The organism is Blautia sp. 210820-DFI.6.14 (assembly GCF_020558815.1).
Taxonomy (GTDB): domain Bacteria; phylum Bacillota; class Clostridia; order Lachnospirales; family Lachnospiraceae; genus Blautia_A; species Blautia_A obeum.
Map to the genome: position 1 here is coordinate 1 of NZ_JAJCKS010000004.1, position 115,343 is coordinate 115,343.

A 115,343-nucleotide genomic window follows, 5' to 3' on the forward strand; every position below is an offset into this window, starting at 1 on the left:
TAAAGAATTTTCGAGAATCGTATGTGTTTCACTGTTTAGTTATCAAGGTTCTTTGTTTTTGCTCTCTTTCGACAGCTCATTTAGTTTATCACATTCATTTTTGTTTGTCAAGAACTTTTTTAAGTTTTTTCAAAACTTTTCAAATGAATTTTTGTGATTCGTTGCTCATCAGCAACTCGTTTACTTTATCACATTCACTTCCGAATGTCAACAAGTTTTTTAAGTTTTTTATTTTCTTTTTTGTTTTTCAAAAAAGAAAAATCCGCCTCATTTCGAAGCGGATTAAAGTATATCATTGAATGCATTCTACGTCAAGTAGTTTTTTATTATTTTCCAAAAAACTGTAAAAAAGCATTTACCAGCACGTCATATCTGTATACCACACGCAGGAAGCTGTCCTTTTCCACCAATGCCAAACCTGTTTTTCCTGTCTCTGTACTACAGAGTACCGTTAAAATAAGAAGCGCTATCCACAGAAACACAATTCCTTTTGCAACTCCTACCAGCGCTCCAGTCAGTCTGTTGGCCCCATTGATCAACGGCAGTTCTGCAATTGCATTTAACACACACCCAATCAATCTGATCACAAGATTTGCCAGGATATATGAAACAAGATAAGACATTCCATTTACGATCAGCCTTGCCAGATATCCAGACACATAATCGCCAAAAGAATCTACAGCTAATTCTTTGTAAACTTCTGCTGTATTGTTATCCGTCAGACTTTTCTGCAGGACTTTCGGCAAATTAAGTCCATCTATAAAAGTTGTTTCTTCCTGTATCGTCCCATCCATGATTTTCCCGTCAGAGCTTTCTTCGTCTGATTTTTCCTCATCCATATTCTGTGAATCAATCAGATTGAGACAGCTTTCCTGTATCCGTTCATATGCAGGTGTTTTTTTCATCATAAAGTCATTCACATACGGATTGATCATCCACGCAAGTGCCAATGCCAGAAATACAAAGAAAAATGACATGATCTCTCGCACAAATCCTTTACGATATCCGCCATATCCTGTAAAAATCAGAATTGCTATAGCCAGAATTCCAAGCCACGTTATCTCCATGTCACACCTCTCAGCTTAATTTGATCACATCAACACCGCTGTCAAGAACAAGAAGATATCGGTTCCAGCCAATCTTTATGAAGTCACTGATCGTTCCATCAATCGTACCACTGTATTTTTCTACACCTCTGCTGTTCATAACACATACCTGCGAGCTGTTATATAGAAGAATATTTCCATCACTCACCTTGATCGTAGTATACGGAATATTGAAATCTTTTTCAAATTTCAGATTTCCATCCGTAGAATACACTCTCATTGTATATGGTTTTTCTTTATTTCCATTTTTAAACACAAGACCGATTATATCATCATCATAAAATGTGCTGACAATTTCTTTATCTACTTTAACAGTTTCTTTTTCTTTCGGGATCTGGCTTCCTTTATACAAAGTAAATCCATCGTCCCTCACCGCAAGTGATTTGCCACCATTCAGATACATAATCTGCGGAATCACCGTTCCCTCATAAGTATATCCGCTCACAATACGGTCATCTTCGCTCTGCCCTACATCCCCAAAATTATAGAATGCAACATAACTGGTCGTCTCACTTCCATCCACATACTGATATGCAACCATCATGATATTTCCATTATCAGCAACAGCTACATCCAGCGGATATCCCGGATCCGAAATGTGTGTCTGGTTTTCTGCGATCAAACTTCCATCTGATGCATAAAAATTAATCCACGTCGAATCGCCGCCATCCAAAATAGCAGCAACCATTCCACTTGAAGAAATTTTCGCTTTAACAATATTATAAGACGTTGTAACGCTTCCAGTCTCTCCGTTTTTGTCAAACATCTCAAGCAGCGTACCATCCTGATCCGCAATAACCGCTCTGTCATCTTTTACATCAGCCACCGGATTCTGCATTTCGTAAAGAACGCTCCAGTAAGTATCCATACTGCTATTGACCAACGATGCTCCATCCGGACTGTACCTGAGTATTTTTCCAGACATTTCCAGATATTTTGTAGAAACTACATCCTCCTGTTCACTTGCAGAAAGTATTCTGTAATTATGATAGCTTCTCCGTTCAACATACAGAAGAACTACCGTTGCTATTGCAGCAACCGCCACGATTGACATTACAGTTCTGCGTAATGCATCATGTTTATGTCTGCGCAGTCGGTTCTGATACGCTTCTTCCGGACTCATCTGTTGAATCGCACACTGTTCCTGTTCGAGTTTCGCCCGCTGCGACTGCATTTTCTTTCTTTTGTGTTTTCGTTTTAATTTTTTTATTATATTTGCCATTTTCCTTACCTTGTACTTTATCGCAGGTATTTCCTGCGACCAGTCATCCGTTATCTTCTAATCGGTCACTGCTCATTCTGTTCACAGCATTCCTGATTTTTTTATTATATCAAATTTTCTACGGCAATACAATTATCTGCCCCGGATAAATAATTTCCTCCTCCGTCAGACCATTTGCCCGACAGATATCAGCCACTTTTTCCATTGTACCATATCTGGATATACTGATCTGATATAAGGTATCTCCCGGTTTGATCACATAAGATGTTCCCGATTCTGCTGATGAAGCCACTGCGCTATCCGTCACATCCTCGCTTATTTTGTTCTTAGCAGCATTGTTTTCCACTTGTTCCTGTTTCACTCTCCGCTCCGCTTTTCTGGTATCGGATTCTTCCCGATAGATTTCCTGTTCTTTTTCCGAATTCAAAACGTTTTTTGTGTCAGTTTCAGCATCATCCTCAGCAGCCATTGATGTTACTGGCGGTGTTTCTGTTGCCGCCGGAGACACTGGAATCGGAGTCAAATCTTTTTTCAACGCGGAAGTTGGCGTAACTGATTTTTTTTCCGTCTGCCTTTCCGCTTTTGTCACTTCCGTTGAATTTGCAGTTCGGGAAACCGTCTCCGTGATCGTATCCGTTATACTCTTATGGTTATAATTTTGATAAAACTGTACACCAACCGTCAGCACAGCCAATACAAGACAGGCTGTTGCCGCATAAGAAAAAACAGAAGCTCTTTCTTCTGTTTCCTGCGTTTCTTCTGTATGTTTCTTTTGAATGATCTTTCGAAAAGTTTTAACCGCGTCGTCTGCAACCAGCTCCTGTTCCGGCTGATTCAGTTCCGGATTCTTTTCCAGCATATACGCCTGCATCTGCGGATTTTTTTCATAATAAATATAATATCCACTCTGTCTCAACAATCTGCCATTGTCATAGCAGAAAAAAGCCTCCTCTTTTTCTACCGGATCCATCAGCATAAGCGCTTTTTCTCCGCCAAAAAGTTTCATATGGATCCGCTGCACGCCTTCTGTCACTTCCATCTGAAGAGATTTCTGCGTCAGGAACCACCCTATAATTTCCTGCCCTGCAAAATAATGTTCTATTTCCTCATGAAGTTTCTGCCATGTAAGATCACTGAACTCTACATGCTCTGCCGAAATCTCCCCTGCCTCTGCCGTCAGAGCTCCCCTGATAAACAGATAGCCTGTACCTGAATTCCATTTTATTTCGCCCGTAAAAACAGCAGCCGCACCTTTTTCCTCTTCTTCCGCCTTTTCTGCTATTTTCTTCAGAAAAGTGTATACATAATCTTCAATATAAATCCGGTATTTTTCATTCGGAATTCCTATCTGACGTATATTTTTGGGGAGGTTAAAACTTTCCTCATTTCCTTTTGCTGTCTGTTTTTCATCCTTGTAGATAACCTCTATCATATATATCACCCCTTCAGGCATCAGAATACCATACAGGAAATGCAGATTTTAGCATAATATAAGAGACACCCCCAAGAATTTAACGACATATTCTGCATGGTGCATATTTTTCTTTTGCTACGGATACAATAAAGCAGAACCGACAGATCCATTTATAGCATCCAGCTGATGCTCAACCATCGTGAGGAATTTTTATGGCTTTCTATATCAACACAAATCAGCAGGACTGTTCCAGAGAAATTTCTGTTCTGTTAAAAAAATGCATTCTTTCCTATCCCCATCACTGGACAGATCTTGTCTTTCTCTGTATTGGAACCGATCGTGTCACAGGAGACTGTCTTGGTCCCTATGTTGGTCATCGGCTCAGTTCCTTTTGTTTTCCAGGAATATATGTTTACGGAACACTTGTACAGCCTGTACATGCATTAAACCTTTGTGACACACGCAAAGAGATTCTTTCCCGGCATCCGGACAGCCTGATCATTGCTGTTGATGCTTCTTTGGGACAAAAAAAGCACCTGGGATATGTGACCATCGCTAATGGTGCACTGTACCCAGGTGCTGCCGTTCATAAAAAACTGCCGCCTGTCGGCCATATTCATATTACAGGAATCGTCAACACAGCAGGCATGTTGGAACAGCTAACGCTCCAGACCACCCGTCTGTCAACTGTTATTTCCATTGCAGAACAAATCTCCAACGGGATTTTGCTGATGATCCCTCAATCTGATTTTAGACAAACTCTTTGATCTGTTTGTAAATACCTTCTGCATCCAGGCCATATTTCTCAAGAAGAGCAACTGCCGGACCAGATTCTCCAAATACATCATTAATACCGATACGTTTAACCGGTACAGGAGCTTTTTCAGAAAGGCATTCGCATACAGCTCCGCCTAAACCACCAATAATAGAATGTTCTTCTACTGTAACAACCTTGCCGGTCTCTTTGGCTGCTGCTACGATCAGTTCTTCATCCAGTGGTTTGATCGTGTGGATATTGATTACCTTTGCATCAATTCCATCTGCTGCCAGTTTCTCCGCCGCCTCCAGAGAAGCTGCCACACAAAGTCCGTTTGCAACGATAGTAAGGTCTTTTCCCTCACGAAGAACGATGCCTTTGCCCATTTCAAATTTGTAGTCTGGTCTGTCATTGATTACCGGAACTGCCAGACGGCCAAATCTCATATATACAGGTCCTACATACTCATATGCAGCTTTTACCATTGCTTTTGCTTCAATATCATCAGAAGGACTCATAACAACCATACCAGGGATTGCTCTCATAAGTGCAAAATCCTCGCAGCACTGATGTGTAGCACCATCTTCACCAACAGAGATACCGCCATGTGTAGCGCCTACTTTTACGTTCAGTTTCGGATATGCAACAGAGTTGCGAAGCTGTTCATAAGCACGGCCTGCAGCAAACATTGCAAAAGTACTTGCAAACGGAACCTTGCCTGTTGTTGCAAGTCCGGCCGCAATACCCATCATGTTGCACTCTGCGATACCACAGTCAATATGTCTTTCCGGAAATTCTTTTTTGAACATTCCTGTCTGAGTAGCTGCAGCAAGGTCAGCGTCCAGAACAACCAGATCTTCATGTTCTTTTCCAAGCTCTACCAGAGCTGCGCCATAGCTGGCTCTTGTAGCGATTTTCTTTACTTCTGACATAATGCTTCACCTACTTTCTCCAGATCTTCCATTGCCTGTGCATACTGCTCATCATTCGGAGCTTTGCCATGCCATCCGGCCTGGTTTTCCATAAAGGAAACGCCCTTACCTTTGACAGTTTTCATAATGATTGCGGTAGGCATTCCTTTGACAGTCTTTGCTTCGTCAAATGCAGCTTTCAGCTGATCCATATCATTTCCGTCTGCTACATTGATCACATGGAAATTAAATGCTTCAAATTTCTTATCAATCGGATATGGAGAGCAAACTTCATCTACTTTTCCATCGATCTGAAGTCCATTATTATCAACAACCACAACAAGGTTGTCCAGTTTACGGAAGCCTGCGAACATAGTTGCCTCCCAAACCTGACCTTCCTGAATCTCACCATCGCCAAGAAGTGTATACACCCTGTAGGATTCGTTGCTCAGTTTTGCAGAAAGTGCCATACCTACTGCTGCTGAGATTCCCTGTCCAAGAGATCCGCTGGACATATCTACACCTGGAATATGTTTCATATCCGGATGTCCCTGCAGATAAGATCCCAGATGACGAAGAGTCTTCAGATCTTCTTTCGGAAAATATCCTCTCTCCGCAAGTACAGAATAAAGTCCCGGTGCTGTGTGTCCTTTAGAAAGGACAAAACGGTCTCTGTCTGCTTTCTTCGGATCTTTCGGATCTACGTTCATTTCTTCAAAATACAGATATGTGAATAAATCTGCTGCTGATAAAGATCCGCCCGGATGGCCGGCTTTTGCAGCATGAACTGCGGTCACGATGTCTTTGCGGACTTCGTTCGCAATTTTCTGAAGTTCTAATTTCTCCATGATGTTCAATTTCTCCTTTTAATAATTTGAAGAATAACTATTTCGCCCATAGTTAATCCATAACATGCTTATGCTACAATTAATTCTGACATTAGTCAAGTACAAGGATATAATTCCCCAACCTCACGCTGCACCATGACCTTGTATTTACAAAATTCAAGAATCCCGCCACTGATTCACCACCTGCAGAGGTGGGATTCCTCTCACATCTTATATATAATATGTATTATTTGTCACCAAATACAGCTTTGTAGTCTTTCTGGAATTTTTCGATTCCTGCATCTGTCAGAGGATGTTTTGTCATCTGCTCCAGAACTTTGTATGGTACGGTTGCGATATCAGCACCTGCCAGTGCACATTCTGTTACATGGATCGGATGACGAACGCTTGCACAGATGATCTGTGTATCGATTCCAGCAACTTCAAACATTTCAACGATCTGACGGATCAGCGGAAGTCCGTCTGTGGAGATATCATCCAGTCTTCCAAGGAACGGAGATACATATGTAGCACCTGCTCTTGCAGCAAGTAAAGCCTGGTTGGCAGTAAAGATCAGAGTAACATTTGTTTTGATTCCTTCTTTTGAAAGAACTTTGACAGCTTTCAGACCTTCTACTGTCATAGGAATCTTTACAACCATGTTTGGATGGATCTTGGCAATCTCACGTCCTTCTGCGATCATACCTTCTGCATCTGTTGTTGTAGCTTTTACTTCTCCGCTGATCGGTCCGTCAACGATCTCTGTGATTTCTTTGATCACTTCGTTGAAGTCTCTTCCTTCTTTTGCGATCAGGGACGGGTTTGTGGTGACACCACAGATAATTCCCATGTCATTTGCCTTACGAATGTCGTCTACATTTGCTGTGTCGATAAAAAATCTCATTTTAATTCCCTCCTGAGTTTTTGCTCTGTTTTTTTGATATTTTCATTATAACAGACCAAACATGAAGGTCAAGAGGCGCCATAATTATTAATAAATTTTCTATTAATAATATCAATTTTTATAAATAAATTATTGCTTTATTTACGATTTTTGATCTATAAGCGCCTTGAAAATCCAAGTTCTCTCAGTAGTCTCACTGATATTCGCATTAAATTATTAATAATAATTTTATTATACATATTTATTTTATTTTTTCCGTCATTCCATCCGGATCCGGAATCTTTCTTTTTGTATTTGCATAGGCAGTCGTCTTACGAGTGATCAGTTTCGGGGTATATTCAATATTATAAAGACTGGTTGGCTGCAGTCCTGCCGAATAAAACTGGTCATTCATCATGATCTTGCGAATAATGATATCACAGGCATCCCTGCCTTTCAGCGCAACAAAATGATCGATCGTTGTTAACGAAAGTCTCCGGATGCCAGAATAAAAAGTATCATCACATCCAATGACCGAAACATCTTTCGGCACACGTATTCGGGATTCTTCCAGCGCATCGATCGCGCCAAGAGCCATCATGTCGTTCTGACCGGCAATTGCCGTAAAGTTTCTGTCCTCTTTCAACAATTCCATTGTCAGCTGATATCCCATAGAATATTCCGAATCCATTTTTGGCAGCGTACGGTCAACAGATTCATCTGCTGCTTTGATCAATACATGCCCAGCCAGTCCTTCCTTCTCATATTCTTTCACAAAACCATCCACTCTTCTGGAGCGCTGCCACTGTCGTCTGGTCAGAGGCGGTGTGATAAATGCCACATCTCTGTGTCCCAGATCCAGCAAATGGCGTGCCATCAATCTTCCGACCATTGTATTGTCCTGGTTGATCGCGTCTACTGTCGTTGTCTTTTCTTTATTACTGATAATAACAAGGGGAATCCTCCTTGCCAGTTCCTCCACCTTTTTCTGAAAGTCCGGATGAGGATTACATGCATAGATGATTCCCTGCGGGTCCATCGTGCTGATCATACGCAGATATTTTTCTTCCAGCCCCGCATCTCTCTGTGTGTTGCAGGTAAAAACGCCATACCCCTTCTCATTGGCAACCGATTCAATTCCCTGAAGAAGCAGTACATAATAAGGACTGGTCAGCGTAGGACACAGTACAACGATCAGTTTTTCTTTTCTTGTGTTGCTTTTGTTTTTGCGATGAGGCAGTTCATAGCCCAGCTCTCTGGCTGCACATTCTACCTTTTCCACCGTTTCGGCCGAAAAAGAAACATTGCTTCTGCGGTTCAGAATCATAGAAACAGTCGCCTGTGAAACTCCGGCTTTTTCTGCCACCTGTGAGGAAGTTGCCTTCTTTTTTGCCAATATTCTTTCTCTCTTTCTGCTGTCTGCGTGAAGCTGTATCAGAGATCCACTCTTCCTTCCAGCGCACGAAGCAGCGTTACTTCGTCAATATATTCCAGGTCTCCGCCTACCGGAACTCCACTTGCGATCCTGCTGACACGGATTCCTGTAGGTTTGATCAGCTTACTGATATACATTGCAGTTGTCTCACCTTCCAGACTGGAATTGGTGGCAATGATCACTTCTTTGATATCTTCTGTCTGCAGGCGCTTCATAAGTTCTTTGAGACGGATATCATCCGGTCCGATTCCCAGCATCGGCGAGATTGCACCATGAAGCACATGATAAACCCCTTCGTATTTGCCGGTTTTTTCATAAGCTGCAAGATCTCTGGTATTTTCTACAACCATAATAGTACTCGCATCTCTCTTGGGATTGCTGCAGATCGGACAGAGTTCCTGGTCTGTCAGCGTACAGCACTTCTTGCAGTAACGGATCTTCTCACGAGCACCCGTGATCGAAGAGGTCAGCTGTTCAACCTGGTCTTTTGGCATATTCATAATATGAAATGCCAGTCTCTGCGCCGACTTCGGTCCGATTCCCGGCAGATGAGACAGCTGTTCGATCAGCTTGTTGATATGTGTGCTGTAATATTCCATCAGAAGGGAAGGCCTCCGCCTAAACTTCCGAGTCCTCCTGTCAGTTTTGACATTACTGCTGCTGATTCTTCTTCAACTTTGCGAAGTGCCTCATTCGTAGCTGCCACGATCAGATCTTCCAGCATTTCAATATCGTCCGGATCAACTACTTCTTCTGCAAGTTTTACCTTTGTCACTTCACGTTTACCGGAAACAGTAACCTCCACAGCTCCGCCGCCTGCTGCTGCTGTAAATTCTTTTTCTTCCAGAGCCTTCTGATTCTCTTCCATCTGACGCTGCATTTTCTGCGCCTGTTTCATCAAATTATTCATGTTACCCGGCATTCCCATGCCCGGAAATCCTCCACGTTTTGCCATTTTATAAATCCTCCTGATGATATTTAATATATGAAAACCGCCTGTGCGGGATTCTTTGATAATATTTATTCTTCCGGCTCAGATCCAGGTGTTTCTTCGATCACAACATCCATATGGATATTCTCACGGATTGCCTGATCGACTGTGATCTGTGTCAGATTTGTCTGCTGGTGGTCCTCTGCTACAAGCATATGAAGTTCAATGCTCTTTCCAAGCTTCTGTTCAATGATCGTCTGCAATTCTTTCTTTGCGTCAGAATCATCCGGATAAAGCCTGCCAAGAGGTGTCTGGAATTCCACATACAGTATCGGTTCACCAGTCTCTCCATTGTATTTCGGCACAGACTGAAGCAACGCCTGTTTGAAAGCTGCTGTAGTCTGTCCAACGATCATCTTCCAGCTTGCCACTATCTTCTGCAGGTCTTCCGGAGCAGCCTTCTGTGGCGGCTTCGGCGGTTCTGCCTGTGCAACTGTTGCTTCGCTTCCCGGTGCTGCCGCACTCTGTACGACTACCTGCTGTACCGGGCGTTCCTCTATCTTCTGCTCCAGTACACGGATACGATCCAGAACAGAATCCAGGTTCGTCTCCATTGCCGGACGGCAGAGTTTGATCAGAGCAATTTCCACAAGCACTCTTTTTTGTGTTGCAAAACGAATCTGATTGGACAGATCTGAAAAAATACGAATATATCTCATCAATGTATCACTGTCCGTCATCTCACTCTCTTCTTTGAGAAGTTTCAGATTCTCAGAAGAAACATCTATCGCTTCTTCCGGATTATCCGAAGTCTTGACAAGAAGAAGATTCCGCATGTACCAGGTAAAATCCCCTACAAACTGACTCAGTTCTCTTCCTCCCACAATCAGCTCTTCCAGAATGCGAATTGCAGATGTCACATCTCCGGCAAGCACCTTGCGAAGGAGTCTGCTGAATACTTCTGTATCGACAGCGCCCAGCACATCCAACACTTTATCATAGGTAAGTGTCTGCCCCAGATAAAACGCAATACACTGATCCAGAAGGCTGAGTGCATCTCGCATGGATCCGTCTCCTGCCTTTGCCACATAACGAATTGCTTTTTCTTCTGCTTCCACGCCTTCAACTTTCAGAAGTTCTGACAACCGTGCGGCGATCGTATCGATTGAGATCCTGTGGAAATCATACCGCTGACATCTGGACAAAATCGTGATTGGAATCTTGTGGGCCTCGGTTGTCGCCAGAATAAAGATCACATAAGACGGCGGTTCTTCCAGTGTCTTGAGCAGGGCATTAAACGCACCAGTAGAAAGCATATGCACCTCATCGATGATATATACTTTGTACCTGCCCTCTGTCGGGCGATACGTAACCTCTTCCCGGATCTCTCGAATATTATCCACACCGTTATTGGAGGCAGCATCGATCTCGATCACGTTCATGGAAGTACCCGCCTGAATGGCTTTGCACATCTCACATTCATTACAAGGACTTCCATTCACCGGATGCTCACAGTTGACTGCTTTTGCCAGGATCTTGGCTACCGTTGTTTTACCGGTACCCCTTGTTCCGCAAAAAAGATATGCATGTCCGATACGGTTTGCGTTGATCTGATTGGTAAGCGTGGTCACAATGTGATCCTGCCCTTTGACGTCTTCAAAATTATCGGGCCTGAACTTTCGGTACAGGGCAGTATAACTCATGAATACACTCCTCTCCTGCTGCCCGGGAATATCATATTTGCAGAAATATTCTCAGGCATTAAGCCGCCGCAGGAAAACTCCCGCGGCGGTCGTTGTTCTCTCTGTTATAACTCCTGTCAGTCTCCGAAGCTGATACCGATCTGTTTGGCAGCTTTGACGATCTGATCTTTCGGTGAAACCATTTTCAGTTTGCCCGCACATTCAGCAAGCGGAACCCTCTTGATCTTGCCGTTGATGACGCCGATCATAATTCCGTAATCTTCATCCAGAATTGCCTCTGCTGCACCGGCACCGATTCTTGTAGAAAGTACACGGTCATACGGACACGGTTCTCCTCCACGCTGAATATGTCCCGGAACTGTAACACGTACTTCGCTGCCGATCACCTGATTGATCTGATCCGCGATCTCATAAGAAACAGACGGATATTTCTTCGCTCTGGCTTCGAGTTTTTCTTTATATTTTTTCTTCGGAAGTTCTGCATCTTCTTTTGAAATTGCACCTTCAGCAACGGCAAGGATCGTAAAACGTTTTCCTGCTTTATTTCGTTTCTCGATCGCAGCACATACTTTCTTGATATCGTACGGAATCTCCGGAATCAGAATAATATCTGCACCGCCGGCAATACCTGCATGGAGAGTCAGACTTCCGACTTTGTGTCCCATGATCTCAACGATAAATACACGGCCGTGAGATGTTGCTGTTGTATGGATACAGTCGATTGCATTCGTAGCAATATTTACCGCACTCTGGAAACCAAATGTCATATCTGTTCCATAAATATCATTATCGATCGTTTTTGGCAGATGAATGATATTCAGACCTTCTTCTCTCAGAAGATTGGCTGTCTTCTGCGTTCCGTTTCCACCAAGAATAACCAGACAGTCCAGACACAATTTGTAATAGGTCTGCTTCATGGCTTCAACCTTATCCAGTCCTTTTTCATCCGGCACGCGCATCAGTTTAAACGGCTGACGGGATGTACCAAGTATCGTACCACCGCGGGTCAGAATTCCGGAAAAATCTTTTGCTGTGAGCATATGATATTTTCCATAGATCAGTCCTTTATATCCGTCATCAAATCCATAAACTTCCAGGTCTTCCACTGCATTTGACAGGGCTTTTACAACACCTCTCATAGTTGCATTCAGAGCCTGGCAGTCACCACCGCTTGTTAATAAACCAATTCTTTTGATCATCGTAGATTTTCCTCCTTACTGTGTAAGTGTTGTTTACTATTATATAATACTTTACCCCTACTTGACAAGTATTCAAAAATCGTCTATACTTAAAGTCCGCGCAGCCGGGGAGATAGCGGTGCCCTGTACCTGCAATCCGCTACAGCAGGGGTGATGCCAATCTGAGGTTTGTCTCCTGTGGAGCTGCCCTTTATAAGTGGCGTTGACGTTTGGGTCTCACGCAACAGGAATCTGTGAACCGTGTCAGGACAGGAATGTAGCAGCACTAAGCAGAAGCTCTTGTGTGCCGTGAGGGTGCCTGGGCCGAGTTAACTGTAAAGGTAACGTTCATGGGAACATTTCGAAGTGCGGCGCGCGGAAAAAAGATTATTCTGCTCTGTGGATATCATTTCCATAGAGTATTTTTTTATGCAATAAGACCGGAAACAGAGGAATTCTCTTTCCTTCTGTCTCCGGTCTTATGTTTTTGGCTTAAAATTTTGGTTTATTCTAAAGTCTGTTTTTGGGATCAGACTTTATGCACATTTTTTATTTACAGATATCAGCAACGACCTGATTGATCAGTTTGCCATCTGCTTTACCTTTGAGATCTCCCATAACCGCTTTCATGATCTGACCTTTATTCTTGGTGGCAAGCACATCTGCAAATTTTTCTTCCAGGTATGTGCGGATTTCTTCTGCGCTCATCTGCTGTGGCGCATATTTTGCAATCACATCATATCTTGCCTGATATTCAGCGCGAAGATCATCACGGCTTTCCGGACAGGTATCCAGCTGTTCTTTGACTGTTTTCATTTCTTTCAGGATCACACGGTCAACCAGTGCTTCCGGAACGTCCTCTCTGCAGCCTTCATCAATGGCAGCTTTTTTTACTGCTGATACCAGCGAAGACACTGCATCCTTCGTTGTTTTATCTTTTGCTTTCATGGCAGCAACCATGTCTTTTCTTAATGCTTCCAGTGTCATTTCAAAATCCTCCTCGTATTTTCTTTTTCTTATCATATCACTTCCGGAACAAAAAACAAGGGGCTTGCTTTTTAAGCATCCCAGGCCTGTTCCACCTGCTGCTTCGCAAGCATTTTCAGACGTTTTTTCTTTTCGCGGAGTTCCCGAAAAAAATCTGACAGCATCATCGAACATTCTCCTTCCAGAACACCGCGGGTAATTTTTACCTGATGATTAAAATTATCTACCTGCAAAAGATTCAGGACCGATCCTGCACAGCCTGCTTTTGGATTCATACTTCCGATCACAACCTCATCAATTCTGGACTGTACCAGCGCTCCGGCACACATCTGACAGGGCTCCAATGTCACATACATCGTACATCCTTCCAGACGCCAGTCGCCCAGTTTTTTGCTCGCTTTACGGATCGCATTCAGTTCCGCATGCGACAATGTATTTTTATCTGTATTTCTTCTGTTGTATCCTCTCGCAATGATTTTTCCATCCGATACGATCACGCAGCCAATCGGCACTTCTTCCAGTGCCCGCGCTTTTTTTGCCTGTCGGATGGCTTCTTTCATAAAACGCTCCTGTTCTGTCAAAAGATTTTCCTCCTGATCGTTGTTGCTCTTTTCAAATCAGTATAGTAAAAGTCGGTTGCAAAATCAATGAGGAAAATTTAAAATAGAGTTCATACGTCCGGCACTGCAAACTGTCGGATTACTCAACTTTCTAAAGACAGGAATGATAATTATGCCAGCAATTCATGGATTAAACAAAACAACCTTACTGGATTATCCAGGAAGGGTAGCCGCTACGATCTTTCTGGGAAGCTGCAACTTCCGCTGTCCGTTCTGCCAGAACAGTTCTCTTGTACTGCATCCGGCAGATGAACCAGTGATCCCGGAAGAAGAAGTACTCTCTTTCCTGAAAAAACGCCGCGGAATTCTGGACGGTGTCTGTATTTCCGGCGGAGAACCTACCCTTGCTTCTGATTTGGAAGATTTTATCTGCAAAATACATGCCCTCGGGTATCCTGTCAAACTGGATACCAACGGAACTCGTCCTGACGTCTTGAAGCATCTGGCCGAAAGAGGACTGATTCAAAAGACAGCCGTGGATATCAAGGCCTGTCCTGATAATTATCCTTCTCTCACAGGCATGATGCATCCGGATCTGACCGCCATTCAGGAAACAGTTTCTTTTCTGCTCCACGGAAATCTCGATTATGAATTTCGGACTACAGTTGTAAAGGAACTACATAATGAAAATGATTTTATACAGATCGGCCAATGGCTGAAAGGAGCCAAAGCCTACTATCTCCAGGCTTACAGAGACTCCGATGAAGTCCTGCAGCCTGGCTTCAGCAGTTATTCTCTTGAAGAGCTTGAACACTTCCGCAAAATTTTACTGACGACCATCCCGCTTGTTGAAATCCGGGGTATCGATTAAACGATACCAATATCCACCTGTGCCTCCCGGGATCTGAATATGTCTGCTTTCTTTGAAATATGGAAAGCCAAACATATTTGCCATGAAGCGCTCCTGTTGATCATACGCCCCAGGGATGCCAAGAACCATCTGGCCACATTTATTTCTGCACAAAAGAAGATGTCCGAAATTATAAGAGCCATACTGTACGAAGCGATTATTTCGAAGCATACAGGCCCTTCGCCCAAGATGACACAGATCCTGTGGTGAGATCTTACGGCAGTCACTCAGCTCCCCGTCAGAAAAAGCATCGCAGGGAGTCCCCGGAAGAGGGCACGATGGGTGTGGTTTATCATGTTCATGAAGCATTTCCTCAGAAACCAGATCTGAAGCATCTGATTCCTGCACAGACTGCGAGTGCAGTTCCTGCTGTGTTGTTTCTTCCTTCTGTACATTTTCTGCCTGCTCCGTCCGGTCATCCCTATCTTGCTCAGGTGCCTCTGTCTTTGATTCTGCAATTTCTTCTTCAGAGCTTCTCTCTGTCTCCGACAGATCTGGCTGCGTTTCCGGTATCATCCTTTTCTCTACCACTCGGAAGTTTCCCGGCCGGATCATCTGATCATCCCATTCGGTTCCAAAAAATCCACCCTGCTCTGTTACAAAAATCATTCCCCCCATTTCATCCAGAGATTTTCCACTGTCTCCCATATTCCCTGCAGATATTTCCAGAATGCACTCCACCTTACCTTCTCCCGTTACACAGCCTCCAAGAAGAATTCCGTCCAGCAGCCCCCTGTTCCGTACAAATCCATAAACACTGCATGTGGACTCCGGCATCAGTCCCGGACACTGCAGATGTAGTTCGATTCTGCAGATCTCACCCCGTACTTCTATTTTTACAAATCCACAGTTGCTTCCCTTCTTCTCTTTCTGGTATTCATATACATAAGCCACAAAACGTCGGTACTCAGCCAAGCAGCTTCCTCCCGTTTTTTTCATATCACTTATATATATGCAAAAAATCCCGGAAGATCACTCTTCCAGGATATTGTTTTCTCTCCACATATAGAATGCTGACCTAATCCATTTCTTCAAAGCAGTACGCATCTCTTCTTTCAGCTGATTTTTTCCTTCAGCCGATGCAATGCAACCCGGTAGTGAAGGATAGAATCCTGTATACTTTTCATTTTCTTTCAGGGTTTCATAAGGTGTTTCCCAGAATATCTCAAAGAATTCCTTTTCATCTATGATACCTTCTTCGAGCATCCTGCACATACCATCTACTCCTTTGTGATACAGAGGAAGTTTCTGTTCTCTTCCTGTAACCGAATCCTTAATCCGGTATTTTTCCTGAATCTCACCACTGCAAAACCAGCTGTCATAAATCCGCTGAAATTTTTCGGCATCCAGTCCGTATTCCTTTTTCATGATCTCTGCATATCGAACGGACCGCTTCATAGAGTCCGCATTGTTCTGTGCAATAATACAAAGGAGTGTCACTGCTTTTATCCAATCTTTATCCATATTTTCCTCATTCATCCTTCCAGTATTTCCTGATCATATTTTTTGTCTACTGCGATATCTGATTGCAAATGTTTCCTTATCACGAAACATTATACCTAAAATCTTCTCTATCATCAATACATAGAACTTTCTTTATTGCGAAATATTAGGATATGGAGAAAATATGATACAGAAGATCAGAATGGATATGAGTATTGGCAGCAACATTCAGAAAAGACGCTACCAATGTAAACTCAAACAGGATCAGGTCATTGCAAAAATGAATCTGATGGGTATTCCGATCTCCAAGAGCAGTTATGCCAAGATTGAAACCAATCGTATGAATATCAAAGTCAGCGAACTGGTTGCTCTGGCCAAGATTCTGGACTGTGAAGTAGGAGACTTTTTCAAAGATTTAAAATAAAATTTCATCTGTCATTTGTTGTTATATTTTCGTTGCCTGTAGTACAATTTGCACTACGGTTTTTTTATTTTAAGCAAAAATACTCTTTATCTCTGCGAATTCACACTTGGGCTCATGGCAATGCTTCTGTTTCTGAATCTCTATCTTTCACAGAAAATGTTCCATATGTTGAAGCGCATGCACAAATCAATTGTGTGCGAAGGTGTGGAAACAGAAGTAATCGCTGATTTCCTTAAAAATGAAGGATGTAATGAGATTCAGGGATTCCTTTATTATCGTCCAATGTGTATTGGAGATTTTGAGACGGTTATGCATATGCAGAAGGCTATATAGCAAATATCACTCTTTATTTTATAATGAAAATGTCAAACAGGTCTTTTCAATTTAATTTGTTTGAATCCTGCAAACAAAATATACTATATAATAATTTAAATCAACAAAAAAACTTTTTGTAACTTTTTTAAAAAAGCCTGTTGACATTTCCATATCTCTATAATATAATATGTCTTGCGTTGAACGACGAAACAAAAACAAATAACGAAGTGTGGCTCAGTTTGGTAGAGCGCTGCGTTCGGGACGCAGAGGCCGCAGGTTCAAATCCTGTCACTTCGACTACTTGGCAGGGGCGCCGAAATTCTTGGAAATCAAGAGTTTCGGTGTTTTTTTGCGTTTAAAAAGAGATTCCGGAAAATGGGCGTGAAATCAACGGTCACGAATTTAGTCACGAATCCCAGTCAGCTTATTCAGCGTGGCCTGGCGCATTCTTTCTCTTGCAAGTAAGCATAAAATAGATTATATTTATAAATAGGATATTTATTTAACAAGCATAAAGAAAAAACGTCTGCCCCAAGCAGACGAAACAGGAGTCTTCTTATGATCGATGTAAAAAGTATCAGTACGCACTGTACAAGAACAGAATTTGTCGGAACAACCGTCCTGGATACGATCGGACTGGTGATTTCCGGTATTGATGATACATTATTAAAAGAAATGAATGTTGGAATGAAATACCACGCCCTTGGACTTTTCAGTTCCCGAACCGGTGCTGCCGGACAGATCACAGCAATCGATGATGCCGTAAAAGCAACCAACACCGAAGTTCTTTCCATTGAGTTTCCACGAGACACCAAAGGTTGGGGTGGTCATGGAAACTATATTGTAATCGGCGGCAACGATGTTTCAGATGTACGTCATGCAATCGAGCTTGGCCTCGAACTTACAAAGAAAAATGCAGGAGAGCTTTATATCAGCGAATCCGGTCATCTGGAATTCACTTATTCCGCAAGCGCGGGAGCTGCACTGCAGAAAGCATTTCATGCCGTACCAGGCGAGGCCTTCGGCTTCATGGCAGGATCTCCTGCTGCAATTGGTCTTGTAATGGCCGATACCGCTATGAAAGCATCTGCCGTAAATATCACCTGTTATATGACGCCAAGTATCGGAACCAGTCACTCTAACGAAGTGATTCTCGGTATCTCCGGCGATGCCAGTGCTGTTAAAGCAGCGGTACTGGAAGCCCGTCAGGTTGGACTGGAACTTCTGATCGGCATGGGCAGCTATCCGGAAATCCCAGGAACTCCATATCTGTGATACTCAACAATATATTTTCAGTCAAAAAAGCTGTCTGGTCAAACCAGACAGCTCTTTTTATTATTCTTATATTTAATTTAACTGGTATACATCCGCATACTGTAATCCAAAACTCAGTGCCTCACTGTGACTGCTACAGTAAATGTCAACATGGCCATAAGGAGTTCCGAGATCTTCTACTGTATAAACATTTCCATTGATCAGAAGTTTGGTTCCAAACGGTACCCCTGCCATTGCAACAGTACGTCCTGCCACTGGTGTTGTACCACTTGCGGTTGCATTTCCAGCTGTTCCGCAGCACTGTGCGCAGTTACAGTATCCTGTCAGTTTAAAATTACCAAGGTAAGTTCCCTGACTGGAAGAGCTGGTCTCTGAAGAACTTGTATCAGAAGAACTACTGCTCGTCTCTTCAGCTGTTGCACTGTCTGAAGATGTATCTTCGGAGTAATCACTGCTGTCCGTTGAAGATGTATCCTCTGTATATGTGGTATCTTCACTGCCGGAAGAAGTATCCTGTGCTTCTGAAGTATATCCAGATTCATCCACTACATCTGTTTCTTCATCTGTTTCTTCATCTGTATTTTCATCCTGTGCAGCTTCTGCTGTTTCCTGTGCGGCTGCTGCTTCTGCCGCTGCAGCTTCAGCAGCTTTTTCCTGTTCAGCCTCTTCCATCAGCTGTGAAATACTACTGTCTGCACTGTTCACCTGAGCCATAAGAGCATCTGCTTCTTCCTGACTTGCACTGATCTGGTTTACATAGGAATTGATATTGTCACTGGTCGATGCCACCAGATTCTGTACTTCCTGCTGCTTAGAGCTTTTCTCCGTAAGAAGATTTCCAATAAAAGCAGACTCTTCTTCGACCTGAGTTTCCTGAGTCTTGATTGCTTCCTGTGTCTCCTCATATTTCTTCAGCATGTTTCTGTCATATGTAGAAATTGTAGCCACATTGTTTGCCTGATTCATAAAATCAGAAAGATTGTCAGATGACAGAAGCATTTCAAGCATAGTACTTCCACCATGCTCGTACATGTACTGGATACGAATCTTCATTGCCTCGTACTGATCCTGTGCATTCTGCTTTGCCACTTCAAGCTGAGCCTTTACATTCTTAAGCTCCTCTTCTTTCTCGGCAGCCTCAATGCTGAGCTGTGAAATACTGTCTGTAAGTTCATTATATTGGGAATTCAGTTCTGCAAGGTAGGACTCCAGTTCCTGTTTCTTGCTTTCCAGCCCGCTGATATTCGCCTGGGCCTGCGCAAGTCCTGCCTGTGCTTCCTGCTTCTGTGCCTGTGCAGCTGCAATCTGATCTTCTGTGGAAGCAAATACGGTTGTTCCCATAGATACGGTCACTGCACATGCCAACAGCAGTGAAAGAACTTTCTTACTCTTCATAAAAACACCTCTTAAATATTTTGTAGGTTAAGTATAACACATTCTCACAAATAATCAATACTTTCATTTCATTTTTGTAACATTCATGTAACATTTCACATTTTTATACCCTGAAATCCAGTAGATTTTGCCTCCAAAATTCTAAATTATTACAGAATCATTTCATTTTTTACATATTTTTCCAGAAACATAAAAGATCCAGGAACACAGGATTTATCCCATGTCCCCGGATCTTATTAATTCTTATTTAGAGATTCAAAAATCGGCTGATCTGTCTGCAGCCACTGTATTTATTCAACTGCTTCTTCCAGTTCCTCTTCCGGTTCTGCATCCAGCATTTCCTGATACTTTTCAAGAATCAGTGTCTGGATCCTATCTCTGGTACGGGAATTGATCGGATGCGCAATGTCTCTGTATTCACCATCTGTAGCTTTGCGGCTCGGCATTGCAATAAACAGTCCCTTCTCGCCTTCAATTACTTTGATATCATGAACTACAAATTCTTCATCAATCGTAATCGAAACGACCGCCTTCATCTTTCCTTCCTTCGCAACTTTTCTCACACGTACGTCTGTAATATTCATCGTGCCTGCCCCTTTCATTTTCATACGCATTTCTTTATTTTACAGATTACAAGCTGCTGTCTTCAGCAATTATAATCCATAGCGTTCATTTTTTTCAACAACGATCCTGACTTTTCCGTCTTCGCCTTTATAGCTGGAATTCGCCCGAATCGTATCCCGGCTCTCAACAATACAGTTCTCTATGACAGTGTTATCTCCGATATACACATCATTAAGGATCACTGAATTCCTTATCACACAATTATTGCCGACATATACACTCTTGAACAGTACTGAATTCTCTACTGTACCATTGATAATGCAGCCACTCGCAACAAGACTGTTCTTCACCTCTGCCCCAGGATTATACTTGGCCGGCGGAAGATCGTCGATCTTTGTTTTGATTCCCGGTTCCTGTCTGAAGAAATAATTACGGATCTCCGGCTGCAGAAATGCCATATTGGTACGATAATAAGCTTCTGCATCAGAAATATTACTCCAGTAATCCTCTGTCTTATAACCATAAATTCGTTTCAGGTTTTTGTAACGGATCAGAATGTCATTTACAAAATCATGTCTGCCTTCCTGTGCAGCCCGCTCGATCAGTTCGATCAGCAGCCTTCTTCTTACAACGTAAATACCTGTTGATATTGTATTATAAGAAGAAACGATCGGTTTCTCTTCGAACTCCACGATTCTGCCATCGTCATTCATACGAAGCACACCAAAGCGCTCTACCTCTTTCTGGTCCCGGCATGTTGTGCAGACAACTGTAATATCTGCCCGTTTCGCAATATGATATTCAAGGACTTTATTATAGTCCATCTTATACACACAGTCACCGGATGCAATGATTGCATAAGGTTCATGACTCTTTTTCAAAAAATCAATATTCTGATAAATGGCATCTGCTGTTCCCTGATACCATAAGCTGTTATTCTTGGTAATCGTAGGAGTGAATACAAACAGACCTCCCTGCTTTCTTCCAAAATCCCACCATTTTGAGGAACTCAAATGTTCATTTAACGATCTTGCATTGTACTGCGTCAGAACTGCAACTTTCTGAACATGGGAATTTGCCATGTTGCTCAGGGCAAAATCGATGCTTCGATAACTTCCTGCAACAGGCATCGCTGCAATCGCCCTCTTGTCCGACAGTTCTCTCATGCGGTTGTTATTTCCGCCGGCCAGAATAATTCCAATTGCTCTCATGCCTGCTCACCATCCTTTGCTTTAATGATCTGTCCACTTTCCAGGATTTCTCCCGGATAATCTTCTGTCGCTGTCACTCCGGATATTGCAGTATTTCTTCCTATTTTAACGTTATCCGGAATTACGCTCTGTTCTCCCACAGTCGCAAGTCCGAATGCATATACAGCCGGCTTCAGCACATTTTCTGCTTCTTCGCCACATCCAAGTGTTACATGATTGCCAACCGTAACATTCTCTGCCACGATTGCTTTATCCAGAACGGAATCTTCTCCGATCACTGTATTTCTCATAATGATCGAATCGCGTACCACAGTGCCCTTACCGATCACTACATTTGGTCCGATCACTGAATGATGAACTTCGCCATAGATTTCCGCACCTTCGCCGATAATGCACTGGTCTGTCACGGCATCTTCTGCAATATACTGCGGTGGAATGATATCACCCTTGGTGTAGATCTTCCAGAATTCTTCATAAAGGTTGAACTCCGGTATGATATCGATCAACTCCATATTGGCCTCCCAGTAAGATCCAAGTGTTCCCACATCTTTCCAGTAGCCATTGTATTCATATGCGAACAGTCTCTGTCCGTTCTCTTTACAATAAGGAAGAATATGTTTTCCAAAATCACAGTTGCTCTGATCTTTCAGCGCGATCAGTGCCTCTTTGAGTACCGGCCAGCTAAATATGTAAATTCCCATGGAAGCAAGATTACTGCTTGGTTTCTCCGGTTTCTCTTCAAATTCTGTCACACGCCCTGATCCATCAGTTACCATGATGCCGAAACGGCTGGCTTCCTCCATCGGAACCGGCATACAGGCAATCGTGACATCTGCCTTGTTTGCCTTATGATAATTCAGCATCACTTCATAATCCATTTTATAAATATGGTCACCTGACAGAATCAATACATAATCCGGATTGTACTGCTGCATGTAATCCAGATTCTGAAAGATCGCATTAGCGGTTCCTGTATACCATTCACTGTTTGTACTCTTCTCATATGGAGGAAGTACCGTAACACCGCCCTCATTTCGATCCAGATCCCACGGAATACCAATTCCGATATGCGTATTCAGACGCAACGGCTGATACTGTGTCAGTACACCAACTGTGTCGATACCAGAATTAATACAGTTACTTAATGGAAAATCAATAATGCGGTATTTACCGCCAAAAGCGACTGCAGGTTTCGCAACCTTTTGTGTCAGTACTCCCAGTCTGCTGCCCTGACCACCCGCCAGAAGCATGGCGATCATTTCTTTTTTCATCATCTCGCAATCACCTCTTGTATGTTATGATTTTCCATTATATCATACTTTTTCGCATCCGTGAACATAATTTACAATTTTTTTGTTTTTTTCTTCTGTTTTTTATATTTTTTGCACACGTTTTTTTACCTCGCAAAAATAGCGTAGTGCTTTTTATGTGTGTTTTGCACAATTATTTTTCTATTATATTGGTATATTTGCACATTGTTCTCATAAAAAGTAACACTTTTCATTTTTATCTGACAGAGGTATAATAAAAACATTAAAGATAAGGAGATTTTTATTATGTATCAGATAGACTTTCATAAACCGCTCTCCATCCATTTCATTGGTATCGGCGGCATCAGTATGAGTGGACTGGCTGAAATTCTTCTTGAAGAAGGTTTTACAATTTCCGGTTCTGATTCCAAAAAAAGCCCTCTGACCAGTCTTCTGGAAAGCAAAGGTGCGAAAATTTACTATGGTCAGCGCGCCTCCAATATTTCCGATTCTGTTCAGGTGGTTGTCTATACAGCAGCTATTCACCCGGATAACCCGGAATTTGCATGTGCAAAAGAAAAAGGCATTCCGATGCTGACCAGAGCGCAACTTCTTGGTCAGATCATGCGCAACTATGATACTTCCATCGCAGTTGCCGGAACACATGGCAAAACCACGACCACATCCATGCTTTCTCACATTCTTCTCAAAGGTGAATGTGACCCGACCATCAGTGTAGGCGGTATCCTGCCTGCAATCGGCGGTAATATCCGTGTTGGACAGTCTGAAACCTTCCTGACAGAAGCATGCGAATATACCAACAGCTTCCTGAGCTTTTTCCCAACCATCGGGATCATTCTGAATATTGATGCGGATCATCTTGATTTCTTCAAAGATATTGATGATATCCGTCATTCCTTCCGCAAATTTGCAGAACTTCTCCCGGCAGAAGGTGCTCTCATCATTAATGCAGATACACCAAAATACGAAATGATCACAGAAAATCTTCCATGTAAAGTGATCACCTACGGTCTGGAACACGATGCTGAATACACAGCCACAGACATTACTTATGACGAACTTGGCCATGCAACCTTCCATGTTCTTCACAACGGAGAAGACCTGGGCACATGTTCTCTGAAAGTGCCTGGCATTCACAATGTATCCAATGCTCTGGCATCTATCGCTGCAGGACAGCTTCTTGACCTGTCTACAGAAGTGATCTTTGATGGTCTGAAAGATTTCGGCGGTACAGACCGCAGATTCCAGTATAAAGGCAAAATTGGCGATGTAACGATCATTGATGATTATGCGCATCATCCGACAGAGATTGAAGCCACCCTTCACGCAGCCAAAAATTATCCACATAAGAAGATCTGGTGTGTATTCCAGCCTCATACTTATACACGTACCAAAGCCCTTCTTCCGGAATTTGCCAAAGCTCTTACCCTTGCAGATCACGTCGTACTGGCTGATATCTATGCTGCACGTGAAACGGATAATCTTGGCATTTCTTCCAGAAATCTGCAGGAAAAAATCGTCGAACTCGGTACTCCATGTGAATACTTCCCGACCTTCGACGAGATTGAAAACTTTTTATTAGAAAATTGTACACAGGGCGACCTGTTGATAACTATGGGCGCCGGAGACGTTGTAAATATTGGTGAACAGCTCCTTGGCAAATAAGTTATCCACATTATCCACATGTTTATACACATTTTTATATGCGTATGGCATGTGGATTTTTTATGCAAAACTGGTTCACATAATATTTTGTCGATTTTTCATATTTTTTGCGATAATATACGAAATTTCGCCATTTTTCGCGGTTGCACATAATTTTATCCTCCATGTACTTTCCACATTATCCACATTATCCACATTCATTTGTGGAAATCCTCTGTAAAAAAATCGCCTATTCTCATTTGAAAAATGTTGTGCTATAATCCAAGTGTTCCAAAACAGCCGCATTATTGCGGAAAAGTCATAACTGTTCACAGGTAATATCCTGATGAAATGAACAGCATCGGAAAGTGAGCGATATTTCATGGCAATGATCACATTACATAATGCCTCCCTCCCGGAGGTTACGATCTTATCGAACACATTTATTGATAATTATATGCCGGAAGCTAATGGAGAGTTTGTAAAAGTATATATCTACCTTTTACGTGCACTTTCCAGTGCTCCGGTTTCTTTCAGTCTGGAGCAGATGGCAGACCGTCTTCTCTGCACCGAGAGAGATATTCTCCGTGCACTGAAATACTGGGCCAAACAGCAGCTTCTTACTCTTGATTTCACAGACAATAATAAGCTTTGCGGAATTTCTCTTCTCACTCCTGTAGCTCCTTCCTGTCCGACGGATGCCGTGCAGGATGAGATTTCCGTTACTTCCGAACAGCCGAAGGACCAGCCTGTTGTCCGTACAGAAGCACTTACTCCGGACCGTGTAAATGAACTGAAACAAAACGAAGATATCATCCAGCTTCTTTATGTAGCCGAACAATATCTTGGCAAAACACTTTCACCTACAGAAATTCAAAAGATGCTTTTCTTCTATGATGGCCTTGGCATGTCTGCTGACCTGATCGAATATCTGATTGAATATTGCGTGGGCCACAATCACAAGAGCATCCGCTACATCGAGAAGGTGGCTCTTGCCTGGGCTGAGGAGGGGATTACCTCTGTGGAAGAAGCCAAGCAGTCCGGCTCCCGATATAATAAAGACTATTTTTCTATTCTCAAGGCTCTCGGAATCACCAACCGCAATCCCGTAGAGACAGAGATCACACTGATGGACACCTGGCTTCGAACCTATGGCTTTTCCATGGAGGTCATCCAGGAAGCCTGCAACCGTACTGTCCTTCAGACAGGTCAGGCCAGCTTCCAGTATACAGACAAGATTCTGGAAGGCTGGAAAAAGAAAGATGTACATACGATCGATGACATCCATACTCTGGATACCGAACACAAGAAACGCCGTCAGGACCGGAAAGCAGCATCCTCCAAACCTGCACAGCCTTCCAATAACCGTTTCAATAACTTCCAGCAGCGAGAATACAACTTCGACGAATATGAGAAGCATCTATTGAACCAGTAAAGTTACCGTGAACGAAGTGAACAGTAACCCAGTAAAGGAGAGTACCGTGGCTTTACAGAATTTTCAGTATGATATTATTATGAGAGAATACAGCCGGCGTCAGTCCCAGGTGCAGCATGATCTGGAAGAACGCCGCAAAGAAGCATTTATCCGTGTTCCACGCCTGCTGGAGATTGATCAGGAGGTTGCAGCCTTGAGTGCCAGAAAAGCCCGTTCTCTTCTGCTGGGCGAATCCGATACTGTAGAAGATCTCAAAAAAGACGTGGCCGCTCTGGCTCAGGAACGCCGTACACTTCTTCGCAGCAACGGATTTTCTGATGATTATCTGGAACCTCATTATTTCTGTCCACTCTGTCAGGATACTGGCTATGTTGACGGACAAAAATGTTCCTGTTTCAAAAAATCCGAGGTCGAATTACTGTACACACAGTCAAATCTGAAAGAGATTCTCAAAAAAGAGAACTTTGAACACTTTTCTTTTGACTGGTATTCTGATACAATGAAGAACGAAGCAACCGGATTAACAGCCCGCGAAACAGCAAAACGGGCTTATAATACTGCTCGGAACTTTGTAGATGATTTTGACAAGCGCGCACAGAACCTGTTTCTGTACGGCAGCACCGGAGTAGGCAAGACCTTTCTCTCTCACTGTATTGCCAGCGAGCTTCTCAAAACCGCACACTGTGTTCTGTATTTTTCTGCATTTGATCTGTTTGACCGTCTGGCTCAGACAGCTTTTTCCAGAAAATCCGAAACAGACCCGGGTGATGATTTTATCCTTGACTGTGATCTTCTGATCATAGATGATCTTGGGACAGAGCTTACCAACAGTTTTGTCTCCTCGCAGTTATTTTTGTGTATTAACGAACGTATTTCCCGTCGTAAATCCACGATCATATCTACGAATCTGAAACTTGAAGATTTTTCAGCCACCTATTCCGAGAGAACTTTTTCCCGGATAGCAAGTAATTACCAGATGCTGAAGCTTATCGGCAAAGACATCCGAATACAGAAAATATTTTTAGGAGGAAAATAAACGATGGCACAGTTAAACAACAAGGAACTGACAACACTTCCTGTAGGAAGGCTGGGGCTTATTCCCCTCGATAGCTGCCGCCCCCTTGGCGAAAAAGTAAATGAATGGCTTGTAAAATGGAGAAAAGAGCGTGAGAATCCTGAATTAGGCACCTGCGCTTTTGAAGGATATCAGCGTGATTCCTATATCATCAATGTCAAAACCCCTCGTTTCGGTTCCGGTGAAGGAAAAGGCGAGATCAGTGAATCTGTACGTGGTGACGATATTTATGTTATGGTTGATGTCTGCAATCACAGTATCAACTACACGATCAGCGGATACACCAACATGATGTCACCTGACGATCATTTTCAGGATCTGAAACGTGCCATCGCTGCAGTCGGCGGCAAAGCCCGCAGAGTCAATGTCATCATGCCATATCTCTATGAGAGCCGCCAGAGCAAACGTATCGGACGTGAATCCCTTGACTGTGCATCCGCACTCCAGGAACTGACAAAAATGGGTGTAGAAAACATCATTACATTCGATGCTCATGATTCACGTGTACAGAACGCAACTCCACTGCATGGTTTCGAAACTATCCAGCCGTCCTATCAGTTCATCAAGGCTCTCCTCAAAAATGTAGAAGGTCTTCATATTGACAATGATCACTTCATGATCATCAGCCCGGACGAAGGAAGCATGCGCAGAGCGATCTACCTTGCAAACGTTCTCGGCGTAGATATGGGTATGTACTACAGACGTCTTGACTACACCAAAGTAGTTAAAGGCCGTCACCCGATCGCAGCCTATGAATTCCTCGGTCCAAAACTTGAAGGCAAGGATGTTATCCTGATCGATGATATGATTTCCTCAGGAAGCAGTATTCTGGAAATTGCATCTCTTCTGAAAAAACGTGGTGCCGGCAAGATCTTTATCTGCACAACTTTCGGACTCTTCACAGAGGGAATGGAAAAATTCGACGCAGCATACGCAAAAGGAACCTTTGATAAACTGCTTACTACAAACCTTGTTTATCAGGATCCGGAACTTCTCGCAAGAGACTACTATATCAGCTGCGACCTGAGTAAATATATTGCTCTGATCATCGATACACTGAATCATGATATGTCTGTCAGCCATCTGCTCAACCCTGCAGACAGAATCAAAAAATGCGTCAATAATTACATGGCTCAGTATGACAAATAAATTCTGTCACTTCTTCACAGCACAATGCAAAACACCCTGCAGAAAAATCTGCAGGGTGTTTTTTATTCTCTTCTCAGTCATAAAGAAATCTCATTGACAGAAAGTCCTGTTTTCTGTAACACATCCAATTCCTGTTTTTTGCTTGTACTTATGATCACCTGACGCCCAGACCCTGTAATCCATAAAACAGCTGTTTCCAGCCTTTTCGGATCAAAGGCGCAGAACATTTCATCAAAGATGACCGGAAGCTTTTCTGCTCCACACAGAAGCTCTCCTGCGGCCAGTCTCATCGCAAGATAAATCTGTTCAACCATGATCAGACGCAGATTTTCAATCGGCAGTACTTCTTTCCCTGTATCAACGCTGATATGAAATTCATCATCAACCATCAGCTCATGACAGGTACCACCGGTAATTCCTCTGAGAGTCTCCGACATCGTCCTCACCAGTCTGTTTCCTGTCTGACGATACATCTGTTCCGACAGTTTATCAATCGTATCCATTGCCAGATTCAGCGCATCGATCTCAACTTCTTCCATCAGAGGCAGATACGCATACTCTTCCATTTCACGAAGTTCTTCTGTCAGATTGGAAAGTTCCATATTTTTTTCACGTAATTCTTCCTCCAGACTGCTGCGGCCGCCTTCCAGCTTATTCTGTCTTGCGATCCATCTGGACTTCATTCTTTTGCGTTTTTCCAGTTCACGTACTGTACGCATTTCAAAATTCAGCTCTGCAATAAACGCCAAAACACCGGCAACTCCTACCAGTACCGCCGGAATCGTACTTCCTGCCTCCAGTGCCAGAAGTAACGCCCCTGCCAGTGCCAGAAATGCAGTCATACACATTCCCGCGATCTGTGCCTGATTTCTTGTTTCCAGTGCCCCGATTCGTTCGTCAAGAAGATGATATCCGTTACTTTCTTCATTCATGCGAAGCACATCTTCCTGTTCTCCAAGCTGATTCTTCTGTTCCTCAGTATCACGGATCTCTCTGCGTATGCTTTTAATCTGTGCGGAAATTTTTTCTTTTGCCAGCTGGTCTGCCTTTTTGCGGCGTTCCACCTGCACCTGGTAACCTTTTCTTGTCATCTTGATCCTCTGGGAGGTTTTACCCAGATCCACAGAGCAGTCTCCCGTTGTCTGAAAGCCAGTCATCTGCTTCTGCACTTCACGTACGATTTCTGCCCCGGTATTACCTTTCAATGGAGAAATACAGATTGCATTCTCATATACAGCTTCACTGATACCCAGTGCCATTTTTTCCTCACTGATATGGTCCGCATCAAGAAGCTCTCCACTCTCTTCACAGAGAAGTTCACTGTAAGGTTCTTCTCTGTGAAGATCTCGTGTCAGCCGGTAGTTGCGCCCGCCACTCTCAAACCAGAGTACCCCTGCATAAGGAACATCCGTCCTTCCAAACAGCATACTCTCTATAAAAGCCTGGATTTCTCTTCTTGTTCGTTCTTTCTCCGTGTACAGTACATTCATGTCCGGAGAAAAAGCAATCGTCTGCCTGTAAATACTTCCAAAATCTTTAATTTCAATTTGCTTGATCTTCATATTCTTTTCCTGTCACTGGTCAGGACTTTTGTAGTCAAAAGTGCCTGAAGTCCATAGTAGAGTGCTTTTTTCTCCACTACTGTCAGATCTCTCTTTAAAAAAGTTTTGATATAGTCCCCGATCAGAGTCCCCCTGTACTGGCGATACAGGCTTTCCAACTGATACGCAGGTCTTGATTCATCCATGATCTCCACAATATTTCCCAGTCCGTGAAGGCGTTCCGGCAGGAGGACATTATCCGGAGAAAGTTTTCCCTTAATGATCAGACGATATATATTTCTTCCGCCCCGCTTCATAACTTCCTTCCGAAGCATATCTTCCAATGCATACTGTGTGGTATTCTGATCTACCGCAAGGACCAGGTTCTGATAAGAACGAAGAGCAAAGGGGCGTAATTTCAGCTTAACGGTTTCCCCATCAAATTCCCCTTCTATATATCCATGCTTTCCGACGTCATTTCGATCCTGTGGTTCCAGTGCACCTGCATAGACAATCTTATCGCGACATACTGTATGTGGTTTATGAGAATGCCCGAGCGCTATATAATCAAATCCTGCCGCTGCCAGCCTTGTAAAATCCATCGGACAATATCCGACTTCGCCGCCATGTGCGAGCAGTACATGAAAGCCAGGCTTATTTTGCGGCTTCCATTCATCATATAATGGTGTACGGATCTCCGGATGCTCATAACTCAGCCCATATACAAAAATCTGTTTGTCCGCGATCTCCACACAGGACTGCTGTTCCCTGTCAAAAAAGGTTACATTCCGTGACCAGACAAAATTTCTGTAAAACGAATCTTCTTTTATATAGTCATGATCTCCTGCCATCAGAAAAACTCTGGTATCCGGTATAGACGCAAACAAATCGTCAACTTCTCTCAGTTCCCTGAGAAGAGGCTGACGATGAAAAAGGTCACCGGCTATAAACAACAAATCCACCGGATTCTTGCGGATACCCACAATGACCCGGCGGAATGTTTCCCAGATTTCTTCTTCCCTCTCATGACTCCACGGACAGCCCCGGTCAGGGACTGCCCCCAGATGTACATCTGAAAGATGAATAAATCTAATCATGCAAAAACTACTCCTTATTATAAATCGCAGTTGTTAACTGTTCTTGGGAATGGAATTACGTCACGGATATTGCCCATACCTGTCAGATACATTACGCAGCGTTCAAATCCCAGTCCAAATCCTGAATGACGCGTGGAACCATATTTACGGAGATCCATATAGAACTGATAGTCTTCTGCTTTCAGTCCCAGCTCATCCATACGTGCTTTCAGCTTATCGTAATCATCCTCTCTCTGGCTTCCACCAATGATCTCACCGATTCCAGGTACCAGACAGTCCATGGCAGCAACTGTCTTGCCATCCTCGTTCTGTTTCATGTAGAATGCCTTGATCTCCTTCGGATAATCTGTCACAAATACAGGTTTCTTGAAGATTTCTTCTGTCAGATAACGCTCATGCTCTGTCTGAAGGTCGCATCCCCAGAATACTTTGTAATCGAATTTGTCATTGTTTTTCTCCAGAAGTTCAATTGCTTCTGTATAAGTCACATGACCAAACTCAGAATCCACTACATGGTTCAGGCGATCCAGAAGTCCTTTGTCGATAAAGGAATTGAAGAAGTTCATCTCCTCCGGAGCATTCTCCAGCACATAACGGATCACGTATTTCAGCATGTCCTCTGCAAGATCCATATTGTCATCCAGATCGGCAAATGCACATTCCGGCTCGATCATCCAGAACTCAGCAGCATGACGTGTTGTATTGGAGTTCTCTGCACGGAAAGTCGGTCCGAATGTATAAATATTACGGAATGCCTGTGCATAAGTCTCACCGTTCAGCTGACCACTTACTGTAAGATTAGTCTCTTTGCCGAAGAAATCCTGACTGTAATCTACAGTACCGTCTTCATTCAGCGGAGGATTCTTCATATCCAGTGTAGTAACCTGGAACATCTCTCCCGCACCCTCGCAGTCACTTCCTGTGATCAGCGGTGTGTGTACATATACGAAACCTCTTTCCTGGAAGAATTTGTGGATCGCGTATGCACAAAGGGAACGTACACGAAATACCGCCTGGAAAGTGTTTGTTCTCGGTCTCAAATGTGTCATGGTTCTCAGGTATTCCAGAGTATGACGTTTCTTCTGAAGCGGATAATCCGGTGCAGATGCGCCTTCTACCTGTACTTCATCAGCCTGAATTTCAAACGGCTGTTTTGCTTCCGGTGTCGGAACCAGAGTTCCCCTGACGATAATAGCAGCGCCTACATTCAGCTTGCTGATCTCGGCAAAATTCGGCATATTGTCGTGATATACAACCTGCAGTGTCTCAAAAAAAGTACCATCATGAAGTACGATAAAACCAAATGCCTTGGAACCACGTACGCTTCGTACCCATCCTCCTACAGTTACTTCCCTATTCAAGTATTCTTCTCTGTTTTTATAAATTTCTTTTACAGTTGTGAGCTTCATAATCTATACCTCTCTGTCTTCATTCTCATCCAATTGCTTTCTAGTATAGACTATTCGTTGGATTACTGCAAGGAGTAAATACAGGAGAAACATGGTTTTATTGCGTTTAAGCTTCCCATTTAAGGGTTCCGGTCTGTTCATAATCCTTCTGTATATTATAAGAAACAATTCCCTTCTCTGTTACCAGATAAAACATATCTCCGATATACACGCCGCGTACTCTGCAATAATCCTGATAACTCATGGAGCCTGCAAAAAGTTCACTGTCATTGATATTCAGATACATCTGCGGCTCAAATCCATTTTGATCATGATAGGAAAGCAGTGCATAATAATACTTCTCACTGCTGTCATATACATCAGTGTTATCTCCATAGTTTCCATAAGCAAACCCGAACAGACTTTTCTTCGGAGCTGCAAGAATCGCATGGTAATTATAAAGCGCGTCACAAAATGAAACATCCTTTAATATAAAACGGTCTGTTTCTCTGACATCTGATGGATCGGAAATATCAAACATAGAACATTTCATCCCCGTCACATTGCCTGTATCCGGATCTGTTTCCCAGCCGATTCCCAGCAATTGATTTTCTCCGTAGAAATGCAGATACTCAGAAAATCCGGTAATATTCAGTTCGCTCATAATCCTGGGGTTCTTCGGATCAGAAAGATCTGCTGCAAAAAGAGGATCCGTATTTCGATATGTGACAAAATATCCTGTATCTCCCATAAACCGTGCAGCCTTTATCTGCTCTCCCTCTGCCAGATCTTCAATCTTTCCAATTGTTTTGAGTTTCTCATTCAGCACATATAATCCATTACTTCTGGAAAAATTACTATAATCTTTATCCCAGCCTTCAACAGTGGTTACAATGCGAAGACAGTCATCTGCCTCGTTCATGGAAAAATTGTTGTGAAGTTCCCCCGCTACAGAACCTGCTGCCCCGTCGGTAAATTTCCCGTCTCTGTAGCCGATTCGTACAATTTCCGTACGAGTTTCCCGGTCATTCCAGATTTCTGTTGCTGAATAGATATTATTTTCACTGACATAAAAAATATTTGCGCTGCTGACAACGGCCATAACATCTGTTGCCTGATCCGGATTCTCCTGTGCGACAGCCCCTGCTACCAGATATATCCTGCCATTATAAGAAAAATCTTTTTCCGGTGTTGGAAGGTAAATATGGTCATAGTCAATATACTCTTCTCCGCACCTTGGCACATAGTACTGTAACTGATCTGCGCTGTCTCCGACTTCCGGAGTATATGATGTAAAAAGATACATTCTTCCGTCAGTTCTTCGAGAGGAAAGATAACTTCCATCCTGATGATAAACGCCTGTCTTTTTGGGTTTTTCCCTGTCTGAGATATCATAGGTTTCTACTGTCACAGTAGTTACCGGCATACTATAACTGGTTCGGACTCCATCTGTATTCTTTTCTCCACCTGCATTTGCTGACGGAAGATCTATACTGCCTTTATAAGTTATATAATCTTCCTGCTGACAGATCAGCTGCAGGCAGTTACCATCCACATACATTTCCTTATAATCGGAGCTGTTCTCTCCATTAATCTCACAGAGTAATTTCATGGACGCTGCATCTGCAATACGCAATGTTCCTTTACTGTCCATGGCATAAATACAGCTGCCATCTGTTTTTACGATATCTGCCTCATCAATCAGTTCTTCCTGTGCGGTGGTCGTAGAATAATCTTTACCTTCTGATGATGGATCAAAGCCATATTCCTGGTCAATTGGTTCTTCCGGCATAGTTGCCGCCATACTGGAATTTGAAACAGCCGAGTCTGTCCCTGTCGCATCTGCTGACTCTTCAACAGTCATGATGCGGGGCTGAACATTACTGTATGAAGAATTATTCTGCCATTCTTTTACCTGGGCATAAAGATCTTCATAACTGTCCGTATGAGAAATTCCAGTAACCGGGGCCGTCGTCGGAAGAGGCGTTGGCGTACCGGTTACTTCTGTTTCTGTATTTACCGGTTCCTCAATAATACTCGTTCTGGTCTCCTCCTGTTTCACAGAATTCATCCCTTCCCACATCGGGACCGTACCCAATGCCACCGCTCCGACAGCCACAACCGCCACTGCTGTAAGTACATATTTTTGCTTCATTCCATGCCTCCTTTGCCGGAATTTCCTTCGCACTGTTTTCACATTCTCCAAACATACCTTATAATGTCATTTTAACACAGTTCTGTTTCCGGACTGTAATATGCTACTGTCCCGTCTGTGCTTTTTATATGCAGACAGGGACTCAAAGCTCTGCGCCTTAAGTCCCTGTCTTTTGTATATTATGTGTTTTTTTATAATGATTCGATGAATCTCATAAATGCTTCTCTGCCTTCCGGTGTGCATTTGTAAACACCGGCATCTTCCAGAACATGTGTAAATACAATACCAACTTCTTTCTGAAGGATTTCATGAACATTCTCTTTGTTGATATCCTTGTATTTCGGAAGAAATTCAGCTGCCCATGCGGCATGTTTCTCAATCTTTTCGTTGGATGCGATATCTTTTCCTTCCAGAATGTATTCTTCCAGAAGCTCCAGTTCTTCTTTCAGTCTTGCCGGAAGAACTGCCAGCCCCATAACTTCGATCAGACCGATATTTTCTTTCTTAATGTGATGATACTCTGCATGCGGATGATATACACCAAGCGGATTTTCCTCTGTTGTGATGTTGTTTCTCAGAGTCAGATCCAGTTCAAACATATCGCCTGCTTTACGTGCGATCGGTGTGATCGTGTTGTGCGGTTCTTCGTCTGTCTCTGCAAAAACAAATGCAGCTTCATCAGTATATCCTCTCCATACTTCCAGTACATGAGTTGCCAGATCGACCAGACGCGCAGAATCTTTGTGGCGGATACGAAGTACGGAAAGCGGCCATTTGACAATGCCGGCTTCCACATCTTCAAATCCCGGAATCGTCACATGCTTCTCAATCGGAGCTTTTGCCATTGCAAATGTATAATGTCCGCCCTGGAAATGATCATGACTTAAGATAGAACCACCAACGATCGGAAGATCTGCATTGGATCCCAGGAAATAATGAGGAAACAGTTTTACGAAATCAAACAGTTTGATAAAGGTGTTTCTCTCAATCTTCATCGGAGTATGCTTGCTGTTGAACACGATGCAATGCTCATTGTAATATACATATGGAGAATACTGGAAGCCCCATGGTGTATCGTTGATCGTGATCGGAATGATTCTGTGATTCTGTCTTGCCGGATGATTGACACGACCTGCATATCCTTCATTCTCCGGACAAAGGAGACATTTTGGATAGCTGCTTGCTTTCGCATTTTTTGCTGCTGCGATCGCTTTTGGATCTTTTTCCGGTTTGGAAAGATTAATGGTAATATCAATTTCGCCATACGGGCTGTCTACTTTCCATTTCTGATCTTTCTTTACACGATAGCGGCGAATATAGTTGCTGTCCTGGCTTAATTTATAGAAGTAATCGGTAGCTTCCTGCGGACTGTTCTGATACTTATCCCAGAATTCTTTCTGAACCTGCGCCGGACGCGGCATCAGACAGTTCATCAGTCTTGTATCAAAAAGATCACGATACACAACACTGTCTTCGATCAGTCCTCTCTTTACGGCTTCATCCAGAAGTTCATTTAAAGTTTCTTCCAGATCTACATCAGAAAAGCTCTCTTCCGGTTCTACATATTCGTCTTCATGAAATACATCCAGAAGAAGATTGATGGTGTAATTTTTTTCACACTCCGGTACCAGTCCTGTTTCCATTCCATACTGCACAAGTTTCGTGATGCTTTTGCTTAACATAAGCCTGTCCTCCTGTTAAATTTATTTTTGGTTATCAAGATAGGAAATAAAGACATTTCCTGCTGCCTGGAATAACGCCGTACTATCGTTCATTCCGTAAGGACTTACTTCGCCTGTAGCCGGATCAAGAAGCCAGGTATTGTACTGATCGTATCCAACGATCACTACACTGGAATCTGCACCGGTCTTGGCTATAACCGCACGTTGCGCACTGATTTCATAGAGTACATTTTCCAAACTGCATCCGGTAAGGTCGATCACCGTTCCTGAATCTCCCAGTCCCTGCTGCAGAACGTCTTTGTCCCAGGAACCACTTCGAATGATCTCCGGAACATCCTCTGTATTCAGCGTCAGCTGTGTTTTCATATTTCCACGTTCCCATACATATTGCTGTGCCCGGTTCAGAACCACACCTGTCAGACTGTCTGCATGGAGAATTGCCTGTGCCGGATCTGTCCACGTACTATCCAGTCCGCCCTTTGCATATACATAATAAATATTACTGATCTGACTCTTGTCAACATCCAGTTGAACTGTTTTTTCCCCTGTATTTTTCATCTTTGCAGTAAGAATCAACGGTTCGTCTGTTTCCGGTTTGTTGTCAAATGCCAGCTTGACGATCACGCCCTGGCGGGTTGTACTGCTCTGTTCAGCAGAAACAACCTTTGCTGCCGCTGCCTGATTATTCATGATGTTGTCCTTATTTTTCACAGTATAAGAGCTTCCAGTTTTTTCAGAAAGATTAAACTGCATAAGGGTACTTCCAACCGTCACATCTGTAATATAATATCCATCCTGATGATACTCCTTTTTGACTGTTCCGTCAAAACCTTCAATTCTGATTGAAGTAATTCCATCTGTAGTATGTCCGTTTTCATCTGTAAGACTGTCACCGTCCAAAACGATACCATAGACCACATCTTCATTCATAAATCCCAGCACACGAAGGCTCTGTCCTGCATCCGGTGTAGCATTTCTTGTTTCCAGCGTATCAAAATCGATGAATTCTACCTGACCAGCCTGATCCCCGTCACTGATCCGCCATGCTGCATGTGCATTGGTAGCCGAAACCGCAAACTGATTTCCATCAATATTATCTGCAAGCACATCATAACTGCTTTCATCAATATTGATCTGATAAAGCCTGCCTGCAAGCAAAAGAAACAGCTGATTATCTTTATTCACATAGCTCAGCGTTCCAAGGTCTGATTTCAGGAATTCAAATGATTCTGACGTTGGAATAAACACACGTTCCTCTACAACATTCTGATCATGGTCATAATGGTAGATTCCAACACCACAATATCCTTCATATGTTCCGCGGTTCATATAACCATAAACCATGAAATCCAGATCCCCACTGTCATTAATGCCCAGCAGCTTGATATCATGTTCCATTCTGGAATCACGAAAATCTCCGTTTGATTTTCTGCGGAAATCAAAGACATCTACAAATTTGCCGGTATCCGGCGCATAAGTCCACAAGGCACCTTCCTGCGTAAAAGCAGTCACACTGCCATCTTCATTGGAAAGCATCGTGACATTTTTGTCCCGGACTCCAAGAAGCAGCCCATCATCTGTGATCACTGCCTGCTGAGGATCAAATACCTGATCTGCGCTTCGCTGAAAATCCAACAGCATAATTCTGGTATCCGTATAGCGAAGCCGGTAAAAATCCGTCACATTATAATACTCTGCGCCACCGTTTTCGTTGGCTGCCTTTATCTCATATTCCAGCGAAATACTCGCCGTCGTCTCATTGATCTCTTTAATGACCGGAATGCCTTTCTTGGATATCTGCGGACTTAAATTTCCCCAGCTGATCGTAGAAAGTGGTGACTGTATCGTCACAGCCGTAAAATTTGTCGAAGAAGATTCTGTAGATTCCAGATAGGCCGCAATCCCGTCTGCAGCGTTTTTATCCATACACATCTGTGCAAAACTGGAAGCAAACTTCAAATAATCCTCCGTATTCGTCGAAGACCTGGAAACTACTCTTGTGTAATAATACGCTTCTCCGTCACTGGTATCCAGCGAGATCTGAAGAGAATACTCCTGATTCATCAAAAGACCGGAACTGATCTCGATCTGTGCACGCAGATATCCGTCAGATCCTGAGCTGTCAAGGCTCTTGACCTTACGATTCTCAACAATCTTGGTTCCATCCGAAGTACGCACTTCATAGGACAGACTTTCGATTTTTTCCTCATAAGAATTAACGGCGATCGTAAGTTTCTTTGTTGTATCCAGCGGTGTTACACTGTCGCGGACAAAATCTGCTTCCATCGGCTGGCGATATCCATACATTCTGTTTGCCAGCGTACCGTTAAAATCCACCATTACTTCCGGCAACGTCGGATTATTCATATCGGAACGATCATCCGTCGTCTCATTATTCATGAGAAAAGCAGTTCCCGCTACTCCCATTACAAACACGATCAGAAGTATTAAAAACCTTCTCAAAAATCTTGTTATGGTTCTCATACTCCCTCCTTCGCATCAAATCCATCCGGATAGAGAAGTTTTTCCAGAGTCAGATGACCATGAATGGCATCCGTCATCTCTTTCAAAGCTTCACCCGAACGGGATCTGCCTGTCTTTACTGCCCGGATCAGGAGATTCTTCGGTGTATGTTCCATATCAATAAATTCCAGAATCTGCGTACTGTATCCCTTCGATTCCAGAAGTTCTGCACGGATTCCGTCTGTAAGAAGTGCAGACATTCTTTCTTTCAGAAGTCCATATTTCAGCACCGGAGAAAGCAGTTTATTCTGAATCTGGTCATTCAGTTCATGCTGACAGCATGGAACAGACAGTATCACCTGCGCATCCCACTCAACCGCTTTAGCAAGTGCATAATCGGTTGCTTTGTCACATGCATGGAGCGTTACCACCATATCTACTTTCTGCACACCTTCATATTCCGCAATATCACCACACAGAAAATGCAGTTTCTCATATCCGTATTTTTCTGCCAGTCCATTGCATTTCCGGATCACATCTTCCTTCAGGCCCAACCCAATGATATGAACGTCATATTTTTTGAGTTCCTTCAGATAATAATACATGGCAAATGTCAGATATGATTTGCCACATCCAAAATCCAGGATCGTGACCTCCCGCTCCCTGGACAATGCCGGAAGAATATCCTCAATAAACTCCAGGAAACGGTTGATCTGTTTGAACTTGTCATAAGCCGGACGATGGATTTTTCCTTCTTTGTTCATAACTCCCAGATCCACCAGGAATGGAACCGGAGTTCCTTCCTTCAATATATACTGTTTCACACGATTGTGTGCCAGAATCTGAACAGGCTCTTTCGCCTGATGCTCTTTCACTTTGACAGTTACTTTCCCCTTTTTGCTGACAAGAACACTGCCATCTTTGCATCTTCCCTGCACCTGCAGCTGGGAAAATCCACCCTCCTGAAGACTCTGTTCCACATATGCGATCACTTCTTCTCTGCTGTAATTGGAGTGAAGGACCTTGGTTCCCACCGTGGAGGATGCCTGATAACAGACGCTGCCTTTCAGTTCTATCTGGCGGATCCGCACCTTGGAAGGAGCCTCTTTTTCCTTGCTCCGCTGGCCGCTTAAGACTGCAAGCATCAGGTTTTCATCAAATTGTTTTTCCAAAAATTCCTGTAATGTCATCATATTTAATCTTTCATAATCCCTCTGTAATGCCCCTGTGTACACCATCGGATTCCGGCATTACGAACTGCAGTGTTCTTATTCGCTCAACTGTCAGAATCCACGGTATCTGCGTCGTCTGCACCGTCGCCTGGAAATCTCCTGATACAAAAGCACCTGGATCAGTTCATCCAGAAATTCATCAGAAATCTCCTGCGCTGCCATTTCTCCGTCTACCTGAGAACGTATCTGCCTGTAAAGCCGATGCATCATAAATTTGTCCGGATGCTCATCATAAAGTCTGCTTCCCTCATAATCCATAAGCTGACATTCTTCTTCAACTTTTTCCTGAATTTTGCGGGCAGTTTCCGGATAATAAGATTTCATCAGAGCAAATTCCTGCTCCTGTATTCTCTCTCTGCTGTAAAGAGAAGAATCTGCATACGTCATATAAAATGGAAGAAACTTGTCATAATACATGGACAGGCTCCTGTTTCGTCATCATCTATAACATTCTATGCAGAATCTTTTCAAGTGTGCGCTTCAGCCCTGAATGTCTTTCAGAATGCGGAGTGTCAGCTTGAAACTGTGCTCTGCTGCCTGCGCTTCGAATGTCGGATAATCCATCTCTGCACTTCCATCTGCTTTGTCAGAAATTGCACGGATCACAAGGAAAGGTACATTGTTCAGATATGCTGCCTGTGCGATTGCCGCGCCTTCCATTTCAACAGCGTATGCTCCAAATTCTTTTGTAATAAAATCTTTGACACCCTGGTCTGCCACAAACTGGTCACCGGATGCAATGCGTCCCTCGAATACTTCGATATCAGGATTTGCTTCTTTGCATGCTTTTACTGCAAGTGCGCGAAGTGCATCATCACTGTGGAAAGAAAAAGCTTCCATCTGCGGAATCTGTCCAACCGGATAACCAAATGCAACGGCATTCATATCATGATGGATCAGATCTGTGGAAACAACGATATCTCCAATGTTGATGTCTGCATTCAGACTTCCTGCGATACCGGTGTTGATCACTACTTCTGCTTTGAAATCATCGATCAGAATCTGTGTGCAGACTGCTGCATTGACCTTACCAATTCCAGAACGGACAACAACTACGTTTTTTCCTTCGATAATACCTGAATAAAATTCCATGGAAGCCTTACGTGTCACCTGAATATCTTTCATCTGTTCTTTGAGACTTGCTACTTCAACTTCCATTGCTCCTATAATACCAATACATCTCATAATATTGTAATCTCCTTTATCATCGTACCCTTTTTCTGAAAAGCCGGGCACTGTAATCTGTTATCATCCCTGATTGTGAATAGCATAGTCTATTATAGCAAATGTTGCGTTTATATGGAAACTTTTTTTGCTTCACGGGGAATTCCTCTGGAAAATCTGCGGCAGACTTGTCCGCTTTGTCCTTTTCTGGTATACTTATTGGAAAAATATATTGTTATTATTTACAATAACTGAACTCAGGAGGTTAAGATTATGGTATATAAAACATCTGGTGTCTGTTCAAGCGCCATTTCATTTGAGATCGACGATGCAGGAAAAGTTCATGATGTAAAATTCCAGGGCGGCTGCTCCGGTAATACACAGGGCGTTGCCAGACTGGTAGAAGGCATGGATGCCAAAGAAGCTATCAGCAGAATGGAAGGGATTCGTTGTGGCTTCAAACCAACATCCTGCCCGGATCAGCTTGCAAAAGCTCTGAAAGAAGCTCTGAACTAAAAAAAATCTGGGGAAAAACCCCAGATTTTTTAATTGAAATCATCTCTGTCCCACTTGTCACACAGCGACTGTATATCTCTGCTGAAACGCTCCAGGTCTTTGTTCGGCATGCCTTCGTTCTTTCGGATAACAGACATAAGGCGCTGTCCCATGGCAACCAGCTTCTGGAATGCACGTGCGGCTCTGCTTGCTTTCGGAGAAACAGAAGCTTTCGTGATTTTGATTCCCTGTGCCTCATAGATACAGGTATTGTTCGCCAGATCATAGACGGTTCCGCTGAACGGTGCCATAGAATCCAGTCCCAGTTCCTCCTGCAGTCTTCTTGCAAAAATCTCTGTCACTTCATCATCACCATGAGTAACAAATACTTTCGTCGGTTTTTCTTTAAATGCCTTGATCCATGTCAACAGACCATTGACATCCGCATGACCGCTGATTCCCGGCATCTGCCGGATCTCTGCGCCTACAGCAACCGTCTCACCAAACAGTTTAACTTCGGTCGCACCTTCGATCAGGGCACGGCCAAGCGTTCCGATTGCCTGATAACCGACAAACAGGATCGTATTGTTCGGATTCCACAGATTATGTTTCAAATGGTGTTTGATTCGACCGGCATCGCACATACCACTTGCAGAAATGATCACCTTGCAGTCTTCATCAAAGTTGATCGCTTTGGAATCATCGCTGGTAATGGAAGTCTTGAGTCCCGGGAACATCAACGGGTTGATGCCCTTTTTGACCAGTGCCATAGCTTCTTCATCAAAGCAGTCATAAATATGTTCATTAAAGATCGTTGTCGCTTCATTTGCAAGCGGGCTGTCGACATAGACCTTAAAGTTATCGTGTCCGTGCACACGTCCTTCTTCTTTAATCTGTCGGATAAAATACAGCATCTCCTGCGTACGTCCGACTGCAAAAGAAGGAATGACTACGCTTCCTCCACGGTCAAAGGTATGCTGGATCACTTCGGTGAGCATTGCCACATAATCCGGACGGTCACCGTGACTTCTGTCACCGTAAGTGGATTCCATGACTACATAATCTGCATCGTGGAGATAGACCGGGTCTTTGATCAGTGGCTGGTTCAGATTACCGATATCGCCGGAGAAGACGATTTTTTTCTCTTTGCCATCTTCCTGAATCGTGATCTCAATACTTGCAGAGCCAAGAAGGTGGCCGGCATCTACAAAGCGAACGCTGATTCCTTCTGCCGGTTTGATGGTTTTTTCATACGGGCACGGAACAAAATTCTGGATAACGCCCATAGCATCTTCCATGGTGTAAGCAGGAACAAATTCCGGCTTGCCCTGGCGGCGTCCTTTACGGTTTCGCCATTCTGCCTCGAACATCTGAATGTGGGCACTGTCTCGAAGCATAATGTCACAAAGGTGGCAGGTAGCCTGTGTTGCATAAATCGGGCCCTGAAAACCTTTTGCATAAATAGCGGGAAGATTTCCGGAGTGATCCATATGTGCATGGGTCAGAAGAACAAAATCCAGGTCACTTCCCTTTACAGGAATATCCTGATTCTCGTAGTAATCCGGCCCCTGTTCCATACCGCAGTCTACCAGGAATTTCTTTCCTGCTGCTTCCAGATAATAACAGCTTCCGGTTACTTCATGTGTCGCCCCAATAAAGGTAATCTTCATGTGCGAACCCCCTTTGTCTGAAAAATCATCCAAATGTATGTTGTTGTAATCATTATACACGATTTGATTGATTTTTAACAGTCTTTTTGTGCAAAAAGACAATAAATCTTAACAAAAATTGCGTTTTTTCGACCAGGGCTTCATGTTATAATGCTTTTGCTACTGCCCCTAGACAGGTACAGAAAGGGGGTATGCTATTGTGAATTCAATTTTATCGTTTATGCTTTCCATTCTGGCAAGTGTAATCGCCTACTACATTTGCAAATGGCTGGATGGAAAATAGCAGCTAGTAGCCAGCCTGAGGTCTAAGCCGCCTCGCCAAAATGGAATAAAAACTCCCCAGAGGTGCGAACTCTGGGGAGTTTTTGCTGTGCTATTGTGAACACATCTTATCGTTTTGCCTACTGGCATTATAGCATATGTTCTTTTAATTTGCAATATACCTTATTTCAGAAAGATTCCAATTCTCATACCTTTATTTATGTAAAATAAGGTTACTGTTCACTCCGTTCACAGTAACCAAATAAGGCGGGGTGTATGAAGTCCCGCCTTGTTTTGTATGGTTCATATGATTTTGTAGATATGGTTAAATGATCCTTTTTTTGCGTATGATTATGTTATTCCTTTGCGCATAAGATCATGAATAATGTGAACTCTGACGAGTCCGACATGATTTGTGAGTACGTTGATGTCCCCGGACGGTAACGGTGTTTACATAAATTTATTTTGCATCCTGCGACCTTCTTCGCACTTCACGGATTACTGAATAATATTTTTCTTCTTTTCTTCCTTTTTCCTTTTCCAATGGTCATTATTTGACCATGATACCCTGTGTCAGCGTAGAGGTAGATTCTTTTGTACCCGACTGGCTGGCTGCATGGTATCCACGCACACGGTAATATGTACCTGATGGAACTGCTACGTCGATTGTTTTACTCAAACTTGATGCATTGTTCGCTGTAAATTCCCATATTTTATAAGTTCCGTAGCTTCCATTGACCTTCCTCTCCAAAAACAAAGACAGATATACTTTACTACACTTTTTATGACAATCCGTCAATCCGAAAATTGCAATTTCATTGCTGGAAATTTTTTGAATTTTTACATTTCCAAGATTTAAATAACTGCTTCTTGCCAGAATCGTTGAAGTATCTTCTGCATAATCTTCAGTTGTCTCTTCATCTGTAATGTCATCCAGAATACTGATGCTATCCGCATATACCGGTGCAATACTCATCCCAACAGATATGCCAACTGCCAGAGTGATTCCCAGAATCTTTTTCCAGATATTCATTTCTCACTTCCCTTCGCTATGTAAACAACCTTTACATAACTATATACGTAAGAAATTCAAAAAAATCACTCTAAAATTTCATATATTCAACTAATTTTTTTATTTCATTAAATTTTATTTTTCCAGCTATAGTATATGAATTTTCTTCATAAATCCAATTTGCCGTATATGTTGATTGCTTATCCGACTTGTCTTCTATTTCTTTTACTACTATGCTTCCCCAATCTTTTGATATTGTGTCTACTATTTTTTCTTTTCCACTTATACTACTAATATCACTTGCTTTATTTTTTTGTTGTTTATCTACATAAAATAATACATTTGTATCATTCAATTTATATTTAATATACGCAAAAGAAGTGGGTTCACTTATTTCATACATAGAAAACTCCATCCCATACGGCCGATAATAAAACTCCGGCATCTTTACACCCAGTTTCTCTTCTATATCCGCAATCGCATCACTTTCTTTTGTGCTTGCATTCTCATTGGAGTCATCATTATATGAAATAAACTGGCTGTCATTCCCACTCAATATCCGCACACTGTTCACCAGATACTTCCTGTTCGCCTCGCTGCTCATACTTGCAGCGAACACGCAGATCAGACACAGGCCCGCGATTCCGGCGATTCTGCCAAAGCGCACATAACTGTGTTTCCTTTTGCCGGAGTTTCTGTTCGCATCGCGTGCAGGATCCTTTGATACACCTGCGTTTTTTCTGAATTCCAGAATTTTCTTTTCCATAGATTCAGGCACTGCTTCTTCTGTATTCTTCTCATCTTCTGCCTTCTCATCTGCCGTATCCTCCAGCAGACCTTCTTCTCTGGCACGCTGATAGAAGCTTTCTCTGGAAACGCTCAGTTTCTCTACGATATCCTGATTGTCCTCAAATTTTCTGCCATCAAAAAGAGCTTCCTCGATGGCATCTGCTTCCTTCAGATATTCCTCTTCCAGCCACTGACGGAATTTCTCGTCATCCTCCATATCCGGCATATCCAGGAATGCATCATCTATCTGATTGTCGTTCTGTTCTTTCTCAAACTCTTTTTTCATGATATTATCTCTTTCTTGACAATTCTTCCCCGGTGGTTCATAGTTATTGGTAATAAAATGATTTTCAGGAGGTTTTCCCTATGAAACATATTGTACTTACCGGCGGCGGTACTGCCGGACATGTTACACCAAATATTGCTCTGATCCCGACACTCAAAGCTGCCGGATATCAGATTTCCTATATCGGATCTTACGAAGGTATCGAACGTAAACTCATTGAAGAAATGGGTATTCCATATTATGGGATCTCATCTGGAAAGCTGAGACGTTATTTCGATCCCAAGAACTTCTCCGATCCTTTCCGGGTATTAAAAGGGTTCCATGAAGCAAAGAAGCTTCTCAAAAAACTGAAACCCGATGTAGTCTTTTCCAAGGGTGGTTTCGTTACCGTCCCTGTTGTAATTGCAGCCAAACGCTGCAAGATTCCAGCAATCATCCACGAGTCAGATATGACTCCGGGACTTGCCAACAAACTGTGTATTCCATCAGCCGTTAAAGTATGCTGTAACTTTCCTGAGACTGTCAGCAGTCTTCCGGCAGATAAAGCCGTACTGACCGGCACGCCGATCCGTCAGGAGCTGATGAAAGGTGATAAGGAAGCCGGCCGTCAGTTCTGTGGATTTACTTCTGACAAACCGGTACTGATGGTGATCGGTGGAAGCCTTGGCGCAGCCTCTGTAAATGACCATATCCGCAAGATTCTCCCGGAACTTCTGAAAGCTTTCCAGGTGATCCATCTCTGCGGCAAGGGCAAAATGGATGAGACCCTCAAGGGTACCGAAGGCTACGTTCAGTATGAATATATCAAAGAAGAACTTCCGGATCTTTTTGCCCTGTCTGACGTGGTAATCTCCCGCGCAGGTGCAAACGCCATCTGTGAGATCAGTGCTCTTCACAAACCAAATCTTCTAATTCCGCTGTCTGCTAATGCCAGCCGTGGTGACCAGATCCTGAATGCCCGTTCTTTCGAAAAACAGGGATTCAGCATGGTACTTGAGGAAGAAGAAATCACTGATGAGAAACTTCTGGATACGATCCATCAGCTGTATGACAACCGTCATTCTTTCGAAGAAGCAATGTCTGCAGGCAAACAGATGGATTCCATCCATCATATCGTTTCGTTGATCGAAGAATGTGTTTTATCAAAAAAATAAACAAATAGCAGGATGCAGGCAGTTATCGATGTGACTGCCTGCATATCTTTTCCATTTCTTCAATTATCCAGGCTTTCGACCGCAGATTCCTGTTATTTACATTATTCGGTGTAATCCCATACTCACTTGCCACTTCTGCTGCTGAGAGTTCCTGGAATTTTGTTTTGACCAGAATATCGTAATTCATCGGATTCCTCTTCCGAAGTCTGTTCAGTACAAGTTTCTGATATTTCTCTTCTTCCATACGAAGTATTCTTGCCTCTGGATTACTCTTTTCATCCACCGGCTCATACGCATTTTCCTCATCATCAATCGTATAACTTTCCTGTCTGGATGAGGCTTTTCTATAATAGTCCATACATTTGTTGGATGTCGCTTTCATCACCAGTGCTTTCAATCTGCCAGGTCTGGAATAATCCAGTTTTTCTTTCACTTTGAATAATGCCAGAAAAACTTCCTGACTGATATCTTTTGAAAGTTCGTAATCTTCTGTGATGCAAAAAGCAACATATGCTGAGAATCCTTGGTAGTGATCGTAAAAATCATCAAAATTCTCAATTATCATCTGTATCTGTGCTCTTTTCTTTATGCTTTGACTTTTGCCAGGATCTCTTCCTTCATCTCGTCTGTCAGTTCTCCCGGTTTCCATGTAAGTCCAACCTGATCACCTTCATAACGTGGAATCAGATGCATATGGAAATGAAATACGGTCTGACCTGCAATTTCTCCATTGTTCTGCACAATGTTAAACCCGTCACAGTGCAGTCCGTCTCTGAGCCTGGTTGCCATATGTTTGGCAAGGATCATTGCTTTTCCGGCAGTCTCATCCGGAAGTTCATAAATATTGGCTGCATGAGCTTTTGGCAGGATCAGTGCATGTCCCTTTGACGCCGGACCGAGATCCAGAATTACGCGAAAATCTTCGTCTTCATATAAAGTAGCGGATGGAATTTCTCCGTTTGCAATTTTACAAAAAATACAGTTTTCCATGATGTAGTCCTCCTTACAAATAAACTGTTTTCTTTTTCTATTGTCTCGTATTTTCGCGATTTTTTCAATACGAAATTTGTTGATTCCGATATTTTTGCATAATATACTCAGATTGAGGTGACAGATTATGCAGGAAAAAAACATTATCACACAAACAAAAAAAGAGTTTCAGTCGATGTTGTCCACATTTTCGCATGAAATAAGAAATCCGCTGGCATTGATCACCAGCGAAATGCAGATGTTGTCGGATTCACAGCCACAGCTCTGTTTCAACGAACACTGGGATAACATTATGGAAAACCTGAACTATATCCGTGAGCTGCTGGATGAACTTTCCAGATATCAAAATGCCGGTCACATTACCCTTGTACAGACAAATTTAAGTATCTGCCTGGATCGAATTACCAGTTCCTTTCGACCGGCACTGGACTACCTTGGAATCTCCTTTGAGACTGACATCCCCCGTGATCTTCCCCAGATCAGTCTGGATCAGACCAAAATCCGTCAGGCTCTTTTTAACCTTCTCCGTAATGCGCAGGAATCTATCCAGCATACTCATGGCAGAATTCTTTTTTCCGCTTCTGTCGTTCCGGACGGTGTCCAGATCACCATCTCGGATAACGGATGTGGCATGACAGAAGACCAGATTGAAAACGCCTTTCGTCCCTTCGTAACATACAAGCCCGGGGGCACTGGCCTCGGGCTTGCTGTCACCCGGCAGATCATTGAAGCCCACCAGGGTACACTATGTGTAGAAAGCACTCCGAAAGAAGGTACTTCCTTTTATATTTTTCTTCCAGGATGATAAAAAATCACTGCAAGAAAGAACCCGGACACCATCCCGCCTACATGGGCTGTGTTATCCACTCCCGTACTTGCAAAACCAAAATACAGAGAAAAAGCTGCCATGACCAGAATCTGTCTCATGGACAGATCACCCAGCCATCCTTTATTGCGAATGACAATATAGATCATGGCTCCCATAACTGCAAACACCGCTCCGGATGCTCCTGCTGATACAGCAAAATCCTGCGTACGTAATTCGATAAGTAAAGAAATCACATTTCCAAGTACTCCACCGATCAGATAGATCAACAGAAATTTTATTTTTCCAATTGCCTGTTCCAGTCTGCTTCCAAGTACAAATAAAACCAGCATGTTATTCAGAAGATGTTCAATTCCAAAATGCAGAAACATACAGGTGAACAGTCTGTAATATTCTCCACCCTGAATGATCATTGGTGTAAAGGCAGCTCCACAATCCAGCATATGCATGGTATTCTGGGAGCTTCCTGTAAATTCCACGATCAGAAATACTAGAATATTCAACAAGATCAGTCCGGCAGTCACCGGCTCTTTGCGTAATTCTTCCACAGGTTACTCTCCTCTGTTTTTGTATTCAGAGAATACATATGTATTCTGCTGTTGTTCGTCTATTTTAGCAGATGCCGTTCCCTGTGGCAAGGCAACACTTCACCTGTGCTGTCCGAAATACTGCCTTCGAACCCTCATGTCCGGTGATTTTCTTTTCAGAAGTTATCTATCCCCTCAGAAATACATATCTTGCCTGAGCAAAATCCACCTGATCCTCATCCTGCAGAAAATATTCTTCCTCTGCCCCAAGCATTCTGCCATTAACAGAAGTTCCATTCCTGGAATTCAGATCTGCCAGATAATAGTTCTCACCTGTTTTGCGTATTCTTGCATGCACCCGGCTGACTGTCGGAAGCGAGATCACTACATCCGAAGCCTGTTCCAGTTTTCCGATCACGGTCAGTTCCCGTTCCAGATAAACCGTCGGAAGTTCTCCGGGTTCCCGACTTACCAGGCTGGCTGTACCTGACAGCTGTCCTGCCGAAAGAACTACCGTTTCACCATATGTTTCCTGTTCTGCTGTATCCTCACCAGTTTTCTCACATTCCCATGAATTTTGTTCTGTACGGTTTTGTTTTTCACTCTTTTGCTCTATATCTTTTATTTCTTTTCTCTCTGTATTGTTTCTCTCTGTTTCATGTTTTTCTATATTCATTCCGGCAAGTTCCCGCTGTACTTTGTTTCTCCATTCTGCAGACTGTTCCTGTTTTTTCTTCTTTTTTTCTTCCATCCAGGTCCATCCTGCTCCAACTCCCATCAGGAGTATTGCCGCCCCCAATACAGTTTCTATTGGAATTTCCGGAAAATATCCCAGATAGCGGAAAATGAGAATTCCCAGCAGGAACAGAACCCCCACTGCACACCCGGCTGCAGGCTGCCACTTCCTGTCCTTTTTCTCCTTTTTTTCCTCCTGAAAAAATTGCGGTGGCTCCTCCATTTCTTCCACGTACTCTTCCTTATCTCTGATTTTTGTATCGCTCTCTGCAATTTTCTCTTTACTGTTCTCAGATCGATAAAGCAATTCCTTAATATTTTCCAGCTGCATCCCTGGCTCCATGGCTTTTCGGTAAATTCCATATCCAAGATTTACAGCTGTCGGATCCTCATGGTCAAGTTTGGGCAACAAATATTCGGTCAGTTCCCGAAACTGTTCCTGCACCGGATGGTGATAATCCGGCAGACAGCAGAACGAAACCTCTTTTTTCTCCACATCCAGAAAAATATATTCCGGGCAAAGTACCAGTTGTTCCGTATTCAGAAGAAACTCTGCCATTTCTTCTATTACATGGAGAAATCCTTTCAAAATCATTTCCAGATCTTCTCCCTGCAGTTTACGCTGTTCGTAAAAAGATGCCAGCGACTGCTTTGAAGTGATATCATAATAAAAGAGCCATGTTCCATCCAGTCCCTGCATGCGGCATTTTAATATAGAAGACATTGTATTTCCTGTCAGGATCCGTACCTGATAAGAAGTGGTATTGATTGTTTCATCCCCATGGAGGATCAGATAATTATGACTTACATCTCTTTTATATTCTGCAAACATATTTTACACTCTCCTATATGACCCTGTACTCTTATTATTCTGTATCCTTCACGATTTCAGATGCTGCTTTTACTTTGCGGATCCACTGCGCCGGACGAATGATCTTTGAACTGCCCTCCGTCCGCAGTACCCAGCGAAAACCTCCAAATCCGGCGATTGTATCTGCCTGATAGGAGACTTTTACTGTTTTTCCATCGCTGACCTGGTAAGACAGATTCTCTGCGCCAAAGAATCCCACATTTCCAAGTTCCTGTGCTTTTGCAGAAGCGGATTCATATATCTGTCCGTTTTTTTGTACACCTTCTATACTTCCCGCCAGTGCCGCCTCGTACGCTGCAGCCGTCAGCCAGGAACGATTATGTACAAAGAAGGAAAGATATAAAACTCCCATTACCGTTATCAGCACAAGCGACATCACGCAGGCTGCCTCTATTGTAAAACTTCCTTTTCTGACTTTCATAGCAATAATCCTCCCAGATATCCAAACAGTAAGAAAGGCACCAGTGGAATTTCTGTCTTGCGTCCTTTTTTGCATATAACCAGAAGGACTCCCGCATACACCGCTGCGATCAACATTCCGATACATGCCATTCTTACATACATTTCTGTATGCAGCATTGTTCCTAGTGCCAGAAAAATCCAGCCATCGCCCATTCCAATCTCTCCACCGGTCAGAACACTTACCGCCAGTATCATCAGGCTCACACCAAATGGCAGCAGCCAGTCTTCCAGTGGTCTTTCTGCATAAATGCTAAAGGCAAGACCAATGATTCCATAAGTACCTGTCAGCAACAGTGAAATTTCTTTTTTCTTCCAGTCTTTCCAGCCCATAACTGCCAGGAACAACACGGTCATTACTTCTCTGATCTGCATAATCCTCTGCCTCTTATCCACAGCTGCTGCAGGCATGCATTCCTCCAAGCTGTGATTCTTTTACCAGTTTTACAGTTCTTTTCAAGCCACTGCATGTAGCAAGATTGTGATATCGATTTCCCGAAGATGTAACATACACCACCCCGGATGGTTTCTGATTTCGACTGCAGCTTTCACAGGGACTGTACTTCTGTCCGCTGTCATTACGGGCATGCGTCAGAGATGAACCCGAAATCTGATTAATGGATACCTTCAGATAACGACATCCTGCCTTCTTATGGTATACCGTTCCCGTTTCTGTCACATACACCATTTCTTCCGGTTCTCTGGTCTCTCCGGAAAACGCTGTCTCATCAGCTCCTATCCATGCATGAACTTTTACTGTGTTATGCATCCATACCTTCGGCAAAGGAACAAATGCTCCGATCGGAGTATATGCATAGACATCCGGCAATGTAATTTCTTCCGGCCCCTTTCCATCCAGCACATATGCATACATTCCGGCTTCTTTTGTCTTTTCACATAATGCCTGCAGATGTTCTGTCTGAATCCGGTAAATATCCATAAAAGAGATCATCGTCACCATTCCCAGCAAAAACATAGGAAGCACAAGTGCTGTTTCCAGCGCCAGACTCGCCTTTTTGTTCAAGGCACAGAAAGATACTTTTTCAGAAGATGTGTTTAAAAATAAATTTGAGATTCTTCTGACCATCGAGGAAGCCAGGATTCTGTTTTTAAGAGAGCATTTCCTTTCTTTTTTTATTTTTCTTTTCTTTTTTGCAGTCTCGTTTTTTTTGTTTTTCTTTCTACCTATCTTTGTGATAGTATTCCCATAATCTTTTTCCTTCTGAAAAAGCATCTTTCTGCACCTCTTTTCCGTGGGGCGGCTCGTCGCCGCCCGTATTTCCTGAAATCCATTTAAATCCAGTTTTTAAATATAACTGTACTGCCTTGTCACCGAAAAAGTCTGCTTTCGGTTTGCCTCTACATCCACAGATATTTCAGCCGCTTCTATACAGCAGTCTAGCCGGAAACCTTCCTTTCCTTTTGTACTGCGGATTTCCACTTCGATCATGTCCATACCTCTTGTCAGCTTGACTGCTTTTGATTTTGACAAAAGCAGCACCTGCAGATAATCTTCATAGGACATTCCACCTTTCGCATCCCTTCTCTGGCTGTCCAGTCCCTCAAGGAGATTCGGCAGGTTTTCCAGAGAAAGCTGCCAGGTTGCTGCCGTCTTAGTCAATGGTACTCTGCCTCCATGAAACAGCTCCCGAAGATCCAGAATACTTTCTGCAAAGGACCAGCACAAAATCAGTGCCGCCTCAATCGCCACTGCTGCAGGCGGTATCAGAAATCCCGATGCAATTGCCAGGGCAAGTGCCTGAATCTGGGCCCTTTTTCCGGCATCCGCCATAAGACAGGATGCATTAATTCCCTCTCTGATCAGCAGAAGACGCTTTGCCACGGCTTTTAGATTTTCCTGATCACTTTTCTTTCCCGCCAGAAGATATTCCAGCTGATAATGCAGCCCTGCTTCAGAAGGAGAAATATAGTTTCCCAGATGCTCCATCAGATACTGCTGAAACAGTACTTTTGCTGATCCGGAATTATCTTTTCCCGTTTTCTGCAGCATCGCCATTCCCTGTTGAAGTGTTCTTCCTGATAACAGATCTCCATGTGAGATTTTCTGATCAGAAATTCCTTTTGATGCTGGAACGACCAGATCCAGAAGTCCCATATGCCGAATCCTCTGAATCACCGGAACTGGATTTACCACCTGCGGTTTTACCTCTCCATCTGAAAAACTCTCTCCCGAAGTGCCATCACCAAAATCTCCGGATTCTTCCTTCTTTGAAGCCTCTTTGGCTTCCTGGCTCTTCTGTGCCGCAGAATTCATTTCGGAATCATAATTTTCCAGTGTATTCCCTGCTTCCGCCTGTTTTCCATCTTTCTCTGCCTGCTTCACTTTCTGCTCTTTTTTCTTATATCGCTTCACAAGTGTCTGTACTCCCTGACTTCCAAGCGTATCTTTCATATAAGTGACTGCCTGCTGGTAAAAGACTTCGCCATCTTCATCTGTTGCCAGACGATATCCACTGAAACCACCCTGCCTGAGTTTCAGCTTCTGACTGTTCTGTTTCAGTATCGGTTTCATATAAGACTCAAAGTTATCATAAACTGCTGCCAGATTCAGATCTGTTCCTCCCTGTGTTCCATCCAGAAAAAACAGATCATAATTTTTCAGAAGAAAACGATCATACTGTCCAAACAGAGAATAAAGTCCAATATCCATACTGTTCAGAATCTGTGTTCTCGCTGCCGCTGCCTGCACAGATTGAATGCTCGTTGCAACCAGTGATAGCAGGAGACTTAAGATCAGCGCCAGAAAAACAGTAATACTGCCCTTTTTCTCCATCGGCTCTCTCCTTTCTTCATCAAATTGAATTACTCTGTTTTGTGATTTTACTTAAGATTGCCTGTACCAGATTTGTCAGCTGCTCTTTAAAAATAATGACAAGGCTGATCAACACCACCAGGATCAGAATAATCTCCACAACCCCTACTGCATCTTCTTCGTATACAAATTCTTTTGCTGTTTGCAGATAATCCCGCATTGTTTTACCTCCTCGTTTTTTATACAATCATCCATAGAACGACAAAAATGCAGGTATCATGATGATCGCCATCACCACCGCAAGCATCATGATCATTGGAACAAGCAACTTTGTTGCTGCTGTTTCCCCCATTACCCTTGCCTTTCTTTTTCTTTCATCCCATGCTTCCAGAGCTTCTTTTTCCAGAAGATCTGCCATCCTGTGTCCGCCTTTCTGGAGATTCTGAATCAGGATCGTAGAAAATGTTTTATATTTCATCTGTCCACACCGCTCTCCAAACCTTCGGTAAGCTTCCAGTTCTGCCACACCACTGTCCATTTCATGGCAGGTCGTCGTCACGGCTTCATATGCATATCGTCCTTCTTTCGGACAATTTCTCAGATAATCTGAACTGATCTTCTGAAATGCTCTGCGAACCGTCATACCTGCCTGGATCAGAAGTGTAAACTTCATGATCAGCGACGGATAATCCATCAGAAGCTGTTCTGCCCGTTTTGCCATCTCTTCCTGCTGTTCTCTCGCTTTTTTTAACATCAGCACGACTGCCGCAAACAGGGCCAGTGCTGCCAGAAGTGTTCCAGTACTCTCCCCGGGTTTCTGCCACTTAAGTGTCTGGCCATCCCAGGAATCCGGCAGATAATAATAATCCGGATCCTGTTTTTCCCTGTTATACTGTTCAATCACTTCTTTCAGCTCTTTCTGTCTTATTTCTTCCGGCGACTGCTTCACTTGTGCATTTTCCGCTTCCGTTTCTTCTGTCTCTTTTTCCGGAATCTGAACAGCAACTTTCTCCGGCTTCCCATCACCTACGGAAACCTGCAGTTCCTCCGTATATGCCCCATCCTCACTCTTCTCGATTCTGTGGCCTTTCTGATAAATTTCACTGTTTCCATTTGTCAGTGTCATCGCCATTCCTGCCAGATTTCCACAGACGGCAACGATCAGAAACAAACGGAGGCTTTCTTTATCAGCAATACCATCCAGCCTGAGCCACCCTGCTTTCCAGACTAGCACAGTGCCAAACGCTGTCATAAAAATAATAAAATGTACCCACATACTGCTTTCTCCTACACTTCAATATCAACAATTCTGCGCCCAAGCCAGTAAGATAACACATAAATCCCCAGACAAAGTGTCATCGCACACATTCCAAAAAGATTTCCATACAGTACGCTTAAGAATCCCGGAGAGGTCAGTTTCAGGTAGAGAATGATTCCGGCCGGCATCAGACTCATGATCATCTGTTCTGCTTTCTTCGCCGCCAGCGTTGTCTCAATTTCTTTACGGACATCGATCTTGTCTCCAAGCATCCGCGCAGAAGTCTGTATGATCCGATTCATATCTCCACCGGTTCTCTTGGCGGTGTAAAATACTGCAGCAAAATTTTCCACATCTTCAATACCACTCCTGTCTCCAAGGCTCAGTAAAAGTTCCTCAACCGGAACACTGACTCTGAGCTGTGTTTCTATGTAATGAAACTCCTTCACGATATCTGTCTCTTTCGGATACAGTCTCTCCAGGTCCCTGGAACATGCTACCACTGCATTTTCGACAGAGTAACCAGCCTGTACAGCTACGCTTAATGCATTCAGTGCATCCTTGAACTGATAATTCAGTTTCCTTTTTCGTTCTCTGATCAATCCTTTCTTTTTCAGTCTCATAAACAGGACAGTAACAGGAACTGTCAGCAGCATCAGCCACCAGTTTTGATAAAACAGATAATCCATTGCTCCACAGAGCAGAATGCTCTGTATCAGATATTTCAGAATCTCTGTTTTTGAAAAATGATATTCCGCATAATTCTGTTTCATATAGTCACCCCTGCCCGTATCAGTTTTTCCCGGTTCAGAAGGGACGCAATCTGCACCAGCCCTTTTCCCTCCTGCCACTGATATAATGTCCGGGTTTTTATTTCATGATCTTCGAATCCACAGATTTCTGTTATCTCCAGTACTTTCCGGCTTTTATCCCGCATTCTTCCCAGATGGATTAGTATATCCACTCCTGAGGCAATCTGACGTCGAATCGCTTCCAGCGGAAGATCTACTCCCATCAAAGTCATTGTTTCCAGACGAGAGAGCATATCCTCGGCCGAATTGGCATGTGCCGTACTCAAACTGCCTTCATGACCGGTATTCAGTGCCTGTAGCATATCTACCGCCTCGCCTCCGCGAACTTCACCCACAACAATACGGTCCGGTCGCATACGAAGAGCGGTCTTGATCAGATCACGTATCGTAACTGATGTTGCACCTTCTGTATTTGCCATCTTTGCCTCCAGCCGTACCAGATTCTCAATACCCTGAATCTTCAGTTCGGCATTGTCTTCAATAGTGATCAGTCTCTCGTCACTGGGTATAAAATTGGACAGTGCTCCAAGAAACGTTGTTTTTCCACTTCCTGTTCCTCCGCCAATGACCATGGAATATCTTGCCCTGACCAGTGTTTTCAGAAATTCCGCACATTCCGCAGGCAGACTTCCAAGCGCGATCAGTTTTTCCATGGTGATCGGTGTATCCGGAAAACGGCGGATCGTCAGTATCGGACCATTCAATGCAACCGGGCGGACCACCGCATTCACTCTGGCTCCGTTCTCCAGACGGGCATCCACAATAGGCATTGATTCGTTGACCACCCGGTTGCATTTTCCGACGATCTGCTGGATCACATCTTCCAGCTTTTCTCCGGAAGTAAAGGTCTTTTCCCAACGGGAAAGCTTTCCGGCCCGTTCCACAAATATTGCATCCGGACCATTCACCATGATCTCTGTCACCGTTTCGTCCTCGATCAGTTCCTGCAGCACATCCAGTTTTCTTACAGAATGAAACAATTCCTGACGGAGCTGTACTTTTTCCTTCAGAGAAAGGCAGGAATCCCGCATCCTCTCCAGAATCAGTGTATCAATTTCTTCCAGGATCTCTTCATCGGTCAGTTCTCTTGCAAGATCCAGTTTTTCCATCAGAAGCATTCTCAGTGACTGAAAAGTTTCTCTGCTCATACCTCATCCTTTCCGAGCAGTTCTCTGACAAAATCGCCAAGCGTTCCCCAGATCAGCTGCTCTGCGCGAAACGGCTCTGCCAGGACTTCCTGTCCATACGGCAGATTCAGTTTTACCATACGGCTCAAAATCTGCGGATAATCCCGCACACTCAGAAGTTCTTCAAACTGTGCCAGTTTACTCCGTGACATTTTGTCTGTTTTTATCGGAGTATAAACCGTAGTACACATGTCCAGCATCTGAAAAACCTCCTCGATCCCGTTTCCTATATCAAGTACAATCGTCTCATAAGAACTGTGGAGAATGATTTCCTGCAAAAGATGTTCCCAATCCTGCCAGGAAGTTCCTCTGATATCCTCCGGTGACTGCACAGGTGGAATAAAATCCACGTTTCCCATACTCTCTGCCATTCCATTCATCTTAACTGCAATCCCTGTACTTCCCTGTTTTACAAAATACAGAAGATCACTGAGTGTATGTAAAAATTTTTTCTGCATCAGTTCTTCAAACCCGGCATACTCTTCCAGATTCAGATAAAGGACACTTTTTTCCCTGCCCAATATCTGCGCCAGTGTCAGTGCAAAGCAAGTCTGAAGGCAGCCTCCCAGCGGCGAATATACTCCCAGTATCTCCGTCGTCTTCTTTAATACTGGCAGCTGCGCCGGAAGAATTGCCTTCTCCGCACCATAACAGGCCATCACTTCGCGTACTACATCTGATGATGCCTGATATTTATACACACCAGTATACTTCTCCAGTTCCTTTGGCTTACTTCCCTCTGTCAGGATCACGATCTTACCAATATCCAGTTCTCCTACTTCCCGGCACATTGCCTCCGAAGAAATCAACAGCAACTCTACGGGGTTCTTCTTCACATATGCCACCAGACTTTCCACACTGGTAAAAGCCTGGATTTCAAAAGGGATATTTTTCTTCTGATTCAGATAGTCCATAAAGTTGCAGGCATACTCTGCCTCCAGATCACAGACTGCAAAAATTTGTTTTTTCAATACATACCTCCTGCATACAGCATCACACTCATAAAGACAGGAACCGTGAAATGAATATTTTCCCACGCAGTCCCATTTCGGTAATAAGCTTTCCGTTCGCCTGTCCGGATATACGTTTTCATATATTTGACCAAATATTGGATTCGCTGGCTGAAACCGCCGCACAAGATCAGAATGGCCAGTGAAAGCAGCCCTCCTGTCAGAAATGCATACCAGATACACCACAGAATATGTACTGGTCCCATAATTCCTCCCAGTACACAAAAAAGTTTGATATCTCCCGAACCAAGCATTCGGAAATAAAACAGCCATCCGAGAACCACCAGTGGAATTCCTGTACCTGAAATAAAAAATGCCGTTCCATTCCATCCTCCACGCCACAGATCATATACGAACCCGATCAGCATCGAAAAAAGGATCCAGCTGTTTTTTATTTTCATCTGATACAGATCCATTAAAACAGCAACTCCGGTGATCGTCAGAAGCAGTATCCTGCCACCAATAACACCAATCACACTCCTTTCTGTATACAATTATCTCAATTATAAAAAAGGGATTTCCGTCTGAACCGACGGTTATGAATACCAGAAGATCTCTGGTGAGTTTTATTATAGAACGGACCGTGCCGTTTTGTAAAGAAGATTCGTTCGCCAAATTCTCTGTATTTCCGACATTTATGCACCGGACTTGCGGTTGCACAATCCGCCTCTGTTCGGTATAATAAAAAGCAACAGCAAAAGGGAGGCTTTATCTTCATCATGGAAAAAAACATCAAAAAAATCGAAGATATGTCGCTGAATGCCTGGCCATCTCACAAAATGGAGCTTTACGATGGCTGGATCCTGCGATTTTCTTATTTCTATACACATCGTACCAACAGTGTGGAACAATTTGGAAACTCTACGCTTCCATGGCGTGAAAAGGTTGCCTACTGCGAAGATGTTTACAAACGTCTGGGATCTCCTGCTATCTTTAAGATCAGTCCGCTGGTATCTCCGGATTTTGATTATACTCTCGAAAACCGCGGTTATGAGATCCAGCATGTAACTGAAGTCATGACGCTTCAGCTGAGTGATGCACGTCTGGATGCGCCATATTCTGCCGTAACGATCACGGATGAGATTCCGGATATCTGGATCACAAGTCTTTTTGATCTGAAAGGAATGACAAACCCGATCCACCGGGCCGTTGTTCCTTCTATGTATCGTGCCATTCCCAAAGAAACGATCTGTGCTTCCATCTGGAAAGAGGGGAAGATCATCGCTACAGGACTTGGTATCCTTGACCGTGACTACATCGGAATCTACGCGATCCATGTAAAGGAAAAATATCGCGGACAGGGATTTGCACGCCAGATCTGTACTGCACTTCTCACGGAGGGCATGAAAAAAGGTGCTGAAAATGCCTATCTTCAGGTCGTTCAGGGAAATACCGCTGCCAAACGACTGTATGCATCTCTTGGCTTTACTGATTTTTATACGTATTGGTTCCGTGTGCAGCCTAAAGCTGTAACACAGAAAGGAGTTTCATGAAAAAAATACTGGTGGTCTGTATCGGATCACTTTTTCTGATCACTTTATCCGGCTGCAGTCTGGGAGATATTGTTGATCGTTTCTCAGATTCAGAAGATACACAGATTCAGGACATCAATCCTGGAAGCACCCGTGTATATATGGATGAGATCCGGGGTACTCTTCAGTATTTTACCGGTAATCAGCTTACTCTTCTCAGCGGATCGGATAACTATGTCTTTGATATTTCCCAGGCAACTCTGGAATGTTCAGACGGAATGCTCTGTGGCGATGCTGTCAGCGTAATCTACGAAGGGCAGCTTGACAGTACGGATACAGGCGCTGTCCGCGTGCTCAAAGTTGTTGACGACTATCATGATACTTCCGAAGTAAAAGAAGGAACTACGCGTGGACAGGTTCAGAATCTGACCGCCAATTCCATTACGATCAGATCTAAAGGTGGAAAAACCGTTACTTTCCCGATCACAGGAACAGAACAATATTATCAGGGCGGCATCAAAGCCGGCAATTGGGTTTATCTTCACTATAAGGGAGATTTTGGTCCAGCTTCAGCCGATGATCCAAATGTACTTGATGGTTCTCAGATGAAAATCTACAGTGTTTCTGATATTGATCCGCTCAATGTGCCTGCACCCACTCCTACTCCTGCACCTCAGGAGGGAGTTGAGATCAAACCGGAAAACAAACTCCGGGCTGTGATCCAGAACATTCAGACAAATATCCTTCAGGTATCCCCAGAGAATACCACAAACATCCTGAATCTGGACATGTCTGCAATTCCCTGTTATTTCAGTGGTGGAATCGAATCCGGAGCACATGTAAATGTAATTTATACCGGAGACTTCAATGGAACAACCCTTGATGGACTCACAATCCTCGGTATCACCGGAGATATCCCGGAAAACTTAAGTGAACGCAATACCGGCTTCACTATTTCCGGAGAAATTACTGCATCCACTGCCAACACCATCACCCTTCTGACTTCTGATGGCGTGCGGATCACCTGCAATACAGAAAGTGCCTCTAATGAATCCACTGGCGGACTTCTTACCGGCAGTTCCGTGAAGGTCACTTTCAACCCGGCCGATTCCAGGCAGACCAATATCTATACTGCATTAAAAATAGAAGACCTGTGAGATGATTTCTCACAGGCCTTTTTTACATTATTTTCTACGGAATCTTTCCCGGATCTCACATTCTCCATCCTGCAGCCACTCCCGCACTTCCGGTCTATCTCCCAGGATCTGGCAAAAAGCTTCATATTCCTGGCAGATTCCTTTACCATGTGACACCATATAGGCACCGGCATCGCTGCCGGGTGCTACCTTTACCTTCTTTGCAAACGCAAGACGTACCAGGTTCTCTGCCTGTACAATGATCGGCCTGAGGACCTCATCATCATACCTCCCACATCCGAGCAGATTTCGTACTGTTACAAGTGTCGGAACCCATACAGTATCACTGTCAGCAAGCATGGACAGCGTTTCTTCATCCATATAATTGCCATGTTCCAGGCTGTCCACGCCGGCTGCGATCGCAGCCCTCGTTCCATATACACCATTCGTATGACTCATGACCGCAAATCCTTCCTCATGGGCAATATGTACCATTTCTTTTACTTCTTTGGCCTCCAGCGGTTCTCCTGTCACTTTGCCGTGATTCTTAAAATCCAGAAGTCCTGTCGTCATGATCTTGATGAAATCTGCACCTGATTCTTTTGCCTCCAGAACTCTCTGATGGAACTCTTTCAGATCATCAAATCCACGTCCCACAATGGAGCCATAATGCCCGTTTTTGTGAATAGCAAAAACAGGAGTACGGTAATCAATTCCATACTTCGGGGCAAGTCTGGATGCCAGCATTGCCACTCCATAAGGATCGCCACCATCTCTCACAAAAGAAACTCCTGATTCCTGATATGCGCACAGGCATTCCCGGACAGCTTGTTCGTTGGCTCCTTCTCTGTGCAGATTCACCGCAGCCCGATAGTTTATACCATTCATCAATGCATGTGCGTGACATTCTCCAAACATCTTCTCTTACCTCAGATCACTGTTTGAAGAAGTGACGGATCTCATCTTCTGATGCCTTGACAGATCCCTGTACAAAGAATGGTTTTCCACCGCCGCGTCCATTTAATGCCGCATTCATCTCTTTTGTAAACTGACGCAGATCACCATTCTGTTCTCCTATCGCATATTTGTAACTTCCATCTCCATTTGCAGAAAATACGGCGCAGCATCCGCTGCATTTCTGCATAACCGCATCTGCCATTCTGCGTACCTGATCAGCTTCCAGTCCCTCATGGAAAAGAAGCACGCTTCCTGCATCTTCCCAGTTCTTTGCCTCTACTGTACAGAGTTCATCAAACATGTGGTTCACCTGGCCTTTGAGACGGAAATTTTCATCCTGCAGACGTGCCACTGCTGCCGCGGTCTCTCCAATCTTTGCAGAAAGTTTCATGGATACCTGACGGTTTTGATCATTTACCATATTCAGATAATCCATCACTCTCTTTCCACAGATCATGGTCAGACGGATCCCCTCATGGAAGTTTTCTACTGTCAGGATCTTGACTGCGCCAATCTCACCAGTATGTGTCACATGTGTTCCGCAACATGCACAGAGGTCGGAGCCCGGAAAACGTACCAGGCGCACCTGTCCGGTCAGTTCCTTCTTGCTTCTGTAATCCAGTTTGTCCAGTTCTTCTCTGGATGGGTAAGTAATCTCTACTTCACTGTTTTCCCAGATCTTACGGTTCGTCTCTACCTCAATTTCAGCAAGCTGTGCCTCACTCAGTACGCCGCTTAAATCTACTGTGATCACATCACTGCTCATATGGAATCCGACATTGTCGTATCCGTAAGCTTCATGTACAAGCCCGCTGACAATATGTTCACCGGAATGCTGCTGCATCAGGTCAAATCTTCTGTGCCAGTCAATCTTTCCGGTAACATCACTGCCTGCTTCAATCGCTTCTTTTGTATAATGGATGATCTCTCCATCTTTTTCATGTACTTCCAGAACTTCCACATCATTCAGTATACCCAGATCATATGGCTGTCCGCCACCTTCCGGATAAAAAGCTGTCTGGTCCAGAATGATCTCATAACCTTTTTTTCCTTCTCTGCATTCCAGAACTTTTGCGGTAAATTCTTTTGTATATACATCTTCATAATATAATTTTCTTGTCTCACTCATTGCTGTAATATCCTTCTTTCTTATGTTTTAAGAAATGATTTGTTTCTGTCTTTTCTGCACTTTAGTATACCACAGCTTCACTTTCCTGAACAGAAAAATACTGCTTTCAAAAACGAAAAAAGACAGGCGAGCATAACGCATCGTCTGCCTTCTCTCATATATTTTAATTAAAAGGTAAGGGTGTATTTTTCAACGCTTATCTGAGCTTTTCCATCTGCTGCAAAGCTGATATTATCTGCTTTCTGAGGAGTAAACAATACCATTGTTGCAGTCTGACTTCCGTCATTGATAAAAATCTCTACGCTGAATCTGTCCATGAGGATTCTCAAAGTCACTTCACCGTCTGCCGGTTTTACCTGAATATCTCTTGTATGAAGGATGTCATACATATATCCACTGCGGCTGCGGTCAAGAGAGAGAACTTCTCTTACCGGATCATAAGTGATCGTAGAATCATAGGTTTCATCAGCAGCAAGCTTAATGGTGAACTTTTTGAACTCATCTGTTACCTTCAGCTTCACTGTCATATCAAGCACACGTCCGTCTACACCATTCAGAACAGTTTCATCGGAGATTTCCACATCCTCATAGTGAACATGTTCTCCACGATAATTTTCAATCTCACGAACCGGCTGCTGAATGAGTTTTCCATTACGGTAATTGATTTCCCTCGGAACTGTCATCTGCCCGAAATATTTCACACCATCCGGAACAAATTTGGAATTCGGCCATGCCTGCATCCACGCGATCATCACGCGTCGGCCATCCGGTGTCAGCATACTCTGCGGAGCATAGAAATCAATTCCACTGTCAAGCGGCTGCACATCCTCTCTGATAAACTGATGTGTCTTTTTGTCATAAGTTCCTGTCAGATAAATGACACTGTGACCTACGTGGAACTTCAGACCATCCGGCATCATCGCCATCGGGCTTACGACCAGGACATGCTTTCCATCTACTTCATAGAAATCCGGACATTCCCACATTTTTCCAAGTTTTTCATCACTGTGGTCAAGTACGCATACATACTGCCACTGAAATGCATCTGTACTTCTGAAAAGAAGGATCCGGCCGTTTCCATCGTCCATCATATTTGCAACAACTGCATAATAAAATCCATCCTCATCTTTCCAGATCTTAGGATCACGGAAATCAACTTTGCTTCCGCCTACGGGAATATCATCTCCGGTAATAACCGGATTCTTTTCATATTTCTCGTAATCTGTTCCATCACCCACTGCCAGACACTGTGTCTGGTGTGTTGGAAGTTCTCCATTGGCCATTGGAATATCACTTACATATCCAACACCTGTATACATCAGAAGATGTCGGCCATCCGGAAGCTCAACACCACTTCCGGAGAAACATCCGAAATTATCATAGGATTCTTCCGGAACCATGGCAAGTGGAAGTCTCTCCCAGGTGATAAGATCCTTACTTGTCACATGTCCCCAGTGCATCGGCCCCCATTCATTAGAATACGGATGATACTGATAAAACAGATGATATTCATCTTTATAAAAGGAGAATCCATTTGGATCATTGATCCATCCGGAACCACCTGTCACATGATAGCAGGGACGTTCTTCCGGAGAAATTCTTTTTAACTGTTCCTGCTCAAATTCTCTTGCCCTCATTAATTTCTCTTTACTCATAATACTTTATCTCCCTGTTATTACTGTTTTCCATCAACCTTTAATTCCTGATGATGCAATGCCTTCAACATAGTATTTCTGCATGAAGATAAACATAATGATCATCGGGATTGCAGATACGACAAGGGCTGCCATGATCGCACTGTAATGTACCGGCTGTGTTCCAAAAAATGACTGAACTGCAAGCTGGATCGTACGCTTATCTTCTCCTGTCATAACGAGGAATGGCCACATAAAATCATTCCAATGTGCTACAAAATCAAGAATAAATACAGTTGCGTATACTGTTTTGGAGATTGGCATAACGATCTGGAAAAATGTTCTGATCGGACTACAGCCATCAATTGCAGCCGCTTCAATCAGATCATCCGGAACGTCACAGAAGAACTGTCTGAACATATAAATAGAAAAGCATTTTGCAACAAAAGGAACAACCAGTGCTGCAAGTGTGTTTACCCAGCCGAGCTGAGACATTTCAATGTAAAGTGGGAGCATGATTGCTTCCATCGGCAGTACCATCAGTGCAATTACAAGATTCAGAACTGCACCTTTTCCTCTGAATTCAAATTTAGCCAATGCATAACCGCACATGGAGTTTACAAGCAGATCCAGAACAAGGATCAGTGCAATATAAAGCAGTGTATTTTTAAATACCAAAGGCATATTCAGTCGTGAAAATACTTCTGCATAGTTATTTAAGGATGCCTGAACCGGTAAAAAAGTAGTCAGCGAATCCATATTTGCAAAAATCTTAGCTTCTGGTTTCAGTGATGCGGAAATCATCCAGATCAGAGGAGATACAAAGATGATACCGATGATAATATTTCCAAAATAGAACATGAATTTTCCAAATGCATTAGAAAACCTCATTGATTTTTTCATATTTATATCCTCCTTTCTCAGTCTGTTGCCGCAGTTACTTTCTTCATCGCCATAGACATACATACAACGATCACAAAGAATACAGCTGCGATCGAGCAGGCATAACCAAAGTTACCTTTCTGGAAGCCCTGTGTATAAATGTAATACACAAGAGTCTTTGTGGAGTTTTTCGGTCCACCCTGTGTCATGATATATGGCTGTGTAAAAAGTTTCATTGCCTGGATCATAGTGATCATAATTACGTATTTAATAGTTCCCTTCAGTCCCGGGAGCGTGATGTAAAGGAACTGTTTAAACTTGGTTGCACCATCTACAGATGCTGCTTCGTACTGGTCCCTCGGGATTCCCTGAAGACCTGCCAGGAAGATCATCATCTGATAACCGGCACCCTGCCATGCAGACATAAAGATGATGGAGTTCATCGCTGTATTTGCATCACTCAGGAATTTGATCGGGCTCATTCCAAGAGATACAAGGATTGAGTTGATCAGACCTGTATTTGGATTTGCATTGTAAAGTACTGACCACAATACGGAGATAACTACCATGGATGTAAGCTGTGGTGCAAAGTACATGGTACGGAAGACTGCCACTCCACGGAACTTCTTTGAAACCAAAAGTGCAAGAGCGAGCGCAAGTGCACACTGACAAGGAACAACAATTACTGTAAAATAAACGGTATTTTTTAATGCAAGCCAGAAGTTTTTATCACTGAAAAGCTTCTGATAGTTTTCAAAACCGATAAATTTCATTGCATCAGGTCTCATGATCTGATATTTAAATCCTGAAAAGTATACGGTATAGATCATTGGTACAACAAGAAATGCAATCAGAAGAATTACTGCCGGTGCTACGAATATATATGCAGCTACTCTTTCATCACGTTTACGGCCGGTAAGCTTCTTTTTTTCTGCCTTTGCCATTGCCTTTCCCCCTTTTCCTTTTTAAGAAAAAGCAGAGCCGCACCGCTTTTATGCCGATGCGGCTCCGTCTTCATTAATTTTCTTATTCAGCGTAATATGTTTCGTAGTCTTCTGTAAATGTGTCAACTGCTGTATCAAGCTCGGACTGAACATAATCTGTATCTACTTCTTCATTACTTGCTGCATCAGAGAAAATGTTTGTCATTGCTTCTGCGTAGGCAGATGAGAATGTAGCATAGGATGGTGTTCTAGGACGCGGAACTGCTGTGTTTTCAAGCTGATCTACAATAAGAGCTCTTGCTCCTTCTTTGTACTCAGTCATTGCTTCTGTTTCATAAGCAGAAGAACGTGTTGCAGGTTTTGCAATTGCTGCTGCATATGTTGCTACGTTGTCTGTGTTCATCAGCCATGCCAGGAATTCACCAGCTGCATCTGCATTCTCGCAGTCTTTAGAGATTGCTGCAGACCAGTCACCGCATGGAGAAACTGCTTTTTTAGTTTCAGCATTTACCGGATAGTAAGTTACACCCCAGTCAAAGTCAGCATTCTGTTCAAGTGTTGCAATTTCCCATGAACCACCGAGCATTGTTGCACATGCGCCATTGAGGAATTCGTCTGTGATCGGTTCAACGTTTGCATATCCTTTAGCGATCAGATCTGCAAGCCATGATGTTGTGTTTACTGCTTCTTCACTGTTCACATATCCATCGGCTTCTTTTCCATCTTCGCTGATATAATCTTTTCCAGCGGAAAGATACAGCGGTTCAAGAGCATATGGCAGTCCTTCGCCGTGATCCATGATGATGTGTGTTCCTACATAATCATCTGTTGTACATTTTTCAGCGATTTCAGCAACTTCATCTGTTGTCAGTGGGTTTTCAAGTGTACGGGAGTCAAGATCGTCTGTATCTACACCACATTCTTTGAGGTAATCTTTGTTGTAGTAGAATGCTACAGAAGATTCTGTTGCACCTACAGCATATAATTTGCCATCATATGTATTCTGCGTCATTGAAGAATTTACGAAATCTGCTTTATCCTCATCTGTAAAATAATCATCAAGCGAAACTGTGATGCCATTAGCTGCATAGTAGGAAACCTGAGGTCCGTCTACATAGAAGATATCCGGAAGATCATTAGAGGTAACTGCTGTAGCAATTTTGTTATCATAAGCATAAGAATCGGAACGGTCGATTGCTTCACGGCTTACCTGGATTTCTGGATGATCTTTATTCCACTCTGCAATCTTATCTTTCCACCATGCTTCAATTGCTTCTCTGTCAGTAGGACTCCAGATTGTGATATTTGTTACATCGTCTGCGAATACCGGTACAGTTGTTACTGCTCCGGAAATTGCAAGTGCTGCTGCCATTGCTAAACTAATGGTTTTTTTCATTTTAATTATCCTCCTTTTAAACTCTGTTTCCACCGCGCGAAAGGAAATATTGTAGAACGCGTTCCACGTGCTTTAAAAAAATTTTTTCGTTCTTAGTACTTTTTAATTGTTTGTGCGGAAGCCGTTCCATATCGTGTTTTTATAATATCCTTTCTATCCTGATTTGTCAACCGATATTCCACAAAAATCCTTCCAAAAACACATTTCCGTGCATTTTTATAATTTTTTATATTTGTTTTTGTATATTATGCACAAGCTAAAACGACATAATTTTAACAAATTCTCAGCATAATATAAAAAGCAGATAAAGGCAATTTATGCTTTTATCTGCTTCTGAAAAATCTGCTTCATTATATGTAATTCCTAGATTTCTCCGGTAATTTCCACCGGATAGGTGCTTTGACCCTGCTGTAACTCCACTGATAGTACCTGTCTGTGTGGAACGCGTTCCTTTCCATCAATCAAATCCAGCACGGTTCTCGCACAAGATTCTGCCAAAAATTTAACGTTTTGACAGATTGCTGTCACCTCCGGATAGCAAAGCCTGCTGACATCCATTCCATCGTAAGTGATCACTTTCAGATCTTCCGGCACTCTTTTTCCTGCCTGTATTGCAAGATGCATATAACACAGTGCAGGCTGATCTGCCGCAAACACACCATCAGCATCCGGATATTTTTCTATTGCTTCTTTTGCAGCGTCCCAGTAGGACTGATGGTCAAATTTATTCCATTCCATCTCGATATTCAAGACTTCTATTCCATGTGCTTTCAATGACTCTTCAAATACTGTATGCCTGTCATTGGCAGCTACGTTCGGTGCGATACCTGTTATTTGTATGATCCGCTTACATCCGTTTTTGATCATGATCTCAGCTGCAAGCTTTCCTCCATACAGATGGTCTGACCCAATTATAGGAATTTCCGGTCCGAAATCCTGATCCAGAGCAACTATCGTATGCTTTCTGTTCGCATATTCAGTTTTATGGAGTGTATGTGCACCGGTAATGATCCCATCTACCATATTTCGGTCGAGCATATTCAGATAATCACGCTCTCGATTACTGCTTCCGACCGTATTACAGATCATTGTTTTGTATCCCAGTTTATAAAGCGAAAGCTCTGTTTCCCGTGCGAACGCGGAGAAAAAAGGGTGGTCAAGATCCGGAATCAGAACACCTATTATTCCTGTCCGATTACGAAACAGATTTCTTGCCAGTTCATTTGGTGTATATCCCAGTTCTTCGATTGCCCGTTCTATCTTTTTGCGTGTATCAGCAGACACATATCCGCTGTCATTGATAACTCTCGACACAGTACCGACTCCTACTCCGGCTCTCTGCGCCACATCTTTCATACTTGCCATTCTTACTTAACCTTTCATACTGCCAGTTACCGTTCACAGTAACTGTTCCTGTCAATAATACCAATTTTCTTCCTTCGCACGGTTGAAATCGCATTATAGATTTTAATATCGTATAAGAGAGTATAACACAGCCAAATTTTCTTTACAATTAACATAATGCGCTATATATGGAGCCATTTTCGTTTTTTCGTCAAAAAAAGAGAATCACTATATAATAGCAATTCTCTTTTTAACTCTATTTATGGCCTTTGGAACCCTGATATCATTTTAATTCTTTTGTTACACGGAGCCGGGTCATGGCTCTTGCAAGCGCAGCCTGACTTCTGTGATATTCTACAATACTCTGCTGCTGACGGAGCTGCTCTTCAGCACGATCACGAGCCTCTTCAGCTCTTCGGATGTCGATTTCCTCCGGACGTTCTACCGTCAGACAGAACAGTTTTGCACGGTTGTTGATCATCTCTACAAACCCGGAACTCACTGCCACTGTCTCCCAATTTCCTTTCGCATCCTGAAAACGAAGCTCTCCCGGAACAATGGCACAGATCATATTCGCATGATGAGCAAGAAATTCTTTCTGTCCATCTTCCGCCGGTATGATCAGTGACTGCGCTCTTCCGGAAAAGAACTGTCTGTTTGCAGCGTATATCTCAAGACCGAATGTATTCTGCATAAGCCTCACTCCTTACTGTTCCAGAGTTTTTGCTTTTTCAACTACTTCGTCTATAGTTCCTACATTGAAGAATGCGTTTTCCGGATATTCATCCATCTCACCATCGATGATCATCTTGAATCCACGGATTGTTTCTTTAAGCGGAACATATTTTCCAGGAATACCTGTGAAGTTCTCAGCTACATGGAACGGCTGAGAAAGGAATTTCTGGATCTTTCTTGCACGGAATACAGTATTTTTATCTTCGTCAGAGAGCTCTTCCATACCAAGGATTGCAATGATGTCCTGCAGCTCTTTGTATTTCTGAAGGATTTCCTGTACACGGCGTGCTACTTCGTAATGCTCTTCACCTACAACATCTGCTTCAAGAATACGGGATGTAGATTCCAGTGGATCTACGGCCGGGTAAATACCCTGCTCAACGATCTTACGGGAAAGAACTGTCGTTGCATCCAGATGTGCGAATGTTGTTGCCGGTGCCGGGTCAGTCAGGTCATCGGCCGGTACATAAACTGCCTGTACAGAAGTAACGGATCCGGATGTTGTGGATGCGATACGCTCCTGCAGTTCACCCATCTCTGTAGCCAGAGTCGGCTGGTAACCTACTGCGGAAGGCATACGTCCAAGAAGTGCGGATACCTCGGAACCTGCCTGTACAAAACGGAAGATATTATCAATGAAAAGAAGGACATCTCTATGTTCTGTATCACGGAAATATTCTGCCATAGTAAGACCTGTTTCCGCAACACGCATACGGGATCCCGGCGGCTCGTTCATCTGTCCGAACACTAAGGCTGTTTTCTTAAGTACGCCGGATTCTTTCATTTCACTCCAAAGGTCATTACCCTCACGGGAACGTTCACCAACACCGGTGAAAATAGAATATCCACCATGCTCGGTAGCGATATTCTGGATCAGCTCCTGAATCAGGACTGTCTTACCAACACCGGCACCACCAAACAGACCGATCTTACCACCCTTTGCGTAAGGAGCAAGAAGGTCGATGACTTTGATTCCTGTTTCCAGGATCTCAACTGCCGGTTTCTGTTCTTCAAAACTCGGCGGATCTCTGTGGATTACCCAATGCTCTGCATCATCCAGAGATTCTCCACCATCTACTGTCTCCCCGAGAACGTTGAACAGTCTTCCCAGAGTACAGTCACCTACAGGAACTTTGATTCCACTTCCTGTAGCAATTACTTCTCTGTCTCTCTGAAGTCCCTCACTGGCACTCAGCATGATGCATCGAACCACATCATTTCCCAGATGCTGAGAAACTTCCATAACACATTTTTTACCGTTGTTTTCAACTTCAAGAGCATCCTTGATATCCGGCAGATCTCCATCTTCAAAAACAACGTCTACAACAGGTCCCATGACCTGTACGATCTTACCTTTACTCATCCTCGTCACTTCCTTTTCTGAGCCTTTGCACCGCTGCAGACCTCTGTGATCTCCTGTGTGATCGCTGCCTGACGTGCCCTGTTATACTGGATCGACAGATCCTGGAGCATTTTCTTTGCACTGTCTGTTGAAGACTGCATTGCTGTCATTCTCGCATTGTTCTCACTTGCATATGCCTCAACAAGACATCCGTAGATCACACCGGTCAGATAATTTGGAATCATGATATCCAGCACTCCATCAGCGGAAGGAAACATTTCTATTTCTTCCTGATGAACCTCTGCCGGTATATCAATCGGTGAAAAGCTGGTCTTTTTTAAAGGAAGAAGCTGCATATTTACCGGTTCCATCACAACTGCATTCTGCATCTGTGTATAGATGATATGCACCTCGTCCACTTCTCTTTCCAGAAAGCCTCTTATAACTTCCTCACTGATCATTCTTGCCCTGTGCATGGTTGGCTTCTGTACAGTATAACGGAAGCTTCCATCCATATCGACATCTTTTTTACTGAAATACTGTCTTCCTACAACACCAAGGACATACAGTTTATGGTGGCCAGGAGTATTGGCCATAAATTCCTCTGTCATCTTGGTAATATTGTGGTTATAGGCACCTGCCATACCCTTATCACCTGTTACCACGATCGTCGCAATCTTACGTTCCTCTGTAGGAATCAGGTGACGGACACTGAAAAACGGATGCTGTATATCCGGAATATGTCGGAGGATACGTGCGATCGCACTCTGCATATTGTAGAAATACGGCTCGGTATCCGACAGTATCTTTTTGGCTTTTTTCATTTTGGAAGAGGAAATCATATACATGGCATTGGTAATTTTCATTGTGTCCTGGACACTGCTTATCCTGCTCTTTATTTCTCTTGCATTTGCCATAAATTCCTCCTGCCGGTTACTGTCTCTGACAAACTTGTCATTTCACAGTAATCGCATTCTTTACAAATAATTTATTTGGTAGCTGCACGATCCCTGAACTCATCTGCAACCTGAAGGATCTTTTCTCCCAGTTCATCACTGAGTACCTTAGTCTCTTCGATTTCTTTACCGATTTCCGGGTAAACATTATCGAAGTATGCCAGAAGATCTTTCTGATACTGTTTCACATTCTTTTTATCCACATGAACCATTTTTTTATGAGTTGCTGTCCACAATGTAATTACCTGTTCGTGGAGTGCAAGTGGATTACACAGCGGCTGTTTCAGAAGTTCCATCAGGCATCCGCCGTATGCCAGCTGTGCCTTTGTTGCTTCATCCAGATCAGAACTGAACTGTGTGAAGACTTCCATCTCACGGTACTGAGCAAGATCGATACGAACACTTCCGGATGCTTTTTTCATTGCCTTTGTCTGGGCTGCACCACCAACTCGTGATACAGAAAGTCCGACGTTTACGGCCGGTCTCATACCGGAGAAGAACAGGTCGCTCTCCAGGAAAATCTGACCATCTGTAATAGAAATTACGTTGGTCGGAATATATGCAGATACATCACCTGCCTGTGTCTCGATGATCGGAAGAGCTGTAATAGAACCGCCGCCCTTTTCATCGCTCAGACGGCTGGATCTCTCCAGAAGTCTGGAATGCAGGTAGAACACATCACCAGGATATGCCTCACGTCCCGGAGAACGTTCCAGCAACAGGGACAGTGCTCGATATGCTACTGCGTGTTTAGAAAGGTCATCATATACGATCAGCACATCTTTTCCCTGATACATAAAGAACTCAGCAAGTGCTGTTCCTGCATAAGGTGCAATGTACTGAAGCGGTGCACAGTCACTGGCTGTTGAGGAGAATACTGTTGTGTACTCCATCGCACCGTATTTTTCGAGGTTGGATACAACCTTTGCAACGGTAGATGCCTTCTGTCCGATTGCTACATAAATACAAAGTACATCCTTACCCTTCTGGTTCAGGATCGTATCAATTGCAAGAGAAGTTTTACCGGTCTGTCTGTCACCGATGATCAGCTCACGCTGTCCACGGCCGATCGGGAACATGGAATCCAGAGAAAGGATACCTGTTTCCAGCGGTACAGTTACGGATTTACGGTCGATGATTCCTGGTGCAGGATTCTCTACCGGGCGATATCCTTCTTCTTTGATCTCGCCTTTTCCATCTATCGGAGCGCCAAGGGCATTTACGATTCTTCCTACATATCCATTACCAACAGGAATACCTGCCTGTTTTCCGGTTCTGGTTACTTTGGTTCCCTCTTTGATTCCGGTATCTTTACCAAACAGGATGCATCCCATGCTGTTTGTACGGATATCCTGAACCATTCCCTTGAGTCCGTTTTCAAATACTACAACCTCACCATACATGGCATGGTCAATTCCGTATACGGTTGCAATTCCGTCACCTACAGAAATAACCGTTCCCACTTCCTGGTTCTGGCTGATCTCATCATAATTTTCTATTTCTTCTTTTAGAATAGAAATAATCTCATCTGGGTTGATTGCACTCAACGTGTTCACCTCCGGGTCAGTTTCTGTTGTAACATACGGTAACGTCCCCGCATGCTCCAGTCAAATTCACGTCCGTCTGCCTGGAGGACAAATCCTCCGATCAGACTTTTGTCTTCTATCATCTCTATTTCGGCCTGTTCAGCCTGAAATTCCCGGCACAAAAATGCTTTGATGCCTTTCAGCTGTTCATCCTTCGGCGGTGTTACATAACGCATCACTGCATGCAGGATGTTCTTATGTCTTCTGCAGATTTCTTCATAATTTTCAAAGATCTCATTCAGAAGACCGATGTTTCTGTGTCTGCAGGCAACCTTAATGAAATTCTTCATCTCATCAGGGATCACTCTGTCGATCACTCTGCTCTTTGCTTCAAAAGGCACCAGTGGGTTCTCAAGGCTCTCTGCCAACCCCGGAACCTCACGGAATATTTCTTTTGTTGTCTGTACGGCTTCTGTCGAAACAGAAAGCTCGTACAGTGTTTTTGCATAATTAACGGCGGTCGCTGTCATCCGGATCACCTGCTTCTTCTATAAATTGATCATATAAGGATAAATCCTGATCTGCTCCACTGTTCTTACCAATGACCTTAGCTGCAGCTTTCATAGCAAGCTCTGCAACATCGCCTTTCATCTGACGCATTGCATTCTCGCGTTCCATACGGATGTCTTCCTGTGCCTTTGCAAGCATGGCATCTACTTTTGCGGTTGTCTCTTCTACTGTATGGTCTGCCTGAGCTTTTGCTTCTTTTCTGGCCTGTTCCATGATCTGGTAGGATTCTTCTTTTGCAGATTTTAAAGCACCCTCATACTGTTCCTGAAGTGCTTTTGCATTATCCTGTCGTTCCTTTGCTTCTGCAAACTGCTGGTCGATCATCGCTTTTCTCTGGTCCATCACATTTATGATCGGTCCGAATAAAAACTTCTTCATCAAAAGATACAGAACCAACAGGTTGATGATTGTGAAGACAAGGTTGATATCAATCTTTATCACCTGGTCCACCTGCCTCTCTTATCCTGATTCATTCTCATTGTCTATATCTTTTCTATTAGCCCAGCATGATGATGATCAGAAGACCGATTACGAAACCGTAGATAGCTGTTGCCTCGGCAAGTGCACATCCTAACAGAAGGTTCTTACTGATCTTACTCTCTGCTTCAGGCTGTCTTGCGATTGCTTCTACTGCTTTTGAAGTTGCGAGGCCGATACCGATACCAGCTCCGATACCTGTAAGAACTGCGATTGCTGCTCCGATTGCTACTAATGTTGACATAATTTTTTCCTCCTCGATTGACAAAAATAATGAATTTTCTTAATTTGATATCTGTTTATCCTGATTATTCAATTGCTTCCTTGATAAACAGTGATGTTAAGAATACGAATACATATGCCTGGATGAATCCGTCAAAGAAATCAAAGTACAGGCTGAATGGTATGGGAAGAATTGCCGGACATATAAATTCAAGCAATTTCATTACTACAAAGCTTCCCAAAACATTACCGAATAATCGCATACACAATGATGTCGGCCTGATTGCCAGCTCCAGAATATTGATCGGAAGCATGATCGGAACCGGCTCTGCAAAACTATGCAGAAATCCTTTGAGTCCTCGTTTATGAAAACCAGAGTACTCGATCAGAATAATGCTCATAAGCGAAAGTGCTATGGTCACATTCATATCCTTTGTAGGTGGTGTAAAACCAAAGACACCTGCTATATTGGCAATTCCAATATAGATAACGGTAGACATCAGATAAGGGATATATCTTTTTCCCTCTTCTCCAAGAATTCCTTCAAAGAAATTCAAGAGAAAACTTACTCCTGATTCCAGAAGAAGCTGTTTCTTGCCTGGATTCTCAACCTTGAGATTACGAACCAGTATCAGTGAAAGTACTAACAGCACTGCCATGATCACCCATGTAACAACTACACTCTCTGCGATCGGCACTCCGCCAAACACCGGTATCGTAAAGGCAGTCTTGCTTTCCAGCTCTTCTGCCAGTGTGGCTGATAAATTTCCCGTCTTTCTCCCTCCTTTTCTCTCGACCGGATTGTCATTAAATTGGTATGACCGGTCTGCCTTTGTTGCACTTATTTTACGCTCTTTGTCAAAAAAAAGTCAATATCCATTCTCCCTATTTTGTCTCAAAATGGAATGCAAAATTATGCACATTTCACAATTATATTTAATATAACTTCATATTATAATTGATACTTCTCCATAGGACAGAACCGACAAGGAACCGTCTGCTTCCTCTACCTTCAGTCTTCCATCCGGGCATATTTCCAGTGCTTTCGCTCTGCGGATCTTATCTCCGTCCGAAATACAGATTTCCCTTCCGGGCACAAGATTATGTTCTATATATTCCTGTGGAAGTCTCAGTTCTCTGGTTTCCTCAAGCAGGGCATTTACAATCTCTGCGGCCAGTCGGCTGCGGTCAAGCTCTCCCGCAGCTTCCCGGTTCTCATATATTCCACCGGCAATTCCTTTTAACGAATCCGGGTACCCGTCCGCTGCCTCAAAAATATTCAACCCGATTCCGACCACGGCAAATTCAATATTTCCACTCTCAAAGTCTGTGACTGCTTCTGTAAGAATGCCGCAGACTTTTTTTCCATTATGATAAAGGTCATTAACCCACTTAATATCCAATTCAACTCCGGTAATTTTCTTTACTGCTCTGTAAACTGCCACTGCCGCCTCTGCAGTCAGAAGCAGACTCTCCTGAAGACTGCCTTTCGGTTCGAGGATCACACTCAGGTAGATTCCTGCATCCTGCGGTGAATAAAAACTGCGTCCCCGCCGGCCACGTCCTTCTGTCTGGCATCCCGCCAGCACAAAGCTTCCATGACCGGCTTCTCCGGTAACAGCAGCCGCTTTCGCTGCACGGTTCGTAGAATCCACTTCCTGATAAACTTTGATATAAACCTCCGGAAACGACAAAAAAGGCCGTATTGCTTCAACGGAAAGTCGATCATTCGCTTTCACCAGCATATAGCCTTTATTTGGTCCCGCCTCTATCATGTATCCTTCTTCCCGAAGAGATTTCACAGCTTTCCAGATTGCAGCCCTGGTACAGTGAAGCTCCTCGGCTAACTTTTCTCCTGAAAGGGTCTCACCCTTCTCTTTCTCCAGAATTTCCAAAAGTCTTGATTTAACGGTCATATTCTATTCTTCTCCATAATTCATCAGAGTATTCTTCATAAATGATATATATTCTCTGCGTACATTCTCCGGTGATATGATCACTGCCCCTGTTCCAAGGCTGGCCAGCCAGCCAAAGAATTTCGGATTGACGCTGATGTGCGTCTGCATCGAAAAATGCTTTTCATCCCGGGGAATCAGCATGACATCCTGTCCAAAACGATCCAGGACCACACCAACAAAACGGTTTTCAAATTCCATCCGGACGGGAGTTTCTTTTCCTCCAAACATTCCAAAAGTTCCGGCTGAAAATTTCTCCATATCAAAATTTTGAAAAATGCTCTCTCCATTTCTTTTAGCTTTCTCAATATTCAGATGTTTGATCTTGTCAACACGATAATGTTTGACGATCTCACTTTTCTCGTCCATACCCAGCAAATAATAATTTTCGTTCTTCCAGATTAATTTCCACGGACTTACTCTGTATCTTTCTCCACCGCGTTTCTGTTTCAGATTCTTAGAAAAATCCCATTCATAATACAGGAAACCGATCTGATGGTTCTCCGCAATTGCATCATAAATCCCCTGAATATTCTGATATACTTCATTGTTCGGTGACTTCACTCCCGGTACTGTATAAGTCTGATACTGAAGTTTCCTCGCTTCACTGACACTGGTCAGACTTTCCAGTTTGCGTAGAAGTTCCCGGGACTGTTTCTGCGTCAGGAATCTGGATGACTGCACTGCGTCCATCAGAATCTTCAATTCCGGAAGTTCAAACTTTCTGTCCGCAAGGAAATATCCCGAAGGACGTCCTCTTCGATTCTCAATCTTCATTCCGAACACCCTCAGTGTCTCTATATCATCGTAGACAGCCTTACGCTCCACACTGATTCCATAACTGTCCATATATTTTATGATCTCAGCTACGGATATCGGATGTTCTCTGTCCGTCTTCTCTTCAAATGCCTTCATCAGATATAAAATTTTGAGTTTCTGATTAAATGATCTCGGCATACATTCTCCCTTATTTATCTGCCAATGCTATGACTACACCTGAATATAATACCATAAAGCCAAGTGCCAGGGCAATCCTGTCTGCAGAATGAAAATCCAATTTCAAAACCATCGCACCCATGATCATGATCTCTATTGTAACGATCGCCCCTAATACCATCGCCATGATACTGGAAAATTTCCTGCGATTCTTCTTTCCGCGACTTCTCTCTGCCCTGTAAACTCTTCCTTCTGCATTTGCTGTGTTGACCATCGTGGTTTCCTCCCTTTATACCGAACATGTTTTCCGAACATTTGTTTCTTATATTGGGAGTATCTCATATTTAATGTACGATAAAACGGGACAAATTATCCAAAAGCAAATATATGTTCGTTTTTATGCAGAAAAATTGATTTTTCTGACATTCCAGTTTCCATTGTCAATTTCCATAAGAGCCATGGTGACTTCTCCGCCAAAACGACTCCTGCCACAGCTTCCCGGATTCAACCACAGCCGTCCATCGATCATTTTTTCAAAATAATGATGACTGTGTCCAAAAATAACAACCTGCGCTGTACCCAGATCCCATGCAACATCTTTTTTATTATGTGTCATAAAGAATTCCGTTCCTTCTATTTTAAATCGCAGTGTAACTGAAAGCTTTTCGGCCCAGTCACGGTCATTATTTCCACGCACGACATAAAGACTGCCAAGATACCGGAGCTGGTCAAGGATTTCCGGCCGGTCAACATCTCCTGCATGTAAAATGCAGTCACATGTCTTAAGTATGCTGATCACTTCCGGTCTCAGCAATCCGTGTGTATCAGATATGATGCCAATTCTTTTTGCCATCTGTTTTCTCCTGTAACATTCCTATCAGAAAATTTCTCAGAATCCTTCAATCCTTCTTTTCTTTCGGAGTGCATAACGTTTTTCCGCACCCTGCCATTCTGCCTTTTCAGCCTCTGTCTCAACGATCAGCCCCGGTACTTCGACTTTGTTGTCGTTTTCATCAAGCGCCACCATAACTTCATATGCACGGTTGATCATCTTGCGCATACCGTCAGAATCTTCCACATATGTATCGATCCGTACTTCCATGGATGTTCTTCCCACGTATGTCATCTTTCCGATCAGGACAACAGTATTTCCAAGATAAGCGCCTGCCTTAAAGTTCAGATTGTCCACGCAGGCTGTTGTGACGATCGTTCCTGCATGGCGGTGAGCCACAATCCCGGCCATTTCATCAATCCACTGCATGAGGACACCACCAAACAGACGTCCATAGCTGTTGATATGCTTATTCATGATCAAATAGGTGTTTTCAGTGCGGGAATCTTCCACCCTCTTCATTTTCCGCATTTTATCACTTCCTTCGTTTATTTGAGTCCCTGTTCATGAAAACGTGCCGCCGCTTTTTCGTATTCCGGAAGTGGGACACCATATTCTTTTCCCAGACGGACGATTTCATATACAAGACCATCTATTTCTGATTTTTTGCCCGCATACACATCTCTCTGCATAGAGGTGGTTGCCTCCGGTGCCAGTGGTGCCACAATCTTCAGATTTCGCTCCACAAGATCCTCCTGAAATTCAATTCCCATCGCATGGGACAGCGCTACGATCTCAGTGATCAGAGCTTTAAACATTTCTCTTGCCTCTCCGTCTTTCTGAAAATCTGCTGCTGTCGCATTACAGTAAAGTCCGGCTACTCCGATCGGAGATACGTAAGAGAATTTTACCATAGCATCTCTGCGAATATCTTCAGAGAGAATCACTTCTATATTTTCACATGCCATATCTTTTGCAATTTCACGCATCTTTTCCGTCTCTTCTTCCGGTTTTCTCGCACCGAAGACAACACGGAGAATTTTTCCATGTCGCAGGATCACACCCGGCTCCAGAATATTGGCAGATACGTAGATACATCCATCCGGCACTGTCAGTTCCGGAAATTCTTTCTGAAGTTTTCCTCCTGTCCCATAAATATTGAGGATTGGAAGGACTACTGTATCTTTTCCTGCAAGTTTCCGGATCACCGGAATTGTTTCCGTCATAGAATAACCTTTTACACAGACCAGGATCACATCAGGTGTATCACTGTATTCTTCCACTGTGCATGCTTTTACCGGAATCATTTCTCTTTTATGATCCCACAGGCGTTCCATGCCCAGACCATTTTTTCTGATCGCCTCAAGGTGTTTTCCTCTGGCGATGAGGGTTACATCTTTTCCTGCCTTCGTCAGAAAAAAGCCAAGACTTCCGCCGGTTCCGCCAGCTCCGATGATTGCATATTTCATATCACAGAATTCTCCTTTTCTTAAAGAATCAGCTCCTCATATCCTGAGGAGCCGATTAGATCATTATATATTTTTCGCGCAGATGTCTTCCAGACAGCATCTGTCACAATACGGTTTTGTTCTCGCTGTACACACCTCACGTCCATGGTACACAAGGCGATGGCAGAAATCACTTCCTTCTTCCGGTGGAATGATCTTCCACAGGGCCATTTCCACCTTCTTTGGTTCTTTGATTCCATCCACAAGCCCGATTCGATTACAAAGCCGGATGCAATGCGTATCTGTAACAATTGCCGGTTTGCCAAAAACATCTCCCATGATCAGATTGGCACTCTTGCGTCCTACGCCGGGAAGTTTCAAAAGTGCCTCGAAAGTTGTCGGGATGTTGTCATCATACTGTTCATGAAGGATTCTCATACATGCACTGATGTCCCTGGCTTTGCTTCTGCCAAGTCCACACGGCCGGACGATCTCCTCGATCTCCTCCGGCTCTGCAGCCGCCAGCGATGCCACATCCGGATACTTCGCATAAAGCTCCTCTACAACTACGTTAACTCTTGCATCTGTACATTGCGCTGCAAGACGGACACTCACAAGCAGTTTCCATGCCTGATCATAATCCAGTGTACAGCCTGCATCCGGATATTCTTTTTTCAGCCGGGCGATCACTTCCAGTGCCAGTTCTTCTTTTGTCATTATTTTCTGCTTCTCCGCTGTCTCTTAGATTGTTCCGAAAATACGGTCACCTGCATCACCGAGTCCCGGGCAGATGTAAGCATTTTCATTCAGTTCACGATCCAGATGTCCTACATAGATCTGCACGTCCGGATGTTCTCTGTGAAGTCGTTCCAGACCTTCCGGTGCTGCGATGACAAACATACATTTAATATTCTTTCCACCATGCTGTTTGATCATTCTGACTGCATCTACCGCAGAACCACCGGTTGCAAGCATCGGGTCTGTCAGCACGATCAGTCTCTGTTCGATCGGATCCGGAAGTTTGCAGTAATATTCATGTGGTTCATGTGTCTCCGGATCTCTGTAAAGGCCGATATGACCGATCTTTGCAGACGGAACCAGCGTTGTGATACCGTTTACCATACCAAGTCCGGCACGAAGTACCGGCACAACTGCCAGCTTCTTTCCGGCGATCATTGGGGATTTACATTTCTCGATCGGAGTTTCAATTTCCACATCCTCCAGTGGAAGATCTCTCAGTGCCTCATATCCCATAAGGACTGCAATTTCTTCGATCAGTTTACGGAACTCATTTGTTCCTGTATTTTTGTTACGAAGCATAGAAATTTTGTGCTGGATCAGCGGATGATCCATAATAAATACGTTTTCCATGTTTTCCTCCATTATCATTCTCTTTAGAATTATATCACTGTCATACAACTATGGTGATTATACCTTATTTCTTTTCCATTGACAACTCCCACCGAAATGATACACTGAATTTAATCCTTTTTAGTAACTTTCATCTGGTCAAGCGGATATTCGCAATTGAAGCAGGGAACTTACTTGATTCGGTTAAATAATTATTCACTATTTTTGAAAGGAGCATTCTTCATGGACAACTGCGAAAAAGAATTTGAATCTGCCGGTCAGGAAGCCAGGCGTCTTGCTATTGCATTAAAACGTTTTACGGAAGTTCAGGATCCTGTATGGAAAGAAAAATATCAGCATTATCTTTCCCTTCGTTTCCGGCCTGCCATAATCGAACTGATCCGTCAGGATGATTTTTTTCGTATTCAGAAACTCTGTCAGTTTGTATCGATCACAGAATCCGCACTCGACACATTTATTGAGGAAGCCGTCCGGCTCCACCGGGAAGAAATTCTTTCCTTCTTTCTGGAATTCCAAAAAGACCACTTTGGCTTTCATGACCATGACTTTACCTTCTGATACAGATAAGGAGTAAGATTATGAAACATCCTATTTCTCCGGACACCTCCGGTCTTTATGAAAAAATATGGAATTTTGTACGTGAACAGCTTTCTGTCAGATATCCCTTTTTTCGTCATCTTCTCTGGAATTTTTCCTTTCAGGAATCCTCAGAAACATCCTCTGCCGGCACAGATGGCAGTGTCATCTATTTCTGCCCGGATTTTCTTATAAAAACGTTTCAGGATGATCCCGATACTCTGGAAAAGCTTTTTTTGCATATGCTGTATCACTGTCTTTTCCTTCATCTGATCCTGGAGATACCTTCTGAAGCTCAGCGATGGGATCAGGCCTGCGACCTTGCTGTATATCGACTGATCCATCATGAGAAAAAAGAATATCGTCCGGCTATACTTTATTCGCAGAATCCTGAGCTGCCGGAAACCTGTGCAATGGATGATCATCAGTTCTGGAAACAGGCTGACCGTAAGAAGCTTCTCGAACAGATGAAAAATCTCTGGAACAACAGTTATGGTACCGGTGGTTTCGGTCTCTACGGTTCTGACGGCAGAGGCGCTTCCCCGGGGAGTCTGCAGGAAGAAATCAGTCTGCGAGAAAAACACCGCTATGATTTTCATCGTTTTCTCAGACATTTTGCCGTTCACCGCGAGGAACTTCATACAGATACAGAAAGTTTTGACTATATTCCTTATCTCTATGGTCTGGAACATTATGGCAATATGCCACTCATTGAACATCTGGAATACCAGGAAGTAAACCGCATGGAAGAACTCGTCATTGCGATCGATACTTCCGGTTCCTGCTCCGCCGCTACAGTCCGGCGTTTTATGGAAGAGACTTATGGGATTCTCAGTGATCACGAAAATTTTTTCCGCAAAATGAACCTTTACATCATTCAGTGTGACAGCTTTATTCAGGACGTTATACATGTTACCTGCGAAGATGACTGGAAAAATTATCTGACACATATCACGATCCACGGTCGTGGCGGCACAGATTTCCGCCCTGTTTTTGCATATGTGCAGGATCTCCGTAACACCGGAGCTCTCCGTAATCTGAAAGGACTTTTGTACTTCACAGACGGAGATGGTATTTATCCCGAAAGACCGACAGATTATCAGACTGCTTTTATTTTTTACCGTGAAAAGGCCCTGCATCAGAAAGTTCCGGTCTGGGCACATAAGTTATATATGGATGAAACATAATCTTGCATCATCTCAGATGCAGAAAGGATACCACATTTTATGAATATCAAAGAAGCAAAACAGGAACTTCTCCAAACCATACAAGTCTATACTCGTAAAGATTCTAATGGCCATTATCTCCTGCCATCTGTCAGACAACGGCCGATTCTCCTGATCGGGCCGCCCGGTATCGGCAAAACAGCGATCATGGAACAGGCCGCCAGAGAATGTGGAATCGGACTGGTTGCTTATACAATTACACATCATACACGCCAGAGTGCTGTCGGTCTCCCTGTCATTGTAAAAAAGAATTTTCAGGGAAAAGAATATTCCGTAACAGAATACACCATGAGCGAGATCATTGCTTCTGTTTATGAAAAGATAGAAGAAACCGGCTGTAAAGAAGGAATCCTTTTTATCGATGAGATTAACTGTGTATCCGAAACGCTGGTTCCCACTATGCTGCAGTTTCTGCAAAATAAAACATTTGGTACCCATCCGGTTCCATCTGGCTGGATCATTGCTGCCGCCGGAAATCCTGTTGAATACAATAAATCTGCCAGAGAATTTGATATTGTCACTCTGGACCGCGTAAAACGAATCGATATTGAACCAGATCTCAATGTATGGAAAGAATATGCATCTGCAAAAGGGCTTCATCCTTCTGTTCTTTCTTACCTGAGTTTAAAAAGAGAACATTTTTACCATATTGAGAATACGGCGGACCACATCTGTTTCGTCACTGCACGTGGCTGGGAAGATCTTTCTGCAATTTTATACGGATATGAGGATATGCATTTTGCTCCGGATGAAAACCTGATCCGTCAGTATCTGCAGGATGAAGAGATTGCAAGAGATTTTGGTGCTTATTACCAGCTTTACGCAAAATATCGTCAGGATTACCGGATTCCTGAAATTCTCTCCGGATCCCTTGATGAATCCGTTGTAGAGTCACTCTGCACGCTGGCAGCCCATGCCCCAACAGATGAACGTCTTACTGTTGCCGGGCTTCTTCTGGATGGATGGAACACCTTATTTCTGAAATTCCGGGAAGAAGACCAGTTCGCAGTCGCCCTTCAGAGCGTACTCCGTCAGGCCAGAGCCTCACTTCTTGAAGGAAATACGCTTGCTGCTTTTACAGAACAATATCGAACTTCTCAAAAAATCCGCCTGGAAAACCATCTGCTTGACCGCATGGAAACAGACTGCACGGAACGTATTGCCCGAATTCTTGAGCAAAGTCTCTCCCTCACTCAGCAGGAACGTATTTCTGCTCCGGAAGAAGTAATCGCGATCCTGCGTCACGCTCTGGAGGAAAATGTCAAGATCCGACAGGATACTGTAAACCGCACTTCTCTGGCGCTGCATCTTGGCTTTTCTTTTGCTGAGTCGGCTTTTGGTGATGGACCTGAAATTTTGTTTCTGATCTCAGATCTCAGTCATAACGCAAATGCAGTATCTTTCATTAGTCATTTTGGCTGTGAAGAATATTTTCGTTTCAATAAAAAGCTGAAATTTCAGGAAGAACGGCAGAATCTTCTCCAGGAAATTGATTCTGTTATAAGGACAGTCTGACAAAAAAGGAAGGTGGTCTCCCCTCTGAGGAAACCCCTTCCTTAAATTAATCTTTCTTTTAATTACCACTGAAACCGCCCTGCATTTTCCGCTGATATCTTCCATTCTGGTGTTCCAGCATTTCGCGAAACTGCGCTGCATACATACTCAGAGACATTGCCATGCAGACTGCACAGGCTCCAATCAGTACATTAGATGTAGAATATGGAAGTCTCGGTCCTGCCAGCAGGATCAGTACAACTACATAAGTTACTGCTGTATTCAGCTTACCATGCCACTGTGCCTCAATCGTTTCTTTTGTCTCCATCAGTACTTTCCACCCTGCAACTGTCATATAACACTCTTTTATCACAAACAGGATCAGCACAAGCTTCGCCAGTGGATATCTTGGAATCAGATACGCAATCATCACACCCTGCATAGCCTTATCTGCCACCGGATCCAGAATACGTCCAACCTGGCTGATACTGTTAAAGGATCTGGCAATTCTGCCGTCCAGAACATCTGTTGCCGCAGCGGCAAGAATGAGCAGTACAAGTACCGTACGGTACTCTCCTACACCATATCTCTCAAATATTCCAAAGAATGCAACTGCCAGACACAGTCGAAGTGTGCTGAGCAGATTCGGAACCGTACAGATCTCTCTGCGTGTAAGTACTTCTGCCAGGCGTTCCTTTCTTGCAGGAAGCACTCTGTAAAACAGCTGATAACAAAGAATATTCAGGATCAGTGCAGTCATAACATCTGCCACACTGTGCTGTTTCAGGAACATCGTTGATAAAACGATCGATATTGTAAGTATGATCTGGCTTACCGTGAACAATTTATTTTTCCTGCACCGTTCATTTTGATATAAGGCGATACAGCTTGCTGTTGCATTAAATACATGCATGCTTGGGAAAATATTGGTAGGTGTATCAATTTTATACAAAAAACGTATCACACTGATAAACACACCGCCTCCGGTACTGCCAAGATCCGGTCTCAGATGCTGTCCGTTCGGATATACATAAGAGATCAGCAGAAACAGTGTCATACCTACACCCAGAGTTCCGAGATATTGATAATATTCTTTTTTGCTCGGGCAGAATACCGCAAAATAAATCACTGTTCCGATCAGGAAAAAGTACCAGAGTACATATGGAATAATAAAATACGGGCAAAACGGAATCTTATCATCAGCTAATGAATGAATCATATGTATTTTTACATCGCTCTGCTCCATCAGCATAAACGAGATCATATAAAAAATTCCATAAGCAGGTATGATCCACAAATGCTTTGATTGTTTCAGATAATTCAAAATATCCATCCTTTCCGGCTACAGCCTGTCTGTTACTGTTCATAGCAAAACTCTGCTGTCATTGGACTTCTGTTTTTTCTGTAGCTTATGATATCTCTATCCTATCAAATAATCAATGCACAAAATGCCGAAAATGGACAGTTTTACAAAAATTTCATAGTTGTTTTATAAAGAATTTTAAAAAGGAAGCGTCTTTATGCTACGCTTCCTCTTCTTTTCCGTTCATCATTTCTGCAGACCTGCTGAAATTCTCTTAACTTTTCTTTTGCTTCCGGGCTGAGGTTCTGTGGCACCTGAATTCGGATCGTCACATACTGATCACCATGAACAGATGGATTTTTCATCGAAACGATACCTTTGCCCTTCAGACGGATCTTCCTTCCTGTCTGAGCACCTTCCGGAATACGGCAGATCACATCACCGTACAATGTAGAGACTTTTGCCTCGCCGCCAAAAACAGCTGTTGTGAATGGAATTTCTGTTGTTGTATAGACATCCATACCATTCCGTTCGTATCCTGGCTTTGGCTGAATATTTACTTTCAACAAAAGATCTCCGGCTTCTCCTCCGTTAAATCCAGGATTTCCTTTGCCCTTCAGACGGATGCTCTTGCCATTTTCGATACCTGCCGGAACATGTACCTGCAGTGTCTGGGAACCGCTTCCTGACGGATCCGAAAGACGGATCATTTTATCGCATCCAAATGCAGCATCTTCAAAGCTGATACTTACTTCAGACCTGAGGTCACTGCCTTTTTCCTGGGTATGCCCTCCAAATCCGCTTCCTCCGAAACCACTGTGAAAGCCCTGTCCGCCAAATCCACTGCTCTGACGACTGTATCCACTGTTTTTCTGACCATGGAACATATTTCCAAAGATATCTCCGAAAATATCTCCCATATCACCCATATTACTATTTTCAAAATGATACTCATGATAACCATTGCCGCCCTGACCAAAGTCAAATCCTCCAAAGCCTCCATGAAAACCGCCTCCGGCTCCATTCTGTCCACCGGCTCCATATGGATTTCCACTGCCCTCTTCAAATGCAGCAAAACCATACTGATCGTATAATTTCTTCTTTTCTGTATCACTTAATACATTGTAAGCTTCTGTAACTTCTTTAAATTTCTGTTCTGCCTGTTTATCACCAGGATTCATATCCGGATGATATTTTTTTGCAAGTTTTCTGTATGCACGTTTGATCGCCTTGGCATCGGCATCTCTTCCGACTCCAAGGACTTCATAATAATCTCTCTTAGCCATAATGCCACCTCCGGTTCACATTGCTAAAAAGGAGATGCAGTTATTTTCACCGCATCCCCTGTCCATCTCTTTTGTTCTATATGTAATATAACACGCACACATACTATTGTCAAGAGTTCCTCAAATATTTTAAAAATAATCTGATATATACGGAGTCTGCTGCTCGATCGCATCCTCAAGCATATCAATCGTCCACTCTGCTGCCTGAATACGTCCAATCTTTGCAAGATATTCCGGACGTTTGTAGCCCATCAGCATAGTGGTCATTGTCTGAATATTGATCGTATCTTCGCATGGCTCCATGATCCGCATAACCTGTCCATGACCATCCCTTGAGATTATCAGATGGAAATTTCCCTGATTACATTCCATGATCGGATCGACCAGGCGGAATTTCCATTCCCGGTCAAGTACACTTGGTTTAAACGGATATTTCTCAATGAAGGAAACAAAATCAACGATCCTACCCATATAATATGGAGAAATCACTTCTTTGATACTCGCATCTTCCAGAAGGAATGCCAGCGGTTCATCTGTATATGTATCGCCTTCTACCTGATTGATCATGGAAAAATGAGCTGCCACAAAGTTCCAGAGACCTGTCCTTGCCTCCTCATTATTAAAAATCATATCTTTAATATGAAATACTTCTTTGGCTATCCAGTAGATCACATAACCATCCGGCTCATTTTTTTCATTATAATATACTGCTGCCATGATATCATCAGAATCCCACAACCAGTACTCATTCCATGCCAGATCATCACGAAGGATCGCACCATGTGTTCTCATGGCATAACGCTTGTAGGTTTCTTTCAGCTCTTCTCCCTCCGTATCCACACGGCGGACATCCCCCGGAACCTGATGATTCTTCGGGAGCTGATAATCCTTGATTTCATAGGAAATCTTATCAGAAATGATTTCCCAGCCTTTGCGTCTGTAATACGGTATGGAATAAGGGTAAAGATAACAGATATCCTGTCCACGCTCTTTCATATTCTTGAGTGCCTGTTCCAGAAGCTTGTGCATCAGCCCCATGTTGGAATATTCCGGGTAGGTTCCTACACCGGTAAGGCCGCCCATCGCATAAGTCTGCCCAAAGATCCGTACATGCATCGGATAAACTGCCACCTGAGAAACCAGGGTATCATTATCAAACCATCCTATAACATCTGCCTTTTCCATGGTAGGAAATTTGGCACGGATAATTTCTCTCTCCTGCCATCCAATGGAACTCAGCTCCTGCTCAGTTACCTGAAATACATAACGAAGAAGTGCATTATACTGTTCCATGTATTCACTGCCTACGGGTTTCATTTTGAGATTCTTTTTGTTATTCATGTCTTCTTTCCCTTTTGTCTGATGCCGGCTGCTTCTATTACATTTAATACCCACAAGTCCCACCCCTCAGTTGAAGGGTGGGACTTCATACTGCATATATGAAGTGCTCCAGACTGCACTTCAGATTTAAAATCAAAATTCCGGTTCAATTAAACCGTATGTGTTTCCTTTACGTTTGTATACTACATTGACCTGTTCAGTCTCTGCATTAAAGAATACGAAAAAGTTATGTCCCAGGAGTTCCATCTGTACGCATGCATCTTCCGGATACATAGGTTTGATTCCAAATTTCTTGGTACGGATGATCTTAACCTCTTCATCTTCTTCATAATCCTTGTCCAGATACTCTTTCTGGAAGTTTGCAGCTGCCTGCTGTTTATCAACGATTTTATTTTTGTATTTACGAAGCTGACGTTCGATGACTTCTTCAACCAGGTCAATGGATACATACATATCATTGCTTACCTGTTCGGATCTGATGATATTTCCTTTCATCGGGATCGTTACTTCGATTTTCTGTCTTTCTTTTTCGACACTTAAAGTTACTACCACTTCTGTGTCAGGAGTAAAATACCGTTCCAGTTTGCCGAGTTTATCCTCTACTGCGGTCTTGAGTCCCTGGGAAACTGTGATGTTCTTTCCACTAATAATAAATTTCATAGTCCCATCCCCTTTGCTGTTTATTTTGGATGATATTTTTATAAACAACTGTTTTGTTGTCTATGCGTCCATTATAACACACTCCAACGAATTTTAACACAACTTTACAAAAAATTTATATAAATTCTGACTAAAGACCAGTATAAAAATTATAATTCCAATGATTGTCATTCCCACGCCATAGTTTTGGTATGGTGTTTCATATTTTAATACAATCTCATGAGTTCCAGACGGAACTTCCACTCCGCACATACCTTCATTGATATTATACACACCGGCATCCTCTCCATCGATCTGTGCAGTCCATCCCTTCTGATAGAACAGCGGAACACACAGCATTTTGTTCTCAGATGCATCGTTTGTTACCTGTGCCTGATATGTACTGTCAGAAAATGTCACCTCATCAGCTCCGGATTCCTTCAATGCTGTATAACCACTTTCCGTAATATCGCAGGATTTTAATTCGAAATTATTTATCACTGCTGATTCAACCGGAGAACTTACATCTACACGAAGCTCTGTGATTCCCCCAGGTACAAGATGTTCCCATGTCCTGTTGTCCTCAGTGACTTTAAATGTGTAAACTTTCTCCGCAGAGAAGCCTTCATCTCCCTCTGTCTGATAATAAACAGCCATTTCTGTTTCATCAGGTGCGTCTACTGTCAGTGAAAGTCCATACAACTTGTCGTTGTCTGCAAAACAGGACGCCACGCCTGGAAATACAACATTTGGATCTGCGCCGAGATTGCTCACGGTAATGCCTTCTGATCCTTTCTCCATCGTACAGTCAGTCGCTGTATCCGCATAATCCAGCAGCGACAGGTCTGTTTGCTCCGGAAGGTCCGCCTTCTGATAAGAAGACGTCTCCTCTGCATCCGTATAATAAAAGCCAGACAAAGAAGCCAGTGTTTTGTCCAGTCCGGACATTTCTTTTACTTCTTCCTGATTCCATTCTTTATCATACAGATATCCAAATGGAAGTGCATACTGATTCTCAAAGACTGATCTGCCACCCGCCTCTCCAACAGATGTATATATCTTCTGAGGTGCATGGTATCCGGTCCCTGTGATCAGATATTTCGTTCCCAGCAGAGAACTCCTGATATAGTCATCCATATTGAAGTCTACGAAATTACCGGACAGTGTTTCCGGTCCGTACATCTTATGATAAGCAACCAGTGACGCCGGATTGGTGCTCATATACACCGAAAGTCCATTGTAGCCCTGACTCATTCCATCGTTTTCTGATGCCGATGTATAGGATTTCTCGATACGGTATACCGAATCATCCTGCTCTTTCAGCATAGCCACAGCTTCTTTTGTCCCATCATTGTAATATTCTGTTGCCACCTGATTTCTGGTCGGAGATTCACGATGCCACAGAGACGGATAATCCAAAACAAACAACTCACATATCAGAACCAGCAATACAGCAGCCGGAAAAATTCTGTACATTTTTTTTACAGAAGTTCCAACTGCAAATAATATCAGATAGACTGCCAAAAATCCTATTACTCCTGCCGTAACCTTATGGTCCGGTTTTATATTTTTAAAGCTGTACATCCATGCCAGCAATCCGCCACAGATAACAATGGCAAGTATGCTGCCGGTCAGAACTGTTTTTCTGTTCTTTTCTCTGAATACCTCCTGAAGGAAACACCCAATAACAAGTGCTTCCACAAAACATATCATAAACGTCCATCGATAGGAATGTTTCGTAAATACGAGAATACGGCTGGTAAGCGGCATGATCGTCAGGAAGACCAGAAACACCGTAAGAACCAGTGCCTTTACTCGGGTGCTTTTCTTTACAATAAAATAGCTGACTGCAAAAACTGTCAGGATACTGACCGCAAGTATCATTCCCTCATAATAATTGAGGTATCCTGTATAATCTTTGTCAATTCCCAGCATATGATTTGAAAAAAATCTGGCCACGATCGTTCCCAGCGTTTTTCCTTTATATGGACTCAGTAAATGAGAAGTTCCTTTTGCAGCCAGTACCCCTGCCCTGGCACTCTCCAGAAATGTATCTGCGATCGGTACCAGTGCCACACCTCCGATCAGTACACCAAGAATTCCCATGCCGCCAAGTCCGGCCACTTTTCCAACAGTACGTTTCAGGGAATATCGCTGCATGATGCTGTAAATAAAGACATAAAATACAGCAAAAAAAGCGATCATGTACAGGAAATAATAACTGGAGATCAGCAGCATCGTTACCGTGAGCACGAGTCCTGCACTTTTCCAGCGCTGTTCTCCATTCAGATAACACTGAAGAAAATACATAAAGACTGTAAACAGTGCCATACAGGTACAAAAGCCGTAATGCTGTCCCCAGAGAATCACATAACCGGAAAAGGTCCATGCGAGCGCCGCTGCCATAGTTCCGATTCCATCCTGCATCAGTTTTCTGTAAAACAGATATCCAACAAGGGAAATCGTTATCATCTTCAGATAGGCAGATGCAAGAACAGCCCAGGGAAGAAGTCTCTGCGGAGCAAGCAGGATCAGAAGATTGTAGGGAATCAAATATGCCGGATAATAGGATGACACATCCATTCCCAGTCCCGCCTGCAGCACATAACCACTTTCTCCACTCCGAAACAGAGAAGAAAAAAGTCTATACTGGGCATAATTGATCTGCATGGTATCTGCTCCTGTATCTGTAAACACATAGGCATATCCACCCAGAATAAATTTACTGTACAAAATGGCAAAAAGTCCGCTTGTGAGCAGAAACAGCCATACCAGTTCGTTTTTCCACAGTGGTTTTTTCTGCGTATCTGTCATTCCTCGTCCTCCTCCGGCTCGTCAAAATTCAGTCGTTCTTCTTCCACCACAAGTGGTCTGTCAAGAACTCTGGTATTAATGCTCAGAACGTATTCCCCAAGAAGTCCGATAAAGAACAACTGCAATGCCCCCAGGAAAAACATACCGATCACCATCGGTGCTACTCCGGCTGAAAAGCGATCCCAGTACATGAGTTTGAGGACCAGATAGACCACTGCAGCTGCCAGGCTGAGTCCTCCAATGATAAAACCTGCAAAAGTTGCCAGTCTCATCACCACCTTGGAATAAGAAGTAATTCCGATCATTGCATAATCATAAAGACTGTAGAAATTATTTTTGCTTTTTCCTGCGCGCCGCTTTGGCTGTGTATATTCAATCGCTTTATAATCAAATCCCAGTTCAGCAATAATGCCTCGAAGATACGGCATCGGATCATGCAGGTCACGCACAACATCCACAAATTTTCTGTCATACAGACCAAAGCCGGTAAACTGATCAATATGATCAATATCTGTAATCTTATTGATCAGTCTGTAATAGCATTCACGCACCAGGTACATGCCACGGCGTTCTTTACTTGCACTCTTCACTCCAATTACAATCTTTGTTCCCTTTTCCCATTCCCGGACAAATTGGGGGATCATGTCTACCGGATCCTGAAAATCTGCACACATACGTACCACACAGTCGCCATATGCCTGTTTCATTCCATACACCGGTGATCTCGCCTGTCCGAAATTTTTTGCATTAAAGATTGCCTTGATCTTTCTGTTATTTGCACATAGTCCGCGAAGAAGCGCTTTTGTATTATCTTTTGAATGGTTGTCTATAAACAGGATCTCATAATCATATTCACTGAGGTCTTTCTCCATAACCTCTATGATCGCCTGTGACAGAGGAACCACATTTGCCTCTTCGTTATAGGTGGGAATTACCACCGAAATTTTCTTTCTCATTATTTTCTGTCTCCTGTATTCTGACTTTCCAGCCAGCAAAGCGTTTCTTTTATTCCTTCTTCAAAGGTATATTCCGGTACAAATCCAGTATCCTTTGTAAGACTATCTATATCTGCACACAGATTCCGCACTGCTCCCGGCGGATATGGTCTCGCGCCGATTCCCGGTGAATCCGCTCCGGTAAGTTCCGCCATCTGCATGATATATTCCCGCAGAGGATGTGCCTGCCCGCTTCCCACACAGTAAACTGCACCATCTCTGCCTTTTTCGCCGATCAGATAATATGCGCGCCCTGCATCTTTGCTGTAAAGATAATCCCATCTCTGTTCTGCAGGGGTAAACTCTGTTTTTTCGCCTTTCAGCATTTTGCGCAGACCAGAAGCGATCATTGTCGTCTCTTTTTCATATATTCCATACACACTGAAAATTCTCGGCCAGATCCATTCTATTCCAAGTTCCTTACAAAGCATGAAAGAAAGCTGGTTTGCAGCGAGCTTGCTCGCACCGTAAGGCGTCGTCGGATGTACCGGACTGTCCGGTGCGATCCGCGGAACATCCATCGGTCCATATTCTGCCTGTGAACCTGCTCCGATAAATCTTTTGCATCCCATTGCATGAGCAGCACGGACAGCCTTCAGAGTATAAAAGACATTTCTGCTCTGCAGCTCTGTACTGCTGTTTCGATTTTCCCCGGTATTTCCCCATGCAATATGAAAAAACGTATCGCATTCTCCGGTGATCTTCGCTGGAAGTTCTTCCAGTTTTTCCAGTTCACATTCTATCTGATGTATCCGTGCACTCTCCGGCAGACGTTTTGTCTTCGAAGACCCTGCACGTACAACTGCATAAACCTCAATGTCATGTCTGATACATTCTTCGATCAATGCTGTTCCGATCATACTGGTTGCTCCGGTAACAACGATTCGTTTCATTGCATTTCTCCATTCGTTTCTGTAAACATATTTTCTTCCAGTTCTTCTTTGCTGAGGAAAGGATACATATCTTCCAGCGGTGCCGATACCATACTTCCATCCGGAAGTTTTTTTGCAGAGGTTTTTGGTTCTGTTTTCTGATATTTTGTCACAAACACCTCGCACACAGATGCCCCGGTTTCCTCCAGGACCTGATGAAGTGTTTCCGGAAGTTCTTCTGCAGCATGCACTGCCCGATAAGAAAATCCATATGCCGGTATGATCTTGGACAGATCCGGGAAACTCAGATCTCCACTCTCTGCTCCAACTCCCACCAGCGGTGGTTCAAAATAACTCTGTTGTGTCTGTCGGATAGAATGATAACCCTGGTTATTGATCACAAATAATTTTACCGGAAGACGGTTCTGCCATATTGTCTGTAATTCCTGCAGATTCATCTGCAGACTTCCCTCACCGGTCACACAGACTACTGGTTTTCCGGGCTGTGCGACACAGATTCCGGTCGCTGCCGGGAGACAGAATCCCATGGACGCAGTATTTGGATTTGTAATAAAACGCTGACCTTTTTTTACCCGAAATGCCTGACTTCCTGCCACTCTGGAAGTTCCCACACTGACCATCAGTGTCTGCCCCTCCTGCATTGCTTTTGACAGTTCTTCATAAAAAGCATAAATATTGGTACAGCCTTCTTCTACCGTCTCATAATGTTTCGCTGTCACCACCGGATATTTCTGTTTCCATACCTGACACTGACGTATCCAGTCTCTGCCTTTAAACAACGGATTTGTTTCATCTGCTCCCCGAAGTTTTGCCGCACAGATAAGCTTGCGTATCAGATCTCCTGCGTCACCACAGACTGGAAGACTGACATGGAGACTTGGTTTTTTCAGTTCATTTTCATCAATGTCATTCAGGATCGTATAACTGCCCCTTGCCCAGTCCTGATACTGAAAACCGGTCTGTGCAAATCCCTGGCGATTCCCGATAGAAAGAAGCACATCGCTGTTCTGAAGTGCAAAATTTCCCGGACGTGTCCCGGTTCCTCCGCTTCTTCCGGCAAAATACGGATGTTCAGACTCCATGGCATCCACACTGCTCATTCCGGTGATCACCGGAACTCCCAGAATATTTACAAGTTTTTGAAAATCATCCATTGCACCTGCAAGACGTACTCCATTTCCCGGAAACAGAACCGGGCGACGGCTTTTTTCTATCTTGTCCAGAATCTGCTGAATGATATCCTGTGAAATTTCTGCCGGTTTTTCTTTCGGATTCTCCTGTGGATCATATCCTCTCAATTTTTCTGTGTCAATGACTGCCCCCTGCACATCCAGCGGAATATCAAGCCACACCGGTCCCGGTCGTCCGTTCACCGCCATATAGAGGGCTTTTTCCAGATGATACCGGATATCTTCCGGATGAATGATCATCTGTGCATATTTTGTAATTGAGGTCACAACCGGTACAATATTACATTCCTGCACTCCCATGCTTCGAAGTTTCAGCCCGGACGCTACAACCGTAGTTGCATATCTTGCCTGTCCTGAAAAAACCAGCATAGGAATCGAATCCATCCAACCGCCGAGCACACCGGTAATGGCATTCGTTGCACCAGGACCGGTCGTCACACAGACTGCTGCCATCCGATTATCCATACGTGCATAAGCCTCTGCAGCCATGGCACATGCCTGTTCATGATGCTGATAAGTACAGTGCAGTTTCGGATGATGTCCAAAAGCATCATTCATATGCATGGCACCACCGCCTGTTACGGTAAACACATCACGGATTCCCCACTCTGCTATATGATCCGCTATATAATCCGATACTTTCTGTTTCATTATGCCTGCTTCCTTCCATTCCATTTATTTTCACAGACCATAAATTTACCGGATGCCTGAATCGGGATCTGGTCCACATAGGTGATCCGAAGCTCTGCGTCTTCACCCAGGTAATATCGGTATGCTGCGAGAAGTTCTGTTTCGTCCAGTCTGGAACGGTCCGCATTCACCAACAGTTCATAGTCTTTTTCTCTCCACTGGATGCATTTTGCCTGGTAAACAGTTCCTTCGAACTTCAACAGTGTATTCATAAAAACGTGGATTGATAGCGGCTCACCTTTTGTGTTATACATAAGAGAACCACGACGTCCGTAAATCTCTGTATATTTTGCATGCACCCGGCCGTTCTTGTCATAATATACACGCATTTTCCCTGTGTCACCGGTATCATAACGAACCATTGGAAATGTTTTATTATAATAATCTGTCACAACGATTCTTCCCAGTTCTCCCGGCTCCGCCGGTTCATCGGAATCCAGTTTCAGAATCTCCGGATAAAAATTATACAGGTCAACCGTATATTCCGGATCCTCATCAAGCTGGATTGCAATAAAGCCATTTTCATTATTTCCATAGGACCGTACCGGAAAAAATCCAAACAGCTCTTTTGTCAGATCATAAGTTTCCTGCGGAAGTGCTTCTCCCATGGAAAATACCATTTCAACAGACCAGCGGCTGATATCTCTTCCTGTTTTTCTGATATACTGAGTCAACGCCGTCAGTGCACTGGAATACGTAACCAGAACCTGAATCTTCTTCTTTTCAATATCACGGCAGATTTTATCCAGTGACTCATCTCCCATATTGGAAATATCCACCATAATCAGATTATTTTTAAAAGATTTCCACTTACTGATCGTATTTTTTCCTTTTATCCACGCACGAAATTCTCCACGTTTCATTCCCATACGAAAGCCATTCAGTTCCATGCAGGAGATAAAGTTCATATTTACACGGCTCATTTTATCTCCGTCACAGAGTACTGTAAACGGAGTTCCTGTAGAACCACTGGTACTGAGCCTGTAGAGATTTCCCTGTTCTCTGACACAATCCACCAGCACCTCATCATAATGTTCGATAAAGTCACCTTTTGTCATGACCGGAAAATCTTCCAGTTTCGTCCATTCCGGATGTTCTTTATAATAAGGAGAGTGCTGTTTTACATAAGAAAGAAGTGTCTGTACTCTTCTTTCCATATAGTCTTCTGTTACACCCTCAACAATTTCATGTTTATTGACTTCTTTTAATTTTTTCAGTCTGCCGCCCTTTGCAGCGTCAAGAAGATTAAATACCTCTCTTCTTAAAACTTCACCTGTCTGCATTTCTGTCTCCTTTATCCTTTCCTGCTTTCACAATACCCAGAATCACTACTGCTGCAACACGGAGACTATTGGCTCCAAGTGAAGCAACAGCAAATCCCATCATTCCATATGTGCGTGCCGCAAGTACTGATGACACGAGCAAAATACAAAAATGTGTAAGCTGAATCCACAACTGCCACCGTTCATCTGTAAACGTCAGAACGAGTATAAACAAAAATGCAGAAAACAGCCCAAGAATCTGCGCAAGATTCACAACCGTTACGATTCCTTTTACCGACTCATAAAGATTTCTGTAAAACAGCCACACAAAAAGTGGTGTTCCGATCTGACAGGCCACAAAAAAAACAAGACTTACACCGCCTCCGGCAAGAACAGCCTTTCCAAACTGTGAACGCGTCAGTCGTTCTTTTCTTTTTGTAAGATAAGAGATCACGATCGTATTAATTGGCGCGATCAGAAGTACCAGCGTCTTTCCGATCAGCGAAACAACATAATACTGTGTGACCTGTTCATTACCGAGGATCTGTTTGATCACAAGGCGATCCATATTCATTGTCGTATTGGTAATAAGATACGATAACGTAAGAAAAAAGCCTCGACCGAGTGCCGTCGTAAAAAATTCGCTTCTTCTGAAAAACTGATGAAAAATATTTCCGGTAACACCGACAAAAGCCAGTGCCGCGGCTTCACCGATCAGATAGATCCACACCCATTGTCCGATCAGGCAATATATACCAAATCCGGCAAGATATCCGATTCCGATCAAAAGATAGTAAATAAAATATCTCCGGTAGTTCAGATTCAGACGATATTCCACATCACCATAATAGCGGAATACAGTCAGCATAAACATCAGGAAAACGCCAGCTGCCATCAACGGACTTTCCAGGCTTTTGCCGGACATAAACAGTGCAACAATACTTCCGATCAGTCCAAAGCCAAGCAAAAGCCAGTCATAGTCCCCATTGGTCACATCAAAATCCCGTCTTACTACAAGACGGCTGTTATTCAGAGCCTGCCCGATAGACGGACATATGATCGCAACAAGTCCTGTAATGTACAAAAGACCGCCAAGCTGTTCTGCTCCCATCATTCTATTAAGAAGCGGAGTGATCACAATCTGGAGCACTGCATTCATAAAAAGCAGACCGCCCATCGTATACAGGGTATTTACCGCAATACCTTTTTTCTGTTCTCTGCCTTCCAAACTGTTTCCTCCTGCCATTTACCCACAGAATCCTTTATGCTGCTGATATTTTTCACATCGGTTTTCTATGTATTTTCTTTTTCCGGAAGCAAGCACCGGAATCTCATCAACGATTTCCACTTTAATGCGGGCTTCCTCTCCCAGATACGGTCGAATACGACGCAGGATTTCCTCCCGATCCATTGCTTCCGGATCACCATTCAGCCAGATCGTATAATCTCTGACATCTTCCTGAATAAATCGATACTGCTTTACTCCCTGAATGTCCCACAGATTATTGGTAATAATATACGGCGTGACCGCTTTGCCTTCACAGTCATAGATCAGGTCGCTCCGTCGTCCGTAAAGTTCTGAAAGATAAAGTTTAAAACGACCGTTTTTTTCTTTCCGGACCGCAACTGCCGTGTCTCCATTGTCATAACGCAGGATCGGAAATGCATAGTTAAAAAGATCTGTGATCACGATTCTTCCCAGTTCTCCAGGTTCTGCCGGTTCATCAGAATCCATCTTCAGGATCTCATAATAATAGGTTTCTGTATCAATATGATACCCTTCATCTTCCCTGTTCTGAAGGCCCATGATTCCGTTTTCTTCATTGGAATACCATGCCCGCACCGGACAGTTGAACTGTTTTTCCAGAGTTCTTCTTACCGGTTCCGGCATTGTCTCCGAAATCGGAATAATTGCTTTCACTACACATCTGCTGCAGTCTCTTCCTGTTTTTCTGATATATTCACTCAGTTCTCCAAGGGCAGAAGAATATCCTACCAGACATTTGACTTTTTTCTTCTCGATCACATGAAACATTTCTTCCAGAGCTTTTTCATCCATTCTGGAACTGTCCATCATGATCAGATTTTCCTGCAGAAGCTGAAATTTGCTTTTGCGTACATTATTTACCCATACCCGGATAAATGCTTCCTTCATTCCAATATAATATCCGGCTGCCGCTCCGAGAAAAATCCCGCCCGCTGTATTGTGACGGATCTTGTCACGATTCTGGATCATTCTGAGTGGAGTTCCTGTCGATCCACTGGTACACATTACCCGGTTATCTGGTGCATCTTTATATGTGGAAGATACAAAACGGTCATACTGCTGTCGGAAGGTATCTTTATTTACCACCGGAAGATCCTCAAGAGAACAGGTTTCCGGATAATCTTTATAAAAATCAGTAGTCTTAACTGCATGCACGATCAGATTCTGGATTCTCTTCTCTGTCTCCTCAACAGAGCTGCCTTCTTTCCAGGCATAACGAATCTGGTCATAATATTCTCTGGTCTTTCCACCTTTCATTTTGTCCAGCATCCAGAACCCCATCCAGCGAAGTCTTTCATCTAAAATCATTATTTTCCATCCTGCTTTCTGCTGTAAATCAGTTTAATGCATCCTTGATCGCATCTGCCATCGCCTGCAGCATTTCATCTGTCATTCCCGGATATACACCGATCCAGAAGGTATCTTTCATAATACGGTCCGTATTTTCCAGACTTCCCGCAATACGATATCCTTTTCCGGAAGCACGCATCTGATCAAAGCATGGATGTTTTGTCAGATTACCGGCAAACAGCATACGTGTCTGTACACCTCTGGATTCAATCTCCTGTACCAGTTTGTTTCTGTCTACGCCTTCCTTGCATGTGATCAGGAATCCAAACCAGCTCGGTTTTGAATTTGCACATGCCTCCGGAAGGATCAGTTTATCCTCTGTACCTTTCAGTGCTTCTTTCAGATAATTAAAGTTGTGGATTCTTCTTTCCACAAAAGACGGGAATTTTCTGAGCTGCGCACATCCGACAGCAGCCTGCATATCTGTTGCCTTGAGGTTATATCCAAAATGAGAGTATACATATTTGTGATCATACCCAACCGGAAGTTCTCCATACTGACGGTCAAAACGATGTCCGCAGAGATTATCCTGTCCCGGTGCACAAATACAGTCTCTTCCCCAGTCTCTGAACGAACGTGCGATTCTGTTCAGGAGCGGATCATCTGTATAAACAGCACCGCCTTCTCCCATTGTCATATGATGCGGTGGATAAAAACTGGAAGTTCCGATATCTCCGATCGTTCCGGTCAGTTTCTCTTCCCCGTTGATCGTATAAACAGATCCAAGTGCATCACAGTTATCTTCGATCAGCCACAGATTATGATTATCACAGAATTCTCTAACTGCTTTCAGGTCAAATGGGTTTCCAAGTGTATGCGCAAGCATGACCGCTTTTGTCTTTGGAGACCATGCAGCTTCCAGAAGAGATGGATCAATATTGTACTGTGGAATCGTTACATCAACAAATACCGGTACCGCACCGTACTGGATCATCGGAGAAACTGTAGTCGGAAAACCGGCCGCAACTGTGATCACTTCATCCCCCGGAAGAATCTGCCGTTCTTTCAGAAGCGGAGATGTCAGTGTCATAAATGCGAGCAGATTTGCAGAGGAACCGGAATTTACCAGGGAACAGTAACGAACACCGAGATATTTTGCAAATGCATGTTCAAATTCATCTGTATAGCGTCCTGCGGTCAACCAGAATTCAAGGGAACTATCCACAAGATTTACCATTTCTTCTGCATCATAAACTCTGGACGCATACGGGATACGGTCACCTTTCTGATATGGTTTCTTTTTGTTATGGTATTTTTCACAATAATTTCTTGTCATTTCCAGAATCTGCTCTCTGGCCTGCTGTTCTGTCATTTCTTCAAACATAATAGTCTCCTTCTGTATTTTATTTTTTTATATAGTACAGAAACTTTTCCCCATAAAAAGGAATCGTCTCTTTTAGTTCATAATGATCCATGAACCACCGATATGTTTCCGGATCATTCCGTTTCCAGATATTCATGGATGATTTTCCGGTAAATGCCCCTGGCACTTCCGCATGTTCCAGCTGGTCTTTCAGCTCTTTCAAACTGTCCGGGCGAACGAGCATATCACTGAAATCCATTGTAAAACATTCTGTCCGCCGATGAAGCATGCTGCAGATTTCGGGAACATTGATACCAAATGACGGTGTATTCTCAGGAACAACTGCTGCGATCTGCTCTGCGAAATCCTCAAATTCCTGCACATTATGATAATTTTCTTTAATCTTGCTGTTCTGTGCAAACTGAAGAACCGTTCCGGTAGCCATTGCAAGAACCGCAATCGTACAGATCAGCCCTACACCACTGACGGTCACATGTCTGAGCGAAAGGCTGTCAAAGCTTTTCCATTCTTCATTTTTGATAAATTTGATTCCCTTCTGCCCCCAGTATGCAGCCATGATCACAGCCGGCATGGTAATGCAGTCCAGATTGTGATATGCAGGGCGGTTAATATAATACACCAGACATCCCAGTGATCCGACACTCAGAAGAAACAAAAATTCTTTTTGCCAGCAATGTCTCTCTTTTCCACTGAACCAGCCGGTCATTCCCAGAGCCGTTCCGGTCAGAAACAGTGTGATCACTGCCATATATGCATTGGGTTCTGTAGGCATATCCAGATGAAGAACTCCCGTCATATAACTGCCTGACAGCAATGGGATCAGAAAGTCCTCAAACGAATTTGCCGGACTGTGTTTCAGGATATTATAGAGATTTACTGTTCCATACGCTCCAAACACCGCCCCGGCCATTCCGGCAAACTGTGCAAAGCTTAACCACAATAGTCTACGGATCTTTATTTTTCCCACAGACAGAAAACGTGAAATAAGCATTCCTGCCCACGCCACAGTAAGAATCAGTCCGGTCTCTGTATTCCAGAGGATTGCCAGCAGACAGATCAGATACCCACCCACTGCTGTCCAGAAATTGCACAGCTCTTTTTTGAGGATCCATGCTCCATACAGAAACAGCAGCATCGGAAAAATTACCCGATGCGGCCAAACCTGCCAGTAAAAGCCACCTCGCATACCAAGTACAGGAAATGTAACTGCCAAAGCACCAAGTACCCTCAACACACGGCTTTTGACCAGCAGTTCCAGGATAAGAAATGCACAGATATGTGCAAAGGCTCCAATTCCGGCAACCATGGCAACAAAGGCTTTGAAATCACCATGAACAAGTTCCATTGGAATCTTAAAGAAAAGTCCGTAATGTCCATAAATACTCGTAACATTATGCGTATATGGCATTCCCTGATAAATATTGTAGACAGAATTAAAATATGCGTGCCCATGGTAAGCATCGCTCAGTTCTCCTCTTCCAAAAATATTCGGTGTGTACATACTATAAAAAACGAGGAGCACCAACGCTGCATATACCAGCCGGATAATCCACTCACCGTCTTTTTCCGGAAAGCAGACATTTTGACATGCCCAGAAAAAGATTGCAAGTTCTGCCAAAAACAAAAATGCTGCGATCACTGCCGGCTGTGTGTGCCATCCGTATTTCGCCGCCACAGATCCAAGCTGTTCCGTCTCTCCTGAGATACAAAGCAGCCAGAACGGAATCTGTATAAACAGCATCAGCCAAAATGCTGTTTTTCTGGCTTTGACATTCTCCGGAAAAGTTTTTCCCGCAACTTCATGCCTGTGTGCGATTCCCATTCCAGCTACAAAGAGCAGACAAAACAGGATCAGAGACATTCCATATACAAGCATGTTACTGTTTCCCAGACTGTTGATTTTTTCTGCCAGTCCCGGAATCATAAAACAGCTCATAAAAAAGCATGCCGATAAAACCCACGCTGCAAAAGCGCAGATAACCTCTCTATTCTTTTTCATATTTTCTTTTCTTCTATCCTTTTATATTCCAAAATATTCTTTGATCTGACAGTCCGTATATTCTGCCATATTCTGACCGGCAAGCCATGCCTGATACCATTTTGCAGTGTTGACTACTGCTTCATCCACCTGCCAGCGAGGTTTCCAGCCCAGCCGGTTTCGAATACGGGAACAATCCAGTTTGAGGAAATTTGCCTCATGAGGACCTCCCTGACAGAGATTTTCCCATGCTGCCCCGTTTCCCCATGCTGTGCAGAACAGATCTGCAAGTTCCCCGGTGGTCAGACAGCTTCTGTCATCTGGTCCTACATTATAAGATCCTGCCTTCCGGCTGTCCTGATACTGTTCTTCCGCGATCAGAAGATACGCGCCCAATGGTTCCAGTACATGCTGATATGGTCTGGTAGAATGTGGATTCCGAACTGCAATCTTTTTTCCACCGGAAACAGCACGCACACAGTCCGGAATGATACGGTCTGCTGCAAAATCACCGCCTCCGATCACATTACCGGCACGCGCAGTTGATACTGCAATATCCATGTCTTTCAAGAAAGATTTCTCATAACTGTGTGTTACAAGTTCTGAGCAGGATTTGCTATTGGAATACGGATCGTAGCCATCCAGTTCATCCGTTTCGCGGTACCCCCATTCCCATTCATTATTCTTATAAACTTTATCTGTTGTTATATTCAAAAAAGAGCGGACGCTTCCACACTGCCTTACTGCTTCCAGTACATTGACCGTCCCCATAACATTTGTCTCATAAGTATTTACCGGATTTTTGTAAGATTCCCTTACGATCGGCTGTGCCGCCAGATGAAAGACGATCTCCGGCTGTGTTTCTTTAAACACCTGTATCATATGCTCCAGATCACGAATGTCTCCGATCACAGAATGGATCTGACTTTCCAGATCTGTCAGCGTGAATATTGATGGATCTGTCGGTGGCTTCTGAGAATATCCGGTCACTTCCGCTCCCAACTCCTGAAGTATCCTGCAGAGCCATGTCCCCTTAAATCCGGTATGTCCTGTCACCAGAACTTTCTTCCCTTTATAAAAATTTAGATTGAATTCATTCATATCGACCGCTTAAACTCCTGTAAAATACTTTATAGATTTTTCCAAAATCTCCACATACTTTCCGCATAACCTTTTTTCAAAAAAAGTCATTATTAATTTTATTATACTATAAAAGCTGACGCCCCGCAATCTGCGAAGCGCCAGCTTCTTAATTTAAAAATTTAAATTTTTTGACTTCTATTTTTCAAACAGATCTACCAGTTCCTGTCCATCGTCATATCCGGCATCTTTCAGCTGTTCTACGAACCACTCGTCCACACCTTCTACGGCTTTTTTAAAGGAATCGATATCCATATCCTCTTTTTTAGTGATTGTCACACCATTCTTTGACTGCCAGCGGTTCATGATTTCTTCATCACCGGAGCGGTTGATGTAACGTTCATACTCAACGGCTTTCTGTCCACACTCATCAACGACTGCCTGCTGCTCTGGTGTCAGAGTATCGTACAGATCCTGGTTGATACAGAAGAACAGACAGTCATAGATTGCATCCCACATGGAGCAGTATGGCTGAACCTCCTGCACACTTGCCGCATCAATTGCCGGAAGTGGGTTTTCCTGGCCTTCTACAGTATTCTGCTGCAGAGCCGTATAAGTTTCAGACCAGTTCATGTTCGTTGCATCTGCGCCCCATCTCTTGTAGCATTCCATCAGAAGGTTGGAGCCTGCTACACGGATCTTGAGGTTCTTCATGTCATCCAGAGTTTTTACTTCATGCTTGCTGTTGGTCAGCTCACGGAAGCCGTTCTCTGCGATACCCATGCAGTGCAGTCCGTAACTGGAAAGAATTTCTTTCAGCTTTTCTCCTGCCTCACCATCGAATTTCGCATCTGCATCATCATAGGAATCATAAATAAATGGTAACGATACAACATTAAATCTTGGATCAAACGCTGAGTAAATCAGATTGGAATGCATGGAAATCTGTACCGGGTCTCCGTTCATCAGCGCCTGGATTCCTTCAGACTGATTTCCATTGGTCAGCTGGTCTGCCGCATAGATGTTGACTTTTATCTTGCCTCCGGTTGCTTTTTCCATCAGCTCGCCAAACTTACGTCCGCCGTCTGCCCAGGTACTTGTCTCCGTTGTGGAGCATGCAAAGTTCCAGGTTGCTTCCGGCCAGTTGAGATCACTGTAATCCGCAACTGTATCCGTAGATTCCTGTGTGAAGAGATCTACCAGTTCCTGTGCGTCATCGTATCCTTCTTTCTCAAGTTCCTTAACAAACCACTCATCAACACCATCTACGGCTTTCTTGAAGGAATCGATATCCATATCTTCTTTATTTGTGATCGTCACGCCATTCTTTGACTGCCAGCGCTCCATGATCTCTTCATCTCCGGAACGGTTGATATAACGCTCGTATTGAACAGCTTTCTGACCACACTCGTCAACAACTGCCTGCTGCTCCGGTGTCAGACTGTCATAAATCTCCTGGTTGATGCAGAAGAACAGACAGTCATAGATTGCATCCCACATAGAGCAGTATGGCTGAACCTCCTGCACACTTGCCGCATCGATTGCCGGCAGTGGGTTCTCCTGTCCTTCTACTGTATTCTGCTGCAGAGCCGTGTAGGTCTCTGTCCAGTTCAGGTTTGTTGCATCTGCGCCCCATCTCTTATAGCATTCCATAAGAAGATTGGAACCTGCCACACGGATCTTAAGATTCTTCATATCATCCAGAGTCTTGATCTCGCGTTTGCTGTTGGTGATCTCACGGAAACCATTCTCTGCGATACCCATGCAGTGCAGACCATATTCGGAAAGCAATTCTTTCAGTTTTTCACCGGCTGCTCCGTCAAATTTTGCATCTGCGTCATCATAAGAATCATAAATAAATGGAAGAGATACTACATTGAATCTCGGATCAAATGCGGAATAGATCAGGTTGGAATGCATGGAAATCTGTACCGGGTCTCCATTCATCAGTGCCTGGATTCCTTCAGACTGATTTCCGTTTGTCAGCTGGTCAGTTGCATAAACATTAACTTTAACCTTGCCTCCGGTTGCCTTTTCCATCAGTTCGCCGAACTTACGTCCACCGTCTGCCCAGGTACTTGTCTCCGTTGTGGAGCATGCAAAGTTCCAGGTCATTTCCGGCCAGTCAAGGTCGCTGTAATCTTCAATTGTATTAAAAGAGTCTTCACCATTTCCAGCATCCTTTGAAGCAGTACTTCCAGTGTCAGATGAGGCCTGTTCGCCTGTGTAAGAACCATCCTTCGCAAGCGCTTTTGGAAGTGCAGTAGAAACTACCGGTACATAGGTAACGACCAGAAGCACTGCAACACTGGCAGCGATCATCGGCATAACTGCCTTTGAGATCTGCTGAAGAGTAACCTCCAGACCTTTTTTGATCTTGATACTGATCGCAACAAAAAGGTTTACACCTACCGGAGGGGTAACCTGTCCGATCGCAAGGTTTACAGTTGCCATAACACCAAATGCAACAACGTCGTATCCCAATGCTTTACATACCGGAAGCATGATCGGGATAAAGATGTACATTGCTGAGTTTGCATCAATAAAACATCCTGCGATCAGGAAGATAATATTTACGATCAGAAGGAATACAAACTGATTGTGTGCGATGGATGCAAGCAGTCCGGATGCAGCCTCTGCAATACCAAACTTGGTACATACAAATGAAAACAGAGATGCACTTGCAACGATCAGCATGATTCCACCGGTAGTCTTTGCGGAATCTACCAGGATATCAAACAGATCTCTGAAGGATACCTCACGGTAGATCACCATACCTACAAAAAGTCCATATACAACAGATACTGCCGCAGCTTCTGTTGGTGTAAAGATACCACCGTAGATTCCGCCAAGGATGATGACAGGCATCAGGAATCCCCAGAATGCCTCTTTAAAAGTGGCCCATCTCTCCTTTGCAGATGCTTTTTTACGGGACGGTTTGATATCATGTTTATTTGCTTCAAGAATTACTACAATTACAAGTGCCACACCCATAAGGATTCCAGGTACGATACCTGCCATAAACATATCTGCGATAGACACACCTGTAATAGACGCATATACAACGAAAGCGATACTTGGCGGTATAACGATAGCCACCGAACTCGACGTTGCCATCAAAGCTGTTGAAAACGGTGCAGAGAAACCACCCTGCTCAACCATTGCCGGGATCAGAACAGCACCAAGAGCTGCTACTGTAGCCGGACCGGAACCAGAGATTGCTCCAAAGAAACAGGAAACAATAACACATACGATTGCGATACCGCCTTTTTTGTGTCCGACACAGGTATCTACAAAATCGATCAGTCTGCGTGAAATTCCGGCTTTTGCCATGATATTTCCGGACAGTACAAAGAACGGAATCGCAAGAAGAAGGAATTTACTGATTCCTGAATACATATTTGTTGCAACGATGGTAAGTGAGGTTCCCGAATAAAGGATCGCACATACAGAGGACAGACCCAGGCAGAGTGCAATCGGCACACCCAGGATCAGAAAAACAAAAAATGAAATAAATAAAACAGCACTGATCATTTATTTGCCCTCCTTATCGTTTTTATTTCCAAAACAGACATCCAGACAGTACTCAATAAGATGAAGAATCATACAGCCTGCTCCGATCGGTACAAAGGACCAGAAGATCCATTCCGGCCAGTTCAGTACAAAGGTTCTTTTTCCGTTTTCAAGCTGGGTGATAACCTTGTCCATACCATACTTAAAAAGAATCACTGAAAAAATAATACTCAGTACTGTGATCAGGATCACAGATGGTTTTTTCAGTTTTTTTGGAAGACGGTCTGTAACCAGTGTCAGGCTGACCAGGCCACCCTCTCTGCAGGACAATGCTGCTGCCAGAAGTGTAATAAGTACAAAGACCGCTACAACAAGTTCTTCTGTGAAGGACCATGAGCGGTGGATCACTTTACGGGAAAACACGTTTCCCACAGTGAGCACGAGAATCAGCAATGTTGTAACTACCAGTACAACTTTTTCTACTGCTGCAAGTGCATTCATGAGTTTCTTGTAGACTTTCATCCTCTCTTCCTCCCTTGTAAAATATGATGATGTTCCGGTTTCAGAAAATTCTGCATAAAAAAAATCCGCCCCATCAGGGACGGATATATAATTCCGCAACCACCCTGTTTCGTCATTGAAACAAGTACGATTCTGCAACGTACCGGCATACGCGTCTCCTGTAACGGGGAGCCTCCGTGAAAACCTACTGATAAATCTCAAACGTAACGTTCGGTCTTCCTTCTCAGGGATGATATTCAAAACAATGCCGTTACCGCATCACACCACCTGCGGCTCTCTGTAAACAGCTATTTTCTCTGCTTTTACTGCTTCCCTTCATAGAATTTGCTCTTATGCTTTACCTCGTTAAAAGCTTTTTTTATTTTACAACTCTTATCCGCTATAGTCAAGAGCTTTTTAATTGGCGAAAAAAAGCAAAAACGTTTTTGCATTCTCGCATAAAATATTTTATACTATATATTCTCTATATACTCAAACTGTATCTATCTACAGGAGAAACAGAATATGAAAAAGAAAAAAAATATTTCTACGCATTATGTTGCTGCTATTATTATTTTTATCTGTGCCGTAGTCATCAGTCTGGGTGTTTTTCTGTTATATGTCCAGAAGTCAATCGATACCAATTCTCAGAAAACCATGACCAATAATGTAGCAAAACAAAGTAATCATGCGTTATCCATTCTCAATATTCATTACGGATTTCTGAACAGTATCGCTGACAAAATGGGAGATTCCTCTGATATTCTTTCCGATGAAAATATGGAGCTTCTGGTATCCCTGGCAGCAAACACGGATTTCGAAAGAACTGCCCTGATCGAAGCAGACGGTACAGCATACTATGACAACGGTGCCATAAAGAATGTATCCCAGAGAAAATATTTTCTGGAAGCCATGAAAGGCCAGGCAACTCTCAGTGATCCACTGGACAGCAGTATTGATCAGGAGACACGTGTGATCCTGTGTGTTCCTGTACGCTGTAATGGCAGAATCATTGGCGCACTTGGTGGCTCTTATAATGTGACCGCCCTTAGTCAGATGCTTTTTAATGATATTTTTGATGATGCCGGATACAGTCTGATTGTCACAAAAGAAGGAGAGATCATCGCCTACGATGGTGAACCTTCATATCATAAAATCACATATCGTGACAATTTTTTTGATTTTTATAAAGACAGAACACTTCTGTCCAAAAATTCTCTTGTAAATGTCAAAAAAGATTTTTCAGCCGGCAACGATGGACTGATTAAGATCCGAACAAACTCCAACAAAAAATCTGACCAGTATATCGCTTATACCCGGCTTGGCATGAATGACTGGATGATCTGCTATGTTATTCCTGTATCCGATGCCCAAAGCTCCTATTCTTTCATTAAAAGTTATGAAGGCATTTTTATGTCCGTATTCTTCATTCTGGTGCTGTTACTTGTTTTCTACATTATCCACAACAATCGTATCCGCAATGAAGAGCTACGTCGCGATGCACAGACAGACGGTCTGACAGGTGTTCTCAACAAACGCACGACAGAGGCACTCATCAACGAAATCCTGGAGCAGAGGCCTCATGAAAAAGGTACTTTTATTATTCTGGATGTTGATAAATTCAAAGAAGTAAATGATCATTATGGGCATGCTGTCGGCGATATTGTCCTCAGCACACTTGGACAGACACTCCGAAATTATTTCAGAGAAAATGATATCATTGGAAGAATCGGTGGAGATGAGTTTGTCATTTACATGTGCAAAACAGAATCAAAAGAAAGGGCTGTAACACGCATTCAAGCACTGGCAGACACTGTAAAGAATCTTTCCTTTGCAGAAATGAACGGACACCATATAACGATCAGTATTGGTATCTCATTTGCTCCTGAACACGGAACATGCTACATGGATCTTTACAAAAATGCTGATACTGCCCTGTACGAAACAAAACAGAACGGCAGAAATGGATATTTTCTTTTCCAAAAGCAGGATAGTATTATATAATGATGACATATCGCAAGAATGCAGGCACAATATCATCTATACTAAACATATAATGCATGAATAAAAGAGGTACAAATAATGACAGAAAAATGGTGGCATGACAAAATCGCATATCAGATCTATCCAAAGAGTTTTCTGGACAGTAACGGGGACGGCATCGGAGATCTGAGAGGAATCATTTCCAAACTGGATTACATAAAAGCACTGGGCATTGATATCATCTGGCTTTCTCCAATCTACAAATCGCCTTTTGTCGATCAGGGATATGATATTTCAGATTACTATGCAATTGCAGAAGAATTCGGAACTATGGAAGAGTTTGATGAATTGCTTGCAGAAGCAAAAAAACGTAATATGCATATCATCATGGATCTGGTCATCAACCACTGCTCTGACAAACATGAATGGTTCCAAAAAGCTCTGGCTGATCCAGATGGTGAATATGCAGATTATTTTTATTTCCGGAAAGGAAAAAACGGTAACCCGCCAAGCAACTATCGTTCTTACTTCGGCGGCAGCTGCTGGGAACCGGTTCCGGGAACAGACAAATACTATTTCCATATGTTCGCCAAAGAACAGCCTGATCTGAACTGGGAGAACCCAAAGCTTCGTCAGGAGCTTTACAATATGATCAACTGGTGGCTTGAAAAAGGCCTTGCCGGTTTCCGTATCGATGCGATCATCAACATCAAAAAAGACCTTGCTTTTCCTGACTATGAACCGGACGGACCGGATGGCATGGCCGCCTGCTGGAAAATGGTCGAAAACGTTGACGGTGTAGGAGAATTCCTTGAAGATCTGAAGAAAAACACTTTTCAGAAATATGATGCTTTCACCGTTGGTGAAGTATTCAATATGAAAGCTGATGAACTTGGTCAATTTATTGGAGATAACGGACATTTCTCCACAATCTTTGATTTCTGTGCGCATTCCCTCAGCGATGGTGCTCATGGCTGGTACGATGCACCTCATGTAGATTTCAAAACATGGCGCGACACAATTCTGAGTTCTCAGATCAATGTCCAAAAATATGGACTGGAAGCAAATATCATCGAAAATCATGATGAACCTCGCGGTGTATCCCGTTTTCTTCCGGAGTATGCCCAAACGCCTGTCGGTGCCAAAATGCTCGGTACCGTAAACATCCTGCTTCGTGGAATTCCGTTCATTTATCAGGGACAGGAAATCGGAATGCAGAATGAAATCTGGAGCAACATTCATGATTACAATGATATCAGTACGATCGATCAGTATAATCTTGCAAGAGAAGCAGGTTTAAGTGATGCAGAAGCTCTGGAAGTATGCGGCAAAATGAGCCGTGATAACGCAAGAACCCCTGTACAGTGGAATGCTCAGGCGAATGCCGGATTTACTACAGGCACACCATGGCTCAAGGTTCACTCTGATTATAAAGAAATCAACGTCGCAGCTCAGGAAAAGGATCCGGATTCCGTATTAAATTACTACCGTAAACTGACTACCATCCGCAAGGCTCCAGAATACAAAGAAGTCTTTACTTACGGCAAAACAGTTCCTGCATATCAGGATAGCGAAACAGTTATGGCATATTATCGTGAGACGAAATCACAACGCGTTCTCGTCGCCGCCAACTTCGATCGCGAAGCCGTTTCCACCAAACTTGAATATCCGGTAAAAAAAGTGCTTCTGTCCAATCAGAACCGCACCGATTGCCCGGAAGGAATGCTGAAGCTCGACAGCTGTGAAGTAATTGTGCTGGAATGCGAGAAATAAACCAATTTCACTAAGGGACTGTGCATGTATTATGTACAGTCCCTTCTGGCTGCAGGCACTGGATCGGATGACTGAGCCATTCCCAAATACTTTCTTCATAGCCTGTTTTTTCTCCAATACTGAAAAAATGCCTCTTCCTGATCTGAACGAATTCCATACTTTCTCCTTGCTATATAGAACTTTGATTTCCAGATAGATGTCTGTACCGGAATTGCTACTATATTATGATGGCGTATAATATCCATATATGGCAAAACAGAAATTCCGACTCCATTCTCTACAAGCCCTGTAATAACTTCAAAAATAAAAAAGAGCGCATTCTATAACAGCCTTTCGACTGATATGAATTCGCTCTCCTCTCACAGCTTCACTTTCCAATTACTTGTTTAACATGTGTTTACCATAACATGTTGCACAAATTATTGCGAGTAATTTTCATAAAAATATACTTTTTATACAAAGTATACATTTCACCTATTTGTGTTATGTATATTTTTCTTCTTTCTGGACTTGCGGACGATCTTTCGAATCAGGGATACCACAAGAACAATTATTATAATAATGATCAGGCCGATACATACTATGATTGCGGTAAATTTATTCGGTTTTTTCACCAGATCAAGTATATTTTTGCTGTCATCCACAACCTTACGATCATGGGTTGTCGCATAGTATTCAGATACATTTGCAATGCCATCTCCATCTGCATCATCAAAAGACTGCATATATCTTGCGATCGCATCCCAGGCTTTCAGCTCCTTATCGCCTTCCATGACTGCATGATCTTCCAGATTTTCAATTGGATTTCCGTCTTTATCCTTTGGCTCAAGAGACAGAAGTCCGTAAGACATTTTCATTACAGAACCTAACATCTGTCCGGTGTACAGATCTGTTACAACATGATACAGCTTATCATCCTCAATCTCTGTCCTTTCTCCATCTGCTCTGGTCAGATAGCAGTCTGTCACTTTATTCAGGATCATTCGATGCGGGTTGTATGTAAAATTCAGGCCACTGCAGTATAATCTTGCAGTCGTCATAAAATCAGAAATAGAGGCGTCCACTTCAGCCACCAGCTTCAGTTCTTTTCCTGTCAGGTATGCGTTGATCAGAGGATATCCGGCTACTCCGTCTTTGCCAATTCCAAGTGAAAATGAATTGTATACATCTTCTACGGTAATATCACCCTTTGTATACGTGTCACGTACAGTCCCACTCGGTACAACCGCTACATCTACCGGGTCTCCATCATAATACTCTGAATTTTCCACAGCATATACGTAGGCATCTGCCATGATATCCCCAAGATTCAGTTCTTTATGCTCTGTGCCCATTTCCTCCAGGCTGTTAAATTCCACATCGTTCTGCGCAAGAACTTCTTTTCTTGTATAACCAAAGTCTGCAAGGTAATTCGTATCCACCGTGTCCATCAATGCGTCGATGCGCTCCTGTGTTGCCTTGTCGGCTTTTACATCCTCGGATACAGGAATCAGCTCATAAGAGCTCAGATCCCAGCGTCCGTCAGAATTCTGCGTCATCGAAAGAGAGCCAAGATTTCTTCCGTATTCACCACAGGATACAATATAGGTATTTCCGTGCTGGATTGCCTCCTGCAGCTCTGAATGTGTATGTCCACTGATGATCAGATCAAGATCCGGAACCGCCTTGGCAAGGAGTTCGTCCTCCGACTTGCTTTCATCTTCCCAGGTTCCACCATGAGAAACACAGGCGATCATGTCTGCTTCTTCGTTTTTCTTGATTTCTTCTACTGTTTTCTTAACGGCCTCAACAGGATCCTTGAAGGATAATTCACAGGTTGGTGCGCATTCCAGGGCATCTTTTCCGAAGACACCGACAACGGCGATCTTTACGTCACCTTTCTGTACCATTACATAGTCCTTCACACCATATGTTTCAAACGCTGACTGTATCTGTTTCTGGCCGTCGTTTAGCCCAGCCTTTTCCATGCTGTCCCAATCCACATTGCACACTACGATCTCAGGCAGTGTCTCTCCGGAGCTTTTGGCTGCCCTAAGCATGTTGGCAAGCCCCTGGGATCGATAGTCGAATTCATGATTGCCAAATGTAGTCACATCATATCCAAGATATCCAAGCATTCTAAGCTCCGCTGCCTCAGTATCATATACCGTCTGGATCAGCGTTCCCATTGAAAAATCACCGCCATCCAGTATGAGTGTATCTGGATCTTCTTTCTTTTTTTCATTAATCAGCGTCTTTATTTTTGCAAATCCGCCGACTTCTTTTTGTTCTCCATTTACGATCGTGGAAAAGCTGTCCAGGTGGGAATGCGTGTCATGAGTAAACAAGACATCTATCTGTTTTGTATCATCTGCTGCCTTCACCGTAACAGCCTGTGCAAGCGGCATAAGCATTGCAATGGTAAGCACGACCGACAAAATACTTTTCCGTAATATCATAGATTTCTCCCTTTCATCCATAACTTTCTGATATGATTTGAGTATACGTGATTGCCACCATGTTTGTCACGTATAATTGCGTTAGAATAAGACAAAGAAATCCTGTACAGAAACAGTTTTACTGCAGCCGTACAGGATTCTTCTAAATTCTTTTATTCTCTTTATTTTGCTCTTGCCATTGCTTCCTGATAATCTCTTGTGTCTGTGAAGATTTCTTCTTTCCACGGATTCTTTTTCTGAGCTTTCGCACGTTTCAGAATGTATGCAAAAATAAATACATTTACTGCGAAAGATATCACAGAGATCATTCCCTGTGCTGTAGGATTTGCTGTAGTTGGCATGGTGCTTCCCATAGCTGCTGCAATACCGCCTTCATCCTTGTCTTCTACAATTTCCATGCGATAGGACATCATTCGGTATCTTCATTGTTCTTTTCCCCACAATCTGTAACTTCCCAATATCCATTTTTAGGAGAACCATGTCGGACAAGAATACCAAATTCTTTTAATTTTTTAATATTGCTTTCTATATTTCGACTGGCAACGCCAATCTTTTCTGCTAATTTTGCTGCTGATAACTGGTTATTCTCCAAAAGTAACTTTACTATTTCCTGCTGAGTACTATTAAGCTCAACTATTCCATGTTTCTCCGATGTTTCTCCGATGTTTCTCCGATGTTTCTCCGATGTTTCTCCGATGTGTTTATTTTCTGAAGTCATCGGTAAAGAATTACGGAATAATTCTACTCGAAACATATTATCAAATTCTTGAAATTTTGGTTCTGGAAGTCCATATTCCTTCGCAGCATTAAGAATTCTTTTTACCCCACTACCCCATGCTTCTACCAGTCCCATCTGGCTAAAAATATTGGCAATTGCTTTATTTCGGATTTTAGAATGACCGTTCATGACTTCCTCGTATGTCAGTCCATTGTACAGTCCGCCCGGAGAAGTCACTTCCAGTCGATCATCATAAACCGCAACCTGAATGCAGGATTCATCCAATAAATTTCGATGACAGTGTGCATTGATAATCATTTCTCTGATTGCCTCTGGTGGAAGCTCATATTTTTCTTTTCTCACCAAACCATCAATTGTTGCCCCAAGTCTTATATTTCTCAGTACAAAATCCACTGCCTCTTCAATCTGCGTATAAATCGGTCCTGTAAATTCTCTCTTGTCCAGAAATACCGCCCGATCTGTTCCTTTAAAAACCGCACATTGGGTTTTAGAAAATGGAAAATAATCAGAAGTTAATAATGCATAGGCATTCGTTGCCAATAGCTGCCCCTCGCTTTGTTTC

106 protein-coding genes, 1 tRNA gene, 1 other RNA gene and 1 other annotated feature (1 of these 109 running past the window's edge) are annotated in these 115,343 nt (G+C 43.3%); of the genes, 21 read left to right on the forward strand and 87 right to left on the reverse strand.

Going from position 1 to position 115,343, the window contains the following annotated elements; translation table 11 throughout:
- Window positions 1–326: 326 nt before the first annotated feature.
- The 3 genes from LI112_RS04900 to LI112_RS04910 all read right to left on the reverse strand — a co-directional run bounded on the left by LI112_RS04900 (window position 327) and on the right by LI112_RS04910 (window position 3,760).
- Window positions 327–1,067: a CvpA family protein gene (locus LI112_RS04900; protein ID WP_055056961.1), complete on the reverse strand. Its 741-nt coding sequence runs from the start codon at window positions 1,065–1,067 to the stop codon at window positions 327–329.
- Between the two features lie 10 nt (window positions 1,068–1,077).
- A complete protein-coding gene (locus LI112_RS04905; RefSeq protein ID WP_055056962.1) occupies window positions 1,078–2,328 on the reverse strand; it encodes a DUF5711 family protein in 1,251 nt (416 codons plus the stop codon).
- A 118-nt stretch (window positions 2,329–2,446) separates the two neighbouring features.
- The gene (locus LI112_RS04910; protein ID WP_227190318.1) at window positions 2,447–3,760 is read right to left on the reverse strand and encodes a LysM domain-containing protein; all 1,314 of its coding nucleotides are present in this window, start codon (window positions 3,758–3,760) and stop codon (window positions 2,447–2,449) included.
- Window positions 3,761–3,954: 194 nt separating this feature from the next.
- Here LI112_RS04910 and yyaC point away from each other — a divergent pair, with 194 nt between their 5' ends.
- Complete coding sequence (gene yyaC, locus LI112_RS04915; RefSeq protein WP_005422649.1) at window positions 3,955–4,509, forward strand: spore protease YyaC; 555 nt, start codon at window positions 3,955–3,957, stop codon at window positions 4,507–4,509.
- Here the strand turns inward: yyaC and LI112_RS04920 are convergent.
- From LI112_RS04920 to LI112_RS04955, 8 genes are all read right to left on the reverse strand, one after another.
- Entirely contained in the window at window positions 4,493–5,431 is a 939-nt protein-coding gene (locus tag LI112_RS04920; protein ID WP_022388575.1) for a transketolase family protein, read from the reverse strand. The two genes, yyaC and LI112_RS04920, sit on opposite strands and share 17 nt — an antisense overlap.
- Complete coding sequence (locus LI112_RS04925; protein ID WP_319638643.1) at window positions 5,419–6,261, reverse strand: transketolase; 843 nt, start codon at window positions 6,259–6,261, stop codon at window positions 5,419–5,421. Before LI112_RS04925 ends, LI112_RS04920 begins: the two co-directional genes overlap by 13 nt.
- 223 nt (window positions 6,262–6,484) lie before the next feature.
- Window positions 6,485–7,141 carry a fructose-6-phosphate aldolase gene (fsa, locus tag LI112_RS04930; protein WP_022388574.1) on the reverse strand — a complete coding sequence of 219 codons (657 nt, stop codon included), beginning with the start codon at window positions 7,139–7,141 and terminating at the stop codon, window positions 6,485–6,487.
- 241 nt (window positions 7,142–7,382) lie between these two features.
- The gene (locus tag LI112_RS04935) at window positions 7,383–8,516 is read right to left on the reverse strand and encodes a LacI family DNA-binding transcriptional regulator (protein ID WP_044924950.1); all 1,134 of its coding nucleotides are present in this window, start codon (window positions 8,514–8,516) and stop codon (window positions 7,383–7,385) included.
- 38 nt (window positions 8,517–8,554) lie between these two features.
- On the reverse strand, window positions 8,555–9,154 hold the full coding sequence (gene recR, locus LI112_RS04940; protein WP_005422636.1) for a recombination mediator RecR: 600 nt from the start codon (window positions 9,152–9,154) through the stop codon (window positions 8,555–8,557).
- Complete coding sequence (locus LI112_RS04945) at window positions 9,154–9,510, reverse strand: YbaB/EbfC family nucleoid-associated protein (protein ID WP_005422635.1); 357 nt, start codon at window positions 9,508–9,510, stop codon at window positions 9,154–9,156. Before LI112_RS04945 ends, recR begins: the two co-directional genes overlap by 1 nt.
- A gap of 65 nt (window positions 9,511–9,575) precedes the next feature.
- Window positions 9,576–11,189 carry a DNA polymerase III subunit gamma/tau gene (dnaX, locus tag LI112_RS04950; protein WP_022388572.1) on the reverse strand — a complete coding sequence of 538 codons (1,614 nt, stop codon included), beginning with the start codon at window positions 11,187–11,189 and terminating at the stop codon, window positions 9,576–9,578.
- Window positions 11,190–11,305: 116 nt separating this feature from the next.
- Window positions 11,306–12,388 carry a 6-phosphofructokinase gene (locus LI112_RS04955; protein WP_022388571.1) on the reverse strand — a complete coding sequence of 361 codons (1,083 nt, stop codon included), beginning with the start codon at window positions 12,386–12,388 and terminating at the stop codon, window positions 11,306–11,308.
- A 96-nt stretch (window positions 12,389–12,484) separates the two neighbouring features.
- Between LI112_RS04955 and ffs the strand changes: the two genes are divergently transcribed.
- Window positions 12,485–12,746, forward strand: an RNA gene (gene ffs / locus LI112_RS04960) — signal recognition particle sRNA large type.
- A gap of 170 nt (window positions 12,747–12,916) precedes the next feature.
- Here the strand turns inward: ffs and LI112_RS04965 are convergent.
- Window positions 12,917–13,354 (reverse strand): GatB/YqeY domain-containing protein, encoded by a 438-nt coding sequence (locus LI112_RS04965; protein WP_022388570.1) that lies wholly within the window; start codon window positions 13,352–13,354, stop codon window positions 12,917–12,919.
- Between the two features lie 71 nt (window positions 13,355–13,425).
- Window positions 13,426–13,935, reverse strand: coding sequence for a tRNA adenosine(34) deaminase TadA (gene tadA / locus LI112_RS04970; protein WP_055056966.1), 510 nt, complete (start codon window positions 13,933–13,935; stop codon window positions 13,426–13,428).
- Window positions 13,936–14,086: 151 nt separating this feature from the next.
- On the opposite strand from tadA, the gene LI112_RS04975 reads away from it, so the two are divergent.
- Window positions 14,087–14,785, forward strand: coding sequence for an anaerobic ribonucleoside-triphosphate reductase activating protein (locus LI112_RS04975; protein WP_022388568.1), 699 nt, complete (start codon window positions 14,087–14,089; stop codon window positions 14,783–14,785).
- Here the strand turns inward: LI112_RS04975 and LI112_RS04980 are convergent.
- Window positions 14,741–15,739, reverse strand: a complete 999-nt coding sequence (locus LI112_RS04980; RefSeq protein WP_022388567.1) for a DUF6128 domain-containing protein — start codon at window positions 15,737–15,739, stop codon at window positions 14,741–14,743. The two genes, LI112_RS04975 and LI112_RS04980, sit on opposite strands and share 45 nt — an antisense overlap.
- A 57-nt stretch (window positions 15,740–15,796) precedes the next feature.
- Window positions 15,797–16,288 carry a hypothetical protein gene (locus LI112_RS04985; RefSeq protein WP_022388566.1) on the reverse strand — a complete coding sequence of 164 codons (492 nt, stop codon included), beginning with the start codon at window positions 16,286–16,288 and terminating at the stop codon, window positions 15,797–15,799.
- A 166-nt stretch (window positions 16,289–16,454) separates the two neighbouring features.
- Between LI112_RS04985 and LI112_RS04990 the strand changes: the two genes are divergently transcribed.
- The 4 genes from LI112_RS04990 to pduB all read left to right on the forward strand — a co-directional run bounded on the left by LI112_RS04990 (window position 16,455) and on the right by pduB (window position 18,281).
- Entirely contained in the window at window positions 16,455–16,691 is a 237-nt protein-coding gene (locus LI112_RS04990) for a helix-turn-helix domain-containing protein (RefSeq protein WP_044924953.1), read from the forward strand.
- 165 nt (window positions 16,692–16,856) lie between these two features.
- A complete protein-coding gene (locus LI112_RS04995; protein ID WP_227190319.1) occupies window positions 16,857–17,024 on the forward strand; it encodes a hypothetical protein in 168 nt (55 codons plus the stop codon).
- Between the two features lie 205 nt (window positions 17,025–17,229).
- A tRNA-Pro gene (locus LI112_RS05000) sits at window positions 17,230–17,303 on the forward strand.
- A gap of 261 nt (window positions 17,304–17,564) precedes the next feature.
- The gene (gene pduB, locus LI112_RS05005; protein ID WP_005422606.1) at window positions 17,565–18,281 is read left to right on the forward strand and encodes a microcompartment protein PduB; all 717 of its coding nucleotides are present in this window, start codon (window positions 17,565–17,567) and stop codon (window positions 18,279–18,281) included.
- A gap of 72 nt (window positions 18,282–18,353) precedes the next feature.
- On the opposite strand, the gene LI112_RS05010 is transcribed toward pduB, so the two are convergent.
- From LI112_RS05010 to LI112_RS05025, 4 genes are all read right to left on the reverse strand, one after another.
- A complete protein-coding gene (locus LI112_RS05010; RefSeq protein ID WP_227190320.1) occupies window positions 18,354–19,676 on the reverse strand; it encodes a hypothetical protein in 1,323 nt (440 codons plus the stop codon).
- Window positions 19,677–19,966: 290 nt separating this feature from the next.
- Complete coding sequence (gene spoVG / locus LI112_RS05015; RefSeq protein WP_022388557.1) at window positions 19,967–20,260, reverse strand: septation regulator SpoVG; 294 nt, start codon at window positions 20,258–20,260, stop codon at window positions 19,967–19,969.
- Between the two features lie 69 nt (window positions 20,261–20,329).
- Entirely contained in the window at window positions 20,330–21,451 is a 1,122-nt protein-coding gene (gene glgD, locus LI112_RS05020) for a glucose-1-phosphate adenylyltransferase subunit GlgD (RefSeq protein ID WP_022388556.1), read from the reverse strand.
- Window positions 21,448–22,725, reverse strand: coding sequence for a glucose-1-phosphate adenylyltransferase (locus LI112_RS05025; protein WP_173904791.1), 1,278 nt, complete (start codon window positions 22,723–22,725; stop codon window positions 21,448–21,450). Before LI112_RS05025 ends, glgD begins: the two co-directional genes overlap by 4 nt.
- A 282-nt stretch (window positions 22,726–23,007) precedes the next feature.
- On the opposite strand from LI112_RS05025, the gene murC reads away from it, so the two are divergent.
- The 4 genes from murC to LI112_RS05045 all read left to right on the forward strand — a co-directional run bounded on the left by murC (window position 23,008) and on the right by LI112_RS05045 (window position 28,025).
- Window positions 23,008–24,387 (forward strand): UDP-N-acetylmuramate--L-alanine ligase, encoded by a 1,380-nt coding sequence (gene murC, locus LI112_RS05030; protein ID WP_022388554.1) that lies wholly within the window; start codon window positions 23,008–23,010, stop codon window positions 24,385–24,387.
- 361 nt (window positions 24,388–24,748) lie between these two features.
- The gene (locus LI112_RS05035) at window positions 24,749–25,801 is read left to right on the forward strand and encodes a DnaD domain protein (RefSeq protein WP_022388552.1); all 1,053 of its coding nucleotides are present in this window, start codon (window positions 24,749–24,751) and stop codon (window positions 25,799–25,801) included.
- 46 nt (window positions 25,802–25,847) lie between these two features.
- A complete protein-coding gene (locus LI112_RS05040; RefSeq protein ID WP_022388551.1) occupies window positions 25,848–26,837 on the forward strand; it encodes an ATP-binding protein in 990 nt (329 codons plus the stop codon).
- A 3-nt stretch (window positions 26,838–26,840) separates the two neighbouring features.
- Complete coding sequence (locus LI112_RS05045; protein ID WP_022388550.1) at window positions 26,841–28,025, forward strand: ribose-phosphate pyrophosphokinase; 1,185 nt, start codon at window positions 26,841–26,843, stop codon at window positions 28,023–28,025.
- Between the two features lie 77 nt (window positions 28,026–28,102).
- On the opposite strand, the gene LI112_RS05050 is transcribed toward LI112_RS05045, so the two are convergent.
- The 9 genes from LI112_RS05050 to LI112_RS05090 form a co-directional block, all read right to left on the reverse strand.
- Entirely contained in the window at window positions 28,103–29,587 is a 1,485-nt protein-coding gene (locus LI112_RS05050) for an ATP-binding protein (RefSeq protein ID WP_119200966.1), read from the reverse strand.
- Window positions 29,584–30,663 carry a DNA repair exonuclease gene (locus LI112_RS05055; RefSeq protein WP_117753852.1) on the reverse strand — a complete coding sequence of 360 codons (1,080 nt, stop codon included), beginning with the start codon at window positions 30,661–30,663 and terminating at the stop codon, window positions 29,584–29,586. The genes LI112_RS05050 and LI112_RS05055 overlap by 4 nt, the downstream gene beginning before the upstream one ends.
- 17 nt (window positions 30,664–30,680) lie before the next feature.
- The gene (gene asnS, locus LI112_RS05060; protein WP_138343911.1) at window positions 30,681–32,072 is read right to left on the reverse strand and encodes an asparagine--tRNA ligase; all 1,392 of its coding nucleotides are present in this window, start codon (window positions 32,070–32,072) and stop codon (window positions 30,681–30,683) included.
- A gap of 106 nt (window positions 32,073–32,178) precedes the next feature.
- Window positions 32,179–34,206 carry a beta-propeller domain-containing protein gene (locus LI112_RS05065; protein WP_173898479.1) on the reverse strand — a complete coding sequence of 676 codons (2,028 nt, stop codon included), beginning with the start codon at window positions 34,204–34,206 and terminating at the stop codon, window positions 32,179–32,181.
- A gap of 191 nt (window positions 34,207–34,397) precedes the next feature.
- The gene (galT, locus tag LI112_RS05070; protein WP_117753850.1) at window positions 34,398–35,888 is read right to left on the reverse strand and encodes a UDP-glucose--hexose-1-phosphate uridylyltransferase; all 1,491 of its coding nucleotides are present in this window, start codon (window positions 35,886–35,888) and stop codon (window positions 34,398–34,400) included.
- A gap of 21 nt (window positions 35,889–35,909) precedes the next feature.
- Window positions 35,910–38,372: a hypothetical protein gene (locus LI112_RS05075; RefSeq protein ID WP_227190321.1), complete on the reverse strand. Its 2,463-nt coding sequence runs from the start codon at window positions 38,370–38,372 to the stop codon at window positions 35,910–35,912.
- A complete protein-coding gene (locus tag LI112_RS05080; protein WP_227190322.1) occupies window positions 38,369–39,544 on the reverse strand; it encodes an SAM-dependent methyltransferase in 1,176 nt (391 codons plus the stop codon). The genes LI112_RS05075 and LI112_RS05080 overlap by 4 nt, the downstream gene beginning before the upstream one ends.
- Before the next feature lie 90 nt (window positions 39,545–39,634).
- Window positions 39,635–40,000: a hypothetical protein gene (locus LI112_RS05085; protein ID WP_227190323.1), complete on the reverse strand. Its 366-nt coding sequence runs from the start codon at window positions 39,998–40,000 to the stop codon at window positions 39,635–39,637.
- Between the two features lie 63 nt (window positions 40,001–40,063).
- Entirely contained in the window at window positions 40,064–40,768 is a 705-nt protein-coding gene (locus tag LI112_RS05090) for a 5'-methylthioadenosine/adenosylhomocysteine nucleosidase (RefSeq protein ID WP_055056977.1), read from the reverse strand.
- A gap of 252 nt (window positions 40,769–41,020) precedes the next feature.
- On the opposite strand from LI112_RS05090, the gene LI112_RS05095 reads away from it, so the two are divergent.
- Window positions 41,021–41,263, forward strand: a complete 243-nt coding sequence (locus LI112_RS05095) for a TIGR03905 family TSCPD domain-containing protein (RefSeq protein ID WP_005425932.1) — start codon at window positions 41,021–41,023, stop codon at window positions 41,261–41,263.
- A 29-nt stretch (window positions 41,264–41,292) separates the two neighbouring features.
- Here LI112_RS05095 and LI112_RS05100 read toward each other — a convergent pair whose 3' ends face one another.
- The 3 genes from LI112_RS05100 to LI112_RS05110 form a co-directional block, all read right to left on the reverse strand.
- The gene (locus LI112_RS05100; protein ID WP_129795820.1) at window positions 41,293–42,912 is read right to left on the reverse strand and encodes an MBL fold metallo-hydrolase RNA specificity domain-containing protein; all 1,620 of its coding nucleotides are present in this window, start codon (window positions 42,910–42,912) and stop codon (window positions 41,293–41,295) included.
- Between the two features lie 811 nt (window positions 42,913–43,723).
- On the reverse strand, window positions 43,724–44,206 hold the full coding sequence (locus tag LI112_RS05105; RefSeq protein WP_227190324.1) for a DUF6147 family protein: 483 nt from the start codon (window positions 44,204–44,206) through the stop codon (window positions 43,724–43,726).
- A gap of 70 nt (window positions 44,207–44,276) precedes the next feature.
- Window positions 44,277–45,260 carry a DUF4367 domain-containing protein gene (locus LI112_RS05110; RefSeq protein WP_227190325.1) on the reverse strand — a complete coding sequence of 328 codons (984 nt, stop codon included), beginning with the start codon at window positions 45,258–45,260 and terminating at the stop codon, window positions 44,277–44,279.
- Between the two features lie 80 nt (window positions 45,261–45,340).
- Here LI112_RS05110 and LI112_RS05115 point away from each other — a divergent pair, with 80 nt between their 5' ends.
- Window positions 45,341–46,414 carry an undecaprenyldiphospho-muramoylpentapeptide beta-N-acetylglucosaminyltransferase gene (locus LI112_RS05115; RefSeq protein ID WP_005425916.1) on the forward strand — a complete coding sequence of 358 codons (1,074 nt, stop codon included), beginning with the start codon at window positions 45,341–45,343 and terminating at the stop codon, window positions 46,412–46,414.
- 22 nt (window positions 46,415–46,436) lie between these two features.
- On the opposite strand, the gene LI112_RS05120 is transcribed toward LI112_RS05115, so the two are convergent.
- The gene (locus LI112_RS05120; RefSeq protein WP_117592890.1) at window positions 46,437–46,979 is read right to left on the reverse strand and encodes an RNA polymerase sigma factor; all 543 of its coding nucleotides are present in this window, start codon (window positions 46,977–46,979) and stop codon (window positions 46,437–46,439) included.
- Window positions 46,980–46,999: 20 nt separating this feature from the next.
- The gene (locus LI112_RS05125) at window positions 47,000–47,404 is read right to left on the reverse strand and encodes an HIT family protein (RefSeq protein WP_005425914.1); all 405 of its coding nucleotides are present in this window, start codon (window positions 47,402–47,404) and stop codon (window positions 47,000–47,002) included.
- 127 nt (window positions 47,405–47,531) lie between these two features.
- On the opposite strand from LI112_RS05125, the gene LI112_RS05130 reads away from it, so the two are divergent.
- Complete coding sequence (locus LI112_RS05130) at window positions 47,532–48,209, forward strand: nitrogen regulation protein NR(II) (RefSeq protein WP_055066118.1); 678 nt, start codon at window positions 47,532–47,534, stop codon at window positions 48,207–48,209.
- Here LI112_RS05130 and LI112_RS05135 read toward each other — a convergent pair.
- The 12 genes from LI112_RS05135 to LI112_RS05190 form a co-directional block, all read right to left on the reverse strand.
- Window positions 48,188–48,778 carry a rhomboid family intramembrane serine protease gene (locus LI112_RS05135; RefSeq protein ID WP_055066117.1) on the reverse strand — a complete coding sequence of 197 codons (591 nt, stop codon included), beginning with the start codon at window positions 48,776–48,778 and terminating at the stop codon, window positions 48,188–48,190. The genes LI112_RS05130 and LI112_RS05135 overlap by 22 nt on opposite strands.
- Window positions 48,779–48,944: 166 nt before the next feature.
- On the reverse strand, window positions 48,945–50,324 hold the full coding sequence (locus LI112_RS05140) for a DUF6382 domain-containing protein (RefSeq protein ID WP_055066116.1): 1,380 nt from the start codon (window positions 50,322–50,324) through the stop codon (window positions 48,945–48,947).
- A 34-nt stretch (window positions 50,325–50,358) separates the two neighbouring features.
- Entirely contained in the window at window positions 50,359–50,784 is a 426-nt protein-coding gene (locus tag LI112_RS05145) for a TadE/TadG family type IV pilus assembly protein (RefSeq protein WP_055066115.1), read from the reverse strand.
- A complete protein-coding gene (locus tag LI112_RS05150; RefSeq protein ID WP_167531117.1) occupies window positions 50,781–51,197 on the reverse strand; it encodes an A24 family peptidase in 417 nt (138 codons plus the stop codon). The genes LI112_RS05145 and LI112_RS05150 overlap by 4 nt, the downstream gene beginning before the upstream one ends.
- 13 nt (window positions 51,198–51,210) lie before the next feature.
- On the reverse strand, window positions 51,211–52,056 hold the full coding sequence (locus tag LI112_RS05155; protein WP_055066114.1) for a hypothetical protein: 846 nt from the start codon (window positions 52,054–52,056) through the stop codon (window positions 51,211–51,213).
- A 72-nt stretch (window positions 52,057–52,128) separates the two neighbouring features.
- Window positions 52,129–53,616 carry a DUF5702 domain-containing protein gene (locus tag LI112_RS05160; protein WP_055066113.1) on the reverse strand — a complete coding sequence of 496 codons (1,488 nt, stop codon included), beginning with the start codon at window positions 53,614–53,616 and terminating at the stop codon, window positions 52,129–52,131.
- Between the two features lie 19 nt (window positions 53,617–53,635).
- On the reverse strand, window positions 53,636–53,815 hold the full coding sequence (locus LI112_RS05165; RefSeq protein WP_005425898.1) for a Flp1 family type IVb pilin: 180 nt from the start codon (window positions 53,813–53,815) through the stop codon (window positions 53,636–53,638).
- A 27-nt stretch (window positions 53,816–53,842) separates the two neighbouring features.
- Window positions 53,843–54,871: a type II secretion system F family protein gene (locus LI112_RS05170; protein ID WP_055066112.1), complete on the reverse strand. Its 1,029-nt coding sequence runs from the start codon at window positions 54,869–54,871 to the stop codon at window positions 53,843–53,845.
- 11 nt (window positions 54,872–54,882) lie between these two features.
- The gene (locus LI112_RS05175; RefSeq protein WP_055066111.1) at window positions 54,883–55,626 is read right to left on the reverse strand and encodes a type II secretion system F family protein; all 744 of its coding nucleotides are present in this window, start codon (window positions 55,624–55,626) and stop codon (window positions 54,883–54,885) included.
- A complete protein-coding gene (locus LI112_RS05180; protein WP_005425893.1) occupies window positions 55,623–56,813 on the reverse strand; it encodes a CpaF family protein in 1,191 nt (396 codons plus the stop codon). Before LI112_RS05180 ends, LI112_RS05175 begins: the two co-directional genes overlap by 4 nt.
- A complete protein-coding gene (locus LI112_RS05185) occupies window positions 56,810–57,823 on the reverse strand; it encodes a hypothetical protein (protein ID WP_154648341.1) in 1,014 nt (337 codons plus the stop codon). Before LI112_RS05185 ends, LI112_RS05180 begins: the two co-directional genes overlap by 4 nt.
- Window positions 57,820–58,338, reverse strand: coding sequence for a prepilin peptidase (locus LI112_RS05190; protein WP_055066110.1), 519 nt, complete (start codon window positions 58,336–58,338; stop codon window positions 57,820–57,822). The genes LI112_RS05185 and LI112_RS05190 overlap by 4 nt, the downstream gene beginning before the upstream one ends.
- 243 nt (window positions 58,339–58,581) lie before the next feature.
- On the opposite strand from LI112_RS05190, the gene LI112_RS05195 reads away from it, so the two are divergent.
- Window positions 58,582–59,355 (forward strand): GNAT family N-acetyltransferase, encoded by a 774-nt coding sequence (locus tag LI112_RS05195; protein ID WP_005425886.1) that lies wholly within the window; start codon window positions 58,582–58,584, stop codon window positions 59,353–59,355.
- Window positions 59,352–60,491 carry a hypothetical protein gene (locus LI112_RS05200; RefSeq protein WP_005425884.1) on the forward strand — a complete coding sequence of 380 codons (1,140 nt, stop codon included), beginning with the start codon at window positions 59,352–59,354 and terminating at the stop codon, window positions 60,489–60,491. Before LI112_RS05195 ends, LI112_RS05200 begins: the two co-directional genes overlap by 4 nt.
- A gap of 27 nt (window positions 60,492–60,518) precedes the next feature.
- Here LI112_RS05200 and LI112_RS05205 read toward each other — a convergent pair whose 3' ends face one another.
- From LI112_RS05205 to upp, 23 genes are all read right to left on the reverse strand, one after another.
- Window positions 60,519–61,388 carry a hypothetical protein gene (locus LI112_RS05205; RefSeq protein ID WP_005425882.1) on the reverse strand — a complete coding sequence of 290 codons (870 nt, stop codon included), beginning with the start codon at window positions 61,386–61,388 and terminating at the stop codon, window positions 60,519–60,521.
- Between the two features lie 16 nt (window positions 61,389–61,404).
- Complete coding sequence (locus LI112_RS05210; protein ID WP_005425880.1) at window positions 61,405–62,556, reverse strand: alanyl-tRNA editing protein; 1,152 nt, start codon at window positions 62,554–62,556, stop codon at window positions 61,405–61,407.
- 167 nt (window positions 62,557–62,723) lie between these two features.
- A complete protein-coding gene (locus LI112_RS05215; protein ID WP_005425877.1) occupies window positions 62,724–64,211 on the reverse strand; it encodes a glycoside hydrolase family 32 protein in 1,488 nt (495 codons plus the stop codon).
- A gap of 33 nt (window positions 64,212–64,244) precedes the next feature.
- A complete protein-coding gene (locus LI112_RS05220) occupies window positions 64,245–65,093 on the reverse strand; it encodes a carbohydrate ABC transporter permease (RefSeq protein WP_005425875.1) in 849 nt (282 codons plus the stop codon).
- A 17-nt stretch (window positions 65,094–65,110) separates the two neighbouring features.
- The gene (locus LI112_RS05225) at window positions 65,111–66,016 is read right to left on the reverse strand and encodes a carbohydrate ABC transporter permease (protein ID WP_005425873.1); all 906 of its coding nucleotides are present in this window, start codon (window positions 66,014–66,016) and stop codon (window positions 65,111–65,113) included.
- An 82-nt stretch (window positions 66,017–66,098) separates the two neighbouring features.
- On the reverse strand, window positions 66,099–67,412 hold the full coding sequence (locus LI112_RS05230; RefSeq protein WP_227190326.1) for a sugar ABC transporter substrate-binding protein: 1,314 nt from the start codon (window positions 67,410–67,412) through the stop codon (window positions 66,099–66,101).
- A 363-nt stretch (window positions 67,413–67,775) separates the two neighbouring features.
- The gene (locus tag LI112_RS05235) at window positions 67,776–68,777 is read right to left on the reverse strand and encodes a LacI family DNA-binding transcriptional regulator (protein ID WP_022388518.1); all 1,002 of its coding nucleotides are present in this window, start codon (window positions 68,775–68,777) and stop codon (window positions 67,776–67,778) included.
- A 262-nt stretch (window positions 68,778–69,039) separates the two neighbouring features.
- Complete coding sequence (gene atpC / locus LI112_RS05240) at window positions 69,040–69,450, reverse strand: ATP synthase F1 subunit epsilon (RefSeq protein ID WP_005425864.1); 411 nt, start codon at window positions 69,448–69,450, stop codon at window positions 69,040–69,042.
- A gap of 12 nt (window positions 69,451–69,462) precedes the next feature.
- Window positions 69,463–70,854: a F0F1 ATP synthase subunit beta gene (gene atpD, locus LI112_RS05245; RefSeq protein ID WP_005425861.1), complete on the reverse strand. Its 1,392-nt coding sequence runs from the start codon at window positions 70,852–70,854 to the stop codon at window positions 69,463–69,465.
- 5 nt (window positions 70,855–70,859) lie between these two features.
- Window positions 70,860–71,750 (reverse strand): ATP synthase F1 subunit gamma, encoded by an 891-nt coding sequence (atpG, locus tag LI112_RS05250; protein ID WP_022388517.1) that lies wholly within the window; start codon window positions 71,748–71,750, stop codon window positions 70,860–70,862.
- A gap of 71 nt (window positions 71,751–71,821) precedes the next feature.
- Window positions 71,822–73,336, reverse strand: coding sequence for a F0F1 ATP synthase subunit alpha (gene atpA / locus LI112_RS05255; protein ID WP_022388516.1), 1,515 nt, complete (start codon window positions 73,334–73,336; stop codon window positions 71,822–71,824).
- A 5-nt stretch (window positions 73,337–73,341) separates the two neighbouring features.
- A complete protein-coding gene (atpH, locus tag LI112_RS05260; protein ID WP_005425856.1) occupies window positions 73,342–73,845 on the reverse strand; it encodes an ATP synthase F1 subunit delta in 504 nt (167 codons plus the stop codon).
- Window positions 73,826–74,326 carry a F0F1 ATP synthase subunit B gene (gene atpF / locus LI112_RS05265; RefSeq protein ID WP_022388515.1) on the reverse strand — a complete coding sequence of 167 codons (501 nt, stop codon included), beginning with the start codon at window positions 74,324–74,326 and terminating at the stop codon, window positions 73,826–73,828. Before atpF ends, atpH begins: the two co-directional genes overlap by 20 nt.
- Before the next feature lie 55 nt (window positions 74,327–74,381).
- A complete protein-coding gene (gene atpE / locus LI112_RS05270; protein ID WP_005425853.1) occupies window positions 74,382–74,606 on the reverse strand; it encodes an ATP synthase F0 subunit C in 225 nt (74 codons plus the stop codon).
- Window positions 74,607–74,670: 64 nt separating this feature from the next.
- Window positions 74,671–75,336, reverse strand: a complete 666-nt coding sequence (locus LI112_RS05275; protein WP_044925818.1) for a F0F1 ATP synthase subunit A — start codon at window positions 75,334–75,336, stop codon at window positions 74,671–74,673.
- Between the two features lie 195 nt (window positions 75,337–75,531).
- Window positions 75,532–76,500, reverse strand: a complete 969-nt coding sequence (locus LI112_RS05280) for a biotin--[acetyl-CoA-carboxylase] ligase (protein ID WP_022388512.1) — start codon at window positions 76,498–76,500, stop codon at window positions 75,532–75,534.
- A 3-nt stretch (window positions 76,501–76,503) separates the two neighbouring features.
- Window positions 76,504–77,496 (reverse strand): YafY family protein, encoded by a 993-nt coding sequence (locus LI112_RS05285; protein ID WP_055066108.1) that lies wholly within the window; start codon window positions 77,494–77,496, stop codon window positions 76,504–76,506.
- A 10-nt stretch (window positions 77,497–77,506) separates the two neighbouring features.
- Complete coding sequence (locus LI112_RS05290) at window positions 77,507–77,749, reverse strand: hypothetical protein (protein ID WP_055066107.1); 243 nt, start codon at window positions 77,747–77,749, stop codon at window positions 77,507–77,509.
- Between the two features lie 123 nt (window positions 77,750–77,872).
- Entirely contained in the window at window positions 77,873–78,328 is a 456-nt protein-coding gene (locus LI112_RS05295; RefSeq protein ID WP_005425847.1) for a metallophosphoesterase, read from the reverse strand.
- Window positions 78,329–78,364: 36 nt separating this feature from the next.
- Window positions 78,365–78,838: an acyl-CoA thioesterase gene (locus LI112_RS05300; protein ID WP_005425845.1), complete on the reverse strand. Its 474-nt coding sequence runs from the start codon at window positions 78,836–78,838 to the stop codon at window positions 78,365–78,367.
- Window positions 78,839–78,855: 17 nt separating this feature from the next.
- A complete protein-coding gene (locus LI112_RS05305) occupies window positions 78,856–79,776 on the reverse strand; it encodes a ketopantoate reductase family protein (protein ID WP_005425844.1) in 921 nt (306 codons plus the stop codon).
- Window positions 79,777–79,839: 63 nt separating this feature from the next.
- A complete protein-coding gene (gene nth, locus LI112_RS05310) occupies window positions 79,840–80,472 on the reverse strand; it encodes an endonuclease III (RefSeq protein ID WP_022388508.1) in 633 nt (210 codons plus the stop codon).
- 24 nt (window positions 80,473–80,496) lie between these two features.
- The gene (gene upp / locus LI112_RS05315) at window positions 80,497–81,126 is read right to left on the reverse strand and encodes a uracil phosphoribosyltransferase (protein WP_022388507.1); all 630 of its coding nucleotides are present in this window, start codon (window positions 81,124–81,126) and stop codon (window positions 80,497–80,499) included.
- Between the two features lie 222 nt (window positions 81,127–81,348).
- On the opposite strand from upp, the gene LI112_RS05320 reads away from it, so the two are divergent.
- From LI112_RS05320 to LI112_RS05330, 3 genes are read left to right on the forward strand one after another with little or no spacing between them, the layout of a single operon-like run.
- Window positions 81,349–81,684, forward strand: a complete 336-nt coding sequence (locus LI112_RS05320) for a hypothetical protein (RefSeq protein ID WP_055066106.1) — start codon at window positions 81,349–81,351, stop codon at window positions 81,682–81,684.
- 20 nt (window positions 81,685–81,704) lie between these two features.
- The gene (locus tag LI112_RS05325) at window positions 81,705–82,889 is read left to right on the forward strand and encodes a VWA-like domain-containing protein (RefSeq protein ID WP_055066105.1); all 1,185 of its coding nucleotides are present in this window, start codon (window positions 81,705–81,707) and stop codon (window positions 82,887–82,889) included.
- Window positions 82,890–82,928: 39 nt separating this feature from the next.
- The gene (locus LI112_RS05330; RefSeq protein ID WP_227190327.1) at window positions 82,929–84,443 is read left to right on the forward strand and encodes an ATP-binding protein; all 1,515 of its coding nucleotides are present in this window, start codon (window positions 82,929–82,931) and stop codon (window positions 84,441–84,443) included.
- Between the two features lie 58 nt (window positions 84,444–84,501).
- On the opposite strand, the gene LI112_RS05335 is transcribed toward LI112_RS05330, so the two are convergent.
- From LI112_RS05335 to LI112_RS05410, 16 genes are all read right to left on the reverse strand, one after another.
- Window positions 84,502–85,746, reverse strand: a complete 1,245-nt coding sequence (locus LI112_RS05335) for a CDP-alcohol phosphatidyltransferase family protein (RefSeq protein ID WP_118044730.1) — start codon at window positions 85,744–85,746, stop codon at window positions 84,502–84,504.
- Window positions 85,747–85,940: 194 nt separating this feature from the next.
- Complete coding sequence (locus tag LI112_RS05340; protein ID WP_172675410.1) at window positions 85,941–87,011, reverse strand: DnaJ C-terminal domain-containing protein; 1,071 nt, start codon at window positions 87,009–87,011, stop codon at window positions 85,941–85,943.
- 129 nt (window positions 87,012–87,140) lie between these two features.
- Window positions 87,141–88,352 (reverse strand): enhanced intracellular survival protein Eis, encoded by a 1,212-nt coding sequence (gene eis / locus LI112_RS05345; RefSeq protein WP_005425831.1) that lies wholly within the window; start codon window positions 88,350–88,352, stop codon window positions 87,141–87,143.
- Window positions 88,353–88,484: 132 nt separating this feature from the next.
- Entirely contained in the window at window positions 88,485–89,012 is a 528-nt protein-coding gene (gene raiA, locus LI112_RS05350; RefSeq protein WP_005425827.1) for a ribosome-associated translation inhibitor RaiA, read from the reverse strand.
- Window positions 89,013–89,105: 93 nt separating this feature from the next.
- Window positions 89,106–91,805: a YfhO family protein gene (locus LI112_RS05355; RefSeq protein ID WP_227190328.1), complete on the reverse strand. Its 2,700-nt coding sequence runs from the start codon at window positions 91,803–91,805 to the stop codon at window positions 89,106–89,108.
- Window positions 91,802–92,761 carry a glycosyltransferase family 2 protein gene (locus LI112_RS05360; RefSeq protein ID WP_055066103.1) on the reverse strand — a complete coding sequence of 320 codons (960 nt, stop codon included), beginning with the start codon at window positions 92,759–92,761 and terminating at the stop codon, window positions 91,802–91,804. The genes LI112_RS05355 and LI112_RS05360 overlap by 4 nt, the downstream gene beginning before the upstream one ends.
- The gene (locus LI112_RS05365; protein ID WP_118235966.1) at window positions 92,761–93,693 is read right to left on the reverse strand and encodes an NAD(P)-dependent oxidoreductase; all 933 of its coding nucleotides are present in this window, start codon (window positions 93,691–93,693) and stop codon (window positions 92,761–92,763) included. The genes LI112_RS05360 and LI112_RS05365 overlap by 1 nt, the downstream gene beginning before the upstream one ends.
- Entirely contained in the window at window positions 93,690–95,534 is a 1,845-nt protein-coding gene (locus LI112_RS05370; RefSeq protein ID WP_118235967.1) for a thiamine pyrophosphate-binding protein, read from the reverse strand. Before LI112_RS05370 ends, LI112_RS05365 begins: the two co-directional genes overlap by 4 nt.
- Window positions 95,534–96,856, reverse strand: a complete 1,323-nt coding sequence (locus LI112_RS05375) for a phenylacetate--CoA ligase family protein (RefSeq protein WP_227190329.1) — start codon at window positions 96,854–96,856, stop codon at window positions 95,534–95,536. The genes LI112_RS05370 and LI112_RS05375 overlap by 1 nt, the downstream gene beginning before the upstream one ends.
- Window positions 96,843–98,063 carry a lipopolysaccharide biosynthesis protein gene (locus tag LI112_RS05380; RefSeq protein ID WP_227190330.1) on the reverse strand — a complete coding sequence of 407 codons (1,221 nt, stop codon included), beginning with the start codon at window positions 98,061–98,063 and terminating at the stop codon, window positions 96,843–96,845. The genes LI112_RS05375 and LI112_RS05380 overlap by 14 nt, the downstream gene beginning before the upstream one ends.
- Before the next feature lie 18 nt (window positions 98,064–98,081).
- Window positions 98,082–99,410, reverse strand: coding sequence for a phenylacetate--CoA ligase family protein (locus tag LI112_RS05385; protein WP_117739244.1), 1,329 nt, complete (start codon window positions 99,408–99,410; stop codon window positions 98,082–98,084).
- 28 nt (window positions 99,411–99,438) lie between these two features.
- Complete coding sequence (gene rfbH, locus LI112_RS05390; RefSeq protein WP_227190331.1) at window positions 99,439–100,776, reverse strand: lipopolysaccharide biosynthesis protein RfbH; 1,338 nt, start codon at window positions 100,774–100,776, stop codon at window positions 99,439–99,441.
- A gap of 19 nt (window positions 100,777–100,795) precedes the next feature.
- The gene (locus LI112_RS05395; protein ID WP_173908940.1) at window positions 100,796–102,775 is read right to left on the reverse strand and encodes a hypothetical protein; all 1,980 of its coding nucleotides are present in this window, start codon (window positions 102,773–102,775) and stop codon (window positions 100,796–100,798) included.
- A gap of 21 nt (window positions 102,776–102,796) precedes the next feature.
- A complete protein-coding gene (rfbG, locus tag LI112_RS05400; protein ID WP_227190332.1) occupies window positions 102,797–103,855 on the reverse strand; it encodes a CDP-glucose 4,6-dehydratase in 1,059 nt (352 codons plus the stop codon).
- A 177-nt stretch (window positions 103,856–104,032) separates the two neighbouring features.
- Complete coding sequence (locus tag LI112_RS05405; protein ID WP_227190333.1) at window positions 104,033–107,368, reverse strand: TRAP transporter large permease subunit; 3,336 nt, start codon at window positions 107,366–107,368, stop codon at window positions 104,033–104,035.
- Window positions 107,369–107,869, reverse strand: coding sequence for a TRAP transporter small permease (locus LI112_RS05410; RefSeq protein WP_005425800.1), 501 nt, complete (start codon window positions 107,867–107,869; stop codon window positions 107,369–107,371).
- A gap of 72 nt (window positions 107,870–107,941) precedes the next feature.
- Window positions 107,942–108,197: a binding site (T-box leader), on the reverse strand.
- A 176-nt stretch (window positions 108,198–108,373) separates the two neighbouring features.
- Here LI112_RS05410 and LI112_RS05415 point away from each other — a divergent pair.
- Window positions 108,374–109,852 (forward strand): sensor domain-containing diguanylate cyclase, encoded by a 1,479-nt coding sequence (locus LI112_RS05415; protein WP_227190334.1) that lies wholly within the window; start codon window positions 108,374–108,376, stop codon window positions 109,850–109,852.
- Between the two features lie 78 nt (window positions 109,853–109,930).
- Complete coding sequence (locus tag LI112_RS05420; RefSeq protein ID WP_173908944.1) at window positions 109,931–111,604, forward strand: alpha-glucosidase; 1,674 nt, start codon at window positions 109,931–109,933, stop codon at window positions 111,602–111,604.
- 470 nt (window positions 111,605–112,074) lie between these two features.
- On the opposite strand, the gene LI112_RS05425 is transcribed toward LI112_RS05420, so the two are convergent.
- The 3 genes from LI112_RS05425 to LI112_RS05435 all read right to left on the reverse strand — a co-directional run.
- The gene (locus tag LI112_RS05425; RefSeq protein ID WP_227190335.1) at window positions 112,075–114,042 is read right to left on the reverse strand and encodes a bifunctional UDP-sugar hydrolase/5'-nucleotidase; all 1,968 of its coding nucleotides are present in this window, start codon (window positions 114,040–114,042) and stop codon (window positions 112,075–112,077) included.
- 161 nt (window positions 114,043–114,203) lie between these two features.
- Complete coding sequence (locus LI112_RS05430; protein ID WP_227190336.1) at window positions 114,204–114,440, reverse strand: DUF5692 family protein; 237 nt, start codon at window positions 114,438–114,440, stop codon at window positions 114,204–114,206.
- A gap of 11 nt (window positions 114,441–114,451) precedes the next feature.
- A protein-coding gene (locus tag LI112_RS05435; protein WP_118393209.1) for an ATP-binding protein crosses the window boundary here: on the reverse strand, window positions 114,452–115,343 show its 3' portion. Its footprint extends 578 nt past the window's final position; only the last 892 of its 1,470 coding nucleotides appear in the window; its start codon lies beyond the right edge, outside the window; its stop codon occupies window positions 114,452–114,454.

Coding starts and splice junctions, on each gene's coding strand:
- LI112_RS05155 (WP_055066114.1), bottom strand. CDS start 52,056: ATGCTTTTTCAGAAGGAAAAAGATTATGGGAATACTATCACAAAGATA.
- LI112_RS05420 (WP_173908944.1), top strand. CDS start 109,931: ATGACAGAAAAATGGTGGCATGACAAAATCGCATATCAGATCTATCCA.
- LI112_RS05175 (WP_055066111.1), bottom strand. CDS start 55,626: ATGAAACAGAATTATGCGGAATATCATTTTTCAAAAACAGAGATTCTG.
- LI112_RS05180 (WP_005425893.1), bottom strand. CDS start 56,813: ATGAGCAGAGAAACTTTTCAGTCACTGAGAATGCTTCTGATGGAAAAA.
- LI112_RS05385 (WP_117739244.1), bottom strand. CDS start 99,410: ATGATTTTAGATGAAAGACTTCGCTGGATGGGGTTCTGGATGCTGGAC.
- raiA (WP_005425827.1), bottom strand. CDS start 89,012: ATGAAATTTATTATTAGTGGAAAGAACATCACAGTTTCCCAGGGACTC.
- atpC (WP_005425864.1), bottom strand. CDS start 69,450: ATGCAGAATACATTCGGTCTTGAGATATACGCTGCAAACAGACAGTTC.
- LI112_RS05230 (WP_227190326.1), bottom strand. CDS start 67,412: ATGAAAAAAACCATTAGTTTAGCAATGGCAGCAGCACTTGCAATTTCC.
- eis (WP_005425831.1), bottom strand. CDS start 88,352: ATGAATAACAAAAAGAATCTCAAAATGAAACCCGTAGGCAGTGAATAC.
- dnaX (WP_022388572.1), bottom strand. CDS start 11,189: ATGAGTTATACTGCCCTGTACCGAAAGTTCAGGCCCGATAATTTTGAA.
- LI112_RS05405 (WP_227190333.1), bottom strand. CDS start 107,368: ATGATCAGTGCTGTTTTATTTATTTCATTTTTTGTTTTTCTGATCCTG.
- LI112_RS05010 (WP_227190320.1), bottom strand. CDS start 19,676: ATGAAGAGTAAGAAAGTTCTTTCACTGCTGTTGGCATGTGCAGTGACC.
- LI112_RS05415 (WP_227190334.1), top strand. CDS start 108,374: ATGAAAAAGAAAAAAAATATTTCTACGCATTATGTTGCTGCTATTATT.
- LI112_RS05200 (WP_005425884.1), top strand. CDS start 59,352: ATGAAAAAAATACTGGTGGTCTGTATCGGATCACTTTTTCTGATCACT.
- LI112_RS05195 (WP_005425886.1), top strand. CDS start 58,582: ATGGAAAAAAACATCAAAAAAATCGAAGATATGTCGCTGAATGCCTGG.
- LI112_RS05395 (WP_173908940.1), bottom strand. CDS start 102,775: ATGAAAAAGAATAGAGAGGTTATCTGCGCTTTTGCAGCGTGGGTTTTA.
- LI112_RS04905 (WP_055056962.1), bottom strand. CDS start 2,328: ATGGCAAATATAATAAAAAAATTAAAACGAAAACACAAAAGAAAGAAA.
- LI112_RS05355 (WP_227190328.1), bottom strand. CDS start 91,805: ATGACAGATACGCAGAAAAAACCACTGTGGAAAAACGAACTGGTATGG.
- LI112_RS05340 (WP_172675410.1), bottom strand. CDS start 87,011: ATGGCTAAGAGAGATTATTATGAAGTCCTTGGAGTCGGAAGAGATGCC.
- asnS (WP_138343911.1), bottom strand. CDS start 32,072: ATGAAGCTCACAACTGTAAAAGAAATTTATAAAAACAGAGAAGAATAC.
- LI112_RS04985 (WP_022388566.1), bottom strand. CDS start 16,288: ATGGATAAAGATTGGATAAAAGCAGTGACACTCCTTTGTATTATTGCA.
- LI112_RS05305 (WP_005425844.1), bottom strand. CDS start 79,776: ATGAAATATGCAATCATCGGAGCTGGCGGAACCGGCGGAAGTCTTGGC.
- LI112_RS04910 (WP_227190318.1), bottom strand. CDS start 3,760: ATGATAGAGGTTATCTACAAGGATGAAAAACAGACAGCAAAAGGAAAT.
- LI112_RS05215 (WP_005425877.1), bottom strand. CDS start 64,211: ATGAGTAAAGAGAAATTAATGAGGGCAAGAGAATTTGAGCAGGAACAG.
- LI112_RS04955 (WP_022388571.1), bottom strand. CDS start 12,388: ATGATCAAAAGAATTGGTTTATTAACAAGCGGTGGTGACTGCCAGGCT.
- LI112_RS05130 (WP_055066118.1), top strand. CDS start 47,532: ATGCAGGAAAAAAACATTATCACACAAACAAAAAAAGAGTTTCAGTCG.
- LI112_RS04945 (WP_005422635.1), bottom strand. CDS start 9,510: ATGGCAAAACGTGGAGGATTTCCGGGCATGGGAATGCCGGGTAACATG.
- LI112_RS05285 (WP_055066108.1), bottom strand. CDS start 77,496: ATGCCGAGATCATTTAATCAGAAACTCAAAATTTTATATCTGATGAAG.
- LI112_RS05410 (WP_005425800.1), bottom strand. CDS start 107,869: ATGAAAGTCTACAAGAAACTCATGAATGCACTTGCAGCAGTAGAAAAA.
- upp (WP_022388507.1), bottom strand. CDS start 81,126: ATGGAAAACGTATTTATTATGGATCATCCGCTGATCCAGCACAAAATT.
- LI112_RS05370 (WP_118235967.1), bottom strand. CDS start 95,534: ATGAAACAGAAAGTATCGGATTATATAGCGGATCATATAGCAGAGTGG.
- LI112_RS05235 (WP_022388518.1), bottom strand. CDS start 68,777: ATGGCAAGTATGAAAGATGTGGCGCAGAGAGCCGGAGTAGGAGTCGGT.
- rfbG (WP_227190332.1), bottom strand. CDS start 103,855: ATGAATGAATTCAATCTAAATTTTTATAAAGGGAAGAAAGTTCTGGTG.
- fsa (WP_022388574.1), bottom strand. CDS start 7,141: ATGAGATTTTTTATCGACACAGCAAATGTAGACGACATTCGTAAGGCA.
- LI112_RS05375 (WP_227190329.1), bottom strand. CDS start 96,856: ATGCAGACAGGTGAAGTTTTAAGAAGAGAGGTATTTAATCTTCTTGAC.
- LI112_RS05055 (WP_117753852.1), bottom strand. CDS start 30,663: ATGATTAGATTTATTCATCTTTCAGATGTACATCTGGGGGCAGTCCCT.
- LI112_RS05295 (WP_005425847.1), bottom strand. CDS start 78,328: ATGGCAAAAAGAATTGGCATCATATCTGATACACACGGATTGCTGAGA.
- LI112_RS04995 (WP_227190319.1), top strand. CDS start 16,857: ATGTTGAAGCGCATGCACAAATCAATTGTGTGCGAAGGTGTGGAAACA.
- LI112_RS05430 (WP_227190336.1), bottom strand. CDS start 114,440: ATGGAAATTGTAGAAGACAAGGATGAAGGCGGTATTGCAGCAGCTATG.
- LI112_RS05035 (WP_022388552.1), top strand. CDS start 24,749: ATGGCAATGATCACATTACATAATGCCTCCCTCCCGGAGGTTACGATC.
- LI112_RS05025 (WP_173904791.1), bottom strand. CDS start 22,725: ATGATGAAAAAAGAAATGATCGCCATGCTTCTGGCGGGTGGTCAGGGC.
- LI112_RS05085 (WP_227190323.1), bottom strand. CDS start 40,000: ATGTATTATGACAAGTTTCTTCCATTTTATATGACGTATGCAGATTCT.
- LI112_RS05140 (WP_055066116.1), bottom strand. CDS start 50,324: ATGTTTGCAGAATATAAAAGAGATGTAAGTCATAATTATCTGATCCTC.
- yyaC (WP_005422649.1), top strand. CDS start 3,955: ATGGCTTTCTATATCAACACAAATCAGCAGGACTGTTCCAGAGAAATT.
- LI112_RS04965 (WP_022388570.1), bottom strand. CDS start 13,354: ATGACACTGGAAGCATTAAGAAAAGACATGGTTGCTGCCATGAAAGCA.
- atpG (WP_022388517.1), bottom strand. CDS start 71,750: ATGGCAAATGCAAGAGAAATAAAGAGCAGGATAAGCAGTGTCCAGGAC.
- LI112_RS05365 (WP_118235966.1), bottom strand. CDS start 93,693: ATGAAACGAATCGTTGTTACCGGAGCAACCAGTATGATCGGAACAGCA.
- LI112_RS05050 (WP_119200966.1), bottom strand. CDS start 29,587: ATGAAGATCAAGCAAATTGAAATTAAAGATTTTGGAAGTATTTACAGG.
- LI112_RS05150 (WP_167531117.1), bottom strand. CDS start 51,197: ATGCAGATCAGAGAAGTAATGACCGTGTTGTTCCTGGCAGTTATGGGC.
- glgD (WP_022388556.1), bottom strand. CDS start 21,451: ATGAGAGCAATTGGAATTATTCTGGCCGGCGGAAATAACAACCGCATG.
- LI112_RS05125 (WP_005425914.1), bottom strand. CDS start 47,404: ATGGAAAACTGTATTTTTTGTAAAATTGCAAACGGAGAAATTCCATCC.
- LI112_RS05105 (WP_227190324.1), bottom strand. CDS start 44,206: ATGAATATCTGGAAAAAGATTCTGGGAATCACTCTGGCAGTTGGCATA.
- nth (WP_022388508.1), bottom strand. CDS start 80,472: ATGACAAAAGAAGAACTGGCACTGGAAGTGATCGCCCGGCTGAAAAAA.
- recR (WP_005422636.1), bottom strand. CDS start 9,154: ATGGAATATTACAGCACACATATCAACAAGCTGATCGAACAGCTGTCT.
- LI112_RS05325 (WP_055066105.1), top strand. CDS start 81,705: ATGAAACATCCTATTTCTCCGGACACCTCCGGTCTTTATGAAAAAATA.
- LI112_RS05425 (WP_227190335.1), bottom strand. CDS start 114,042: ATGATATTACGGAAAAGTATTTTGTCGGTCGTGCTTACCATTGCAATG.
- LI112_RS05160 (WP_055066113.1), bottom strand. CDS start 53,616: ATGGAGAAAAAGGGCAGTATTACTGTTTTTCTGGCGCTGATCTTAAGT.
- LI112_RS05065 (WP_173898479.1), bottom strand. CDS start 34,206: ATGAAGCAAAAATATGTACTTACAGCAGTGGCGGTTGTGGCTGTCGGA.
- rfbH (WP_227190331.1), bottom strand. CDS start 100,776: ATGTTTGAAGAAATGACAGAACAGCAGGCCAGAGAGCAGATTCTGGAA.
- LI112_RS05170 (WP_055066112.1), bottom strand. CDS start 54,871: ATGTGGGTACATTTTATTATTTTTATGACAGCGTTTGGCACTGTGCTA.
- LI112_RS04975 (WP_022388568.1), top strand. CDS start 14,087: ATGCCAGCAATTCATGGATTAAACAAAACAACCTTACTGGATTATCCA.
- LI112_RS05115 (WP_005425916.1), top strand. CDS start 45,341: ATGAAACATATTGTACTTACCGGCGGCGGTACTGCCGGACATGTTACA.
- LI112_RS05280 (WP_022388512.1), bottom strand. CDS start 76,500: ATGACCGTTAAATCAAGACTTTTGGAAATTCTGGAGAAAGAGAAGGGT.
- LI112_RS04900 (WP_055056961.1), bottom strand. CDS start 1,067: ATGGAGATAACGTGGCTTGGAATTCTGGCTATAGCAATTCTGATTTTT.
- LI112_RS05225 (WP_005425873.1), bottom strand. CDS start 66,016: ATGGCAAAGGCAGAAAAAAAGAAGCTTACCGGCCGTAAACGTGATGAA.
- LI112_RS05080 (WP_227190322.1), bottom strand. CDS start 39,544: ATGATGACATTACAGGAATTTTTGGAAAAACAATTTGATGAAAACCTG.
- LI112_RS05330 (WP_227190327.1), top strand. CDS start 82,929: ATGAATATCAAAGAAGCAAAACAGGAACTTCTCCAAACCATACAAGTC.
- LI112_RS05145 (WP_055066115.1), bottom strand. CDS start 50,784: ATGAAAGTCAGAAAAGGAAGTTTTACAATAGAGGCAGCCTGCGTGATG.
- LI112_RS05095 (WP_005425932.1), top strand. CDS start 41,021: ATGGTATATAAAACATCTGGTGTCTGTTCAAGCGCCATTTCATTTGAG.
- LI112_RS05210 (WP_005425880.1), bottom strand. CDS start 62,556: ATGAGTGAGACAAGAAAATTATATTATGAAGATGTATATACAAAAGAA.
- LI112_RS05090 (WP_055056977.1), bottom strand. CDS start 40,768: ATGAGATGTATTGGTATTATAGGAGCAATGGAAGTTGAAGTAGCAAGT.
- LI112_RS05205 (WP_005425882.1), bottom strand. CDS start 61,388: ATGTTTGGAGAATGTCACGCACATGCATTGATGAATGGTATAAACTAT.
- LI112_RS05120 (WP_117592890.1), bottom strand. CDS start 46,979: ATGATAATTGAGAATTTTGATGATTTTTACGATCACTACCAAGGATTC.
- LI112_RS05110 (WP_227190325.1), bottom strand. CDS start 45,260: ATGAAAAAAGAGTTTGAGAAAGAACAGAACGACAATCAGATAGATGAT.
- galT (WP_117753850.1), bottom strand. CDS start 35,888: ATGTTAAGCAAAAGCATCACGAAACTTGTGCAGTATGGAATGGAAACA.
- LI112_RS05290 (WP_055066107.1), bottom strand. CDS start 77,749: ATGGTCAACACAGCAAATGCAGAAGGAAGAGTTTACAGGGCAGAGAGA.
- LI112_RS05320 (WP_055066106.1), top strand. CDS start 81,349: ATGGACAACTGCGAAAAAGAATTTGAATCTGCCGGTCAGGAAGCCAGG.
- LI112_RS05360 (WP_055066103.1), bottom strand. CDS start 92,761: ATGAGAAAGAAAATTTCGGTGGTAATTCCCACCTATAACGAAGAGGCA.
- LI112_RS05045 (WP_022388550.1), top strand. CDS start 26,841: ATGGCACAGTTAAACAACAAGGAACTGACAACACTTCCTGTAGGAAGG.
- atpD (WP_005425861.1), bottom strand. CDS start 70,854: ATGAGTAAAGGTAAGATCGTACAGGTCATGGGACCTGTTGTAGACGTT.
- LI112_RS05075 (WP_227190321.1), bottom strand. CDS start 38,372: ATGAGAACCATAACAAGATTTTTGAGAAGGTTTTTAATACTTCTGATC.
- LI112_RS05220 (WP_005425875.1), bottom strand. CDS start 65,093: ATGAAAAAATCAATGAGGTTTTCTAATGCATTTGGAAAATTCATGTTC.
- atpH (WP_005425856.1), bottom strand. CDS start 73,845: ATGACAGCGACCGCCGTTAATTATGCAAAAACACTGTACGAGCTTTCT.
- LI112_RS04920 (WP_022388575.1), bottom strand. CDS start 5,431: ATGTCAGAAGTAAAGAAAATCGCTACAAGAGCCAGCTATGGCGCAGCT.
- LI112_RS05100 (WP_129795820.1), bottom strand. CDS start 42,912: ATGAAGATTACCTTTATTGGGGCGACACATGAAGTAACCGGAAGCTGT.
- LI112_RS05300 (WP_005425845.1), bottom strand. CDS start 78,838: ATGCGGAAAATGAAGAGGGTGGAAGATTCCCGCACTGAAAACACCTAT.
- atpE (WP_005425853.1), bottom strand. CDS start 74,606: ATGTCAACATTAGTAGCAATCGGAGCAGCAATCGCAGTTCTTACAGGT.
- pduB (WP_005422606.1), top strand. CDS start 17,565: ATGATCGATGTAAAAAGTATCAGTACGCACTGTACAAGAACAGAATTT.
- murC (WP_022388554.1), top strand. CDS start 23,008: ATGTATCAGATAGACTTTCATAAACCGCTCTCCATCCATTTCATTGGT.
- spoVG (WP_022388557.1), bottom strand. CDS start 20,260: ATGAATATTACAGACGTACGTGTGAGAAAAGTTGCGAAGGAAGGAAAG.
- LI112_RS05165 (WP_005425898.1), bottom strand. CDS start 53,815: ATGCGGGATTATCTGCAAACAGCAAAAGAATTTGTATACGAAGAAGAT.